The 106679-nt window shown below is 64.6% G+C and carries 100 protein-coding genes, 5 tRNA genes, 1 rRNA gene, 2 pseudogenes and 2 riboswitches; of the genes and pseudogenes, 62 read left to right on the top strand and 46 right to left on the bottom strand.

Features of this window, described 5'->3' with window-relative positions; translation table 11 throughout:
• Positions 1–93: 93 nt before the first annotated feature.
• From AC0Z2B_RS20720 to AC0Z2B_RS20710, 3 genes are read right to left on the bottom strand one after another with little or no spacing between them, the layout of a single operon-like run.
• Positions 94–918, bottom strand: a complete 825-nt coding sequence (locus tag AC0Z2B_RS20720; protein ID WP_473006897.1) for an alpha/beta fold hydrolase — start codon at positions 916–918, stop codon at positions 94–96.
• 17 nt (positions 919–935) lie between these two features.
• On the bottom strand, positions 936–2333 hold the full coding sequence (locus AC0Z2B_RS20715; RefSeq protein ID WP_027978733.1) for an aspartate aminotransferase family protein: 1398 nt from the start codon (positions 2331–2333) through the stop codon (positions 936–938).
• Complete coding sequence (locus AC0Z2B_RS20710) at positions 2326–3024, bottom strand: MtnX-like HAD-IB family phosphatase (RefSeq protein ID WP_416426255.1); 699 nt, start codon at positions 3022–3024, stop codon at positions 2326–2328. Before AC0Z2B_RS20710 ends, AC0Z2B_RS20715 begins: the two co-directional genes overlap by 8 nt.
• Positions 3025–3342: 318 nt before the next feature.
• Between AC0Z2B_RS20710 and AC0Z2B_RS20705 the strand changes: the two genes are divergently transcribed.
• Entirely contained in the window at positions 3343–4095 is a 753-nt protein-coding gene (locus AC0Z2B_RS20705; RefSeq protein WP_476299062.1) for a MipA/OmpV family protein, read from the top strand.
• Between the two features lie 82 nt (positions 4096–4177).
• Here AC0Z2B_RS20705 and aauR read toward each other — a convergent pair whose 3' ends face one another.
• The 10 genes from aauR to AC0Z2B_RS20655 form a co-directional block, all read right to left on the bottom strand.
• Positions 4178–5500 (bottom strand): two-component response regulator AauR, encoded by a 1323-nt coding sequence (gene aauR / locus AC0Z2B_RS20700; protein ID WP_416426253.1) that lies wholly within the window; start codon positions 5498–5500, stop codon positions 4178–4180.
• On the bottom strand, positions 5497–7416 hold the full coding sequence (gene aauS / locus AC0Z2B_RS20695; protein WP_476299060.1) for a two-component sensor histidine kinase AauS: 1920 nt from the start codon (positions 7414–7416) through the stop codon (positions 5497–5499). Before aauS ends, aauR begins: the two co-directional genes overlap by 4 nt.
• Positions 7417–7474: 58 nt before the next feature.
• Complete coding sequence (locus AC0Z2B_RS20690) at positions 7475–8209, bottom strand: amino acid ABC transporter ATP-binding protein (RefSeq protein WP_416426251.1); 735 nt, start codon at positions 8207–8209, stop codon at positions 7475–7477.
• On the bottom strand, positions 8206–8871 hold the full coding sequence (locus AC0Z2B_RS20685; RefSeq protein WP_416426250.1) for an amino acid ABC transporter permease: 666 nt from the start codon (positions 8869–8871) through the stop codon (positions 8206–8208). The genes AC0Z2B_RS20690 and AC0Z2B_RS20685 overlap by 4 nt, the downstream gene beginning before the upstream one ends.
• Positions 8872–9618 (bottom strand): amino acid ABC transporter permease, encoded by a 747-nt coding sequence (locus tag AC0Z2B_RS20680; RefSeq protein WP_416426249.1) that lies wholly within the window; start codon positions 9616–9618, stop codon positions 8872–8874.
• Between the two features lie 97 nt (positions 9619–9715).
• Positions 9716–10621, bottom strand: coding sequence for a glutamate/aspartate ABC transporter substrate-binding protein (locus AC0Z2B_RS20675; RefSeq protein WP_476299058.1), 906 nt, complete (start codon positions 10619–10621; stop codon positions 9716–9718).
• 360 nt (positions 10622–10981) lie between these two features.
• Positions 10982–12508, bottom strand: coding sequence for a glycerol-3-phosphate dehydrogenase (gene glpD / locus AC0Z2B_RS20670; RefSeq protein ID WP_476299056.1), 1527 nt, complete (start codon positions 12506–12508; stop codon positions 10982–10984).
• A 231-nt stretch (positions 12509–12739) separates the two neighbouring features.
• The gene (locus tag AC0Z2B_RS20665) at positions 12740–13495 is read right to left on the bottom strand and encodes a DeoR/GlpR family transcriptional regulator (RefSeq protein WP_416426246.1); all 756 of its coding nucleotides are present in this window, start codon (positions 13493–13495) and stop codon (positions 12740–12742) included.
• Between the two features lie 190 nt (positions 13496–13685).
• Complete coding sequence (gene glpK / locus AC0Z2B_RS20660; RefSeq protein WP_476299054.1) at positions 13686–15188, bottom strand: glycerol kinase GlpK; 1503 nt, start codon at positions 15186–15188, stop codon at positions 13686–13688.
• A gap of 63 nt (positions 15189–15251) precedes the next feature.
• Positions 15252–16103 carry an MIP/aquaporin family protein gene (locus AC0Z2B_RS20655; RefSeq protein ID WP_476299052.1) on the bottom strand — a complete coding sequence of 284 codons (852 nt, stop codon included), beginning with the start codon at positions 16101–16103 and terminating at the stop codon, positions 15252–15254.
• 417 nt (positions 16104–16520) lie between these two features.
• Between AC0Z2B_RS20655 and ybaK the strand changes: the two genes are divergently transcribed.
• Positions 16521–16991, top strand: coding sequence for a Cys-tRNA(Pro) deacylase (gene ybaK, locus AC0Z2B_RS20650; RefSeq protein WP_416426240.1), 471 nt, complete (start codon positions 16521–16523; stop codon positions 16989–16991).
• A 1-nt stretch (position 16992) separates the two neighbouring features.
• On the opposite strand, the gene AC0Z2B_RS20645 is transcribed toward ybaK, so the two are convergent.
• On the bottom strand, positions 16993–18036 hold the full coding sequence (locus AC0Z2B_RS20645) for an ABC transporter ATP-binding protein (RefSeq protein WP_476299050.1): 1044 nt from the start codon (positions 18034–18036) through the stop codon (positions 16993–16995).
• Positions 18033–18953 carry an ornithine carbamoyltransferase gene (argF, locus tag AC0Z2B_RS20640; RefSeq protein ID WP_416426237.1) on the bottom strand — a complete coding sequence of 307 codons (921 nt, stop codon included), beginning with the start codon at positions 18951–18953 and terminating at the stop codon, positions 18033–18035. The genes AC0Z2B_RS20645 and argF overlap by 4 nt, the downstream gene beginning before the upstream one ends.
• 379 nt (positions 18954–19332) lie before the next feature.
• Between argF and AC0Z2B_RS20635 the strand changes: the two genes are divergently transcribed.
• From AC0Z2B_RS20635 to grxD, 3 genes are all read left to right on the top strand, one after another.
• Entirely contained in the window at positions 19333–19626 is a 294-nt protein-coding gene (locus AC0Z2B_RS20635) for a hypothetical protein (RefSeq protein ID WP_416426235.1), read from the top strand.
• A 106-nt stretch (positions 19627–19732) separates the two neighbouring features.
• Positions 19733–21823, top strand: coding sequence for a molybdopterin oxidoreductase family protein (locus AC0Z2B_RS20630; protein WP_476299048.1), 2091 nt, complete (start codon positions 19733–19735; stop codon positions 21821–21823).
• Between the two features lie 97 nt (positions 21824–21920).
• On the top strand, positions 21921–22259 hold the full coding sequence (grxD, locus tag AC0Z2B_RS20625) for a Grx4 family monothiol glutaredoxin (protein WP_158154208.1): 339 nt from the start codon (positions 21921–21923) through the stop codon (positions 22257–22259).
• 111 nt (positions 22260–22370) lie between these two features.
• Here grxD and AC0Z2B_RS20620 read toward each other — a convergent pair whose 3' ends face one another.
• The 3 genes from AC0Z2B_RS20620 to purM are packed head-to-tail and all read right to left on the bottom strand — an operon-like array spanning position 22371 to position 24816.
• The gene (locus AC0Z2B_RS20620) at positions 22371–23081 is read right to left on the bottom strand and encodes a DUF3108 domain-containing protein (RefSeq protein WP_416426232.1); all 711 of its coding nucleotides are present in this window, start codon (positions 23079–23081) and stop codon (positions 22371–22373) included.
• Between the two features lie 8 nt (positions 23082–23089).
• Positions 23090–23746, bottom strand: a complete 657-nt coding sequence (gene purN, locus AC0Z2B_RS20615) for a phosphoribosylglycinamide formyltransferase (RefSeq protein ID WP_476299068.1) — start codon at positions 23744–23746, stop codon at positions 23090–23092.
• Positions 23747–23757: 11 nt separating this feature from the next.
• A complete protein-coding gene (purM, locus tag AC0Z2B_RS20610) occupies positions 23758–24816 on the bottom strand; it encodes a phosphoribosylformylglycinamidine cyclo-ligase (protein ID WP_027978711.1) in 1059 nt (352 codons plus the stop codon).
• A gap of 435 nt (positions 24817–25251) precedes the next feature.
• On the opposite strand from purM, the gene AC0Z2B_RS20605 reads away from it, so the two are divergent.
• From AC0Z2B_RS20605 to AC0Z2B_RS20580, 6 genes are all read left to right on the top strand, one after another.
• The gene (locus AC0Z2B_RS20605; protein WP_476299046.1) at positions 25252–26304 is read left to right on the top strand and encodes a DUF2066 domain-containing protein; all 1053 of its coding nucleotides are present in this window, start codon (positions 25252–25254) and stop codon (positions 26302–26304) included.
• Between the two features lie 39 nt (positions 26305–26343).
• The gene (locus tag AC0Z2B_RS20600) at positions 26344–27417 is read left to right on the top strand and encodes an AI-2E family transporter (RefSeq protein WP_416426228.1); all 1074 of its coding nucleotides are present in this window, start codon (positions 26344–26346) and stop codon (positions 27415–27417) included.
• 159 nt (positions 27418–27576) lie between these two features.
• On the top strand, positions 27577–28281 hold the full coding sequence (hda, locus tag AC0Z2B_RS20595) for a DnaA regulatory inactivator Hda (protein WP_008374391.1): 705 nt from the start codon (positions 27577–27579) through the stop codon (positions 28279–28281).
• Complete coding sequence (locus AC0Z2B_RS20590) at positions 28275–29048, top strand: NAD-dependent protein deacylase (RefSeq protein ID WP_476299044.1); 774 nt, start codon at positions 28275–28277, stop codon at positions 29046–29048. Before hda ends, AC0Z2B_RS20590 begins: the two co-directional genes overlap by 7 nt.
• 67 nt (positions 29049–29115) lie before the next feature.
• Positions 29116–29751, top strand: coding sequence for a C40 family peptidase (locus AC0Z2B_RS20585; RefSeq protein ID WP_416426224.1), 636 nt, complete (start codon positions 29116–29118; stop codon positions 29749–29751).
• Between the two features lie 112 nt (positions 29752–29863).
• Complete coding sequence (locus tag AC0Z2B_RS20580; RefSeq protein ID WP_476299042.1) at positions 29864–30403, top strand: C40 family peptidase; 540 nt, start codon at positions 29864–29866, stop codon at positions 30401–30403.
• 55 nt (positions 30404–30458) lie between these two features.
• On the opposite strand, the gene AC0Z2B_RS20575 is transcribed toward AC0Z2B_RS20580, so the two are convergent.
• Positions 30459–31775 carry a PQQ-dependent sugar dehydrogenase gene (locus AC0Z2B_RS20575; protein ID WP_476299040.1) on the bottom strand — a complete coding sequence of 439 codons (1317 nt, stop codon included), beginning with the start codon at positions 31773–31775 and terminating at the stop codon, positions 30459–30461.
• A gap of 304 nt (positions 31776–32079) precedes the next feature.
• Positions 32080–32307: riboswitch (cobalamin riboswitch) on the top strand.
• Positions 32308–32439: 132 nt separating this feature from the next.
• On the opposite strand from AC0Z2B_RS20575, the gene cobO reads away from it, so the two are divergent.
• The 10 genes from cobO to AC0Z2B_RS20525 are packed head-to-tail and all read left to right on the top strand — an operon-like array spanning position 32440 to position 41241.
• Positions 32440–33051 (top strand): cob(I)yrinic acid a,c-diamide adenosyltransferase, encoded by a 612-nt coding sequence (cobO, locus tag AC0Z2B_RS20570; protein ID WP_473004094.1) that lies wholly within the window; start codon positions 32440–32442, stop codon positions 33049–33051.
• Positions 33048–34361, top strand: a complete 1314-nt coding sequence (locus tag AC0Z2B_RS20565; protein ID WP_476299038.1) for a cobyrinate a,c-diamide synthase — start codon at positions 33048–33050, stop codon at positions 34359–34361. Before cobO ends, AC0Z2B_RS20565 begins: the two co-directional genes overlap by 4 nt.
• The gene (gene bluB / locus AC0Z2B_RS20560) at positions 34361–35011 is read left to right on the top strand and encodes a 5,6-dimethylbenzimidazole synthase (RefSeq protein ID WP_476299036.1); all 651 of its coding nucleotides are present in this window, start codon (positions 34361–34363) and stop codon (positions 35009–35011) included. The genes AC0Z2B_RS20565 and bluB overlap by 1 nt, the downstream gene beginning before the upstream one ends.
• The gene (gene cbiB / locus AC0Z2B_RS20555) at positions 35008–35916 is read left to right on the top strand and encodes an adenosylcobinamide-phosphate synthase CbiB (RefSeq protein WP_416426214.1); all 909 of its coding nucleotides are present in this window, start codon (positions 35008–35010) and stop codon (positions 35914–35916) included. Before bluB ends, cbiB begins: the two co-directional genes overlap by 4 nt.
• The gene (gene cobD / locus AC0Z2B_RS20550; RefSeq protein WP_476299034.1) at positions 35909–36901 is read left to right on the top strand and encodes a threonine-phosphate decarboxylase CobD; all 993 of its coding nucleotides are present in this window, start codon (positions 35909–35911) and stop codon (positions 36899–36901) included. The genes cbiB and cobD overlap by 8 nt, the downstream gene beginning before the upstream one ends.
• 8 nt (positions 36902–36909) lie before the next feature.
• The gene (locus tag AC0Z2B_RS20545) at positions 36910–38376 is read left to right on the top strand and encodes a cobyric acid synthase (protein WP_476299066.1); all 1467 of its coding nucleotides are present in this window, start codon (positions 36910–36912) and stop codon (positions 38374–38376) included.
• Complete coding sequence (cobU, locus tag AC0Z2B_RS20540; RefSeq protein ID WP_476299032.1) at positions 38364–38885, top strand: bifunctional adenosylcobinamide kinase/adenosylcobinamide-phosphate guanylyltransferase; 522 nt, start codon at positions 38364–38366, stop codon at positions 38883–38885. Before AC0Z2B_RS20545 ends, cobU begins: the two co-directional genes overlap by 13 nt.
• Entirely contained in the window at positions 38882–39937 is a 1056-nt protein-coding gene (gene cobT, locus AC0Z2B_RS20535; protein ID WP_416426208.1) for a nicotinate-nucleotide--dimethylbenzimidazole phosphoribosyltransferase, read from the top strand. The genes cobU and cobT overlap by 4 nt, the downstream gene beginning before the upstream one ends.
• A complete protein-coding gene (gene cobC / locus AC0Z2B_RS20530; protein ID WP_476299030.1) occupies positions 39934–40509 on the top strand; it encodes an alpha-ribazole phosphatase family protein in 576 nt (191 codons plus the stop codon). The genes cobT and cobC overlap by 4 nt, the downstream gene beginning before the upstream one ends.
• Before the next feature lie 3 nt (positions 40510–40512).
• A complete protein-coding gene (locus tag AC0Z2B_RS20525; protein ID WP_476299028.1) occupies positions 40513–41241 on the top strand; it encodes an adenosylcobinamide-GDP ribazoletransferase in 729 nt (242 codons plus the stop codon).
• A gap of 110 nt (positions 41242–41351) precedes the next feature.
• Here the strand turns inward: AC0Z2B_RS20525 and AC0Z2B_RS20520 are convergent, their stop codons facing one another.
• Positions 41352–42242, bottom strand: a complete 891-nt coding sequence (locus AC0Z2B_RS20520) for a DMT family transporter (RefSeq protein ID WP_476299026.1) — start codon at positions 42240–42242, stop codon at positions 41352–41354.
• 109 nt (positions 42243–42351) lie between these two features.
• On the opposite strand from AC0Z2B_RS20520, the gene AC0Z2B_RS20515 reads away from it, so the two are divergent.
• Positions 42352–43158 (top strand): UDP-2,3-diacylglucosamine diphosphatase, encoded by an 807-nt coding sequence (locus AC0Z2B_RS20515; protein ID WP_476299024.1) that lies wholly within the window; start codon positions 42352–42354, stop codon positions 43156–43158.
• Positions 43159–43191: 33 nt separating this feature from the next.
• On the opposite strand, the gene AC0Z2B_RS20510 is transcribed toward AC0Z2B_RS20515, so the two are convergent.
• Entirely contained in the window at positions 43192–43779 is a 588-nt protein-coding gene (locus AC0Z2B_RS20510) for an HD domain-containing protein (RefSeq protein ID WP_476299022.1), read from the bottom strand.
• A 45-nt stretch (positions 43780–43824) separates the two neighbouring features.
• A complete protein-coding gene (locus AC0Z2B_RS20505) occupies positions 43825–44136 on the bottom strand; it encodes an Mpo1-like protein (RefSeq protein ID WP_476299020.1) in 312 nt (103 codons plus the stop codon).
• 148 nt (positions 44137–44284) lie between these two features.
• Here AC0Z2B_RS20505 and AC0Z2B_RS20500 point away from each other — a divergent pair, with 148 nt between their 5' ends.
• Positions 44285–45349, top strand: coding sequence for an AraC family transcriptional regulator (locus AC0Z2B_RS20500; protein WP_476299018.1), 1065 nt, complete (start codon positions 44285–44287; stop codon positions 45347–45349).
• Here the strand turns inward: AC0Z2B_RS20500 and AC0Z2B_RS20495 are convergent.
• On the bottom strand, positions 45306–46760 hold the full coding sequence (locus AC0Z2B_RS20495; RefSeq protein ID WP_476299016.1) for a TrkH family potassium uptake protein: 1455 nt from the start codon (positions 46758–46760) through the stop codon (positions 45306–45308). The genes AC0Z2B_RS20500 and AC0Z2B_RS20495 overlap by 44 nt on opposite strands.
• Before the next feature lie 125 nt (positions 46761–46885).
• Between AC0Z2B_RS20495 and AC0Z2B_RS20490 the strand changes: the two are divergent.
• A pseudogene (locus tag AC0Z2B_RS20490) lies at positions 46886–47437 on the top strand (nitroreductase family protein); the annotation flags it as partial.
• A gap of 80 nt (positions 47438–47517) precedes the next feature.
• On the opposite strand, the gene AC0Z2B_RS20485 reads toward AC0Z2B_RS20490, so the two are convergent.
• The 6 genes from AC0Z2B_RS20485 to AC0Z2B_RS20460 form a co-directional block, all read right to left on the bottom strand.
• On the bottom strand, positions 47518–48858 hold the full coding sequence (locus AC0Z2B_RS20485) for a sensor histidine kinase (RefSeq protein ID WP_476299014.1): 1341 nt from the start codon (positions 48856–48858) through the stop codon (positions 47518–47520).
• A 71-nt stretch (positions 48859–48929) separates the two neighbouring features.
• Complete coding sequence (locus AC0Z2B_RS20480) at positions 48930–49391, bottom strand: LTXXQ domain protein (protein WP_416426190.1); 462 nt, start codon at positions 49389–49391, stop codon at positions 48930–48932.
• 225 nt (positions 49392–49616) lie between these two features.
• Positions 49617–50294, bottom strand: coding sequence for a response regulator transcription factor (locus tag AC0Z2B_RS20475; protein WP_416426189.1), 678 nt, complete (start codon positions 50292–50294; stop codon positions 49617–49619).
• 7 nt (positions 50295–50301) lie between these two features.
• Complete coding sequence (locus AC0Z2B_RS20470) at positions 50302–50649, bottom strand: SH3 domain-containing protein (RefSeq protein ID WP_416426187.1); 348 nt, start codon at positions 50647–50649, stop codon at positions 50302–50304.
• A 216-nt stretch (positions 50650–50865) separates the two neighbouring features.
• The gene (locus AC0Z2B_RS20465) at positions 50866–51165 is read right to left on the bottom strand and encodes a YciI family protein (RefSeq protein ID WP_416426185.1); all 300 of its coding nucleotides are present in this window, start codon (positions 51163–51165) and stop codon (positions 50866–50868) included.
• A 1-nt stretch (position 51166) separates the two neighbouring features.
• Positions 51167–51763 (bottom strand): septation protein A, encoded by a 597-nt coding sequence (locus AC0Z2B_RS20460; RefSeq protein ID WP_416426183.1) that lies wholly within the window; start codon positions 51761–51763, stop codon positions 51167–51169.
• A gap of 67 nt (positions 51764–51830) precedes the next feature.
• Here AC0Z2B_RS20460 and AC0Z2B_RS20455 point away from each other — a divergent pair, with 67 nt between their 5' ends.
• The 8 genes from AC0Z2B_RS20455 to arfB all read left to right on the top strand — a co-directional run bounded on the left by AC0Z2B_RS20455 (position 51831) and on the right by arfB (position 59603).
• Positions 51831–52691 (top strand): PHP domain-containing protein, encoded by an 861-nt coding sequence (locus AC0Z2B_RS20455; RefSeq protein WP_473004069.1) that lies wholly within the window; start codon positions 51831–51833, stop codon positions 52689–52691.
• A 16-nt stretch (positions 52692–52707) separates the two neighbouring features.
• Complete coding sequence (locus tag AC0Z2B_RS20450) at positions 52708–53337, top strand: L-threonylcarbamoyladenylate synthase (protein WP_416426179.1); 630 nt, start codon at positions 52708–52710, stop codon at positions 53335–53337.
• Between the two features lie 125 nt (positions 53338–53462).
• Positions 53463–54161 (top strand): segregation and condensation protein A, encoded by a 699-nt coding sequence (locus AC0Z2B_RS20445; protein ID WP_476299064.1) that lies wholly within the window; start codon positions 53463–53465, stop codon positions 54159–54161.
• A 738-nt stretch (positions 54162–54899) separates the two neighbouring features.
• Entirely contained in the window at positions 54900–55694 is a 795-nt protein-coding gene (gene scpB, locus AC0Z2B_RS20440; protein ID WP_476299011.1) for an SMC-Scp complex subunit ScpB, read from the top strand.
• 6 nt (positions 55695–55700) lie between these two features.
• The gene (locus tag AC0Z2B_RS20435; RefSeq protein ID WP_476299009.1) at positions 55701–55889 is read left to right on the top strand and encodes a DUF1289 domain-containing protein; all 189 of its coding nucleotides are present in this window, start codon (positions 55701–55703) and stop codon (positions 55887–55889) included.
• A gap of 111 nt (positions 55890–56000) precedes the next feature.
• Positions 56001–57188 (top strand): 23S rRNA pseudouridine(2605) synthase RluB, encoded by a 1188-nt coding sequence (gene rluB, locus AC0Z2B_RS20430; RefSeq protein WP_416426176.1) that lies wholly within the window; start codon positions 56001–56003, stop codon positions 57186–57188.
• 448 nt (positions 57189–57636) lie between these two features.
• The gene (locus AC0Z2B_RS20425; RefSeq protein ID WP_476299007.1) at positions 57637–59031 is read left to right on the top strand and encodes an amino acid permease; all 1395 of its coding nucleotides are present in this window, start codon (positions 57637–57639) and stop codon (positions 59029–59031) included.
• Positions 59032–59189: 158 nt separating this feature from the next.
• Positions 59190–59603: an alternative ribosome rescue aminoacyl-tRNA hydrolase ArfB gene (gene arfB / locus AC0Z2B_RS20420; protein WP_416426173.1), complete on the top strand. Its 414-nt coding sequence runs from the start codon at positions 59190–59192 to the stop codon at positions 59601–59603.
• Here arfB and AC0Z2B_RS20415 read toward each other — a convergent pair.
• From AC0Z2B_RS20415 to phhA, 5 genes are all read right to left on the bottom strand, one after another.
• The gene (locus tag AC0Z2B_RS20415; RefSeq protein ID WP_416426172.1) at positions 59600–60802 is read right to left on the bottom strand and encodes an MFS transporter; all 1203 of its coding nucleotides are present in this window, start codon (positions 60800–60802) and stop codon (positions 59600–59602) included. The two genes, arfB and AC0Z2B_RS20415, sit on opposite strands and share 4 nt — an antisense overlap.
• A 109-nt stretch (positions 60803–60911) precedes the next feature.
• Complete coding sequence (locus AC0Z2B_RS20410; RefSeq protein ID WP_416426170.1) at positions 60912–61094, bottom strand: hypothetical protein; 183 nt, start codon at positions 61092–61094, stop codon at positions 60912–60914.
• Between the two features lie 399 nt (positions 61095–61493).
• Entirely contained in the window at positions 61494–62684 is a 1191-nt protein-coding gene (locus tag AC0Z2B_RS20405; RefSeq protein WP_476299005.1) for an amino acid aminotransferase, read from the bottom strand.
• Complete coding sequence (locus AC0Z2B_RS20400) at positions 62684–63040, bottom strand: 4a-hydroxytetrahydrobiopterin dehydratase (RefSeq protein ID WP_416426167.1); 357 nt, start codon at positions 63038–63040, stop codon at positions 62684–62686. Before AC0Z2B_RS20400 ends, AC0Z2B_RS20405 begins: the two co-directional genes overlap by 1 nt.
• A gap of 30 nt (positions 63041–63070) precedes the next feature.
• On the bottom strand, positions 63071–63856 hold the full coding sequence (gene phhA / locus AC0Z2B_RS20395; protein WP_476299003.1) for a phenylalanine 4-monooxygenase: 786 nt from the start codon (positions 63854–63856) through the stop codon (positions 63071–63073).
• Positions 63857–64136: 280 nt separating this feature from the next.
• On the opposite strand from phhA, the gene AC0Z2B_RS20390 reads away from it, so the two are divergent.
• Positions 64137–65729 carry a sigma-54-dependent transcriptional regulator gene (locus AC0Z2B_RS20390; RefSeq protein WP_476299001.1) on the top strand — a complete coding sequence of 531 codons (1593 nt, stop codon included), beginning with the start codon at positions 64137–64139 and terminating at the stop codon, positions 65727–65729.
• Here AC0Z2B_RS20390 and AC0Z2B_RS20385 read toward each other — a convergent pair.
• Positions 65698–69780: a deaminase domain-containing protein gene (locus AC0Z2B_RS20385; RefSeq protein ID WP_476298999.1), complete on the bottom strand. Its 4083-nt coding sequence runs from the start codon at positions 69778–69780 to the stop codon at positions 65698–65700. The two genes, AC0Z2B_RS20390 and AC0Z2B_RS20385, sit on opposite strands and share 32 nt — an antisense overlap.
• A 206-nt stretch (positions 69781–69986) precedes the next feature.
• Complete coding sequence (locus tag AC0Z2B_RS20380; RefSeq protein WP_416426162.1) at positions 69987–70247, bottom strand: DUF2790 domain-containing protein; 261 nt, start codon at positions 70245–70247, stop codon at positions 69987–69989.
• A 418-nt stretch (positions 70248–70665) separates the two neighbouring features.
• On the opposite strand from AC0Z2B_RS20380, the gene acs reads away from it, so the two are divergent.
• From acs to astE, 14 genes are all read left to right on the top strand, one after another.
• Entirely contained in the window at positions 70666–72621 is a 1956-nt protein-coding gene (gene acs / locus AC0Z2B_RS20375; protein WP_416426161.1) for an acetate--CoA ligase, read from the top strand.
• A 587-nt stretch (positions 72622–73208) separates the two neighbouring features.
• Positions 73209–73985, top strand: a complete 777-nt coding sequence (locus tag AC0Z2B_RS20370; RefSeq protein ID WP_473004053.1) for a lysine/arginine/ornithine ABC transporter substrate-binding protein — start codon at positions 73209–73211, stop codon at positions 73983–73985.
• 89 nt (positions 73986–74074) lie between these two features.
• Entirely contained in the window at positions 74075–74764 is a 690-nt protein-coding gene (locus tag AC0Z2B_RS20365; protein ID WP_416426158.1) for an ABC transporter permease, read from the top strand.
• Entirely contained in the window at positions 74761–75459 is a 699-nt protein-coding gene (locus AC0Z2B_RS20360) for an ABC transporter permease (protein ID WP_416426157.1), read from the top strand. Before AC0Z2B_RS20365 ends, AC0Z2B_RS20360 begins: the two co-directional genes overlap by 4 nt.
• A gap of 4 nt (positions 75460–75463) precedes the next feature.
• A complete protein-coding gene (locus tag AC0Z2B_RS20355; RefSeq protein ID WP_476298996.1) occupies positions 75464–76576 on the top strand; it encodes a M14 family metallopeptidase in 1113 nt (370 codons plus the stop codon).
• A gap of 19 nt (positions 76577–76595) precedes the next feature.
• Positions 76596–77360 carry an ABC transporter ATP-binding protein gene (locus AC0Z2B_RS20350; RefSeq protein WP_027978661.1) on the top strand — a complete coding sequence of 255 codons (765 nt, stop codon included), beginning with the start codon at positions 76596–76598 and terminating at the stop codon, positions 77358–77360.
• Positions 77361–77487: 127 nt separating this feature from the next.
• On the top strand, positions 77488–78468 hold the full coding sequence (gene argR, locus AC0Z2B_RS20345; protein ID WP_416426155.1) for a transcriptional regulator ArgR: 981 nt from the start codon (positions 77488–77490) through the stop codon (positions 78466–78468).
• Positions 78469–78952: 484 nt separating this feature from the next.
• Positions 78953–80173, top strand: a complete 1221-nt coding sequence (locus AC0Z2B_RS20340) for an aspartate aminotransferase family protein (RefSeq protein ID WP_416426154.1) — start codon at positions 78953–78955, stop codon at positions 80171–80173.
• Positions 80174–80242: 69 nt separating this feature from the next.
• Complete coding sequence (gene aruF / locus AC0Z2B_RS20335) at positions 80243–81271, top strand: arginine/ornithine succinyltransferase subunit alpha (protein ID WP_476298994.1); 1029 nt, start codon at positions 80243–80245, stop codon at positions 81269–81271.
• Positions 81272–81332: 61 nt separating this feature from the next.
• Positions 81333–82367, top strand: a complete 1035-nt coding sequence (gene astA / locus AC0Z2B_RS20330; protein WP_476298992.1) for an arginine N-succinyltransferase — start codon at positions 81333–81335, stop codon at positions 82365–82367.
• Entirely contained in the window at positions 82364–83827 is a 1464-nt protein-coding gene (astD, locus tag AC0Z2B_RS20325; RefSeq protein WP_416426150.1) for a succinylglutamate-semialdehyde dehydrogenase, read from the top strand. The genes astA and astD overlap by 4 nt, the downstream gene beginning before the upstream one ends.
• Positions 83828–83864: 37 nt before the next feature.
• Positions 83865–85214 carry an N-succinylarginine dihydrolase gene (gene astB / locus AC0Z2B_RS20320; protein ID WP_476298990.1) on the top strand — a complete coding sequence of 450 codons (1350 nt, stop codon included), beginning with the start codon at positions 83865–83867 and terminating at the stop codon, positions 85212–85214.
• 12 nt (positions 85215–85226) lie between these two features.
• Positions 85227–85511: a topoisomerase II gene (locus AC0Z2B_RS20315; RefSeq protein WP_416426147.1), complete on the top strand. Its 285-nt coding sequence runs from the start codon at positions 85227–85229 to the stop codon at positions 85509–85511.
• Between the two features lie 12 nt (positions 85512–85523).
• Entirely contained in the window at positions 85524–86510 is a 987-nt protein-coding gene (astE, locus tag AC0Z2B_RS20310) for a succinylglutamate desuccinylase (RefSeq protein ID WP_476298988.1), read from the top strand.
• 156 nt (positions 86511–86666) lie between these two features.
• Here the strand turns inward: astE and AC0Z2B_RS20305 are convergent, their stop codons facing one another.
• Positions 86667–87167, bottom strand: coding sequence for a 6,7-dimethyl-8-ribityllumazine synthase (locus AC0Z2B_RS20305; RefSeq protein ID WP_416426145.1), 501 nt, complete (start codon positions 87165–87167; stop codon positions 86667–86669).
• Positions 87168–87258: 91 nt separating this feature from the next.
• A riboswitch (FMN riboswitch) is annotated at positions 87259–87415 on the bottom strand.
• A 325-nt stretch (positions 87416–87740) separates the two neighbouring features.
• Between AC0Z2B_RS20305 and alaS the strand changes: the two genes are divergently transcribed.
• The 7 genes from alaS (at position 87741) to AC0Z2B_RS20270 (ending at position 92638) form a co-directional block, all read left to right on the top strand.
• Positions 87741–90365 (top strand): alanine--tRNA ligase, encoded by a 2625-nt coding sequence (gene alaS / locus AC0Z2B_RS20300; RefSeq protein WP_476298986.1) that lies wholly within the window; start codon positions 87741–87743, stop codon positions 90363–90365.
• Positions 90366–90462: 97 nt separating this feature from the next.
• A complete protein-coding gene (locus tag AC0Z2B_RS20295; RefSeq protein WP_416426143.1) occupies positions 90463–91701 on the top strand; it encodes an aspartate kinase in 1239 nt (412 codons plus the stop codon).
• Between the two features lie 92 nt (positions 91702–91793).
• Entirely contained in the window at positions 91794–91982 is a 189-nt protein-coding gene (gene csrA / locus AC0Z2B_RS20290) for a carbon storage regulator CsrA (protein ID WP_027978649.1), read from the top strand.
• A gap of 71 nt (positions 91983–92053) precedes the next feature.
• Positions 92054–92144, top strand: a tRNA-Ser gene (locus tag AC0Z2B_RS20285).
• A 107-nt stretch (positions 92145–92251) separates the two neighbouring features.
• A tRNA-Arg gene (locus tag AC0Z2B_RS20280) sits at positions 92252–92328 on the top strand.
• 78 nt (positions 92329–92406) lie between these two features.
• Positions 92407–92483: transfer RNA gene (locus AC0Z2B_RS20275), tRNA-Arg, on the top strand.
• Between the two features lie 78 nt (positions 92484–92561).
• Positions 92562–92638: transfer RNA gene (locus tag AC0Z2B_RS20270), tRNA-Arg, on the top strand.
• 150 nt (positions 92639–92788) lie between these two features.
• Here AC0Z2B_RS20270 and AC0Z2B_RS20265 read toward each other — a convergent pair.
• The gene (locus AC0Z2B_RS20265; RefSeq protein WP_476298984.1) at positions 92789–93049 is read right to left on the bottom strand and encodes a hypothetical protein; all 261 of its coding nucleotides are present in this window, start codon (positions 93047–93049) and stop codon (positions 92789–92791) included.
• A 318-nt stretch (positions 93050–93367) separates the two neighbouring features.
• On the opposite strand from AC0Z2B_RS20265, the gene mgtE reads away from it, so the two are divergent.
• The gene (gene mgtE / locus AC0Z2B_RS20260) at positions 93368–94816 is read left to right on the top strand and encodes a magnesium transporter (protein WP_476298982.1); all 1449 of its coding nucleotides are present in this window, start codon (positions 93368–93370) and stop codon (positions 94814–94816) included.
• A gap of 65 nt (positions 94817–94881) precedes the next feature.
• Here mgtE and AC0Z2B_RS20255 read toward each other — a convergent pair whose 3' ends face one another.
• On the bottom strand, positions 94882–95208 hold the full coding sequence (locus AC0Z2B_RS20255; RefSeq protein WP_027978646.1) for an Arc family DNA-binding protein: 327 nt from the start codon (positions 95206–95208) through the stop codon (positions 94882–94884).
• 378 nt (positions 95209–95586) lie between these two features.
• On the opposite strand from AC0Z2B_RS20255, the gene phnN reads away from it, so the two are divergent.
• On the top strand, positions 95587–96177 hold the full coding sequence (gene phnN, locus AC0Z2B_RS20250) for a phosphonate metabolism protein/1,5-bisphosphokinase (PRPP-forming) PhnN (RefSeq protein WP_476298980.1): 591 nt from the start codon (positions 95587–95589) through the stop codon (positions 96175–96177).
• Here phnN and AC0Z2B_RS20245 read toward each other — a convergent pair.
• The 3 genes from AC0Z2B_RS20245 to AC0Z2B_RS20235 are packed head-to-tail and all read right to left on the bottom strand — an operon-like array spanning position 96152 to position 96896.
• A complete protein-coding gene (locus AC0Z2B_RS20245) occupies positions 96152–96337 on the bottom strand; it encodes a PA3371 family protein (protein WP_476298979.1) in 186 nt (61 codons plus the stop codon). The genes phnN and AC0Z2B_RS20245 overlap by 26 nt on opposite strands.
• An 11-nt stretch (positions 96338–96348) precedes the next feature.
• Positions 96349–96588: a hypothetical protein gene (locus tag AC0Z2B_RS20240; RefSeq protein WP_416426137.1), complete on the bottom strand. Its 240-nt coding sequence runs from the start codon at positions 96586–96588 to the stop codon at positions 96349–96351.
• Positions 96589–96629: 41 nt separating this feature from the next.
• A complete protein-coding gene (locus tag AC0Z2B_RS20235; RefSeq protein ID WP_476298977.1) occupies positions 96630–96896 on the bottom strand; it encodes a hypothetical protein in 267 nt (88 codons plus the stop codon).
• A 45-nt stretch (positions 96897–96941) separates the two neighbouring features.
• Here AC0Z2B_RS20235 and AC0Z2B_RS20230 point away from each other — a divergent pair.
• Positions 96942–97018: transfer RNA gene (locus AC0Z2B_RS20230), tRNA-Arg, on the top strand.
• A gap of 107 nt (positions 97019–97125) precedes the next feature.
• Entirely contained in the window at positions 97126–97374 is a 249-nt protein-coding gene (locus tag AC0Z2B_RS20225; RefSeq protein WP_476298975.1) for a hypothetical protein, read from the top strand.
• Positions 97375–97507: 133 nt separating this feature from the next.
• On the opposite strand, the pseudogene AC0Z2B_RS20220 reads toward AC0Z2B_RS20225, so the two are convergent.
• A pseudogene (locus AC0Z2B_RS20220) lies at positions 97508–98124 on the bottom strand (recombinase family protein).
• A gap of 139 nt (positions 98125–98263) precedes the next feature.
• Here AC0Z2B_RS20220 and AC0Z2B_RS20215 point away from each other — a divergent pair.
• Positions 98264–98950, top strand: coding sequence for a DUF4145 domain-containing protein (locus AC0Z2B_RS20215; protein WP_476298973.1), 687 nt, complete (start codon positions 98264–98266; stop codon positions 98948–98950).
• A 1158-nt stretch (positions 98951–100108) separates the two neighbouring features.
• Entirely contained in the window at positions 100109–100867 is a 759-nt protein-coding gene (locus AC0Z2B_RS20210; RefSeq protein ID WP_476298971.1) for a hypothetical protein, read from the top strand.
• A gap of 955 nt (positions 100868–101822) precedes the next feature.
• Here the strand turns inward: AC0Z2B_RS20210 and AC0Z2B_RS20205 are convergent.
• The 3 genes from AC0Z2B_RS20205 to AC0Z2B_RS20195 form a co-directional block, all read right to left on the bottom strand.
• Complete coding sequence (locus tag AC0Z2B_RS20205; protein WP_476298969.1) at positions 101823–102140, bottom strand: DUF3077 domain-containing protein; 318 nt, start codon at positions 102138–102140, stop codon at positions 101823–101825.
• 418 nt (positions 102141–102558) lie between these two features.
• On the bottom strand, positions 102559–103515 hold the full coding sequence (locus AC0Z2B_RS20200; RefSeq protein WP_476298967.1) for a PDR/VanB family oxidoreductase: 957 nt from the start codon (positions 103513–103515) through the stop codon (positions 102559–102561).
• Between the two features lie 10 nt (positions 103516–103525).
• Positions 103526–104557, bottom strand: a complete 1032-nt coding sequence (locus AC0Z2B_RS20195; protein WP_476298965.1) for a Rieske 2Fe-2S domain-containing protein — start codon at positions 104555–104557, stop codon at positions 103526–103528.
• A gap of 131 nt (positions 104558–104688) precedes the next feature.
• Here AC0Z2B_RS20195 and AC0Z2B_RS20190 point away from each other — a divergent pair, with 131 nt between their 5' ends.
• Both AC0Z2B_RS20190 and AC0Z2B_RS20185 read left to right on the top strand, forming a co-directional pair.
• On the top strand, positions 104689–105597 hold the full coding sequence (locus AC0Z2B_RS20190; protein WP_476298962.1) for a LysR family transcriptional regulator: 909 nt from the start codon (positions 104689–104691) through the stop codon (positions 105595–105597).
• 866 nt (positions 105598–106463) lie between these two features.
• Positions 106464–106679: ribosomal RNA gene (locus tag AC0Z2B_RS20185) — 16S ribosomal RNA — on the top strand; the annotation flags it as partial.

Here is a 106679-nt window from a genome sequence, read left to right as displayed (position 1 = left end):
CTGCGCTGGCCCTTGCGTACGCTCGAGATCTTCAGTGTACGCAAGGGCCAGCGCAGCCTGCGGCAGCGGCTACAGGGGTAGAGCATGCGGCTATCAGGATGCCTGGGCAAGGCCCGGGGCGTGAAGCTGGATGAACTCTGCGCTCAGGCTGATCACTTTCGGGTATTGCAGGTCCACGGTGATCATGTGATAGCAGTCGTCGAGCAGCACCTTGGTCACCGGGCCGCCGATGTGCGCTTCAATGTAGTCGGCGTTCCAGCGGCTGGTGATGTCGTCTTCGCTGGAATGCAGCACCAGCGCCGGCGCTTTGATAGTAGGCATGCCGCGTTTCACTTCGGCTACCAACCGGTGCAGTTCGCGCACGCTGATGCCCGACATGGTCAGCAGCCCCGCGTTGGCGCTCTCGCCGGCTTTCATCTGCTTCTCGACGATGGCGCGCAACCGCGGGTTCTTGATCCCGTAGGGCGGCTTTTCGTTGAAGCGGCAGATGTGCACGCCGAACGGGAAGGCCATGAACAGGGGCGTCAGGCGCGCCACCCAGGGCATGTTCCAGCCGTCGTAGCGCAAGGTGGTGGAGTACAGCAGCAACCCCGCCACCTCGCCTGGCCGCTGGGCGGCCAGGTGCATCGACAGGACCGCGCCCATCGACAGGCCACCGACGAACACCTGCTCGTGCACCTTGCGGATGCCCTCGAAGGTGCTCAGCGCGCTGGCGTACCAGTCGCGCCACGTGGTGGCCTGCAGATCGGCGTTGTCCCCGCAATGGCCAGCCAGGGTGGGCACGTACACCGTGTATCCCGCCTTGGCCAGCCCCTGGGCAACCTTGCGCAGCTCGGTGGGGGTGCCGGTCAGCCCGTGGATCAGCAGCACGGCCACCGGGCCGTTGCCGAGCACGAAGCTGGCGTCGCCAACACCCATATCGATCTGCGCGGCACTCACTTCTGGGTGACCCGGTGCAGCAGGCGGTCGAGCAGGGCGATGGCCAGGTCGATTTCCGGGTAGCTGATTTCCAGCGACGGGGCCAGGGTGATCACGTTCTTGTAGTAACCGCCCACGTCGAGGATCAGGCCCAGGCGACGGCCGTCGATCTCGATGTCGCCCTTCATGCCTTCCTCGACCATTTCGTCGAGCTTGGCCTTGTCCGGGGTGAAGCCGTCTTCGCCGCAGATTTCCATGCGCAGGGCCAGGCCCAGGCCGTCGACGTCGCCGACGATCTTGTAGCGCTTCTTCAGGTCTTCCAGGCCGGCCAGGAAGTATTTGCCCTTGGCCATGACCATGGCCCCGTAGTCCACTTCGCTGGTCATCTTGAACATTTCCAGGCCCACGGCGGTGCCCAGTGGGTTGGAGGCGAAGGTGGAGTGGGTCGAACCTGGCGGGAAGATGCCCGGGTTGATCAGCTCTTCACGGGCCCAGATGCCGCCCAGCGGGTTCAGGCCGTTGGTCAGTGCCTTGCCGAACACCAGCACGTCGGGTTTGACGTCGAAGTGCTCGATGGACCACAGCTTGCCGGTGCGGTAGAAGCCCATCTGGATTTCGTCGACCACCATCAGGATGCCGTGCTGGTCCAGGACCTGCTTCAGCTCGCTGTAGAAGTTCATCGGCGGGATCACGTAGCCGCCGGTGCCCTGGATCGGCTCGACGTAGAAGGCTGCGTATTCGCACTGGCCGACTTTCGGGTCCCACACACCGTTGTATTCGGTCTCGAACAGGCGGGCGAACTGCTTCACGCAGTAGCTGCCGTACTCTTCCTTGCTCATGCCCTTGGGGCCGCGGAAGTGGTACGGGAACGGGATGAACTGCGCGCGCTCGCCGAAGTGGCCGTAGCGGCGACGGTAGCGGTAGCTGGAGGTGATGGACGAGGCGCCCAGGGTACGGCCGTGGTAGCCGCCTTCGAAGGCGAACATCAGGCTCTTGCCGTTGGAGGCGTTGCGCACCACTTTCAGCGAGTCTTCGATGGACTGCGAACCGCCGACGTTGAAGTGCACGCGACCGTCCATGCCGAATTTCTTCTTGGCATCGACCGCGATCATTTCCGACAGCTCGATCTTGCCCTTGTGCAGGTACTGGCTGGCGATTTGCGGCAGGGTGTCGATCTGCTGCTTCAGGGCGTTGTTCAGGCGCGGGTTGGCGTAGCCGAAGTTGACCGCCGAGTACCACATTTGCAGGTCGAGGTAGGCTTGGTCATTGGTGTCGTAGACGTAGGAACCTTCGCAGCGGCTGAAAATGCGCGGTGGCTCGATGTAGTGAACGGTGTCACCGAACGAGCAGTAGCGCGATTCTTTGTCCAGAAGGATCTGGTCTTCTTCGCTGGTGATACGCGGGGTGTTAGACATGGTGGAAGAGTTCCTGCTGTTCTGAATTGAGGTGTGGAACGGTGTTGCGGGTGTCTTGCGGCAGGGCGGCCAGCAGGGCTGGCAGCTCGGCGAACGAATCGAAGCGGGCGTGGGCTATGCCATTGCGTTCGCAGTGGTCGGCCAGGCTGCCCTTGGCGAACACGAAGTCGGCGGTGCCGGCCACGCACATGTCGGACTTGCCGTCGCCGATCACCAGGATGCGTTTGCTGCCGGGCGTGGACTTGCATTTGCAGTTGCCCGAAGCGGCACGGCAGGCATCGCTGGCGTGGGGGAACACGATGCGCCAGCTGTCGGCGTCGACCTGGCGCAGCTGGTTGGCGATGATCGGCAGCAGCGGCGCGCCGTTGCGCGCCAGGATGCGGGCGATGGCCTGCTCCAGGCCGTCGCTGACCACCGCCAGGCTGGCGCCGCGCTCCAGCACCAGCTCGACGAAGGCGGTGAACGCCGGGTCGATGGTGACGCTGTCGAAGTATTCCAGCAGCTGGGCAGGCTGGGCTTTTACCAGGGCCAGCTGTTGGCTCAGGCATTCACGCGAGCCGATTTCACCGGCCAGCCATTGCGCTTCGATGGCTTCCCAGCGTGGATCGGCGAAGCGATCCAGGATGTTGTCGATGACATCGCTCGGGGTGATGGTCCCGTCGAAGTCACACACGATATGCCAGTGCATCATCTGCAGTTACCTATGGGTCAGCAGCGCAGTTCGCGCTTGCCCAGCGGTAGAGCAGGGAGCGTGCCAACCCGGTGGAGCCCTTGTTCTGCGGGCTCTGGCGCTGCTTGGTAAGCGCGAAGCTACAATTTTTGTAGGTTGCTACAAAGAACATGAGTGCTTGCGCCGGCAGCCTCGCGTGCGCGTTCATGCGCGTACTGAGTACACCCGTAGCCGCTGCCGCCAGGCTGCGCTGGCCATCAGTCTCGCTGCAGATCTCCTGTGAACGCGAGGGCCAGTGCAGCCTGGCGGCAGCGGCTACAGCTATCGAGAGCGCTTTTCATGTCACGCATTCTGTTGTTGCTGGCCCTGGCTGTGGCCAGCCCTGTTTGGGCCACGCCATTGACCGGCGATGCCGGCGTGGGCCTGTCCTACCAGCCCAGCGAACCTTCCGGCAGCCGCTACGAAACCAAGCCCATGCCGTACCTGGACCTGACCTGGGGCAACATCGGCATCGACTCCGATGAAGGCCTGACCTGGGCCGCGCTGAAGACCGGCAACGGCTGGAGCGCCGGGCCCCTGGCCAACCTGGTGGAAGGGCGCGACGGCAATGACCGCCTGCGTGGCCTGCGGGATGTGCCGGACATGGTCGAGCTGGGCGGCTTCGTGCAGTACAGCCCGGTGGACTTCTGGCGCGTATACGCACAGGCCGGGCGGGCTGAAGGGGGTGGCCATGGCCAGGGCGGCCTGCTGGGGCGGCTGGGCACCGAGCTGGATTACCCGCTGGGCGGCGGGGTGTTCGGCGCCACCGAACTGGTGGCGCATTTCGCCGACCAGCGCATGAACCAGACCTTCTTCGGCGTCGATGCCAGCGAGGCCCAGGCCAGCGGCATCGGCGCCTACCGCGCCAGCGGCGGGCTGCAGAACTGGACCCTGAGCCAGGGCGCGCAATTCCCGTTGGCGCCCCATTGGTCGTTGCTGGCCAACGTGGAGTGGGTGCACCTGAGTGGCTCGGCAGCGGACAGCAGCATCGTCAGCCAGCGCGGGCGGGTGAACCAGGGCGAAGTGCAGACGGCGGTGGCCTACAAGTTCTGAGGTGCCTGGAACAGACGCGGCCTGGCGGCCGCTGCTACAGCGTAGCAGCGGCCCCTAGGCCGCGTCCGCAGGCAACGCGGTGTCAAGACAGCCCGTATTTCTTCACCTTGTCGAACAAGGTGGTCTTGGCCATGCCCAGGTCCTGGCTGGCCTGGCTGAGGTTGCCGTTGTTGCGCGCCAGGGCGTCGCTCAGCAGGTTGCGCTCGAAGGCCTCCACGGCCTCGGCGAAGCCCACCCCTGGCACGGCCTGGGCGCCGCTTTTCTTGAACGCCGGCAGGCCCAGCGCGTAGCGCTCGGCGACGTTGCGCAGCTCCCGCACGTTGCCTGGCCAGTCGTGGCTCATCAGCCGCGACAGGGTCTGGCTGTCCAGTTCGGGCACCTCGCGGTCGAAGCGCAGGGCCGACTGTTCGAGGAAGTGCTCGAATAGTTGCAGGATGTCCTCGCGGCGCTCGCGCAGCGGCGGCAGTTCCAGGGTCACCACGTTGAGCCGGTAGTACAGGTCGCTGCGGAAACCGTTGCTGCGGCTCAGTTCGTCGAGGTCGGCCTTGGTGGCGGCGATCACCCGGCAATCCACCTCGATGCTCTGGTTCGACCCCAGGCGCTCCAGGGTGCGCTCCTGCAACACCCGCAACAGCTTGATCTGCAGGTTCAGCGGCATGCTTTCCACTTCATCGAGGAACAGCGTGCCGCCGTTGGCGTGCTCGATCTTGCCGATGCGGCGCTTGCCGGCGCCGGTGAAGGCGTTGGCCTCGTGGCCGAAGATCTCGCTTTCGAACAGGTTCTCCGGCAGGCCGCCACAGTTCAGCGCCACGAAAGGCTGCGGCTGGCGCCGGCTGAAGTCGTGCAGGCAGCGCGCGACCAGTTCCTTGCCGGTGCCGGTCTCGCCTTCGATCAGCACGTTGGCCGAGGTGTCGGCGACGTTGGCGATCAGCTCGCGCAGGTTCTCCATGGCCGGCGAGCGGCCGATGATGCGCCCTTCCAGGCTGCTGCGCCCGGCCAGCTGGCGGCGCAGCGAGCTGACCTCGCGGGCCAGGCCGCGCTGTTCCAGGGCGCGGCGCACCACATCCACCAGGCGCTCGGGGGAAAAGGGCTTTTCCATGAAGTCGTAGGCGCCGCTGCGCATGGCGCCCACTGCCATGCTGATGTCGCCGTGGCCGGTGATCAGCACCACCGGCAGGCTCGGGTCGCGGGCCTTGAGGCGGTTCAGCAGCTCCAGGCCGTCGATGCCCGGCAGGCGAATGTCGCTGACGACGATGCCGGCGAAGTCGTCGCCGATCAACGCCAGCGCTTCCTCGGCACTGCCCACGCCCTGGCACGGGATGTCTTCCAGGCTCAGGGCCTGTTGGCACCCGAGCAGCACATGGGGATCGTCCTCGACGATCAGAACGGTAAGCGAGGTGTTCATGACGGCTCGACTGGTGAAGTGGGCGGTTGGGCATTGAGTGCAGGCAAGGTCAGCACGAAGGCGGTGCCGCCGTCGTCGGGGTGCTCGGCGCCCAGGCTGCCACCGGCGGCGGCCGCCAGGCTGGCGGAAAGCGTCAGGCCCAGGCCCAGGCCTTGCTCGCCCGGTTTGGTGGTAAAGAACGGTTCGAACAGGTGCTGGCGCGTCTGCGCGGGCACGCCATGGCCGTTGTCGCGCACGCGCAGGCGGTAGCGGCCATCGTCCAGGGTTTCGCCCTGCAGCCACAGCGTCGGCTGGGCGATGCCCTGCAAGGCGTCCAGGGCGTTGCCGGCCAGGTTGCCGAGGATCTGCTCCAGGCGCGTCTGGCCCATGGGCAATTGTACCTCGCTGAACTGCCGGTGTACCTGCACGCCCTGGTCGCTGAGGCGCGCGGCCAGCACCTGCAGGGTGGCGTCCACGGCCTGGGTCAGCGAGGCGCGGCCACGGTCTTCGCCGCGGCGGGCGAACGAACGCAGGCTGGCGGTAATGCGGCCCATGCGGTCGATCAGCTGGTTCATGGTGGCAAGGTTGGTGCTGGCCGTGTCCAGGGCGCCGCGCTCGAGGAAGCGCACGGTGTTGCCGGACAGCGTGCGCAGCGCCGCCAGCGGCTGGTTCAGCTCGTGGGCGATGCTGGTGGACATCTGCCCGATGGCCGCCAGCTTGCCGGCCTGCACCAGTTCGTCCTGGGCGTGGCGCAGGGTTTCCTCGGCCTGGCGGCGTTCGCGAATCTGGCTTTTCAGCCGTTCGTTGCTGGCGCGCAGGTTCTCGGTGCGCGCGGCGATGCGCCGCTCCAGTTGGCTGTTCGCCTCTTCCAGCGCCTCGCGCGCCGCCAGGCGGGTGGCGATGACCTTGCGCCGTTCGTTCCAGGCAATCAGCAGGAACGCCAGGAAGGCGAATGCCACCGCCACCAGCACGCCCTGGACCATGGCCTCGCGGCGCAGGTCCTGCAGGGGGGTGAGCAGGGTGAAGTGCCAGGGCGTGTCCTTCAGCTCGCGGGTCTGCGCCAGGTAGCTGACCTGGCGCGGGCTGCCGGTGCGGGTGGCGGGGCCGGGGAAGCTCAGGCGCTCCACGCCCTCGGCCAGGGTCTCGCGCTCCAGCGGTTGCAGCTCGGTGAGCGAGAACCAGTAGTACTGCAGGCTGCGGGCCAGGCGTTCCTTGATGTCCGGGGTCAGCGGGCGGACCGATTTCAGCCGCCGCGCCGGGTCGCTGGAGAGAATGATGATGCCGTTCTCGTCGCTGACGAAGGCTTCCAGCTGCGCCTTCTGCCAGCGCTCCTCGAGGCTTTCCATGCGCACCTTGACCACCGCCACGCCGACGATCTTGCCATGCTCTTCCAGGCCGTGGGCCAGGTAATAGCCGGGCTCGCCGGTGGTCGTGCCGATGCCGTAGAAGCGCCCGTCCTGGCCGCGCACGGCGTCCTGGAAGTAGGCGCGGAAGGACAAGTCCTCGCCCAGGTAGCTGTTGGCGTCGCGCCAGTTGCTGGTGGCCTGCACCCGGCCGGTGGTGTCCAGCACGTAGATGGCGCTGCTGTGGCTGCGGCGGTTGAGGCCTTCCAGGTAGTCGTTGACCGCCTGGCGGTGGCCTTCGCCGTCGGGGTCGCCCAGCAGCGTCGAGACGCTGCCTTCCAGCTCCAGCAGGCTGGGCAGGAAGGTGTATTTGTTGATCTCGCTTTCCACCGCCCGGCCGTTCAGTTCCAGCTGGCGCTCGCCGCTCTCGCCCAGGGTGCGGATGCCGTTGTAGAGGCTGGCACGATAGCCGGCATAGCCCAGGCCCACGGTCAGCAGCAGGATCAGGGGGGGCAGGAACAGGTGGCGAATCAGACGGGGTTTCACGGCTAGGGCAGGCGAGGTCGCACGGGAGTGATCAGGGTCGCATTTCATCACAGTGCCTTGGGGCCTGCCAGCGCCGGGTGCCGGTGAGGGCACCCGGGCAGGGCTTTTAGTGTTGCAGGATCTTGGCGAGGAATTGCTGCGCACGTTCCGAACGCGCGCTCACGTCACCGAAGAACTCTTCCTTGGGGCAGTCTTCGACGATCTGGCCCTTGTCCATGAAGATCACCCGGTTGGCCACCTTGCGCGCAAAGCCCATCTCGTGGGTCACGCACATCATGGTCATGCCTTCGTGGGCCAGCTGCACCATCACGTCCAGCACTTCGTTGACCATTTCCGGGTCCAGCGCCGAGGTGGGTTCGTCGAACAGCATGACGATCGGGTCCATGGCCAGCGCCCGGGCGATGGCCACGCGCTGCTGCTGGCCGCCGGACAGCTGGCCGGGGTGCTTGTGCGCATGGGCCGACAGGCCGACGCGCTCCAGCAGCTTCAGGCCCTTGGCCGTGGCCTCTTCCTTGCTGCGGCCCAGCACCTTGATCTGCGCGATGGTCAGGTTCTCGGTGATGGTCAGGTGCGGGAACAGCTCGAAATGCTGGAACACCATGCCCACCCGCGAGCGCAGTTTGGGCAGGTTGGTCTTGGGGTCGGCGATGGAGGTGCCGTCGACGTTGATGTCGCCCTTCTGGAAGGGCTCCAGGGCGTTGACGCACTTGATCAGCGTGGACTTGCCCGAGCCCGAGGGCCCGCACACCACCACCACTTCACCTTTCTTGACTTCGGTGCTGCAGTCGGTCAGCACCTGGAAGTCCCCGTACCACTTGTTGACGTTCTTGATGGAAATCATACGGCTAACCTTTTATGCAGACGCTTGACCAGCAGCGAGGCGGAGAAGCTGATGACGAAGTAGACGAGCCCGGCGAAGATCAGGAACTCGTTGGACTGGCCGATGATGTCGCCATTGGCCCGTGCGGCGTTGAGGAAGTCCACCAGGCCCACGGTGTACACCAGCGAGGTGTCCTGGAACAGGATGATGCTCTGCTGCAGCAGCAGCGGGGTCATCTTGCGGAACGCCTGGGGCAGGATGATCAGGCGCATGGTCTGGCCGTAGGTCATGCCCATGGCCTGGGCGGCGCCCATCTGGCCCTTGGGAATGGACTGCACGCCGGCACGCACGATCTCGCAGAAGTACGCCGCCTCGAACATCATGAAGGCCACGACGCAGGAGGTGAACGCGCCCACGGGCGTGTCCTGGCCGGTGATCCAGCGCAGCACGTAGGGCACCGCCAGGTAGAACCAGGTGATCACCAGCAGCAGCGGGATGGAGCGGAAGTAGTTGACGTAGGCGCCCGCCACCCGCGACAGCAGCTTGCTCGACGACAGGCGCATCAGCGCCAGCAGGGTGCCCAGCACGATGCCGCCGACGATACCCATGACCATCAGTTGCAGGGTCATGAGCATGCCGTTCCACAGGCCGGGCAGGGCGGGAATGATGCCACTGAAGTCCATTTACTTGCCCCCCACGGAGATCAGGCCGGGTACCGCGACTTTCTTCTCGATCAGGCGCATCAGCAGCATCAGGCTCATGTTCAGGGTGAAGTAGATCAGCGTCGCCAGGGTGAAGGCCTCGAACAGGTTGGCGGAGAACTCGGCGGTCTGCTTGGTCTGTGCCAGCAGCTCCATCAGGCCGATCAGCGAGGCCACCGAGGAGTTCTTGAACACGTTGAGGAATTCCGAGGTAAGCGGCGGAATGATGATGCGGTAGGCCTGGGGCAGCAGCACGTTCCAGTAGATCTGCGGCAGCTTGAAGCCCATGGCCCGGGCGGCCGATTCCTGGCCCTTGGGCAGCGCCTGGATGCCGGTGCGCACCTGCTCGCAGACGCGTGCGGCGGTGAACAGGCCCAGGCACACCACTACGCTGAGGAAGGCGGCGGTGGTGGGGTTGAGGTCTTGCTTGAACCAGTCCTGGAAGCCCTGGGGCATCAGGTCGGGAATCACGAAATACCAGATGAACAGCTGCACCAGCAGCGGCACGTTGCGGAAGATTTCCACGTAAGTGGTGGCGATGGCCGATACCCAACGGTTGGGCACGGTGCGCATCACGCCGAGCACGGAGCCCAGCAGCAAGGCAATGATCCAGGCGGCGACGGCGATGCCGATGGTCCAGCCCAGGCCGGCAATGTACCAGTCCAGGTAGATCTCGTTGCCAATGCCGGTGGACTTGAAGAACACGCCCCAGTCCCAGTTGTAATTCATCAGGGTCTCCCCTTGAGTTGCGATTCACGGGCACCTGCAGCCATCCACCGGCGCAAGGGCGCCAGTGGATGATTGAAGGTTAGACGGTGCGGGCGGATCAGTCCTTGGCGGGCTGGTCGGTCGGGTTGGCGATCAGGTTCTTCAGCTCGTCGCTTTCCGGGAACATCAGGTTCAGGCCCTTCGGCGGGATCGGCTGGGTGAACCACTTGTTGTAGATGCTGTTGATCTCGCCGGACTTGAACACGGCGACGATGGCGTCATCCACGGCCTTCTTGAACGCCGGGTCACCCTTGCGCACCATGCAGCCATAGATCTCGTGGGACTGCGCGGTGCCGGTCACGGCCCAGTCGTCGGGCTTCTTGGCCTTGGCCATTTCGCCGGCCAGCAGGGCGTCGTCCATCATGAAGGCCACGGCGCGGCCCGATTCCAGCATCTGGAAGGATTCGCCGTGGTCCTTGGCCGAGATCACGTTCATGCCCATCTGCTTGTCGGCGTTCATGGCCTTGAGCAGGCGCTCGGAGGTGGTGCCGGCGGTAGTCACCACGTTCTTGCCCTTCAGGTCCGGGAAGTCCTTGTAGGGCGAGTCTTTCTTGGCCAGCAGACGCGTGCCGATCTCGAAGATACCCACCGAGAAGTCCACTTGCTGCTGGCGTTCGGCGTTGTTGGTGGTGGAGCCACACTCGATGTCGACGGTGCCGTTCTGCACCAGCGGGATGCGGGTCTGGGAGGTGACCAGGTTGTACTTGACGTTCAGGTTGGGCATGTCGAGGTCCTTCTTGATGGCCTCGACGATTTTCAGCTGGATGTCATGGGAGTAGCCGACCGGTTTGCCCGATGCGTCGGCGATATAGGAGAACGGGATGGAGGCGTCACGATGGCCCAGGGTGATCGTGCCCGAATCCTTGATCTTCTTGAGGGTGCCGGTCAGCTCTTCGCCCATGGCAGGGCTGCTGATCAGTGCTGCAGCGATGGCTGCACCCAACAGGGTGTGAATGATGCGCATCTATGTCTCCTCGACCTTTGTTTTTTTTATGGAGCCGTCTGGTGGCTCATTCGTTCAGCAGTCTGTGCCGCTGATTCCGATGGAGAGTGTAGAGCATGAGTCGTGCCAAAACCGGGACGATGGTCCAAGGCCTTGATTGGCAAGGGGATTAAACTTTGGTGAAGGGGATGTGGCGAGGCTGATCGGTCGGCTGGCCGAATGATGGCACCTTGGGCATTCGGAAAGCCGACCAGGTTTGGGCGCGCGCGAATTCCCCGTAGCCGCTGCCGCCAGGCTGCGCTGGCCCTCGAGTACACAGGAGATATCCAGGGTGCACACGGGCCAGCGCAGCCTGTCGGCAGCGGCTACAAGGGTGTGATCTCACGCCGCCTGTGTGTGGACCGGCTTGGCCAGGTAATCTGCCAGCTTCTGCTGCTCGGCCGCCGTGGTGAACAGGCCCAGCTTGGTACGGCGCCAGAGAATGTCGGTGGCGTCCACGGCCCATTCCTGCTGGCGCAGGTAGTCCACTTCGCGGCTGTACAGGTTGGCGCCGATCAGGTCGCCCAGGTCGGCCAGGCCCTGCGCGCCGTCCAGCAGCTGCCAGCTGCGGCTGCCGTAGGTGATGGCCCAGCGCCGGGCGAGGTCCATGGGCAACCAGCCGTGCCGGGCCACCAGCGCCTCGGCCAGCGCCTGCGGGGTGGTCATCTGCTCGCCACCGGGCAAGGTAGCGGTGCCGGTCCAACTGCCCTTCATCTGCTTGAAGAACGGCGCCAGCTGCGCCATGGCCGACTCGGCCAGCTTGCGGTAGGTGGTCAGCTTGCCGCCGAACACCGACAGCAGTGGCGCGTCATCGGCGCCGCCCGACAGCGACAGGGTGTAGTCGCGGGTCACCGCCGACGGGTTGTCGGACTCGTCGTTGCACAGCGGGCGCACGCCCGAATAGGTGTGCAGGATGTCGTCGCGCTGCACCTGCTTCTTGAAGTGCGCGTTGACCACCTTCAACAGGTAGTCGGTCTCGGCTTCGGTAATGGTGACTTTCGCAGGGTCCCCGGTGTATTCGCGGTCGGTGGTGCCGATGATGGTGAAGCGTTCCATGTACGGAATGGTGAAGACAATGCGCTGGTCTTCGTTCTGCAGGATGTGCGCCTGCTCGCCTTCGTACAGCTTGGGCACGATCAGGTGGCTGCCCTGGATCAGGCGGATGCCGTAGGGCGAATCCAGCTTCAGGTCATCACGGATGAACTTCGCCACCCATGGGCCGGCGGCGTTGACCAGCGCCTTGGCGTGAATGGAGAACAGGCTGCCGTCGGCGCGCTCCAGGTGCACATGCCACAGGCCCTTGATGCGCCGGGCGTTCAGGCAGCGGGTGCGGGTGTGCAGGTGGGCGCCGTGCTCGCGGGCGGCCATGGCGTTGAGCACCACCAGGCGGGCGTCGTCCACCCAGCAGTCGGAGTATTCGAAACCGCGGGTGATCTCGCTCTTCAACACGCTGTTCGCACCGAACTTCAGGCTGCGCGAGCCGGCCAGTTTTTCGCGCTTGCCCAGGTGGTCGTACAGGAACAGGCCGGCGCGAATCATCCACGCCGGGCGAAGGTGCGGGCGGTGCGGCAGCACAAAGCGCATGGGCTTGACGATGTGCGGGGCCTTGGCCAACAGCACTTCGCGCTCGGCGAGGGCTTCGCGCACCAGGCGGAATTCGTAGTGTTCCAGGTAGCGCAGGCCGCCGTGGATCAGCTTGCTGCTGGCCGACGAGGTGTGGCTGGCGAGGTCGTCCTTTTCGCAAAGGAACACCGACAGCCCGCGACCTGCCGCGTCCGCTGCGATGCCGACGCCATTGATACCGCCGCCAATCACGGCAACATCATAGACTTCGGCGAGGGGCGGGGTGGGCAAGGTGGTGTGGGGCATGGCGGCCTCCTGCGGTTATTCGAAATTGAAATCGAACATTAATGTTCATTTCCGAAAATAGTAGCGCAACAGGAAGGCACAGGCCAGTCGAATTCGATTGAAAAAACTGATCGAATGGCCTCGAAATGAAAATTACCGAACATGAACGCACCCGTAGCAGCTGCCGCAGGCTGCGTCCTGGGGCCTCGCGGAGGTGCTTGGGACGCAGCCTTCGGCAGCTGCTACGGGGGGTTAGACGACTTCCAGGCGGATCTTGTGCTGGTTGAGCAGTTGCAGCAGCGCCGGCACCGGCGCCTTGTCGGTCACCAGGCAGTCGATCAGGCTGATGGAGCCCAGGCGCACCATGGCGTTGCGCCCGAACTTGCTGGAGTCGGCGGCCAATATCACCTGGCGGGCGTTGGCGATGATGGCCTGCGACACGCGCACTTCCTGGTAGTCGAAGTCCAGCAGGCTGCCGTCTTCGTCGATGCCGCTGATGCCCACCAGGGCGAAGTCGACCTTGAACTGGTTGATGAAGTCGACGCTGGCCTGGCCCACCACGCCGCCGTCACGGCGCACGTTGCCACCGGCCAGCTGCACCTCGAAGTCATCCTTGGCGCTGAGGATCGACGCCACGTGCAGGTTGTTGGTGATGATCTTCAGGTGGTTGTGGTTGAGCAGGGCGCGGGCGATGGATTCGGTGGTGGTGCCGATGTTGATAAATAGCGAGGCGTGGTCGGGGATCTGTGCGGCGATGGCTTCGGCGATGCGTTGCTTTTCATCGCGCATCTGGTCGGCACGCATGGCGTACGCGGTGTTTTCGATGCTGGAATCGTAGGCGGCGCCACCGTGGTAACGGCGCAGCAGGTTGAGTTCGGCCAGCTGGTTGATGTCGCGGCGGATGGTCTGCGGGGTGACGATGAACAGCTGGGCCATCTCTTCGATGCTGACGTAGCCGCGTTCACGCACCAGTTCGAGGATTTGTTGTTGGCGTGGAGGCAGATTCATTGGGCTTCCTTTGGCTGCCGGGGCAAATTCGCCCATCATGCCGCAGGAAGGGTGCGGGTGCTAGCACCCGCGCGGCCCCACACAGAACCGTAGCCGCTGCCGCAGGCTGCGCTGGCCTCTGAATTCACTGAATATCTCCAGTGTGGACAAGGGCCAGCGCAGCCTGGCGGCAGCGGCTACGGGTTATGCATCACGCTTCTTCGTGGGGTTCCCAGTCGCGGGTGCGGTCCACGGCCTTGCGCCAGCCGGCGTACAGCTTCTCTTTGGCGGCCTCGTCCAGCTGTGGTTCGAACTCGCGCTCGATCACCGCCTTGCCGCGCAGCTCTTCCAGGCTGCCCCAGAAGCCCACGGCCAGGCCGGCCAGGTAGGCGGCGCCCAAGGCAGTGGTTTCGCGCATTTGCGGGCGTTCCACCTGGGTGCCGAGGATGTCGGCCTGGAACTGCATGAGGAAGTTGTTGGCCACCGCGCCGCCGTCCACGCGCAGGGCCTTCAGGCGTTCGCCGGCGCCCTGCTGCATGGCGTCGAGCACGTCGCGGGTCTGGTAGGCGATGGATTCCAGCGCCGCACGAATGATGTGGTCGACCTTGACGCCACGGGTCAGGCCGAACAGCGCCCCACGGGCGTAGGGGTCCCAGTACGGAGCGCCCAGGCCGGTGAAGGCCGGCACCAGGTACACACCGTTGCTGTCCTTGACCTTGCTGGCGAAGTACTCGGTGTCGTAGGCGTCGTTGACCAGCTTCAGTTCGTCGCGCAGCCACTGCACCGTGGAGCCACCGTTGAACACCGCGCCTTCCAGGGCGTAGGCCACTTCGCCGCGTGGGCCGCAGGCGATGGTGGTGAGCATGCCGTGCTTGGACTTCACAGCCTTGTCGCCGGTGTTCATCAGCAGGAAGCAGCCGGTGCCGTAGGTGTTCTTGGCCTGGCCGGGCTCCACGCACATCTGGCCGAACAGCGCGGCCTGCTGGTCGCCGGCGATACCGGCGATGGCGATGCCGCTCTTGGTGCGGCCGTAGACCTCGGACGAGCCTTTCACTTCCGGGAGCATTTCGCGCGGAATGTTCAGCACGTCCAGCATCTTGTCATCCCATTGCAGGGTATGGATGTTGAACAGCATGGTGCGCGAGGCGTTGGTGTAGTCGGTGACGTGCACCTTGCCGCCGGAGAATTTCCAGATCAGCCAGGTATCGACGGTGCCGAACAGCAGGTCGCCTTGCTGCGCGCGCTCGCGGGCGCCTTCGACGTTGTCCAGGATCCACTTCAGCTTGGTGCCCGAGAAATACGGGTCGGTGACAAGGCCTGTGGTCTCGCGGATGTACTCGGCGTGGCCGTCACGCTTGAGCTGTTCGCAGATCTCGGTGCTGCGGCGGCACTGCCAGACGATGGCGTTGTACACCGGCTGGCCGGTGTGCTTGTCCCACACCACGGTGGTTTCGCGCTGGTTGGTGATGCCGATGGCGGCTACCTGGTCGTGGTGCAGGCCGGCCTTGGCCAGGGCCTGGACCATGACCGCGCTCTGGGTGGCGAAGATGTCCATGGGGTCGTGCTCGACCCAACCCGGCTGCGGGTAGTGCTGGGGGAATTCGCTCTGGCTGGAGCAGACAACGTTTGCGTCGCGGTCAAAAATGATCGCGCGCGAACTGGTGGTGCCCTGATCCAGGGCGATGATGTAGTTCTTGTTCTGAAGGTCTGTCATGGCAATGGCCTTTCAAGAAAAGTAAAAGTCGGGAATACGGCTCAAGGTACTCGGGGCGCTGGTCTAGGACGCCTGTACCTTGCTCCCGGTGTTGTCGGTGGCGGCTTCGCCAGCAGGTGCGGCGGCGGGCAGGTGGCGGGCCAGCAGGCCGCGGTAAATGGCCGCGCCGAGGCAGGCACCCAGGATCGGGGCGAAGATCGGCACCAGGAAATACGGGATGTCACGCCCGCCGGTAAAGGCTATTTCGCCCCAACCTGCGAGGAATGTCATCAGCTTGGGCCCGAAATCGCGCGCCGGGTTCATCGCAAAACCGGTCAGCGGGCCCATGGAGCTGCCGATCACGGCAATCAGCAGGCCGATCAGCAGCGGCGCCAGCGGGCCACGGGGCAGGCCGTTCTGGTCGTCGCCCAGGGCCATGATCACGCCCATGAGAATGGCGGTGATCACCATTTCCACCAGGAACGCCTGGGCAGTGGACAGCGACGGGTGCGGGTAGGTGGAGAACACCGACGCCAGTTCCAGGCTTTCCTGGCTGCCGCGGATCATGTGGTGGGCTTGTTCGTAATCGAAGAACAGGTTGCTGTACAGCGTGTACACCAGCGCTGCGCCACAGAACGCGCCCGCCACCTGGGCCAGGATGTAGAAGGGCAGCTTGCGTTTTTCAAAGCCGGCGAACACGCACAGGGCGATGCTCACCGCGGGGCTCAGGTGCGCGCCGGACACCCCGGCGGTCAGGTAGATCGCCATGCTGACGCCCACCCCCCAGATGATGCTGATTTCCCACAGCCCGAAGCTGGCGCCCGCCACCTTGAGCGCCGCTACACAGCCGGTGCCGAAGAAGATCAGGAGGGCGGTTCCGAGAAACTCGGCCATGCACTGGCCGGACAACGCAGGTTGTTGCTGAGCAGTCGTCATCATTGACACCTTTTTTGTTGTTGTGCGGCGCCGTTCGGGCGCTCGAGTCATGCACCCACCGGTAAAACCCCATACCGGCGGATGTGTTGCGTGCGCAAACTGGTCTAGGGTTTGCGATATTCAGAAACGAAAAAATATAGACAAGAAACGATTATGTCAAAGGTCGAAAATGAACCATGATTCAGAAACTGACTGGCGGGGGTTGGGCGGTGCTGGTGGGGAGTCATTTGCCGGTATATCGCACTCTGGCGTAGCCGCTGCCGCCAGGCTGCGCTGGCCCGCGTGTTCGCCGCGGATCTTCGGCGGGGCATCCGGCCAGCGCAGCCTTCGGCAGCGGCTACGGATAGTGGTGCGCCGTGGATCGGGTGCCTGTTACATTACGCGGCAGTATTTTCCGCCCCCGCCACAGGAGTGAACATGACCCCGGCGTTGGATTTGTTGAAAAAGGCCCGTGCCGAACACCACGTGCACAGTTACGAACACGACCCCAAGGCGGCTTCCTACGGCCTGGAAGCGGCGGAAAAGCTGGGGCTCAACCCGGCCCAGGTGTTCAAGACGCTGCTGGCCAGCAGCGAGAAGGGCGAGTTGCTGGTGGCCGTGGTGCCGGTGGCTGGCACCCTCGACCTCAAGGGCCTGGCCCACGCCGCCGGGGTGAAGAAGTGCGAGATGGCCGACCCGGCCGCCGCCCAGCGCTCCACCGGCTACCTGCTGGGCGGTATCAGCCCGTTGGGGCAGAAGAAGCGCCTGCGGACCTTCATCGACCAGTCGGCGCAGCCGTTGGCAACGATGTTCGTCAGCGCCGGGCGCCGAGGGCTGGAAGTGGAGCTGGCGCCGGCCCTGCTGGCGGAACACACCCGCGGGGTGTTCGCCGACATCGGCCGGGCCTGAGTCAAGCGGCGGCGAACATCACCAGGTGTTCGCTGCGCAGGCGAATGCCGATGTGCTGGCCAGGCTCGCAGGCCAGGTGGCTGGGCAACAACGCCTCCACCTGGCTGCCGCTGCCCAGTTGCAGCTGGTACAGCGTGGCCGCGCCCTGGAAGCGCTTGCCGGTGACGCGTGCCTGCACCGGGCTGTCCGGGGCGTGCACGATGTTGTCCGGGCGCAGCAGCACGTCCACGGCACTGCCGCGCGGCCAGGCGCTGGCGCTGTCGCCGTGCAGCTCGCCCAGTTCGGTGTGCACCGACTGCGCGCCGCTCACGGTGCCGCGCAGGAAGTAACCCTGGCCGATGAAGCTGGCGACGAAGGCCGTCTGCGGGCGGTGGTAAAGGTTGTAAGGCGTGTCCCACTGCTCCAGCCGCCCCTGCTGGAAGACGCCGACCTGATCGCTCACCGAAAACGCCTCTTCCTGGTCATGGGTGACCAGGATCGCGCTGGTGCCGCGGCTTTTCAGGATGTCGCGCACTTCCTGGCTCAGGCGTCGGCGCAGCTCCACGTCGAGGTTGGAAAACGGCTCGTCCAGCAGCAGCAGCTGCGGTTGCGGCGCCAGCGCGCGGGCCAGGGCCACACGCTGTTGCTGGCCACCGGACAGCTCGTGAGGGTAGCGCGCGCCCAGGCCGGTGAGGTTCACCAGCTCGAGCATCTCGTCGACCACCTGGGCCTGGCGCGGGTGCTGGCGGATGCCGAACGCCACGTTCTGCGCCACGGTCAGGTGAGGGAACAGCGCGTAGTCTTGAAACACCATGCCGAGGCGACGCTTTTCCGGGGCCAGGGTGAAACCTGGCCGGGAGATGACCTCGCCGGCCAGGCGAATCTCGCCCTGGTGCACCGGCTCGAAGCCGGCGATGGCGCGCAGAGTGGTGGTCTTGCCACACCCCGAAGCGCCCAGCAGGCAACCGATGTCACCGGCCTGCAGCTGCAGGCTGAGGTCGGCGACCACCGCCTGGCCCTGGTAACCGCAGGCCAGGTGGTGCAGCGCCAGCAACGGCTGGCTCATGCCGGGCGGTAGGCCGGGGCCACCAGGAACTCCAGCAGCGCCTTCTGTGCGTGCAGGCGGTTCTCGGCCTGGTCCCACGCCACGGCGCGCGGGTCGTCGAGCACGTCCATGCTGATCTCCTCGCCACGGTGGGCGGGCAGGCAGTGCATGAACAGCACGTCGTCGGCGGCCAGGTCCAGCAGCGCGCGGCTGACCTGGTAGGGCGCGAACAGCTTCAGGCGGCGCGCGGTTTCCTCTTCCTGGCCCATGGAGGTCCAGACGTCGGTGCTCACCAGGTGGGCGCCCGCCACGGCGGCCTTGGGGTCGCGCATCACTTGCACGCGGTCGCCGGCCTGGGCCAGGAACTGCGGGTTGGGCTCGAAGCCTTCGGGGCAGGCCACGCGCAGCTGGAAGTCGAACTGGATGGCCGCTTCTATATAGCTGTTGCACATGTTGTTGCCGTCGCCGATCCAGGCCACGGTCTTGCCCTGGATGCTGCCGCGGTGTTCCAGGAAGGTTTGCATGTCGGCCAGCAGCTGGCAGGGGTGCAGGTCGTCGGACAGGCCGTTGATCACTGGCACGCGCGAGTTGGCGGCGAATTCGGTCAGGGTGCTGTGGGCGTAGGTGCGGATCATCACCGCGTCGAGCATGCTCGACATGACGATGGCGCAGTCGCCGATCGGCTCGCCACGGCCCAGCTGGGTGTCGCGCGGGGACAGGAAGATGGCCTGGCCGCCGAGCTGGATCATGCCGGCCTCGAACGACAGGCGGGTACGGGTCGAGGATTTCTCGAAAATCATGCCCAGTACCCGGTTCTTCAGCGGCTCGAACAGCACGCCGCGGTTACGCAGGTCCTTGAGCTCGATGCCTCGACGGATGACGCTGAGAAGCTCTTCGGGCGTGCAATCCATCAGGGAGAGAAAGTGCCTTGCGCTCATCATTGACTACCTTTTTGCAACGTACCGCAGCACTCGTGACCAGCTTTTGAAAAAAACGAGAGAGGCCTGCGGCGAAAGCCGCACGCGGCGACGAAATTAGGGAAGACGCGATCTTATAATTAAATGTCGCGTCTCGCCAATATGTGTTTCATATTCCGATCACGGACAGTGTTTCAGGGCATGTCTCAAAAGCCGTGTGCGCAAGCGTCCGGCCCTGCTTTTTACACCCCCGTCGGTTCCCTTGGCAATCGTGCCCGGAATTGTCTAGCGTTAACCCTGTCTCAGGTATCAACCTGCGGCTGGCCGTCGCAGTGCGCATTTCGTACACTGCCAGCCATGGGTACACGACTGTATCCTGCACGATACGCGGAGAGGGTGAATGGATTCCAGAGAACAACAACTGCTCGAGCTGCTGGGCCTGACGGCGCGCACGCTCACGCACCTGACGGCTTCGATGACGTCCATGTCGTTCGAGTTGCTGCGCAGCGATGACGAGGTCACCGCCAGCGCCGCCAGGCGCATGATCGACCGCATGGCCACCATCAGTGGCGGGCTGGACGAGCATTGGAAGCTGATCGGCGAACTGACCGGCGTGCCCATCGGCCAGGAAGAGGTCGAGACCGTGGTGGAGATCCAGCTGCAGGCACCGCCCCCCGGCCTGCCGGCCAACTGAGCATCATCGGCTGGCCTGATGCCGGCCGATTCAGCGCGCCAAGCGTGCTGGTGCACCGGGTACTATCGTTCCATAGTCGGCTACCGCTGCCTGGACGAGACTGGCCATGACCAAGACCCTGCACCACCGCGCCTGCCACCTGTGCGAGGCCATCTGCGGCCTCAACATCGAAACCCAGGCCGACGACGCCGGGCATCTGACCATCACCTCGATCAAGGGCGACCCCCAGGACACCTTCAGCCGCGGCCACATCTGCCCCAAGGCCGTGGCCCTGCAGGACATCCAGAACGACCCCGACCGCCTGCGCCAGCCCATGCTGCGCACGGGCAGCGAATGGCAGCCGATCAGTTGGCAGGAAGCCTTCGACATGGTTGCCACGCGCCTGTGGGACCTGCAGCAACGCCATGGCCAGGACGCCGTGGCGATCTACCAGGGCAACCCCAGCGTGCACAACTACGGGCTGATGACCCACGGCAACTACTTCCTGGGCCTGCTGAAGACCCGCAACCGCTATTCGGCCACCTCGGTGGACCAGTTGCCCCATCACCTGTCCAGCTTCCTGATGTACGGGCACGGGCTGTTGCTGCCCATCCCGGATATCGATCACACCGACTTCATGCTGATACTGGGCGGTAACCCGCTGGCGTCCAACGGCAGCATCATGACCGTGCCGGACGTGGAGAAGCGCCTCAAGGCCATCCAGGCCCGTGGCGGCAAGGTGGTGGTGATCGACCCGCGGCGCAGCGAGACTGCGGCCATGGCCAGCCAGCACCTGTTCATTCGCCCCGGTGGCGATGCGGCGCTGCTGCTGGGCCTGCTCAACACCCTGTTCGAGGAAGGGCTGACCCGTGCCAGCCACCTGCCGGTGGATGGCCTGCAGGCGGTGCGCGAGGCTATCGCCGGCTTCAGCGCCGAGGCCATGAGCCCGCGCTGTGGCGTGGCCGCAGCGGACATCCGCGGGCTGGCGCGGGCGTTCGCCGGCGCCGACAAGGCCGTGTGCTACGGGCGCATGGGCGTCTCTACCCAGGCGTTCGGCACCCTGTGCCATTGGCTGGTGCAACTGATCAATCTGGTCACCGGCAACCTCGACCGCGTGGGCGGCGCCCTGTGCACCACGCCGGCGGTGGACCTGGTGGCCAACACCGGCGGCGGCCACTTCAATAGTTGGCAAAGCCGCGTCTCCGGCCTGCCCGAGTACGGCGGCGAGTTGCCGGTGTCGGCCCTGGCCGAGGAAATGCTCACCGCAGGCGAAGGGCAGGTGCGGGCGCTGATCACCGTGGCCGGCAACCCGGTGCTGTCCACGCCCAACGGCCGGCAGCTGGAACAGGCCCTCGATGGCCTGGAGTTCATGCTCAGCATCGACCTGTACATCAACGAGACCACGCGCTACGCCGACCTGATCCTGCCGTCCACCTCGGCGCTGGAAAATGACCACTACGACACCACCTTCAACCTGTTCGCGGTGCGCAACGTCAGCCGCTTCAACCGCGCGATCCTGCCCAAGCCCGACGGCGCGCTGCACGACTGGGAGATTTTCGTCGGCCTGGCCGAGGCCTTTGCCGCCCGTGCCGGCAAGCCCCTGAAGCCCACCTGGCCACCGGCGCAGCTCATCGACCGTGGCTTGCAGGCCGGGCCGTGGGGCCTGTCCCTGGCGGCCCTGGCCGAGCACCCCCACGGCCTCGACCTGGGGCCGCTGCAGCCCAACCTTGCGGCGCGCCTCAAAACCCCCGGTCAACGCATCCAGGCGGCGCCAGCGGTGCTGCTGGCAGACCTGCAGCGCTTCGCCGCGCAAGCCATGCCGGGCGCCGATGAGCTGGTGATGGTGGGGCGCCGCCACGTGCGCAGCAACAATTCGTGGATGCACAACTACCACCGCCTGGTGAAGGGCAAGCCGCGCCACCAGTTGCTGATGCACCCCGATGACCTGGCCGCCCGCGGCCTGGCGGACGGCCAGCGGGTGCGGGTGACGTCGCGGGTGGGCAGCGTCGAGGTGGAGGTGCTGGGCAGCCTGGAGATGATGCCAGGGGTGGTCAGCCTGCCCCACGGCTTCGGCCACGCGCGCCATGGTGTGCGCCTGGAAATCGCCCAGGCCCAGCCCGGCGCCAGTGCCAACGACCTGACCGACGAACGGGTGCTGGACCAGGTTTCCGGCAATGCGGCGCTGAACGGCGTGCCGGTGCGGGTGGCGGCGGCGTGAACGGCTCCATCGGCAAGGCCGAGCGCGCCGCTCGGGTTTCCGTTACAATGCGTCACCGTGTCGACCTATGAGTCGGAAAGCTAAGCCGAGGTGCTCCATGGATATCATCGAAACGATTAAAGAGCAGATTGCCAACAACACCATTCTGCTTTACATGAAAGGCTCGCCGAACGCCCCGCAGTGCGGCTTCTCGTCGAAGGCGTCGCAGTGCGTGATGCAGTGCGGCGAGAAATTCGCTTATGTGGATATCCTGCAGAACCCGGAAATCCGTGCGAACCTGCCAAAGTACGCCAACTGGCCGACTTTCCCACAGCTGTGGGTTGCCGGCGAGCTGGTTGGCGGTAGCGACATCGTTGCTGAAATGTTCGCCAACGGCGAGCTGCAGACGCTGATCAAGGCCGCTGCCGAGAAAGCCAAGGCCGGCGAAAACGCCTGATAGCCCTGCGCTTCAACAAAAAGCCCCGCTGTCTCACGACAGCGGGGCTTTTTGTTGATCCGCGAACAGGCCTGTAGCAGCGGCCAAAGGCCGCGTCCGGGGGCTACACCATCAGCTACCTTTCACCGAACGACCATCAACGGTACCGTCCTGCAGCATGATGTTGTACTCCTTGCCGTCAGTCTCGACCTGTTGCAGGCGAACCAGCAGGTAGTCCCAGTCCTTGGCGAACCACAGCACGGTGGTGCGCTTGTTCTGCGTGGGGTCACGCACGCGCTCCACCTTGATGGCGTCGACCTGGCCGGCCTTGGTGTCGACCTTCTCGGTGCCCAGCACGCGGAAGTCGTAGGTGTCGACGTCGCCGCCGTCCACCACCTGGTAGCTCATGCTCTTCTTGCCGGCGGCCACGTCACGCTGCAGGGCCAGCTGGTAGGTCGACTTGTCGAGCATGCCGCGGTTGAGCGGCACCTTGACGGCGTCGCCACGGTCGGTGCCGGTGACCATTTTCTGCGACCAGTCGAAGTCCAGGTCGGTCTTCTTCGGCTTGCCCAGGCCGCCACGTTCGAAGTGGTAGGTCTTGGGCAGCAGCGCGTCCTTGTCGACGGTGAGGGTGCTTTCCTCGGTGAGGCTGGCAATCATCATCGAGGCCTTGAAGCTCAGGGTCCAGGTGTCGTTGGCACCTTTTTCCAGGCTGCGCGAGGCGGTGCCGCTCATGGGCAGCTGTTTCCAGTCGGCGGTGTAGCTGGCCGTGAAGGGCTTCAGGTCGGCAGCGTGTACCGGCAAAGCCAGCAACGCGGCGCAGAACAGCAGGGCACGACGCATAAAATCTCCTAGGGTCGAATCAAGTGACCGCTGGCCCCGAGGGGCTTGCCGTCCAATAATGCACCGTGGGCGTCCAGACGCAAGCGTCCTTCGGCGAACCAGCGCACGGCCAGCGGATAGATCTGGTGTTCCTGGGCATGGACCCGCTGCGCCAGGGTGACCGGCGTGTCGTCCAACTGTACCGGTATTGCTGCCTGTACGACCAGTGGTCCGCCATCGAGTTCCTCGGTGACGAAATGCACGCTGCAGCCATGCTCGGCATCACCGGCCTCGATGGCGCGCTGATGGGTATGCAGGCCTTTGTACTTGGGCAGCAGGGAAGGGTGGATATTGAGCAGGCGCCCTTGATAGTGGCGCACGAAGCCTGGGCTCAGGATTCGCATGAAGCCGGCCAGCACCACCAGGTCGGGGCTGAAGCCGTCGATGAGTTCGACCAGCGCGGCGTCGAAGGCTTCGCGGCCTTCGAACGCCTTGTGGTCCAGCACGGCGGTGTCGATACCGGCGTGGCGGGCGCGTTCCAGGCCGTAGGCATCGGCGCGGTTGGAGATCACCGCGCGGATGCGGGCCGGGTGGGTCCCGGCCTGCTGGTTCACGCTATCGATCAGGGCCTGCAGGTTGCTGCCGGTGCCGGAGAGCAGCACCACTACGTTACAGCGTGCGGGCATCTGTTCGTGCATCAGTGTGCCTTGACGTTCTTCAGCTCGACCTGTGGAGCGCCTTCGGCGGCAACGCCGATCTGGCCGATGACCCATGGCTGCTCGCCAGCGTCACGCAGGGTTTGCAGGGCCACGTCGACGTGTTCCTGGGCCACGCAGATGACCATGCCCACGCCGCAGTTCAGCACGCGGTGCATTTCGTGCTCGTCGACGTTGCCTTTTTCCTGCAGCCAGTCGAATACCGCCGGGCGCTGCCAGCTGGCCACGTCAACCACGGCCTGGGCGCCTTTTGGCAGCACGCGCGGGATGTTGTCCAGCAGGCCGCCGCCGGTGATGTGGGCCATGGCCTTGACGGCGCCGGTGTCCTTGATCAGCTTGAGCAGGGGCTTGACGTAGATGCGGGTCGGGGCCATCAGCAGGTCGGTCAGTGGCTGGCCGTCCAGCTGGGTGTTCTCGATGTCGGCACCCGACACTTCGATGATCTTGCGGATCAGCGAGTAGCCGTTGGAGTGCGGGCCGGACGATGGCAGGGCCAGCAGGGCGTCACCGGTGGCGACTTTCGAGCCGTCGATGATCTCGGCCTTCTCGACCACGCCCACGCAGAAGCCGGCCAGGTCGTAGTCCTCGCCTTCGTACATGCCTGGCATCTCAGCGGTTTCGCCGCCTACCAGCGAGCAACCCGACAGTTCGCAGCCAGCGCCGATACCGGTCACTACCTGGGCGGCGGTGTCCACGTTCAGCTTGCCGGTGGCGTAGTAGTCCAGGAAGAACAGGGGCTCGGCGCCGCACACCACCAGGTCGTTGACGCACATGGCCACCAGGTCGATGCCGATGCTGTCGTGCTTGTTCAGGTTCAGTGCCAGGCGCAGCTTGGTGCCCACGCCGTCGGTGCCCGAGACCAGGACAGGCTGCTTGTAGCCGGCCGGGATCTCACAGAGGGCGCCGAAACCGCCCAGGCCGCCCATGACTTCAGGACGCGCAGTACGCTTGGCGACGCTCTTGATGCGTTCGACCAATGCTTCACCGGCGTCGATGTCTACACCGGCGTCCTTGTAGCTCAGGGAGGGTTGCTTGCTCATGATCCAGGCCTTTAGAGGGAGGGATTCGAAAAATCGACCGCAAGCGGCGGGCTGCCCGGAAATACCGTTGCCGGGTATTTCCAATCGGCCAACCGTCGTTGGTCTGCGAAGGCGCGCGATTTTATCAGGCTTGCCCCTGTGCGGCCATCCTCAGGCCGACGGGCAGGGCCAAAATTAATCCGCCCCCCCCCGTATCCATGCCTGAAATCGTGGGAGCGGGCTCTGCCCGCGAAGTAGTCAACGCGATGCATCGGCGTTTGCGGCGCGCTTTTCGCGGGCAGAGCCCGCTCCCACACAATCCGGTTCGGTGTCGTGGCGGGGGGATCTAGCAGCTATAGTAGGCGCATTACGAAAACTTCAATGGGCGGCTTGAATGTTTTGCTTGAAACTGTGGTCACAAGCCTCAGTCCGCTTATTGCCCGTCGGGAATCTTCCATGCGTCTGTGTAACTACCTTTTAGTCGGCTGCCTGTCGGTGTTCGCCCTGGCCGCTCACGCCGAAACCGTCAAGAACCTCTACCAGGTCCGCGAAACCGTGGGCGGCCAGAGCCCCGAAGAGCGCGACGCCGCCACCCAGCGCGCGCTCGAGACCCTGGTGCTGCGCCTCACCGGCGACCCCAAGGCGGTCAGCGCCGCCGGCCTTGCGGCCGTGCGCAAGGACCCGCAGCAGATCATCAGCCAGTTCGGCTACGAGGCCGGCCCGCCCGAGAGCCTGCGCGTGGACTTCGACCAGGCCAGCACCGACAACGCCCTGCGCCAGGCCGGCCTGCCCACCTGGGGCAACAACCGCCCCAGCGTGCTGGCCTGGTGGCTGAACGAAGGCACCGACGGCGCCAACCTGGTCGGCGACGGCCAGCCCACCGCCGAACCCCTGCGCCGCGCCGCCCAGCACCGTGGCCTGCCGCTGCGTTTGCCGCTGGCAGACCTGGGCGAGCAGTCCCTGGGCACCGCCAAGACCCTCGACGGCAGCGACGCCACGCCGCTGCGCGCGGCCTCCGAGCGCTACGGCGCCGACGGCCTGCTGGCGGTGCACGCCAAGCAGGAGGGCGGCAAGTGGAGCGCCCAATGGCACCTGTATCTGGGCGACCGCCCCGAGCAGGGCAAGGCCGAGGGCGACGACCCCGCCGCCCTGGCCGATGCCGTGCTGCTGGCCGTCAGCGAGCGCCTGGCGCCGCGCTACGTGGTCAAGTCCGGCGGCGGTGCCAGCACTGACATGAGCTTGCAGGTCGAAGGCATGACCCTGGACCACTACGCCACCCTGGGCCGCCTGCTTGAACCCTTCAACGCCAAGCTGAAATCCGTGGACGGTGACAAGGTGGTCTACCAGGTCAGCGGCAGCAGCGACCAACTGCGCGCGCAACTGGCCCTGGGCAAGCTCAGCGAGCTGCCGCCGGAAGCGGCACCCGTGGTCGCTACCCAGCCGCTGGCGCCTGGCGCCGCGCCAGTCCCTGCACCGCAACCTGCCCCTGGCCTGCGCTTCCATTGGTAATGCGGCGATCTTCTCTTTATATAAGGCTTGGGTGGTTTGATGACTGACATGCGTCGTTGGGTCTGGGCGGGGGCGGTGCTCCTGCTCTGCCTGTTCGTGTACTTCCTGCACCCCATCCTGTCGCCATTCCTGGTGGCGATCGTGCTGGCCTACATGGCGGATCCGCTGGTGGACCGCCTGGAAAAGGTCGGCCTGTCGCGCACCTGGGGCGTGATCGTGGTGTTCTCGCTGTTCACCCTGGTGTTCATGATTGCCTTGCTGGTGTTGGTGCCGCTGCTGGCCAAGCAGTTCGTGCGCCTGTACGAGCTGGCGCCGCAGGTGCTGGACTGGCTGCAGCACGTGGCCCTGCCGTGGGTGCAGGCCAAGCTGGGCCTGGCCGACGGCTTCTGGAAGTTCGACAAGATCAAGGCCGCGATCACCGAGCACATGGGCCAGACCACCGACATCGTCGGCGTGGTGCTGAGCCAGGCCACGGCCTCCAGCTTGGCGCTGATCGGCTGGCTGACCAACCTGGTGCTGATCCCGGTGGTGGGTTTCTACCTGCTGCGCGACTGGGACCTGATGATGGCCAAGATCCGCAGCCTGCTGCCGCGCCACCGCGAGGGCAAGATCGTCGCCCTGGCCAAGGAGTGCCACGAGGTGCTGGGCGCGTTCGTGCGTGGCCAGTTGCTGGTCATGCTGGCGCTGGGCATCATCTACGCCGCCGGCCTGATGCTGGTGGGGGTGGAGCTGGGCCTGCTGATCGGCCTGATCGCCGGCCTCGCCGCCATCGTGCCGTACATGGGCTTCATCATCGGCATCAGCGCGGCGATGATCACCGGCCTGTTCCAGTTTGGCGGCGACATCTACCCGCTGATGGGCATTGGCGCGGTATTCCTGGTGGGGCAGCTGCTCGAAGGCATGGTGTTGACGCCGATGCTGGTGGGCGACCGCATCGGCCTGCACCCGGTGGCAGTGATCTTCGCCATCCTCGCCGGCGGCGAACTGTTCGGTTTCGCCGGCGTGCTGCTGGCGCTGCCGGTGGCCGCGGTGATCATGGTGCTGCTGCGCCATGCCCATGATCTGTATAAGGAATCGGACATCTACGGCGGCCAGGAAGACCCCGACCTGTAGTGGCGCCGTGCACCCGCTGTTGCGGCAGCGGGTGTGCAAATGAATGCAAACCTTTGATTTTGCTTGTGGTCTGTTGCATTGTGCGCCCGGCGTCACGGGTATAAACTTTGCTAACTTCACACAGAGGCCCCCTGCGGTTCGCCAGAACCGTCAGCCAGCATGAAACCGATTCAGCTGCCCTTAGGTGTGCGTCTGCGTGATGACGCTACCTTCATCAATTACTATCCAGGCGCCAATGCCGCTGCACTCGGCTACGTCGAACGCCTGTGCGAAGCCGACGCCGGCTGGACCGAAAGCCTGATCTACTTGTGGGGCAAGCAGGGCGTGGGCCGTACCCACCTGCTGCAGGCCGCGTGCCTGCGCTTCGAGCAGATGGGCGAGCCGGCGGTGTACCTGCCCCTGGCGCAGCTGCTCGACCGCGGCGTGGAAATCCTCGATTACCTGGAACAGTACGAGCTGGTGTGCCTGGACGACCTGCAGGTCATTGCCGGCAAGCCCGAGTGGGAAGAGGCCATGTTCCACCTGTTCAACCGCCTGCGCGACAGCGGCCGGCGCCTGTTGATCGCCGCCTCCCATTCGCCGCGCGAGCTGGCGGTGAAACTGCCGGACCTGAAGTCGCGCCTGACCATGGCGCTGATCTTCCAGATGCGCCCGCTGTCGGACGAAGACAAGCTGCGTGCCCTGCAGCTGCGCGCCTCGCGCCGCGGCCTGCATCTCACCGACGAGGTCGGGCACTTCATCCTCACCCGCGGCACCCGCAGCATGAGCGCACTGTTCGACCTGCTGGAGCGCCTGGACCAGGCCTCCCTGCAAGCGCAGCGCAAGCTGACCATTCCCTTCCTCAAGGAAACCCTGGGTTGGTAGACCCGCAGCTGCTGGCCCGCGCCGGCGCTGCCCTGCGTGATGCCCGGCGCATCCTGGTGATTACCGGCGCCGGCCTCTCCGCCGACTCCGGGTTGCCCACCTACCGTGGCCTGGGTGGCCTGTACAACGGCACCACCAGCGAAGGCCTGCCCATCGAAAAAGCCTTGTCGGGGCCCATGCTCGAACGCGACCCGGCGCTGTGCTGGAAATACCTGGCGCAGTTGGGCGAGGCCTGCCTGGGCGCGCAACCCAATGCGGCGCACCACGCCATTGCCCAGCTGCAGAAAGCCAAGCCGGAGTGCTGGGTGCTGACGCAAAACATTGACGGTTATCACCGCCAGGCAGGAGGTCCCGACGAACGGTTAATTGAAATTCACGGGGAATTGGCGCCACTGTTCTGTCGCGCCTGTGGCGCTGTACGCGATGATTTGCGGGAAATCCTTGGTCAGCCACTGCCGCCGCGCTGCAACGTCTGTAATGGCGTTATGCGGCCTTCCGTGGTGCTTTTCGAGGAAATGCTGCCCGAGCGGGCGATTGAGGCGCTGTATCGGCAAATGGCGATTGGTTTCGAGGTGGTGCTGGTGATCGGCACCACGGCCAGCTTCCCCTACATCAACGCGCCCATCGCTGAAACCCGCGCCGCTGGCGGGTTTGCCATTGAGATCAACCCATTGCGAAGCGGGCTTTCTGCCAGCATGGACGTGTTTTTTGAGAGTAGGGCGTTAGAAGTCATGCCGAAACTGCTGAGTCACATTTTTTTCGATTGAATTTGCAAATGGATTTGATAGCGGGCATAGTCGCGTCTTCTTAACTTCTACAGACACGGTCGTGCCCATGCTAAAGCGCTTCGCACCCCTCGTGCCCCTCGCACTCGTGACCCTGCTTTTCGGCTGCGCGGCTCATACGCCGGTATCGCAGCAACAGGCTCTCAACCCGGTGACTCCACAGTCCCAGGCCCAGGCGAAAGCTGTAACCCTGAATTTCCAAGAAGAAGAGCTGGATACCGAAAAGGAACTGGCTGACTTCTCCGAGAACAGCAAGCCCTACCAGATGCCCATGCTGGCTGACAGCATCCTGGAACGCGGCAAATCGCTGATCGGCACCCGCTATCGCACCGGTGGTTCCACTGAATCGGGCTTCGATTGCAGCGGCTTCATCGGTTACCTGTTCCGCGAGGAGGCCGGCATGACCCTGCCGCGTTCCACGCGTGACATGATCAACGTCAAAGCCCCCCTGGTAGCCCGCAACAACCTCAAGCCCGGTGACCTGCTGTTCTTCAGCACCCGTGGCCGTGGTCGCGTGAGCCACGCCGGCATCTACCTGGGCGATGACCAGTTCATCCATTCCAGCAGCCACCGTAGCGGCGGCGTGCGCATCGACAGCCTCGATGACGCCTACTGGAGCAAGACCTTTATCGAAGCCAAGCGTGCCTTGGCCATGGCACCGACCACGACTATCGCACGCAAGTAAGCAGTCTGGGCGGTACTCGCAGCGGCGGCGCACTGGAAAGTGTGCCGCCGTTGCGCGTTTTCGGGAATACAAGCTAGTCTTCAACGGCAGTTGAATCAGGATGGTTCTGTTTATGTCGCTAACGGCCCGTTTCGCGCTATTACTCTTCGCAGGCCTGCTCACCGCCTGCGCTGGCCACAAGCCGCCACCTGCGCCTGCGCCGGTGTATCAACCTTTTGTTTCAGCTCCCCAGCAGCCCTTGTCCCCCCAGGCCGATGACGTCCTGATGCGAGCCATCGGGCTGGTCGGCACCCCGTACCGCTGGGGCGGCAACACGCCGGATTCGGGCTTCGACTGCAGCGGCCTGATCACCTACGTCTATCGCGACGCGGCCGGCATCAGCCTGCCGCGCTCCACGCGGGAAATGATCAGCATGCGCGCCCCCGATGTCAGCAAGGATGCCTTGCAGTCCGGTGACCTGATCTTCTTCGCCACCAGCGGCGGTTCGCAGGTCAGCCATGCCGGCATCTACGTGGGCGAGGGCCGCTTCGTGCATGCCCCGGCCACGGGCGGCACGGTGAAGCTGGACTACCTCAACAAGCCGTATTGGCAGCACGCCTACCTGAACGCCAAGCGCGTGTTGCAACCAGCAAGCCTGGCGCACAACCCATGAGTGGCACGGACGCGGCCCCGTAGCAGCGGCCGCCAGGCCGCGTCCGAACCCACCACTATTTCACGGCTGTAATCCGCCAGATCTTGTTCCCCACGTCATCGGCCACCAGCACCCCGCCCTTGTGGTCCTCGGTCACGCCAACCGGCCGGCCCATGGCCTGTTCCTTGTCGTTGAGGAACCCGGTCAGCACGTCGATCGGCTGGCCGCTGGGCTTGCCGTCCACGAACGGCACGAAAATCACCTTGTAGCCGCTGTGTGGCTTGCGGTTCCACGAACCGTGCTGGCTTACGTAGGCGCCATGGTTGAACGGCGCCGCCAGCCCGCCGCTGGTGCTGGCAAAGGTGAAACCGATGGAAGCGGTGTGCGGGCCCACGGCGTAGTCCGGGGCGATGGCCTTGGCCACCAGTGCCGGGTTCTGGGGGCTGACGCGGTTGTCGATGTGCTGGCCGTAGTAGCTGAACGGCCAGCCATAGAAGCCGCCGTCCTTCACCGAGGTGATGTAGTCAGGCACCAGGTCGCTGCCGATCTCGTCGCGTTCGTTCACTGACGTCCATAGCTGCCCGGTCTGCGGCTCGAACCCCATGCCGTTGGGGTTGCGCAGGCCCGAGGCATAGATGCGGTGCTCGCCGCTGGTGCGGTCCACCTCCCAGATCGCCGCGCGGCCTGCTTCCTTGTCCAGGCCGTTCTCGCCGACGTTGCTGTTGGAGCCCACGGTGACGTACAGCTTGTTGCCCGAGGGGCTGGCGATGACGTTCTTGGTCCAGTGGTGGTTGAGCGGCCCGCCCGGCAGATCCGTCACCTTGGTGCCCTGGCCGCTGATGGCGGTGGCGCCGGTGTCGTAATGGAAGCGCAGCAGGGCATCGGTGTCGGCCACGTACAGGTCGCTGCCCACCAGGGTCATGCCGAACGGCGAGTTGAGGTTGGCGATGAACACCGTGCGGGTGTCGGCCACGCCGTCGCCGTTGGTGTCGCGCAGCAGGGTGATGCGGTTGGCGCTGGGCACCCCGGCGCCGGCCTTGCCCATGACCTTCTTCATCACCCAGCCCTTGATGCCCTTGGCGTCCTCGGGCTTGGGCGGCGCGTTGGTCTCGGCCACCAGCACGTCGCCGTTGGGCAGCACGTACAGCCAGCGCGGGTGGTCCAGGCCCTCGGCGAAGGCGGCCACCTGGGTGCCCTTGGCCGGCTGGGGTTTCTCGCCGTCGGGCCAGCCTATGGCGTCGGCGATGTTCACCGTGGGGATCAGCGTCTTGTTCGGCGCTGGCAGCTGCGGGTGCGGGCCGGTGCCGTCGGCCACCTTCAGGGTCGAGGACTCGCCGCAGGCCAGCAGCGTGCTGGAGGCGAGGATGATCAGGGCCAGGCGGGTCTTGTGCATTGTAATTGCTCGCTGAGGCGGAGGTATGTGCTGTAGAGGGGCGGGGTAGGGCAGTGGTTCCAATAAAACCCCGCAGCAGCAACTGTCTTGAAACGGCGTCGTCTGCATCGCGACTAAAGTCGGCTCCTACGCCGTTCGTGGTAGGAGCCGGCCTTGGCCGCGATGCAGGCGACGCGATCGACAAAGGTGCACGCGCTCCGTAGCAGCGGCCGAAGGCCGCGCCAGGGCCGGACGCCGCCTGGCGGCAGCTGCTACAGGGGAGGTATGGCGAGCTTTAATTGACCTCCCACCCCCAACCCTCTAACCTTCCCGGCGTGTTTCAGGTGCCTTGCAGCCCCACGGCTGGCAGGGTGAAACAGGGAAGCCGGTGAGCCGCCGCAGGCGTGCGAGCCCGGCGCTGCCCCCGCAACGGTAAATGAGTCAAGGTCGCGCATGGCGCCACTGGGCCGAATTGGCTCGGGAAGGCGCGTGGCCCCGGGTGTGCATGCCCCCGCTCATGAGTCCGGAGACCGGCCTGGAACCCTTCTTGGCAAGCCGCTGGCTTGCCGGTCCCCTTTTGTTCTGTCGCGCGGGTGAGAGCGGCATTGACGAGTCTGTGCTGCGCCCGTCCGGGCGGCGGCTTTTCGTCGATGTCGCCTGTGTGCAGGTGTAGCGGAGAGCTGCGATGAGTGAATCCCAGGAACGTGAACAACGCCATCTGGCGCGCATGTTGCGCAAGAAGGCGATCATTGACGAGCGCATTGCCAATGCGCCCAACGAATGCGGGCTGCTGCTGGTGCTGAGCGGCAACGGCAAGGGCAAGAGCAGCTCGGCCTTCGGCATGCTCGCGCGCGCCATGGGCCACGGCATGCAGTGCGGCGTGGTGCAGTTCATCAAGGGCCGCAACGCCACCGGCGAAGAGCTGTTCTTCCGCCGCTTCCCCGAGCAGGTGCGCTACCACGTGATGGGCGAGGGCTTCACCTGGGAAACCCAGGACCGCCAGCGCGACATCGCCGCCGCCCAGGCCGCCTGGGAAGTGTCCCGTGGCCTGCTGCAGGACGAGAGCATCGGCCTGGTGATTCTCGATGAGCTGAACATCGCCCTCAAGCACGGCTACCTGGACCTCGACCAGGTGCTGGCCGACCTGCAGGCGCGTCCCGCCATGCAGCACGTGGTGGTCACCGGCCGTGGCGCCAAGGACGAGATGGTCGAACTGGCCGACACCGTCACCGAGATGGGCATGCTCAAGCACGCCTTCCAGGCCGGCATTCGTGCCCAGAAGGGCATCGAGCTATGACCCAGCCGCGTCATTGCCCGGCGGTGCTGATCGCAGCACCCGCTTCTGGCCAGGGCAAGACCACCGTCACCGCCGCCCTGGCGCGCCTGCACCGCAACCAGGGGCGCAAGGTGCGGGTGTTCAAGTGCGGGCCGGATTTCCTCGACCCCATGATCCTGGAACGGGCCAGTGGCGCGCCGGTGTACCAGCTCGACTTGTGGATGGTGGGCGCCGAGGAAAGCCGGCGCCTGCTGTGGGAAGCGGCGGCCGAGGCTGACCTGATCCTGATCGAGGGCGTGATGGGCCTGTTCGACGGCACCCCCAGCAGCGCCGACCTGGCGCGGCACTTCGGCGTGCCGGTGCTGGGCGTGATCGACGGCACCGCCATGGCCCAGACCTTCGGCGCCCTGGCCCTGGGCCTGGCGCGCTACCAGCCGGACCTGCCGTTCGCCGGCGTGCTGGCCAACCGCGTCGGCACCCTGCGCCACGCGCAACTGCTGGAAGGCAGCCTCACCGAAGGCCTGCGCTGGTACGGCGCGCTGTCCCGCGAGACCGGCATCGAACTGCCCAGCCGCCACCTGGGCCTGGTGCAGGCCAGCGAGCTGAACGACCTGGACCTGCGCCTGGACGCGGCCGCCAATGCCCTGGCGGCAAGCTGCGAAGTCGCGCTGCCACCGCCGGTGACCTTCGCCGCGCCCACCCCGGTACCGTGCGAACCCCTGCTGGCCGGCGTGCGCATTGCCGTCGCCCGTGACGAAGCCTTCGCCTTCACCTACGGCGCCAGCCTCGACCTGCTGCGCGCCATGGGCGCCGAGCTGAGCTTCTTCTCGCCGGTGCATGACCAGCAGCTGCCGCCCTGCGACAGCCTGTACCTGCCCGGTGGCTACCCGGAACTGCACCACCACACCCTGGCGGCCAACGCGCCGATGCTGGCGGCGATTCGCGGCCACCACGCCGAGGGCAAGCCGCTGCTGGCTGAATGTGGCGGCATGCTCTACCTGCTGGACGCCCTGACCGACGTCGACGGCCAGCGCGCCGAGCTGCTGGGCCTGCTGCCCGGCGAAGCGGTGATGCAAAAGCGCCTGGCGGCCCTGGCCCTGCAAGCGGTGGAGCTGCCCGAGGGCACCCTGCGCGGGCACACCTACCACCATTCGCTGACCAGCACCGCGCTTGAGCCCATTGCCCGTGGCCTCAGCCCCAACGGTGGCCGCGGCGCCGAGGCGGTGTACCGTGATGGCCGGCTGACGGCGTCGTACGTGCACTTCTATTTCCCGTCCAACCCGGCGGCCGTTGCCGCCCTGTTCTGCCCCAAAGGGGCCTCGCACATTTGATGACTGACAACGCCTACACCCCCGCCGAGCGCGCGGCCATCTACCGAGCCATCGGTGAGCGCCGCGACATGCGTCACTTCGCCGGCGGCGACGTCGCCCCGCAACTGCTGGCGCGCCTGCTGCACGCCGCGCACCAAGCGCCCAGCGTCGGCCTGATGCAGCCCTGGCGCTTCATCCGCATCAGCGATCGCGCCTTGCGCGGGCGTATCCAGGCGGTGGTGGAGGACGAGCGGGTGCGCACCGCCGAGGCCCTGGGCGAGCGCTCGGATGAGTTCATGAAGCTCAAGGTGGAAGGTATCAACGACTGCGCCGAGGTGCTGGTGGCGGCGCTGATGGACGACCGCGAGCGCTACGTCTTCGGCCGCCGTACCTTGCCGGAGATGGACCTGGCGTCGCTGTCCTGCGCCATCCAGAACCTGTGGCTGGCGGCGCGCGCCGAAGGCCTGGGCATGGGCTGGGTGTCGCTGTTCGACCCGCAGGCCCTGGCCGACCTGCTGGGCCTGCCCGCCGGCGCCAAGCCCATGGCCGTGCTGTGCCTGGGCCCGGTGACCGAATTCTACCCATCGCCCATGCTGGTGATGGAAGGCTGGGCCGAGGCCAAGCCGTTGAGCGAGATGCTGTACGAGAACCACTGGGGGGTGAAGCCATGAGCATCGCCCTGGTCACCGTTGCCGGCGTGGCGCTGGACGCCCTGCTTGGCGAGCCGAAGAGCCGTCACCCGCTGGTAGCCTTCGGGCGCCTGGCCGACCGCCTGGAGCGCCGCTTCAACGGCGGCGGCCGTGGCTGGCGCAGCCATGGCGTGACGGCCTGGTTCCTGGCCGTCATTCCCTTGACCCTGCTGGCCACGCTGCTGTCCTGGCTGCCATACGTGGGCACCCTGGTGGAAATCCTGGCGCTGTACTGCGCCCTGGGCCTGCGCAGCCTCGGTGAGCACGTGGCGCCCGTGGCCCAGGCCCTGCGCAGCGATGACCTGGACACCGCGCGCACCCGCGTGGGCTACCTGGTCAGCCGCCAGACCAGCGAGCTGGACGCCAACGCCGTGGCCCGCGCCGCCACCGAATCGGTGCTGGAGAACGGCAGCGACGCGGTGTTCGCCGCGCTGTTCTGGTTTGCCGTGGCCGGCGCGCCGGGGGTGGTGCTGTACCGCCTGAGCAATACCCTGGACGCCATGTGGGGCTACCGCAACGAGCGCTTCGAACGTTTCGGCTGGGCGGCAGCGCGCATCGACGACGTCCTCAACTATATTCCTGCACGGCTGGTGGCCCTGACCTACGCGGTGCTGGGCAAGACCCGCCTGGCCCTGCGCTGCTGGCGCCAGCAGGCGCCGAAATGGGACAGCCCCAACGCCGGCCCGGTCATGGCCGCCGGTGCTGGCGCCCTGGGCGTCGAGCTGGGTGGCCCGGCGGTCTATCATGGCGAGCTGCATGAGCGCGCGACCCTGGGCGAAGGCCCGGCGGCCGACGCCGACGCCATCGACCGCGGCTGGCAACTGGTGCAGCGCGGTGTGTGGCTGTGGCTGCTGATCCTGTGTGTGGGAGGGCAATTCTATGCTTGAGCACGGTGGACGACTGCGCAAGGCCGCGCAGCAATACGGCATCGCCGAGGCCGACTGGCTCGACCTGTCCAGCGGCCTGGCGCCCTGGCCCTGGCCGATCCCGGCGATTCCCGAACGCGCCTGGGCGCGCCTGCCGGAAACCGATGATGGCCTGGAGGCGGCGGCCTGCGCCTATTACGGCGTCAATCAGGTGCTGCCGGTGCCCGGCTCCCAGTGCGCCATCCAGCTGCTGCCGCGCCTGCGCCGGGGCGGCAAGATCGGCGTGCTGTCGCCGTGCTACGCCGAGCACGCCGAGGCCTGGCGCCGCGCCGGGCACCTGGTGCGCGAGGTCAGCGAGAGCGAGGTGGACTTCTTCCTCGACAGCCTCGACGTGCTGGTGGTGGTCAACCCCAACAACCCCACCGGCCGCGTGCTGCCCGCCGGCCGCCTGCTGGACTGGCACGCGCGGCTGGCCCAGCGCGGCGGCTGGCTGGTGGTGGACGAAGCCTTCATGGACAACACCCCGGCGGTCAGCCTGGCGCCCCACGTGGAGCGCCCGGGCCTGATCGTGCTGCGCTCGTTCGGCAAGTTCTTTGGCCTGGCCGGGGTGCGCCTGGGCTTTGTGCTGGGGCAGAAAAAGTTTCTCCAGCTGCTGGCCGAGCAGGTCGGCCCCTGGGCCGTCAGCGGCCCCACGCGCATCCTCGGCCAGGCGTGCCTGGGCGACACTGCCGGGCACCAGCGCATGATCGAGCGCAGCGAACTGGCCAGCCTGCGCCTGGCCGGCCTGCTGGCGCAGTTCGGGCTGGCGCCCCATGGCGGCTGCGCGCTGTTCCAGTGGCTGGTCACCGACAAGGCCGTGGCGCTGCACGCGTTCCTGGCCCAGCGCGGCATTCTCGTGCGCCTGTTCGTCGCCACCAGCAGCGTGCGCTTCGGCCTGCCACCCGAGGAGCCGGATTGGCTGCGCCTGGAGCAGGCGCTGCACGCCTTCAACGAGGAACACCCGTGAGTACATTGATGGTGCAGGGCACCACCTCCGATGCCGGCAAGAGCACCCTGGTGACCGCGCTGTGCCGCTGGCTGACCCGCCAGGGCGTGGCGGTGGTGCCGTTCAAGCCGCAGAACATGGCGCTCAACAGCGCAGTGACCGCCGACGGTGGCGAGATTGGCCGTGCCCAGGCGGTGCAGGCCCAGGCCGCGTACCTGGCGCCGCACACCGACATGAATCCGGTGCTGCTCAAGCCCAACAGCGACACCGGCGCCCAGGTGATCATCCATGGCCGCGTGGTCACCACCATGAACGCCGTGGCCTACCACGACTACAAGGCCATCGCCATGCAGGCGGTGCTGGCCTCGCACCAGCGCCTGAGCCAGCAGTACCCGGTGGTGATGGTGGAAGGCGCTGGCTCGCCGGCCGAGATCAACCTGCGCGCCGGCGACATCGCCAACATGGGCTTTGCCGAGGCCGTGGACTGCCCGGTGCTGCTGATCGCCGACATCAACCGTGGCGGCGTGTTCGCGCACCTGGTGGGCACCCTGGAACTGCTGTCGCCCAGCGAGCAGGCGCGGGTGCAGGGCTTCATCATCAACCGTTTCCGGGGCGACATCGCCCTGCTGCAACCGGGCCTGGACTGGCTGGAGGCGCGCACCGGCAAGCCGGTGATCGGCGTGCTGCCCTATGTGCTGGACCTGCACCTGGAAGCCGAGGACGGCCTGGACCGGCGCCAGGCCGACAAGGCCGCCCAGGTGCTGAAGGTGATCGTGCCGGTGCTGCCGCGCATCAGCAACCACACCGACTTCGACCCGCTGCGCCTGCACCCCCAGGTGGACCTGCAGTTCATCGGCCCCGGCGACAGCATTCCGCCGGCCGACCTGATCATCCTGCCCGGCTCCAAGAGCGTGCGCAGCGACCTTGCCTACCTGCGCGCCCAGGGCTGGGAGGGCGCGATCGCCCGCCACCTGCGCTACGGCGGCAAGCTGCTGGGCATCTGCGGCGGCCTGCAGATGCTCGGCCAGCAGGTGCACGACCCGCTGGGCCTGGAAGGCGCGCCCGGTTCCAGCCCGGGCCTGGGCCTGCTGGCCTACGAGACCACGCTGGAACGCGAGAAGCAGCTGCGCAACGTCCAGGGCCGCTTGAGCCTGGAAGACGCGGCCGTGGTCGGCTATGAGATTCATGCCGGGGTCACCCGTGGCCCGGCGCTGGCAAAGCCCCTGGTGCAGCTGGACGACGGCCGCTGTGACGGCGCCATCAGCGACGACGGCCAGGTGCTGGGCACCTATTTGCACGGCTTGTTCGAGGCATCGGCATCCAGCAGCGCGCTGTTGCGCTGGGCCGGCCTCGAAGCCGTGCAGGACGTGGACTACCACGCCCTGCGCGAAGTGGACATCGAACGCCTGGCGGACCTGGTGGAAAAGCACCTGGACACCGACCGCCTGCGCGCCCTGTGCGGCCTGCCACAGGAGGCGCCGGCATGCTGCAACTGATCCTCGGTGGCGCCCGCTCGGGCAAGAGCCGCCTGGCCGAACAGCGCGCCGCCGACAGCGGCCTGGCCGTGACCTACATCGCCACCAGCCAGCCGCTGGACGGCGAGATGAACGAGCGGGTGCGCCTGCACCGCCAGCGCCGCCCCGAGCACTGGGGCCTGGTGGAAGAACCGGTGGAGCTGGCGCGGGTGCTGCGTGAACACGCCGGCGCCGAGCGCTGCCTGCTGGTGGACTGCCTGACCCTGTGGCTGACCAACCTGCTGATGCTCGAAGACCCCGCACGCCTGGCCCACGAGCGCGAGGCGCTGCTGCAGTGCCTGGCCCAGCTGCCGGGCGAAATCATTTTTGTCAGCAACGAGACCGGCCTCGGCGTCGTGCCCCTGGGCGAACTGACCCGTCGCTACGTGGACGAGGCCGGCCTGTTGCACCAGGCCCTGGCCGAACGCTGCCAGCGCGTGACCCTGACCGTCGCCGGCCTGCCCCTTACCCTGAAAGGAACCGACACATGAGCAATGCCTGGTGGCTGAACCCGTGCCAGCCCATCGACACCCTGGTGCTGCAACAGGCCCAGGAACGCCAGCGCCAGCTGACCAAACCGGCCGGTTCGCTGGGCCCGCTGGAAGACGTGGCGGTGCAACTGGCCGGCCTGCAACACCGCCTGAAGCCGGCGGTGGACAAGGTCTGGATCAGCATTTTCGCTGGTGACCACGGCATCGTCGCCGAGGGCGTGTCGCCGTACCCGCAGGAAGTCACCTGGCAGATGCTGCTCAACTTCGTCAATGGCGGCGCGGCCATCAGCGTGCTTGCCCGCCAGCTGGGCGCGCAACTGGAAGTGGTCGACCTGGGCACCGCCAGCGCCGTCGACAACCTGCCCGGCGTGCGCCACGAACGCGTCGGCCCGGGCACGCGCAACTTCGCCAAGGAGCCGGCCATGACCCGTGCCCAGGGTGAGCAGGCCCTGCAGGTAGGCCGCGACAGCGTGCAGCGCGCCCTGGCCGCCGGCACCCAGCTGTTCATCGGCGGCGAGATGGGCATCGGCAACACCAGCTCGGCCGCGGCCCTGGCCTGCGCCTTGCTGGATTGCCCGATCACCGACCTCGCCGGCCCCGGCACCGGCCTCGACGCTGCGGGCGTCAGCCACAAGGCCCAGGTCATCCAGCGCGCGCTGGAGACGCACGCCAACCTGCCCGCCGACCCACTGGAACGCCTGCTGTGCTTCGGTGGTTTCGAAGTGGTGGCCCTGGTCGGTGCTTATCTCGCTGCTGCCCAGGCCGGCATTGCCGTGCTGGTGGACGGCTACATCTGCACCGTCGCCGCCCTGGTGGCCACGCGCCTGAACCCTGGCTGCCGTGACTGGTTGCTGTTCGGCCACCGTGGCGCCGAGCCGGGCCACCGCCATGTGCTCGCGGCGCTGGACGCCCAGCCGCTGCTGGACCTGGGCCTGCGCCTGGGCGAGGCCAGCGGCGCCGCCCTGGCCGTGCCGCTGCTGCGCCTGGCCTGCGACCTGCACGGGCAGATGGCGACCTTCGCCGAAGCCGCGGTGGCGGACCGCGCCGAATGACCCTGGTGCTGGACCTGCTGCGCCACGGCGAAACCGAACAGGGTGGCGGCCTGCGCGGCAGCATCGACGACGCGCTGACCGCCCATGGCTGGCAGCAGATGCGCGATGCGGTGGCCGAGCGCGGCGGCTGGGACCGCATCATCAGCTCGCCGCTGCAGCGTTGCCGGCTGTTCGCCGAGGCGCTGGCGGCCGAGCGGCAGCTGCCCCTGAGCCTGGAGCCGGGCTTGCAGGAGCTGCACTTCGGCGACTGGGAAGGGCGCAGCGCCGCCGAACTCATGGAGACCGACGAACGTGGCCTGGGCCTGTTCTGGGCCGACCCCTACGGCTTCACGCCGCCCAACGGCGAGGCGGTGCTGGCGTTCAGCGCGCGCGTGCTGGGGGCGGTCGAGCGCCTGCAGGCGGCCTACGCCGGGCAACGTTTGCTGGTGGTCTGCCACGGCGGCGTGATGCGCCTGCTGCTGGCCCGGGCCCGTGGCTTGCCGCGCGAGCAGTTGCTGTCGGTGGAGGCGGGCAACGGCAGCCTGTTCACCCTGGCGGTGGCTGCCGACGGCGACCTGCGCGAGGAAGGCTGAGCCATGTTGCCGTTCTGGATCGCCCTGCAATTTCTCAGCAGCCTGCCCGTGCGCCTGGCCGGCATGCCGCCACCCCAGGCCATGGGCCGCTCGTTGTTGTGCTACCCGCTGGTGGGCCTGCTGTTTGGCGTGCTGTTGTGGGCGCTGAACCTGCTGCTGGCCGGCAGCCCGACCTTCCTGCACGCCGCCTTGCTGCTCAGCGCCTGGGTGCTGCTCAGTGGCGGCCTGCACCTGGACGGCCTGGCCGACAGCGCCGACGCCTGGCTGGGCGGCTTCGGCGACCGGGCGCGCACCCTGGAAATCATGAAGGACCCGCGCAGCGGGCCCATCGCCGTCGTCACCCTGGTGCTGGTGCTGCTGCTGAAGTTCTGTGCGTTGCTGGCGGTGGTGGACAGCGGTCATGGCGCAATCCTGCTGATTGCGCCGTTGCTGGGTCGCGCTTCGTTGCTGGGCCTGTTCCTCAGCACGCCTTACGTGCGTGCCGGCGGCCTGGGCCAGGCGCTGGCCGACCACCTGCCACGCGCGGCGGGGCGTGGGGTGTTGCTGCTCAGCGCCGTGGCCTGTGTGTTGCTGGCGGGCGTGAAGGCCCTGTGGATACTGGCCATCGCCCTGGCCGCCGGCCTCTGGCTGCGCCAACTGATGGTGCGCCGCCTGGGCGGCACCACCGGCGACACCGCCGGGGCGTTGCTGGAATTGCTGGAGATGATCGTGTTGGTGGCCTGGGTCCTGTAATGACGCGGCCCGCCGCCGGACGCAGCCTTCGGCAGCTGCTACGCGGATTGGTGTTATGGGCCCTCCGATCGTAGCAGCGGCCACAGGCCGCGTCCCGACGCAACGTGGCCTTATGGGCCCTCCGCTGCCCCCGTAGCAGCTGCCGAAGGCTGCGTCCTGCCATTGCGCGTTGAAAGGACAATCGCCACCAGGATCAACGCCCCACCCAGCAGCATCCGCAGCGTCGGCGTCTCGCTGAAAATCACCCAGGCAAACGCAATCCCGTAGACCGGCTCCAGGGCGAACACCACCGCAGCGGTGCGCGCCTTGATCACCGCCAGGCTGGCGACGAACAGGCTGTGGGCGATGCCGGTGCAGAACACCCCCAGCAGGCCGATCCACAACCAGTCCATGGCGCTGACCGCCGCCAATTGCGGCCACGCGGCCGGCACCAGGCACAGGGCGACCACGGCGTTCTGGCACAGCGCCGCCTGCACCGGCGGCACCCGCGTGCCACCTGCGCGGTTGACCAGCGACAGCACGGCGAAGGTCAGCCCCGAGCACACCGCCCACAGCAGGCCGGCGGTGGCCTGGCTGGCGACGTCGAACGCCGGGGTCACCAGCACCAGGCCGAGGCTCACCAGCAGTACCAGCAGCACCTCGTTGCGGCGAATGCGCTCGCGGAACACCAGGCCTTCCAGCAGCACGGTGAACGCCGGGAAGCTGGCGAAACCCAGGGTGGCCACGGCCACACCGGCCATTTTCACGGCGATGAAAAAACTCACCCAGTGCGCGGCCAGCAGGGCGCCGGCGCCCAGTAGCCGCCCCCAGTCGGCCCCCTGCAACTGCTGCCAGCCGCGCCGGGCCAGGCCGAGGAACGCGGCCAACGCCGCCACCGCGAACAGCGCCCGGCCGAACACGATGACCACCGCGCTGGCAGTGGCCAGCTTGCCGAACACCCCGGCCAGGCCAAAGAACAAGGCGCCGAAATGCAGGGCGGCGAGGGCGGTGCGGTGGTTCATGTGATGTCCTTATCCAGGGAACGGCGCTGTCATTTTATTGTTGCACGAGCGTCATGGTCATTTCATGACGCCGTCGCAAGCTTGTGCAAACCCTGACGGAAGCCTGCCCATGACCAGCGCCCAGTTTCCCAAGCCAACCGGCAAGCAGCGCGTGCGCACCTTGTGGATTTCCGACGTACACCTGGGCACTCGTGATTGCCAGGCCGAGCACCTGTCACGCTTCCTCAAGACTTACCACGCCGACCGCATCTACCTGGTGGGTGACATCATCGACGGCTGGAAAATGCGCGGCGGCATGTACTGGCCCCAGGCGCACACCAACGTCATCCGCCGGCTGCTGACCATGAGCAAGCGCGGCACCGAGGTGATCTACGTCACCGGCAACCACGACGAATTCCTGCGCCGCTATTCCAAGCTGATCCTGGGCAACATCCAACTGGTGGACGAGGCCGAGCACGTCACCGCCGACGGCCGCCGGCTGCTGGTGATCCACGGCGACCAGTTCGACGTCATCACCCGCTACCACCGCTGGCTCGCCTTCCTCGGGGATTCGGCCTACGAATTCACCCTTACCCTGAACCGCTGGCTCAACCACTGGCGGGCGCGCTACGGCTATGGCTACTGGTCGCTGTCGGCGTACCTCAAGCACAAGGTCAAGACCGCGGTCAGCTTCATCAGCGACTTTGAGGAGGCCATCGCCCACGAGTGCGTGAAGCGCGGCTTCCACGGCGTAGTGTGCGGGCACATTCACCACGCCGAGATTCGCCAGGTGGGCGAGGTGGAATACCTCAACTGCGGCGATTGGGTGGAGTCGTGCACGGCGCTGATCGAGCATTGGGACGGCCAGATCGAGCTATACCGCCTGGCCGACGCGCAGGCCGCGCAACTGGCCGAAGCCACTACCGTCACCCCGTAGCAGCGGCCAAAGGCCGCGTCCCAGGCCCCACGCTCACGCCGGCATATTGGCCAGTGCTTCGCGGTACAGCGAACGCTTGGGCTCGGCGAACACCCGCGCCAGCATCGGCTCGAAGAACGCCAGCGGCAGGTGCTCGTAGGCCGGGTCGAACGCCGCGGCGTCGTACTTGGCGCAGAACTCGATGGTCTGCCGGTACTGCGGGTGGTCCTGGAATTGCTCGCGCAGGTGGCGGTCCATGCCCAGGTGGTGGAAGAAGTAATAGCCCTGGAAGATCCCGTGCTTCTCCACCATCCAGTGATTCTCGGGGCTGACGAACGGCTTGAGAATGGCCGCGGCGATGTCCGGGTGGTTGTAGCTGGCCAGGGTGTCGCCGATGTCGTGCAACAGCGCGCACACCACGTATTCCTCGTCGCGGCCATCGCGGTGGGCGCGGGTGGCGGTCTGCAGCGAGTGGGTCAGGCGGTCCACCGGGAAACCGCCGAAGTCGCCGTCCAGCAGGCGCAGGTGGGTGAGAATACGCTGGGGCAACTGGCGGGCGTACTGGGCAAAGTCGTTGGCAATGATGGCCCAGTCCTGCTCGGTGCCATCCTTCATGTGGGTGAAGCGTGCTTGGTCGCTCATCTCGGCTCCGTCTGTCGCGGGTTGCGGCGAGTATAGACGCAGTTGTCAAAAGCCCACTTTGCCCACCAGCATGTCGCGGTACATCACGAAGTCGCCGAACAGGCTGTACAGCGGGTGGCGGAAGGTGGCCGGGCGGTTCTTCTCGAAGAAGAAATGGCCCACCCAGGCGAAGCTGTAGCCGGCCAGCGGCAGGGCGAGCAACAACAGCCAGCTGCTGCTGGCGACTATCCAGGCCACCAGGGCGATCACAAGGCTGGTGCCGACGAAATGCAGCCGGCGGCACGTGCTGTTGCTGTGCTCGGCGAGGTAATAAGGGTAGAAATCCCTGAAGCTTGCAAACTCATGGCTATTGTTCACGACGGCAGTCTCGCAGACGATCAATGGGACTACGTGGCACCTTATTTAAGTCTAGAGTGAACGACAAGGCGGACCAGTGGCCGAAGGCGCCAGTTTCGTATCTTTTGACACAATTGCCACGGTTTGAAAGGAATGGGGCGGCAGCGGCATGAGCGAACGGACCACATCGGCCAGTTGGGCCGGGGGCATTGTCAAGGCGCTGGAACTGGAAGGGCTGGACTGCCGGGTGTTGTTCGCCCAGCTGGGGCTCGACTACGGCGCGCTGGACGATCCCGATGCACGTTTTACCCAGGACTCCATGACCCGGCTGTGGACCCTGGCGGTCGAGCTGTCAGGCAACCCGGCCATTGGCCTGAACATGGCGCGGGTGGTGCGCCCGGCGTCCTTCCATGTGGTGGGCTATGCGCTGATGTCCAGCCGCACCCTGGCCGAGGGCTTCGAACGTCTGGTGCGCTACCAGCGCATCATCGCCGAAAGCGCCGACGTCAGCTTCAAGCTGCTGCCCGAGGGCTACGGCCTGATCGTCACCGTGCACGGCGACCACCTGCCACCCACCCGCCAGAGCGCCGAGGCCTCGCTGGCCTGCGCCTTGTCGCTGTGCGGCTGGCTGTGCGGGCGTGTGCTGCAGCCGCGCAAGGTGCTGATCCAGGGCAGCCAGCCCCATGACCTGGCGCCTTACCAGCAGGCCTTCCACGCGCCGCTGGTGTTCGGCGCGCCCTACGATGCATTGATTTTCGAACGCACTGACATGGAGGAGCCGCTGGCCACTGCCAACGAGGCCATGGCCGCGCTGCATGACCGCTTTGCCGGTGAATACCTGGCCCGTTTCTCCGAGAGCCGCGTGACCCACCAGGCGCGCCAGGTGCTGTGCCGGCTGCTGCCCCAGGGCGAGCCCAAGCGCGAGGCGGTGGCCCAGGTGCTGCACCTGTCCCAGCGCACCTTGCAGCGGCGCTTGCAGGACGAGGGCACCAGCTTCCAGGCGCTGCTGGATGACACCCGCCGCGAGCTGGCCGAGCAGTACCTGGCGCAGCCGCGCATGACCCTGCTCGAAGCCGCCTACCTGCTGGGCTTCGCCGACCCGAGCAATTTCTTCCGCGCCTTCCGCCGCTGGTTCGACACCACGCCGGGTGAATACCGCGCGCGCCTGCTGGGCAGCGAGCTGGTCGAGGTCAGTGCCGCCAGAACGCCGGCATGCACAGCACCAGCACCGTGATGATCTCCAGCCGGCCCAGCAGCATGCCGCCGGACAGAATCCACTTGGCGGCGTCCGGCAGCCCGGCGAAGTTGCCGGACGGGCCGATGGCCTCGCCCAGCCCCGGGCCCACGCCGGACACGGTGCTGGCGGCGCCGGTCAGCGCGGTCATCCAGTCCAGGCCCAGCAGCGACAGGGCCAGGGCGATGCCGCTGATGGTGATGGCGAAGAAGAACGAGAACGTCAGGATCGAGCGCACGATGTCTTCGTCCAGGCGGTGACCGTTGTACTTCTGGCGGATCACCGCGCGCGGGTGGATCAGCTGGTTGAGGTTGGCCTTGAGCAGGATGTAGGCCACCTGGAAGCGGAAAATCTTCACCCCGCCGGCGGTAGAGCCCGAGCAGCCGCCAATGAACCCCAGGTAGAAGAACAGCATCAGGGCGAAGTTGCCCCACAGGCTGTAGTCACCCAGGGCAAAGCCGGTGGTGGTGACCACCGAGGTCACGTTCAGCGCCACGTGGCGCAGCGCCGTCCACCACGGCAGGTTGGTCTGCCACCAGTACCAGGTGGTCATCACCAGCCAGGTCACCAGCAGCAGGCCGAGGAACCCCTGCACCTGTTCGTCGCGCAGCAGTGCCCGGCGGTTGCCGCGCAGGGTGGCCACGTACAGGGTGAACGGCAGGCTGCCGAGGATCATTACCACCACCGCCACCCAGTGCACCGCTGGCTGCGACCACTTGGCCAGGGACTGGTCGGAGGTGGAGAAACCGCCGGTGGAAATCGCCGACATGGCGTGGTTGATGGCGTCGAACACGCTCATGCCCGCCGCCCAGAAGGCCAGGCTGCCCAGCGCGGTGATGCCGATGTACACCAGCACGATGGACTTGGCCACCATGTGCGAGCGCGGCATGACCTTCTCCGAGCGGTCCGAGGACTCGGTCTGGAACAGGCGCATGCCGCCCACCCGCAGCAGCGGCAGGATCGCCACCGCCATGCCGATGAAACCGATGCCGCCCAGCCAGTGCAGCAGCGAGCGCCACATCAGGATGCCCGGGGACATGGTGTCCAGGCCGCTGAGCACGGTGGAGCCGGTGGCAGTGATGCCCGACATGCTCTCGAAGAAGGCGTCGGTGTAGCTGGTGTGCTCGGTGAGCACGAAGGGCAGGGCGGCGAACACGCACACCACCAGCCAGCTGGACACGGTCAGCAGGTACATGTCGCGCGGGCGCAGGTGCACGTTGTCCGGGCGGCCGGGGACCAGCAGCGCCAGGCCGGCGACGAAGGTGATCAGGCTCGACCACAGGAAGGACGGCAGGTCGCCGGTGTGGCCGAAGATCAGCAGGGTGGCCATGGGGATGACCATGCTGATCGCCAGGGTGATCAGGAAGATGCCGATGATAAAGCCAATGATGCGCAGGGTCGGCAACGCCATGGAGTCCGCTCGGGGCTGAAAAAAGAAGGGCGCCATTCTACCTGCGGGTCTGTGCATGTAAACCCGGCAAGGGTTTGCTCGTTATGTCTAGAATAGGTGCTCTTTCACTCTTCAGGAGGTGGCCGATGGAGGCCCTCGACGCATTGCTCAACCGTGTATCCGTTCCGCGCCTGGTGGAGCCCGCGCCGTCGGCGCAACAGCGTGAAGTGCTGTTCCAGGCCGCCCTGCGCGCGCCGGACCATGGCCAGCTGCGGCCGTGGCGGTTCCTGACCGTGGAAGGCGCGGCCCGCGAGCAGCTGGGCGAGATCCTGGCCGAGGCGGTGCAGCTCAAGGGCGACGCCACCCCGGCGGCGCTGGAGAAGGCCCGTGGCATGCCGCTGCGGGCGCCGCTGGTGGTCGTGGTGGTGGCGCGCCTGCAGGATCACTTCAAGGTGCCCAAGGCCGAGCAACTGCTGGCGGCCGGCTGCGCGGCGCAGAACATCCTGCTGGCGGCGTTCGCCCAGGGCATCGGCGCGGTGTGGCGCACCGGCGAGCTGGCCTACGCCCCGCACGTGGCCAAGGGCCTGGGGCTGGGCGAGGGTGAGGAGGTGATTGCCTTCCTGTACCTGGGCACGCCGCTGAACCCGCCGCGCGAGGCGCCGGTGGTCAGCACCGCCGACTACGTCAGCGCCTGGTCGGCCGGATCGGCCGGGGCTTTTGCCGCGGCCGGCGGCCGCTGCTACAGGGGTATGTTCCGTAGCAGCGGCCGCAGGCCGCGTCAGGCGGCGGTCACTGGGGTCAGCGGCAGGTCCAGGGTGGCCATGAAACCGCCCTGGGGGTGGTTGGCCAGGCTCAGGTTGCCGCCGTGGCGTTCCACCGCCCGCCGCGCAATGGCCAGCCCCAGGCCATGGCCCGCTGCGGTCTGCCCAGGCGCCCGGTAGAACGGCTCGCCCAGCTGCGCCAGGTGCTCGTCCGCTACCCCAGGGCCGTGGTCGCGTACGCTCAACTCCACGTGTTCGTTCACCAGCCGCGCGCTCAGCTCGATGGGTTGGTCCTCGGGGTTGAAGCGCAAGGCGTTGCGCACCAGGTTATCCACCGCCCGCTCGATCATGGTCGGCCAGCCGGTCAGGGTCAGGCCCGGCTCACACTCAATCTTGATCTGCTGTTCCGCCGCGCTCAGGCGCGCATCGTTGCGCACGCTTTTCAGCACCGTGGCCACGTCCACCGGCTCGGCGGTGGCGTGCTCGGCGTCCAGCCGCGCGAGGGTCAGGATCTCGCTGATCAGCGCTTCCAGGCGGTCGCACTCGCGGGTCAGGCGCGGCCACAGGCGTTCGCGCTGCTCGGGCTCGGCGCGCTCGGCCAGGGCCAGGGCGATGCGCAGGCGCGCCAGCGGCGAGCGCAGCTCGTGGGAGACGTCGCGCAGCAGCTGCCGCTGGCTGCCGATCAGGCTTTGCAGGCGGCCACCCATGCGGTTGAAGTCGTTGGCCAGCACGCCGAACTCGTCGCGCCGCTTGGCCAGCTGCGCCAGGCTGTTCTGCTGGTAGGTGGTCTGCCCCAGTTCATGCACCGCGCCGCGCAGGCGGCTGAGCGGGCGGGTGATGGACAGGGTCACCAGCAGGCTGAACAGCGTCAGCACCACCAGGGCGATGCCCAGCGCACTGAGTGGCCACACCAGGCTCTGGCGGCGCCAGGCGTCCAGCTCCGGGTGGGCGATGCGGTAGATCAACAGGTAGGTGTCGCCGGTCTTGGGGCTGGTGTATTCGGCGGTCAGGCGCCGCCAGGGCAGGGGCCGGTCGTCATTGCCGTCGCTCTGGCGCGCCTCGAAGGCTGCCGCGCGGCGCGGGAAGGTGCCGGGCACCACCGCTTCGCCGGCTTCGTTGAGCACCTGCACATCGATGTGGTAACGCCACTTGCGCTCTTCCAGTAGTTGCTGGGCCGCGTCCTGGCCGTCTTTCTCGTACGTCTGCACCCAGGTCTGCGCCAGGTTGTGCAGGCCGGGGTGGCGGCTGAGAATCCAGGTGTCCTGGTTCAATACGTGGCCCAGCAGGATCGACAGGCCGGCGACGAGGGCGATGGCCAGCCAGAAGCTTGCCAGGATGCGCCAGAACAATGATCGCAAGGGGAGTACCTCAAATGCAGAAGCCCGGACACGCGTGAGCGTGCCGGGCGGGGGTCAACGATAGGTGAAGCTTACTGGGCTTTCTGGTCCTTTTGGGCCTTCCACGCCTGGAACTCTTTCCATTCGGCGCGGCGCGCGTCCTGTTGCTTCTTCATTTCGTCGAACTGTTTCTGCTGCGTCGGGTTCAGCACGGCGCGGATGTCGGCGCGGGCCTTGTCATGCTTGGCGGTGATCTCGTCCTTCATCGCCTTCTGGTCGGCTGCCGGCAGCTTTTCCAGGTACTTGTGCAGCACTTCGCGGTCGATGTGGCGTTCTTCACCCATCAGCTGGCCGATTTTCTGACGCTGTTCAGGGCTCAGGTCCAGCTTGGCGAAACCGTCGCGCGGGCCGCGCTCGTGGTGCATGCCAGGGCCGCCGAAGCCAGGGCCGCCAGGGCCAGGACCGAAGCCTGGGCCATCGCCGCCTTCAGGTGCAGCCATGGCAACGGCGGGCAGGGCGGCGGCGAACATCAGAGCCATAAGGGTCTTGCGCATGGTGAATCTCCTTGTCTCGTTGCCGGTGGTATCAACCGGATGAGCTCAGTTTATGGAGATCAAGGTCAGCTGCAGTCAGTGGACGGTAAAGCTTAGGTAAAGACGTCTAGAGCGGGGGTTTACACAAACAACCGCGTGATCCCCATCGCGGCCAAGGCCGGCTCCTACGCCGATCGTGTAGGAACCGGCCTTGGCCGCGATGGGGATGACGCGATGTTTGAATAATCACTCGGCGTAGTAGTAGCCGCGGCTGCGCAGCGCGACGATGCGCGGGCGGCCGTCGGCGTGGGGGCCGATCTTCTTGCGCAGGTTGCTCACGTGCATGTCCAGGCTGCGGTCGTACAGGGTCAGCTTGCGGCCCAGGGCGATCTGCGCCAGCTCCTGCTTGTCCAGCGGCTCGCCCGGCTGGCGCAGCAGGGCTTCGAGCAGGCGGCTTTCGGAGATGGTCAGGGTGATGTCGTGCTCGTCGATGGTCACCACGCCGCGCGCCTGGCTGAAGCACAGGTCGCCCAGTTCCAGCTGGCCGCTGGCGGCGCTGGGGTGGCTGCGGCGCAGCACGGCGCGCAGGCGTGCGGTCAGCTCGCGTGGGTCGCAGGGCTTGGCCAGGTAGTCGTCGGCGCCCAGCTCCAGGCCCAGGATACGGTCCAGCGGCTCGCCGCGGGCCGACAGCATCAGCACCGGCAGGTCGGGGTGTTCGTTGCGCAGTTGCTTGAGCAGCTCCAGGCCGCTGCCGTCAGGCAGCATCACGTCCAGCACCACGGCCGCGGGGGACAGCTCGGCCAAGGCCTTGCGGGCGCTGCCGCCGTCATGGCAGGCGCGCACCACGAAGCCTTCCTGGCTCAGCCAGCTGCCCAGCAGCTCGCACAACTCCACGTCATCATCAATCAGTAACAGATCGCTCATGAAACTCTCAATTCAACCATTGCCGACGTTGTCTACGCCCGCCGCTGATAAAGATACCGCACATGGCGGCCAACAAGGCCACGCCGCCGCCGGTAACAAACCATTGCTGTTGCTCGGTCAGCAGGCGCACGCCTGGCGCCATCTTGCCCTGGGCTTCCTGCAACTGCAGTTTGAGCCGCTGGATTTCCTGGTTCAGGTCGGCCCGGGCCCGCTCGCTGTCCTTGAGCCGCTGCTGCAGGTCGCTGACCTGGCTGCCGGCGTTCAGTGCCAATGGCGTGGAAGGCTCGTCGGCCTGGGCATCGCCGGCACCGAGCAGGAGCAGCACGAACAGCGAAAACAGCACACTCTGGCGCATACAGACTCCCGATTCTGTCGATTGTTCGGCAGGTTGTCGGCAGTCGTGGGGGAATGATGAGCAATGGATCAGTACAAAGAAACAGTTTTTTGCAGCACAAACGACGTAGCCGCTGCCGTCAGGCTGCGCTGGCCTGTATCAACACCGGAAAACTCCAGCGAGGCACAGGGCCAGCGCAGCCTGGCGGCAGCGGCTACGCGATAGTGGCCGCGGGGGTTACGGCAGGGTCTGCTTGAACGGCTTGACCAGCACGTCGGCGTACACGCCGGCTTCCACGAACGGGTCGGCACCGGCCCATTCCTGGGCGGCGGCCAGGGATTCGAACTCGGCCACGATCAGGCTGCCGGAGAAGCCGGCGGCGCCCGGGTCGTTGCTGTCTACCGCCGGGTGCGGGCCGGCCAGGACCAGGCGACCGTCATCCTTGAGCTTCTCCAGGCGCGCCAGGTGGGCTGGGCGCACGCTCAGGCGCTTGTCCAGCGAGTTTGGCGTGTCGGTGGCAATGATTGCGTAGAGCATGTCAGTCCTCGGTCTTCGGGGTGGTGGTATCTGCGTCATGCAGGTGGCGGGACAGGTAGATGCCCTGGCCTACCAGGAACAGCAGGGTCATGCCCAGGCTGCCGAAGACCTTGAAGTCCACCCAGATGCTCTGGAAGGTAAAGGCCACGAACAGGTTGGCGGCGCCGCTGAACAGGAAGAAGATGATCCAGGCCACGTTCAGGCGCGCCCACACAGCGTCCGGCAGGGTCAGGGCGTGGCCCATCAGACGCTTGATCAGCAGGCGGTCGCCAATGAAATGGCTGCCGGTGAAGGCCAGGGCGAACAGCCAGTTGACCACCGGCGCCTTCCATTTCAGGAAGGTCTCGCTGTGGAACGCCAGGGTCAGGCTGCCGAACACCAGGCATGCGGCCAGGGTCAGCCATTGGCTCTTCTCCAGCTTGCGCTGGGTGATGAACAGGATGCCGTAGACGATGATCGAGCTGGCGATCAGCACGCCGGTGGCGCTGAAGATGCCACCCAGGGTGACCTGCTGGCCGGCGACTTCGACGGTGCGTGGGTCAAGCTTGTAGACGATGAAAAACAGGAACAGCGGGATGAAATCGATGAATTGTTTCACAGTGGCAGCCAGAAGCAGGATGTGACGGCATAATAACAAACATCAAAGACAGCGAAAGCGCCACCACATGAATGTTGACCTGCACTGCCACAGCACCGCCTCCGACGGCTCCCTCTCGCCGACCGAGCTGGCTGCGCGCGCCCACGCCAATGGCGTGCGGGTACTGGCGCTGACCGACCACGACACCCTCGAAGGCCTGCCCGAGGCCCGCGAAGCCACGCGGGCGCTGGGCATGCAGTGGGTGAGCGGGGTGGAAATGTCCTGCACCTGGGGCGGCGCCACCATCCACGTGCTGGGCTACGGTTTCGAGCTCGACGCGCCACCGTTGGTCGCCGCGGTGGAAGCCCTGCACACCGGCCGCTGGCTGCGCGCCGAGGAAATCAGCCGACGACTGGCGCTCAAGGGCATGCCCGGTGCCCTGGAAGGCGCGCGCGCCATCCAGCAGGAACTGGGCGACAGCGGCAACGCCCCGGCGCGCCCGCACTTCGCCGAATTCCTGGTGCGCCAGCACTACGTGAAAGACCGCGCCGAAGCCTTCCGCAAGTGGCTGGGCGCCGGCAAGCTGGGTGACGTCAAGCTGCACTGGCCTACGCTGGAAGAGACCGTCGGCACCCTGCGTGCCGCGGGCGCGTGGGTGAGCCTGGCGCACCCGCTGCATTACGATTTCACCCGCAGCAAGCGCCGCAAGCTGATTGCCGACTATATTCAAGCCGGTGGCCAGGCAATCGAAGTGGTGAATGGCATGCAGCCTGCCGAACAGGTGGGCACCCTGTCGATCCTGGCGCGCGAGTTCGGTCTGCTGGTCAGCGCCGGCAGTGATTTCCATGGTCCAGGGGCCTGGTCCGAGATCGGTGTGTACCGACCCGTGCCGGAGGACTTGCCACCTTTATGGTGCCGGTTCAAACATGAGCAGCCACTCGTCGTCTGACCAACAGGTAGAGAACGTGAGTCAATTCTTCCAGATTCATCCGGAAAACCCTCAGCCGCGCCTGATCAAACAGGCCGTGGAGATCATCCGCAAGGGCGGTGTGGTGATCTACCCCACCGACTCTTCCTACGCCATGGGCTGCCAGATCGGTGACAAGGGCGCCATCGAGCGCGTGCGCCGCCTGCGCAAGCTGGACGACAAGCACAACTTCACCCTGATCTGCCGCGACCTGTCGCAACTGGGGCTGTTCGCCAAGATCGACACCGGCGCGTTCCGCCTGCTGAAGGCGCACATTCCGGGGCCCTACACCTTCATTCTCAACGCCACCCGCGAGGTGCCGCGCCTGCTGCTGCACGACAAGCGCCGCACCATCGGCCTGCGCGTGCCTGACCACCCCATCTCCCACGCGCTGCTGGAAGAGTTGGGCGAGCCGCTGATGAGCGTGAGCCTGATCATGCCCGGCGAGACCTTGCCCATGACCGACCCCTACGAGATGCGCCAGCTGCTGGAGCACCACGTGGACCTGATCATCGACGGCGGTTTCGGTGGCGTGTCGGCGTCGACGGTGATCAACCTGGCCGACGGCGAACCGCAGGTGGTGCGCGTGGGCTGCGGCGACCCGTCGCCGTTCATGGCCGAGGCGTGAGTGGCGTGACCATCGCTGAAAACACCCCTGCCGTTGACGAACCGCGTGTGCCCGAGCAGCTGGCGCTGGTGTATGGCCAGTCGTTCACGGAAATGCCCGTGGACCTGTACATCCCGCCCGACGCCCTGGAAGTCTTCCTCGAAGCCTTCGAAGGCCCGCTGGACCTGCTGCTGTACCTGATCCGCAAGCAGAACATCGATATCCTCGACATTCCCGTGGCGGAAATCACCCGCCAGTACATGGGCTATGTCGAGCTGATGAAGACCGTGCGCCTGGAACTGGCCGCCGAGTACCTGGTGATGGCCGCCATGCTCGCCGAGATCAAGTCGCGCATGCTGCTGCCGCGCTCGGCCGAGGCCGAGGTGGAAGAAGATGACCCGCGCGCCGAGCTGATCCGCCGCCTGCAGGAGTACGAGCGCTTCAAGGCCGCGGCCGAGAACCTCGATGGCCTCAAGCGCCTGGGCCGTGACATTTACGTGCCGCAGCTGGATGCGCCCCAGGCCAAGGTGCGCAAGCTGGTGCCTGACGTGGCGCTGGAGGAGGTGCTGTTGGCCATGGCCGAGGTGATGCGCCGGGGGGACCTGTTCGAGAGCCACCAGGTGAGCCGTGAGGCGTTGTCTACGCGTGAGCGCATGAGTGAGGTGCTGGAGCGGTTGAAGGGCGGGGGCTTTGTGCCGTTTGTCGAGTTGTTTACGGCCGAGGAGGGCAAGTTGGGGGTGGTGGTGACCTTTATGGCCATCCTGGAGCTTGTGAAGGAATCGTTGGTGGAATTGGTGCAGAATGAGCCGTTTGCGGCGATTCATGTCCGCGCGCGCGCGGATTAACGCTGCGAACTGCTTTTGATCTTGATCCCGTGCGGCCTTTGATCTTGATTGTGTGCCCCATAAAGCGCCAGGGCCGACTGGAGGCGTTGACCGAGCGGTCCACGGCGTAGCCGGGGAAGACGGAACCGGAGGCGCTTCTATTCCGGGCCGTCGGCCGCTTGGGCGACGCCGGAGGGAGGGGACCCGCAGCGGAGCGGAGGGACCAAGCAGGGGCAAGCCTTTTTTGCTTATTTTTTGTCTGGGCCGGCACACCGGGCGTTTGACAAAAAGTGAGCCGCCGTAAGGGCGGAAAGGTGAGGTGGCATCTTCCGAAACAATGGATATGTTCATGGCCTTCGAATCTCGCTTCTGACGTTTCTGGACATATCCATTTTCGTGGTGCGACCACCGACCGTTTCGCCCTTACGGCGACTCCCTTTTTGGCAGTCGCCCCAAAAAGGAAGCAAAAAGGGCTCGCCCCTGCTTGGGCCCTCCGCTGCGCTACGGGTCCCCTCCTTCCGGCGTCGCTCAACGGGCAGACGGCACCCGCTATAGAAGCCTGCGGGTTACCGTCTCTTCGGCCTGCGGCCTCGGCCCTTCGGGCAGCCCGTTGATCGACGCCTCCAGTCGGCCCGGGCGCTTTACGGGGCCGAGATCAAAAGCCAGATCAAAAGCAAGATCAAGATCAAGATCAAGATCACTAGCAACGGCAAGAGCAGCAGAGAGCGTTGGATCAGAATTGTGAACAAGAGCCAATAGATGAATTTGACCGAACCCCGCGAGCTGGCGTCCCTGCTCGAAGCCTTCCTGCTCGCCTCGGGCAAGCCGCAATCGCTGGACCGCCTGTACGAGCTGTTCGAGGAAGCCGAGCGCCCCGAGCCTGCCGTGTTCAAGAAGGCCCTGGAGCTGCTGCGCAAAAGCTGCGACAGCCGCTCGTTCGAGCTGGTGGAGGTGGCCTCTGGCTACCGCCTGCAGATCCGCGAAAAGTTCGCCCCCTGGGTCGGCCGGTTGTGGGAAGAGCGCCCGCAGCGCTATTCTCGTGCACTGCTGGAAACCCTGGCGCTGATCGCCTATCGCCAGCCCATTACCCGTGGCGAGATCGAGGACGTGCGGGGCGTGGCGGTGAACAGCAACATCACCAAGACCCTGCTCGAGCGCGAGTGGATTCGCGTGGTGGGCTACCGCGAAGTGCCCGGGCGGCCGGCGATGTTTGCCACCACCAAGGCGTTCCTCGACCACTTCAACCTGAAGAACCTCGACGACCTGCCGCCGCTGGCCGAGCTGCGCGAGATCGAGCCCGAGCCGCTGGTCGAGGACCTGGATGAGGATCCGCCGGTGCCCGCGCACCTGCAGGCCCTGGCCGATGCCAGTGCCGAGCCGGGCGAGGAGGGCGAGGCGCCGAAGGAGGAAACCAGCTTCCACACCCTGCTGGCCGAACTCGACAGCATGGAACAGGGTCTCAAGACTGACTTCGACGATTTGCTCGACGCGCCCCTGGCCCCCTTCGACGAGACGGAAGACGGCGAGGAGGAGCAAGAGCCCCGCCACGAGTGAGTGCCCATGAGCAGCAAGGATCCCTGTATCGGTGTCTGCAAGTTCAACGACGACGTCTGCGTGGGCTGCGGGCGCACCAAGGGTGAAATCAAGGGCTGGAAGAAGCTGGACAAGGGCGAGCGCCGCGAGGCGCTGGCCCAGGCGCACCTGCGTTTGCTGGCGCTGGGTGCCACCGGCCGACGGAAAAAGAAATAACCCACGCTATTTCGACTAGTCTCAGGTGCGCAACGCCGCACATGCGCGTATGATTCGCGACCCTTCGGGCGACATGAACGCCCCACATCACACACCGGGAGGTGCTAAAAGATGAGTGAACCTATCAAGCCAGAAGTCCAGGAAATGGGCCCCGCCGGCGAAAAACTGCAGAAAGTCCTGGCCCGTATCGGCGTCGGCTCGCGTCGCGACGTGGAAGCCTGGATCGGTGAAGGCCGCATCAAGGTCAACGGCGTGGCTGCCACACTGGGCCAGCGCGTCGACCTGCACGACGCCATCAGCGTCGACGGCAAGGTGATCAAGCGCGAAGAAGCCTCGGAAACCGTGCGCCGCGTGATCATCTACAACAAGCCGGACGGCGAGATCTGCACCCGTGACGACCCGGAAGGCCGCCCGACCGTGTTCGACCGCCTGCCGCGCCCGCGCGAAGGCCGCTGGATCAACATCGGCCGCCTGGACATCAACACCACCGGCCTGCTGATGTTCACCACCGACGGTGAGTTGGCCAACCGCCTGATGCACCCGTCCTACGAGATGGACCGCGAATACGCCGTGCGCGTGCGCGGTGAAGTCGACGACGACATGCTGCTGCGCCTGAAGAACGGCGTGATCCTGGAAGACGGCCCGGCGCGTTTCACCGACATCCAGGTGGCACCGGGTGGCGAAGGCTTCAACCACTGGTACCACTGCGTGGTCATGGAAGGCCGCAACCGTGAAGTGCGTCGCCTGTGGGAATCCCAGGGCCTGGTGGTCAGCCGCCTGAAGCGCGTGCGTTTCGGCCCGGTGTTCCTCAACTCCGACCTGCCCATGGGCCGCTGGCGCGAACTGAGCCAGCACGAAGTGGACGTGCTCAGCGCCGAAGTAGGCCTGAGCGCCGTGGCCATGCCGACCATGAGCACCAAGAGCAAGGACAAGCTGGACCGCATGCAGCGCAAGTCGTCGCGCCCCATGGCCCGCAGCGAGCGCGTGCGCACCCTGCGCCCGGCCCACGACGGTGCCGCCGGTGCCGAACGCCCAGCCCGCGCGCCACGCCTGGAAGAAGGCGAGCGCCCGGCGCGCAAGCCACGCGGTGACGCACCGGCCCCGCGCCGTGGCGAAGCACCGGCCCGCAAGGACGGTCGTGGTTCGGCAGTGGCCGAGCGCCCGGCCGACATGAACAAGCGTCCGGCCAAGCCAGGTGCCCAGCGCCCAGGCCTGAAGCTGTCGGACGACAGCAAGCGCCGTGGCCCAGCCGCGGACAAGCGTGCGCCGGTCACCCGCCGCAAGCCCAAGCCTGAGTAATCAGCGCGCTTGAACTGCAAACGCCAGCCTTCGGGCTGGCGTTTTGCATTCTGGCGTGTGGAAAATTGTCGTTGCGCGTTGTAAACATTTGTTTACGATTATGGTTGCCATGTTTTTTTTGTGGGAGCGGGCTCTGCCCGCGAAAAGTACGCCTCCAATAGCCCGGTTTTACGCGGTGTCTGCTTCGCGGGCAGAGCCTGCTCCCACAACTAGGCATCAAACGAAAAATCATCGTGTAAAGAAATATTGCCACTCGTGCACTAAATTGTAACATTCCCTGCCTTTTTGCCCTCTTGCCAGCCTCAACCCCTCGCGCTCTGATGCCCGGCGTGTACAATGCGCGCCCTTTACTGTGGCACCCTGCGTTAACGCGCGCCTGTCTACCGCCTCATCACGAGTGGGGCGGGTCCGTTCCGTCACAGATAAAAATAACCAGGTGACCAACACAATGAGTGCACAAGACTCATCCGGCCAGCTCAAGCGCGGCCTGAAAAATCGACACATCCAATTGATTGCCCTCGGCGGTGCCATCGGCACCGGGCTGTTCCTCGGCTCGGCCGGGGTGCTCAAGTCGGCCGGGCCCTCGATGATCCTCGGCTACGCCATCTGTGGTTTTATCGCCTTCATGATCATGCGCCAGCTGGGCGAGATGATTGTCGAGGAGCCGGTGGCCGGCTCCTTCAGCCATTTCGCGCACAAGTACTGGGGCGGCTTCGCCGGCTTCCTGTCGGGCTGGAACTGCTGGGTGCTGTACATCCTGGTGGGCATGTCGGAACTGACCGCGGTCGGCAAGTACGTGCACTACTGGTGGCCGGAGGTCCCGACCTGGGTCTCGGCCGCGGTGTTCTTCGTCATGATCAATGCCATCAACCTGGCCAACGTCAAGGTGTTCGGCGAGGCCGAGTTCTGGTTCGCCATCATCAAGGTGGCGGCCATCGTCGGCATGATCGCCCTGGGCAGCTACCTGCTGGTCAGCGGCCACGGCGGCCCGCAGGCCTCGGTCAGCAACCTGTGGGACCACGGCGGCTTCTTCCCCAATGGCGTCAAGGGCCTGGTGATGGCGCTGGCGATCATCATGTTCTCGTTCGGCGGCCTGGAAATGCTCGGCTTCACCGCTGCCGAGGCCGACCAGCCCAAGACCGTGATTCCCAAGGCCATCAACCAGGTCATCTACCGCATCCTGATCTTCTACATCGGCGCCCTGGTGGTACTGCTGTCGCTGACCCCGTGGGATGGCCTGCTGCAAACCCTGAACAGCGCCGGCGACGCCTACAGCGGCAGCCCGTTCGTGCAGGTGTTCTCGATGCTGGGCAGCAACACCGCGGCGCACATCCTCAACTTCGTGGTGCTGACCGCGGCGCTGTCGGTGTACAACAGCGGCACCTACTGCAACAGCCGCATGCTGCTGGGCATGGCCGAGCAGGGCGACGCCCCTGCGGCGCTGGCCAAGGTGGACAAGCGCGGCGTGCCGGTACGCGCCATCCTGGTGTCGGCGGCAGTGACCCTGGTGGCCGTGCTGCTCAACTACTTCATGCCCCATGACGCGCTGGAACTGCTGATGTCGCTGGTAGTGGCCACCCTGGTGATCAACTGGGCGATGATCAGCTTCTCGCACCTCAAGTTCCGCCAGCACCAGGTGCGCAACGGCCAGGTGTCGTCGTTCAAGGCGCTGTGGTCGCCGTGGGGCAACTACATCTGCCTGGCGTTCGTGGTGTTCATCCTCGGCATCATGCTGATGATCCCGGGGATCAATGTCTCGGTGTACGCCATTCCTGTGTGGGTGGTGGTGATGTACGTGGCGTACCTCGCCAAGAACCGCCGCGCCGCCCTGGCGCTGGGCTGATTCGCGCCATCCTCCGCGCGTAGCCGCTGCCGCAGGCTGCGCTGGCCCTGAGTCGCGCTGGGTATCTCCAGTGCACGCGTGGGCCAGCGCAGCCTGCGGCAGCGGCTACGCGCGTGATGGTGTACCCTTGCGGTCTTTGACCCTGCCGAAACCCCTTCATGCTGGAAATCTCCAACAACGTCCACCTGCCCGATGCCGAAATCGAGCTGAGCGCCATCCGCGCCCAGGGCGCCGGCGGGCAGAACGTCAACAAGGTGTCCAGTGCGGTGCACCTGCGCTTCGACATCAACGCCTCGTCATTGCCGCCTTTCTACAAGGAGCGGCTGCTGGCCCTGCGCGACAGCCGCATCACCAGCGAAGGCGTGATCGTGATCAAGGCCCAGCAATACCGCACCCAGGAGCAGAACCGCGCCGACGCCCTGGAGCGGCTGCGCGAGCTGATCGTGAATGCGGCGAAGGTGGAAAAGGCGCGGCGGCCCACCAAGCCAACCAAGGGCTCGAAAACCCGTCGGCTGGATGGCAAGAGCAAGCGCGGCGCCATCAAGGCAGGCCGCGGCAAGGTCGACTTTTAAAGCGCGGCGTCCGGGTGGCGCGGCTGGTTGAGGGTTTGCCGGTACAGGTACAGGCTCAGCGCCAGGCCGGCAAACGAGGCGATGCCGGCGAACAGGAAGATCGAACTGAAGCCGAAGCCGGCGGCAATCGCGCCCGCCAGCGGGCCGGTGATGCCCAGCGACAGGTCGACGAACAGCGAGTAGGCACCCACCGCCGCGCCACGGCTGGAGGCCGGCACCAGGTTCACCGCTTCCACGCCCAGGGCCGGGAACACCAACGAGAAACCAAAGCCGGTCAGGGCTGCGCCGGCCATGGCCAGTTCGGCGCTGGGCGCCAGCCACAGCAGCAACAGGCCGATGGTCTCCACGGTCATGCAGCCGATGGCCACGCGGAAGCCGCCGATGCGGTTGATCAGGTTGCCGAAGATCAGCCGCGCGACAATGAAGCAGGCGCCGAACAGGCTCAGCGACAACGCGGCGTTGTCCCAGTGGTTGGTGGCGTAGTACAGGGTGATGAAGGTGGCGATGGTGCCGAAGCCGATGCCGCCCAAGGCCAGGCCGGTGCCGTGGGGCAGCACCTTGCCCAGCACGTGCATGAACGGCATGCGCTCGCCGGCGACGATCGGCGCCGGGGTCTTGTTCCAGGCCAGGGCAATGCCCAGTGCCGCCAGCAGCAGGATGCTCACGCCCATGGCCCACAGGCCCAGGTGTTGCACCAGCAGCACGCCGGCCGGGGCGCCGATGGCCAGGGCGCCGTAGCTGGCGATGCCGTTCCAGGAGATGACCTTGGCGGTGTGCTGTGCGCCCACGCGGCCGATCCCCCAGCCGATGGAGCCCGAGCCCACCAGGCTTTCGGCGCTACCCAGCACCAGGCGGCCGACGAACAGGCTGGCCAGGCTCACCACCGGCAGGCTCTGGGTGAACGCCGCCAGCAGCATGAACAGCCCGCTGGCGCCACAGCCGAACAGGCCGTAGATCACGGCCTTCTTGCTGCCGTGGTTGTCGATGATACGGCTGGCGTACGGGCGGCTGAGCAGGGTGGCCAGGTACTGGACGCTGATCACAAGGCCCGCGATCACGGCGTTGAAGCCCAGGCCGGTGTGCACGAAACCGGGCAGCACGGCCAGCGGGATGCCGATGTTCAGGTAGCCGATGAAGGTGAACAGCACGATGGAAACGACTTGCAGCGTGACCGCCAGCGGCCGCGGGTTTGAAGACATTGGGAATTCCAGGGGGATAGGTGTCGGGTGCTAGCACACTAGACGCTTATCATAGGGCGGCGAGCCACACAGTGCACGACCAGCGGCAAGATTTTATCTCGCCGAAGGCTCAAGCCTGCGGCTGTGCCAGCAGTCGGGTGGCCACCAGGGCGGCGAGGGCGTTTTCCTGGGTGCCGAAACGTTGCAGCAGGGCTTGCTGTTTTTCCGGGGAGAGGCGGGCCCAGATGTCGATCATCTGTTGCGCGGTGTCGATCACCTGCGCGGCCTGTGCTTCGTTGAAAGTGTCTTGCATGAGGGGCTCCGTTCAGCGCTGAGGTGGTGCGATCACGCGGCATGGCCGCCGTGGGGATCGTACCACCTGCGGTCGGCGCTTAGTCGTCGCGATCAGCGCTCGAGGCTTCGTCGGCCTCGTTTTCAGTGGCCTGGCTGGCCGATTGTGGCGGTTGAGGCTGCTCTGGTTGATGCAGGCTCGGGAAAGGAAGGTTTGGGATCTCGTGCATCGTCATCGCTCCTCGCAATTACAGGTTGAGGGTGGCGCTGGATAGCGCGTGCTGGTTAAAGCCGGGACAGGATACAGCACTGCGCATGACAAACAGACTTCGCAGGCGGCCATTGGTCGCACAATGAACGGATTTTCATGGAGGACGGACCACAGGTTCGTAGCAGCGGCCAAAGGCCGCGTCCAGGCCGCTCAACACACCTTGGCGAGGGCAGCCGCCAGTTCGTCCAGGCGGCTGGCGTCGATGCCGGCGACGTTGGCGCGGCCCGAACGCACCATGTACACGCTGTGCTCGTCGCGCAGGCGGTCTACCTGCTCGGGGCTGAGCCCGGTGTAGGAGAACATCCCGCGCTGTTCGCCAATGTGGGCGAAACGCGCCGACAGCCCGTGCGGCCCCAGCGCCTCGACCAGCCCGGCCCGCAGCTGGGCGATGCGCGAACGCATGTGCTCCACTTCATCCGCCCACAGGCTCTTCAGCTGCGCATCACCGAGGATGGTGGCAACCACCGCGGCGCCATGGTCCGGCGGCGTCGACCACAGGTTGCGCGCCAGGCCGGCCAGTTGGCTGCGCACATCCAGCAACTGTTCGGCGGTGCGCGTGCAGGCGATCAGCGCGCCGGTGCGTTCGCGGTACAGGCCGAAGTTCTTCGAGCACGAACTGGTGACCAGCAGCTCCGGCAGTTCCTTGGCGAACATCCGCACGCCCCAGGCATCCTCGTTCAGGCCATCGCCGAAGCCCTGGTAGGCGAAGTCGATCAGCGGCAACAGCTCGCGGCGCTTGACCACGTCCAGCACCCGGTGCCAGTCGTTGTGCTGCAGGTCGAAACCGGTGGGGTTATGGCAGCAGGCGTGCAACAACAGCACGTCGCCGCGCGGTATGTCTTCCAGCGCCAGCAGCATGGCGTCCACGTCCAGGCGGTTGTCACGGCCCACGTAGGGGTAGTGATTTACCTTGAGGCCCACGGCGGCGAAGATGCTTTCGTGAATGGGCCAGGTCGGGTCGCTGAGCCAGATGCCCTTGCCGGGCAGGCAATGGGCAATGAACTCGCCGGCCAGGCGCAGGGCCCCGGTGCCGCCCGGGGTCTGGGTGGCGCCGGCGCGCTCATGGGCCAGCAGCGGCGAGTCCTTGCCCAGCACCAGCTCACTGACCAGGCGGCCGAACGCCTGGTCGCCGTGGCCACTGACGTAGGTCTTGCTGGTCTGGTGGTCGAGCAGGAACCGCTCGGCCTGCTTGACCGCCGACAGCACCGGGGTCAGGCCCTGGGCGTCCTTGTACACGCCCACGCCCAGGTCGAACTTGCGCGGGTTGGGGTCGCGGGCGTAGGCGTCCATCAGGCTCAGGATCGAGTCGCCGGGAATTCGCGGGATCGCGCTGAAGTGCATTATTTGCGGCCCTCGGCCCCCTGGCTGACGTCGTCGGTACGGGCGGCCATGATGAAATCGTTGCGGTGCAGGCCCTTGATCGAGTGGCTCCACCAGGTCACGGTGACCTTGCCCCATTCGGTCAGCAGGCCCGGGTGGTGGCCCTCGGCCTCGGCGATCTCGCCCACGGCGTTGGTGAACGCCAGGGCGTGCTTGAAGTTCTTGAACAGGTACACCTTTTCCAGCTGCATGACGCCGTCACGCACCTCGATGTTCCAGTCCGGGATCTGCCGCAGCAGCCCTGGCAGCTCCTCGTCGCTGACCTGCGGGGCGTCGGCGCGGCAGGCTTCGCAATGGGCCTGGTTCAATGGGTTCATGGTTGCTTCCTTATAGTAGTTAAAAGCGGGTCAGGCCGCCTTGGGCGGAAATTTCGGCGCGTGCAGGCCCAGCTGCTGGGCGCGGGCCACCAGGGCCATGATGTCCTCGTGGGCCAGGTCGAACAGGCGCTTAAGGTCCGGCAGCACGAAATACAGCGGCTGCAGGATGTCGATGCGGTATGGGGTGCGCATGCATTCCAGCGGGTCGAAGGCCTGGTGTTCGGGGGCGTCCGACAGGCTGTAGAGGGTTTCCTTGGGCGACGAGAGGATGCCACCGCCATAGATGCGCCGGCCCTGGGGCGTGTCCACCAGGCCGAATTCGATGGTCATCCAGTACAGGCGCGCCAGGAACACCCGTTGTTCCTTGCTGGCCGCCAGGCCCAGCTTGCCGTAGGTGTGGGTGAATTCGGCGAACCAGGGGTTGGTCAGCAGCGGGCAGTGGCCGAAAATCTCGTGGAAAATGTCCGGTTCCTGCAGGTAATCCAGCTCTTCGGGCGTGCGTATGAAGGTGGCCACGGGAAAGCGCTTGCTCGCCAGCAGTTCGAAGAAGGTCTGGAAGGGGATCAGTGCCGGCACCCGTGCGACCTGCCAGCCGGTGGTGCGGGCCAGCACCTGGTTGACCTCGGCCAGTTGCGGAATGCGCTCGTGGGGCAGGGCCAGCTGCTCGATGCCGTCCAGGTATTCCTGGCACGCGCGCCCCTCTACCAGCTTGAGCTGGCGGCTGACCAGGGTGTGCCATACCGCGTGCTCGGTGTCGGAGTAATGGATGAACCCCTGAGCATCCGGTTCGCGGGCCACGTAGTGGGTCTGCTTCATGCTGTTCTCCAGCGCACATTTTTATTATAGATGGGCCCGCACACATCCCCGTAGCAGCTGCCAAAGGCTGCGTCCGCAGACCCCACGCTCCAATTGATAGCCCACCGCCCCACGGCTGTCAGCCCCACCTAGCGCCCCGCATCGCAGCCACAGCCCACACTTTTCGTAAACTATTCGATACAGCTACCGCGTTCATCGGCGCCCATGTCTTGTCGTCAGCCTAAAATGTCACATATTCTTTACGAATATCTTCGCCCTTCGGCAAAAAACAGGCCCCTCCATGCGCATCAAAGTCCACTGCCAGAACCGCATCGGCATCCTGCGTGACATCCTCAACCTGCTGGTGGAATACGGCATCAACGTCGCCCGTGGCGAAGTGGGTGGCGAGCACGGCAACGCCATCTACCTGCATTGCCCCAACCTCATCAACCTGCAGTTCCAGGCCCTGCGCCCCAAGTTCGAAGCCATACCCGGCGTGTTCGGCGTCAAACGGGTGGGGCTGATGCCCAGCGAGCGCCGGCACATGGAGCTCAATGCGTTGCTGGGGGCGCTGGAATTCCCGGTGCTGTCCATCGACATGGCCGGGTCAATCGTCGCCGCCAACCGCGCCGCCGCGCAGCTGCTGGGGGTGCGGGTGGACGAGGTGCCGGGCATGCCGCTGTCGCGCTACGCCGAGGACTTCGACCTGCCGCAGCTGGTGCGCGACAACAAATCGCGCATCAACGGCCTGCGGGTGAAGGTGCGCGGCGACGTGTTCCTCGCCGACATCGCCCCGCTGCAGTCCGAGCATGACGACAGCGAAGCCCTGGCCGGTGCGGTGCTGACCCTGCATCGCGCCGACCGCATCGGCGAGCGCATCTACCACGTGCGCAAGCAGGAACTGCGCGGTTTCGACAGCATCTTCCAGAGCTCGAAAGTGATGGCCGCCGTGGTGCGCGAGGCGCGCCGCATGGCGCCCTTGGACGCGCCGCTGCTGATCGAGGGCGAGACCGGCACCGGCAAGGAATTGCTAGCCCGCGCCTGCCACCTGGCCAGCCCTCGCGGCCAGTCACCGCTGATGGCGCTCAACTGCGCCGGCTTGCCCGAGTCCATGGCCGAGACCGAGCTGTTCGGCTACGGCCCCGGCGCCTTCGAAGGCGCGCGCGCCGAGGGCAAGCTGGGCCTGCTGGAGCTGACGGCCGGCGGCACGCTGTTCCTCGATGGGGTAGGGGAGATGAGCCCGCGCCTGCAGGCGAAATTGTTGCGCTTCCTGCAAGACGGCTGCTTCCGCCGCGTAGGCAGTGACGAAGAGGTGTACCTGGACGTGCGGGTAATCTGCGCCACGCAGATGGATCTGTCGGAGCTGTGCGCCCGCGGCGAATTCCGCCAGGACCTGTACCACCGCCTCAACGTGCTGTCGTTGCACATTCCGCCGCTGCGCGAATGCATGGACGGCCTCGACCCGCTGGTGGAGCACTTCCTTGACCAGGCCAGCCGCCAGATCGGCTGCCCGCTGCCGCGCCTGGCGCCCGCCGCCAAGGACAAGCTGGCCCGCTACCACTGGCCAGGCAACGTGCGGCAGCTGGAGAACGTGCTGTTCCAGGCCGTGTCGTTGTGCGACAGCGGCTGGGTCAAGCCCGAGCATATCCGACTGCCCGACTACGGGGTGCGCCAGCCGCTCGGTGACTTTTCGCTGGAGGGCGACTTGCAGCAGATCGTCGCGCGCTTCGAGCGCGCGGTGTTGGAACAACTGCATGCCCAGCACCCCAGCAGCCGCTTGCTGGGCAAGCGCCTGGGGGTGTCGCATACCACCATTGCCAACAAGCTGCGCGAGCATGGCTTAGGCAAAACTGAACCGGTACTCAGTCCAGCGGGTAAGGTTCCAGGAAGCTGATGCTCATGCTGGCCTGGGGGAACAGTAGCTTGAGCTGCGGCAGCACGATGGCGCCACATGAACGGCAGGTGTCCATGCGCGTGAACACCTGCAGGTCGGTCACTGGCTGGCCGCGCAGGTCGGCCTTGAGCACCGTGGCGATCAGGCGCTCGGCGTCCTGGTCGCGGGGGTGGGGGCGGATGATCTTGCGTTCAGCGTGACGCACCACCGCCAGGCTGGTCATTTGCGGATCAGGGCCGCGAGTACGCATGATCGCGCGAGCATCTATCCATTCCACCCCGTCGAGGGTCTGGCGCGGGCCGCTGGCTACATCGATTTTCAAGCGGATCGCCGCCGCACGTTTGCCGCCGGACAGGGCGTAGTAAACCATCTGTCGTCCATCGGCCAGGCGCACCCGGATGAAGGCGAGGTTGGCCTGCGCCATGGTCTGGCGCAGTGCGGCATGCACGCTGGCATCGCCGAGGTTATCGGCGGTGATGGCGGGGAAGCTGCCTGGCGAGGTGCCTTGCGGTGGGGCCAGGCTGTTGAGCACATCAATGTGTGCCTGTTGCACGTTCCTGGGGCGCGTGGTGAGGAAGCCGCGGTCGGGGATCAACGCCTGCATCCGCTCGAACAGGCGCAGCTGCTGGCTATTGCCCGCCAGGATATGGGTGGCGTAGCCGAGCAACTCGTTGTGTCTACCTGTAGCCTCCGCGTAGGCGGCATAGGTGGGGAAGGCGTCGAGGGGAATGTCGCCGGGGTCGGGCTGGTGCTTGGCCAGGTCAAACAGCAGCGTGGCGATGTTTTCCCGGTCGCGGGTAGCGGACGGCGTGCCACTGACGATGCGGTAGGTTTCGCTGGTGGTGAGGAAGCGGTTGATATCCTCTTCGGCGGTGACGCGCTCGAAGCTCAGTTCGCCGGGACGGTCCAGCGCACGGTAGATCACGTGGGTATCGGCCTCCACTTCAATGCACGGGCCCTGAGGGGTACCCATGATGTGGCCGCGCAGGATGCGTCGGTCCCCCACGCCGGCCACCAGTTCGTCAAGCTCCAGGACGGGCAGCGTGTCGTTGATCAACCCGGCCTGCTCGGCGGTCAGTGAGGGGGCCAGGCCAAAGCGGCTGTCGGCAGAGCGTCGGCCGCTGATGCTCGGCAGGTAGTGCACCGACGCACCGTTGGCAGTGGGCAAGGGCAGGCCAAAGGTAGCGCGTTCGGCATCGGTGACCGGTACCAGGCGCCCAGCGCGCGTCCGTTCGCGCCGCCACAGGGTGCCATCCATGACCACCACATCCAGGTTCGCGGGCGCCTGGCTGCTGCTGCCACCGGCAATCGCCAGGCTCGCGAGCCGGTAGCTACGCGCCTGCCAGGCATGTGCGGCATGCTCCCCGGCGGTCGCCTGGGTGGGCAGTGCAGTGACAGGAAGTTGGTGGGTGTACAGGCTGGCGCACCCCGGGGCGTCGGCTGCCCGCGGGATGCGGCACGGGGTGGCCGTCTCGATCATGCGGCGGGGTTTGCGCAGCGTGCCAAGGTGATCATGGCGCACGTAGTATTTGCCGCTGATTTCCTGGCTCAAGCGGTACAGGTGGCCATCAATGAGCACGTCCACGCTGCGGTCGGCCCGGGGGATGAGCATGACCTGGCTATCCACGTGGCTGCGCAGGTAGCGCAGGCCATCGGGCCCGCGATGCAGGGCCAAGGCGCCAGGGTCGAGCCCGGGGCGGGCCATGGCGAAGGCTTCGATGAAGGTGCGCTCGGCGCCGCCGGGCGTCAGGTCCAGCAGCGGCGGGCCGTAGGTGCGGCTGATCTGGGCGGGCTGGAGGTGCCAGATGCCCTGGCTGGGGCGCGCCACTTGCCCTGTGGAAATCCCCAGGTCCCTGGCGAAATCGAAAGGAAGACGGCGTTGGTGAAGGTTGAGCCAGCGGCTCACCGCGAAAGCTGTATTTGCCAGTGGCGAGCGACCGCCGCTGTGCAGCAGGCGGTTAATGAGGCGACGGTTGGCCACCAGTGTTCTGAATACAGGCGTTACCGCCGTCAGCGGCAAGGTCACTGCATCCAGCACGCACATGGACACGCCGCCGCTGCCCTGGGTATCGAAGCAACTGGCAAAAGGCACGCCGATGCGTGCCAGGTGGGCCGCCAGGCTGCGGCCCTGGATGCTTTTTTGCTGCAACTCCAGTTGGGTCATGCCCCGGCACTGCTGCCTCAGGTCGTCGAAGTGGTGCATCCACACGTGGTCCAGCGCGATGTCGACCAGGCGTGCCAGTGGCCCGGGAGGCAGCAGCGGCCCTACCGCCTGCACGCCCCCGGCGGTGCTGTAGGTGAATGGGTGCTCGGCGTCGTGGTAGTCCTCGAACTGCAACTGCAGGTGTTCGCGTGCCCACCGCTCCATTGGCACTCCCTGGCGGTCGATGGCCCGGCTGTCCCACCGCCATTGCTGGGGAAACCAGCGGTACAAGGTTTCGCCCTGGCTGCCCTGGCACAGAATCAGCAGGGCGGGGCAACGGCGCAGGGCCCATAGCTCGGGATCGGCATCGCCCAGTGGCGGAATGCTCATCTGGTTCGGCCCGATGAATTCATGCCAGTGCACCGCGTACGCCTGCAGCGATGCTGCTTCCATTCCCGCGCGGTCGTTGTCGGGGAGCCGCTGGATGAACAGCTCGAGCAAGTCTTTCAATGCGCGGTGGCAATGGTCGCGGTAGGCGCTGAACAGTTGGTCGAACTGCGCGGTGATGTTGGTGGCGGTGGTTTTCTTGAGTGCGGCATGGCGAAAGCCAGCGCCGCTGTCGAGCAGGCGCTCCAGGTGGGAGGTCTTGCGATTGCCCGCGACAATTTCATGCGGCTTGATGCCAAATGATTCCAGGTAGTCGATGCCCATTTTTATGCGCGAGGGTGGGCTGCTCAGTTGTGCCAGTGTCGCCATGATGTCGAAGGCGTCGAGGGCGGCGTTGATGTCGGCTGGCGTGTACCAAGGTTGCCTCGGCAGTATGCGGTTGTGCTCCGCCCATTGCATGACGAGCGGCGCGCGGACGAGCAGGATTTTGACCTGGTCTTCCTCCGTGATCGCTTGCGCTTGTTTCAGCAGCGCCACCTGCAGCGCCGTCTCGGGCGTCAACAGCCACGGATCGCGCTCCGACAGGCTGATGCCCAGCCGCAATTGCACGGAGTACAGGTCCGGCAGGTGCTCGAAGTCAGGCGGCAGGTCTTCGAGCAGCAGCAGCGGGGCTTGTTGGCGCAGCAACAGCGGTGCTACCAGTGCCAGTTCGGCAGGGCTGCAGTTCAGGTGTGCCGCGAGCGCCTGGTCCAGGCGTGCACGTAACGCCTGTGCGTTGCCCTGGGTGGTGAGCGACACGCCGGCAAGTTCACCCTCGATGCGCGAACTGCGAGGGGCGAGATAGTCGACGATGGCCTGCATCGCCAGTTCGCGCTGCAGATAGTGGGGCGGCGGTACCCATTGCAGGTCGTCAATCACTGCTTTTTCGAAGGCGTTGAAGGTAGCGCAACCAAACAGGCAAGGCATCAGCCGCCGTGGCTCGGTGGTGCAGGCCAGGGCGAAATCCATCTGCAGGTAATCGAGCAGCCGCGCCATGCGCCCGCCGCCCACGCGTTTGTGCAGGACACGGGAGACGCACGCCGACAGGTCTGTACCCAGGTGGCTGAAAGCGCCGTTCCGGGTTTGCAGCGGGGGCTGCGTGGGCGTGGCTTTGCTGGCCAGGCTCGGATACAGCAGCAGGCAGGCCAGCCAGGCGCAATCTGTCGCACGTGCGAAGGTTGCCTGTAGCCACAGGTGGCTGGCGGCGCTGAACACCCGGCGTCCAGCCTTGGCCCGACGGGATACCTTGCGCAGTGTTGCCGGCAATTCCGGGTCCACGTCGCGCAAGGCTTGTGTTGCCTGGGCCTGCAGGTGCTGGCCTAGTTGCGCGGCGTCTACGCTGGCGTTGGTGTTCAATGAGCGTTGAATCAGCGCGACGACGGCGGGGTTTGCGCACAGCGCTTCAACGTTATCGAGCCATTGAAAGTCACTGCCCAGCGGATCAATGCTGGAAATATCTTTGCACTGAAACAGCGATGTCAACAGTGTGCCAACGGTTGGGGTGGTTTTTTTGATTAAGGGAACAGCGGAAGGGAAATAAAGCGCCATGCAAACTCCGAGGTACTGATAAGGGCGAACGAAAAGTTCGGCGCATCATCAAGCGTTCGGGTGGCGTGCAGGTATTGAATAATTATTCGATCAATTAAATAGGCCAGCGCCTCCTGAAGAGGCGCTGAAGCACTGTGAACTTATCCGTTCGAGCAGCCGTTGCCCATCACGCGGTATTCAAGAATGTGTTTCTGGCCAGTGGAGTCCAGGTAGGTCATGCGTGCCGGCACTACTTCGCAGACGTTGGGGATTTCGCTGGTGCTGATGACCTTGGCGATATCCAGGTGCTGCGAATAGTTGTAGTGCTCCACCGGAACTTCAGTGTTGGCGGTGTTCGAAACTTCATCAGCCATGGCTGCCAGCGAGAATGTACTCAGGGCCAAGACAATTAAAGCTTTCATTTTAAAGTTTACCTTTGTGCGGTCGTCAGGGGGCACGCAATCCTTGTGGGACTGCGTGTGTTGCTAGGGAAAGTTAGAGTCGGATTAACGTGCCTTCGTGGGGGCTGTTGCGTGTGTTAATCACAGTGCCGGTTGGCGAGGTGAATTTTAGGGCGATGGCGGGGGGTTAAACAGACAGAGTTTTGATAAACAGTTTTATCTGAATCTGTAACAATCAATTTCGTAGCGGTCGGCGGCACGCTTTTTCCTGCAAAGACACGCGGCCGTCGTGGCGCCTCGCGCCCGGGCTTGAGCCTTGCCGCCCGCCGTCATCAAAGAGTAGGGTAATGGTTACTACCATCGTCGAATGGCCTCGGCGTGCGCTTAGCCTTACAACGAGGTCATACAAAAACAACTACATAGCTCCGAGGTAAGAAAGATGAGTGCGGCGTCCCTGTATCCCGTTCGTCCCGAGGTGGCAGCCACCACGCTGACCGATGAAGCGACCTACAAGGCCATGTACCAGCAGTCGGTGGTGAACCCTGACGGCTTCTGGCGCGAGCAGGCCCAGCGCCTGGACTGGATCAAGCCCTTCACCAAGGTCAAGCAGACCTCTTTCGATGACCATCACGTGGACATCAAGTGGTTCGCCGACGGCACTCTCAACGTCTCCTACAACTGCCTGGACCGGCACCTTGCCGAGCGCGGCGACCAGATCGCGATCATCTGGGAAGGCGACGACCCCTCCGAGCACCGCAACATCACCTACCGCGAACTGCACGAAGAAGTCTGCAAGTTCGCCAACGCCCTGCGTGGCCAGGACGTGCACCGCGGTGACGTGGTCACCATCTATATGCCGATGATTCCTGAAGCCGTGGTCGCCATGCTGGCCTGTACCCGCATCGGTGCCATCCATTCGGTGGTGTTCGGCGGCTTCTCCCCCGAGGCCCTGGCCGGGCGCATCATCGACTGCAGCTCGAAGGTGGTGATCACCGCCGACGAAGGCCTGCGTGGCGGCAAGAAGACCGCGCTCAAGGCCAACGTCGACCGCGCCCTGACCAACCCGGAAACCAGCAGCGTGCAGAAGGTCATCGTCTGCAAGCGCACCGGCGGCGACATCGAGTGGAACCGCCACCGCGACATCTGGTACCACACCTTGCTGGATGTGGCGTCCAGCACCTGCGCGCCGAAGGAAATGGGCGCCGAGGAGCCGCTGTTCATCCTCTATACCTCCGGCTCCACCGGCAAGCCCAAGGGCGTGCTGCACACCACCGGCGGCTACCTGGTGTACGCAGCCCTCACCCATGAGCGCGTGTTCGACTACCGCCCGGGCGAAATCTACTGGTGCACCGCCGACGTCGGCTGGGTCACCGGCCACAGCTACATCGTCTACGGCCCGCTGGCCAACGGCGCCACCACGCTGCTGTTCGAAGGCGTGCCGAACTACCCGGACATCACCCGCGTGTCGAAGATCATCGACAAGCACAAGGTCAACATCCTCTACACCGCGCCCACCGCCATCCGCGCCATGATGGCCGAGGGTACTGCGGCGGTGGAGGGCGCCGACGGCTCCAGCCTGCGCCTGCTGGGCTCGGTAGGCGAGCCGATCAACCCCGAGGCCTGGGGCTGGTACTACGACACCGTGGGCAAGCAACGCTGCCCGATCGTCGACACCTGGTGGCAGACCGAGACCGGTGGCGTGCTGATCAGCCCGCTGCCGGGCGCCACCGCGCTCAAGCCGGGCTCGGCGAGCAAGCCGTTCTTCGGCGTGGTGCCGGGGCTGGTGGACAACCTGGGCAACCTGATCGATGGCGCCGCCGAGGGCAACCTGGTGATCCTCGACTCGTGGCCGGGCCAGTCGCGCAGCCTGTACGGCGACCACGACCGCTTCGTCGACACCTACTTCAAGACCTTCCGTGGCATGTACTTCACCGGCGACGGCGCGCGCCGCGACGAAGATGGCTACTACTGGATCACCGGCCGCGTCGATGACGTGCTCAACGTCTCCGGCCACCGCATGGGCACCGCCGAGATCGAAAGCGCCATGGTCGCCCATCCCAAGGTGGCCGAGGCCGCGGTGGTGGGCGTGCCCCACGACATCAAGGGCCAGGGCATCTATGTGTACGTGACCCTCAACCATGGCGTGGAAGCCAGCGAGACCCTGCGCCAGGAACTGAAGAACTGGGTGCGCAAGGAGATCGGCCCGATCGCCTCGCCGGACGTGATCCAGTGGGCGCCGGGGCTGCCCAAGACCCGCTCGGGCAAGATCATGCGCCGTATCCTGCGCAAGATCGCCACCGGCGAGTACGACGCGCTGGGCGATATATCCACCCTGGCCGACCCGGGCGTGGTGCAGCATTTGATCGATACCCACAAGGGCATGAAGGCGGCGTAAGGCTGCTGCGCTAACCCTGGAACCCCGCCCGTTGGCGGGGTTCTGCATTTCTGTAGCCGCTGCCGCAGGCTGCGCTGGCCCTCTGCCTCGCAGGGCATCTCCAGCGTACTGACGGGCCAGCGCAGGCTGGCGGCAGCGGCTACAGGAATCACGCGCCTCTCAAGAATGCAGGGATATATCGGTGTTACCGTCCGTCACCTTTTCGTGCGCCAAAAGGAGGCGAAACGCCACAAACCGGTGCGCCGGTCCTACGAAAAATGACAAAGCCAAACGCCAGGGTTGCCGGATTACAAGGCTTTGCCAATAATAGGCGCGCAATTTGCTTGATAGATCGGTTCCCTGTCATTTGCCTTTGCATAAACCTCAAAGGCTGTCAATAATCTCGGGTCGTATTCTCGGTGCATCTGTAACTAGTTGTCGCATTGAAGAAATATCGGCTTCGGGGCTGTCGCTAAAATGCCGGTCACTCGCCGTCGCCCGATGAGCCATGCTCCCGAGCCGCGCGCCGCTATCTGCGTTGTACCCATTCGCATATTGGGCCTGTGCTCACTCTGCCATTTATTGCCCTTTACCGATGGAGTCCTGAGATGAAGAAACTCGTGCTTCTTGGCGCCCTGGCGCTGTCCGTGCTGTCGCTGTCCTCGTTCGCCGACGAGAAGCCTTTCAAGATCGGTATCGAAGCGGCCTACCCACCGTTCGCCTCCAAGGCTGCCGACGGCAGCATCGTGGGTTTTGACTACGACATCGGCAACGCCCTGTGCGAAGAGATGAAGGTCAAGTGCCAGTGGGTCGAGCAGGAATTCGACGGCCTGATCCCGGCGCTGAAAGTGCGCAAGATCGACGCCATCCTGTCGTCCATGTCCATCACCGAAGACCGCAAGAAGTCGGTTGATTTCACCAACCGCTACTACCTGACCCCAGCGCGCCTGGTGATGAAGGAAGGCACCACCGTCGCCGACAACCTGGACGGCCTGAAAGGCAAGAAGATCGGTGTGCAGCGCGGTTCCATCCACGAGCGTTTCGCCCGCGAAGTGCTGGCGCCAAAAGGCGTGGAAGTGGTGCCGTACGGCTCGCAGAACGAAATCTACCTGGACGTGACCGCTGGCCGCCTGGACGGCACCCTGGCCGACGCCACCCTGCTGCAGGACGGCTTCCTGAACACCGACGCGGGCAAGGGCTACGCCTTCGCAGGTCCATCGTTCACCGACGTCAAATACTTCGGTGACGGTGTGGGCATCGCCGTGCGCAAGGGTGACAAGGCTGACCTGGACAAGCTCAACGCTGCCATCGCCGCCATCCGCGCCAACGGCAAGTACAAGCAGATCCAGGACAAGTACTTCAACTTCGACATCTACGGCCAGTAACTGGCTGTAAGCGTCACCCGACAGATGGTGCAAGCCGCAGGCGCTGAGGCTTGCACCATTTTTTCATTTCCACGGTCGAGGAAATTTACATGTTAGAAGGCTACGGGGCAGTCATCCTCGATGGCACCTGGCTGACCTTGCAGTTGGCCCTGTCGTCGATGGCGCTAGCCATTGCCCTGGGATTGATCGTCGTCGCACTGCGGCTGTCGCCCGTGCGTTGGCTGGCCTGGCTGGGGGCGACCTATTCCACGGTCATCCGCGGCATTCCCGACCTGGTGCTGATCCTGCTGATCTTCTTCGGCGGCCAGGACCTGCTCAACCGCGTCGCGCCCCTGCTGGGCTTCGACGACTATATCGATCTCAACCCCATGGCGGCCGGCATCGGCACGCTGGGCTTCATTTTCGGGGCGTACCTGTCGGAAACCTTCCGCGGTGCGTTCCTGGCCATCCCCAAGGGGCAGGCCGAGGCTGGCCTTGCCTATGGCATGAACAGCCGCCAGGTGTTCTTCCGCGTGCTGGTGCCGCAGATGATCCGCCTGGCCATTCCCGGCTTCACCAACAACTGGCTGGTACTGGTCAAGGCCACGGCGCTGGTGTCGGTGGTGGGCCTGCAGGACATGATGTTCAAGGCCAAGGCCGCGGCGGACGCCACGCGCCAGCCGTTCACTTTCTTCCTGGCGGTGGCCGCGCTGTACCTGGTGATCACCAGCGTATCGCTGCTGGTGCTGCGGTTCCTGGAAAAACGCTACTCGGCTGGCGTAAGGGTGGCTGAACTATGATTTTTGATTACAACGTGGTCTGGGACAACCTGCCGCTGTACTTCAGCGGCGTGCTGGAGACCATCAAGCTGTTGCTGCTGTCGCTGTTCTTCGGCCTGCTGGCGGCCTTGCCGCTGGGCCTGATGCGCGTGTCCAAGCGGCCGCTGGTGAACCTGCCGGCCTGGCTGTACACCTACGTGATCCGCGGCACGCCGATGCTGGTGCAGCTGTTCCTGATCTACTACGGCCTGGCGCAGTTCGCCGTGGTGCGCGAGAGCATCTTCTGGCCGTGGCTGTCCAGCGCCACCTTCTGCGCCTGCCTGGCGTTTGCCATCAACACCAGCGCCTACACCGCGGAAATCGTCGCCGGCAGCCTCAAGGCCACGCCCCATGGCGAGATCGAGGCGGCCCGGGCCATGGGCATGTCGCGGGTCAAGATGTACCGTCGCATCCTGCTGCCGTCGGCCCTGCGCCGGGCGCTGCCGCAGTACAGCAACGAAGTCATCATGATGCTGCAGACCACCAGCCTTGCGTCGATTGTCACCCTGATCGACATCACCGGCGCGGCACGCACGGTGAACGCGCAGTACTATCTGCCGTTCGAAGCCTACATCACCGCAGGCGTTTTCTACCTGTGCCTGACCTTTATCCTGGTTCGCCTGTTCAAGCTGGCCGAGCGCCGCTGGCTGGGCTACCTGGCACCACGCAAGGGCTGAAGACATGCAACGCATCGATCATCCATTGCCCTGGAGCACCCTGGGCAGCGAGCGTCACCTGAGCGTGTTCCGCTTCGGCAGCGGCGAGCGCAAGGCCTACATCCAGGCCAGCCTGCACGCCGACGAACTGCCGGGCATGCGCACCGCCTGGGAACTGAAAAAGCGCCTGCTGGCGCTGGAGCAGGCCGGCCAGCTCAAGGGCGTGGTCGAACTGGTGCCGGTGGCCAACCCCATCGGCCTGGGCCAGTTGCTGCAGGGCGCCCACCAGGGGCGTTTCGAGTTCGGCAGTGGCAAGAACTTCAACCGTGACTTCCACGAGCTGAGCGAGCCGGTGGCCGCCGCGCTGGATGGCCAGCTGGGTGACGACGCCCACGCCAACATCCGCCTGGTGCGCCAGGCCATGCGCGACACCCTGGCCGCGCTGCCGCCGGCCGCCAGCCAGCTGCAGGGCCTGCAACGCCTGCTGCTGGGCCACGCCTGCGACGCCGACGTGGTGCTGGACCTGCATTGCGACGCCGACGCCGCGCTGCACATGTACGCGCTGCCGCAGCACTGGCCGCAGTGGCGCTCGCTGGCCGCGCACCTGAACGTGCGCGTGGGCCTGCTGGCCGAGGACTCGGGTGGCAGTTCGTTCGACGAAGCCTGCTCGTTGCCGTGGCTGCGCCTGTCCCGGCGCTTCCCCGAGGCCCAGCTGCCGCTGGCCTGCCTGGCCACCACCGTGGAGCTGGGTGGCCAGGCCGACACCGCGCGCGACGACGCCGAGCGCCACGCCGAGGGCATCCTGGCGTTCCTCGCCGAACAGGGGCTGATCGCCGGCGAGTGGCCGCCAGCCGCCAACGAACCGTGCGAAGGCATGCCCTTCGAAGGCACCGAATTGCTGTTTGCCCCGCACCCCGGCGTGGTCAGTTTCCTGCGCGCGCCCGGTGAATGGGTAGAGGCGGGCGACCCGCTGTTTGAAGTGATCGACCCGTTGGCCGATCGCGTTACCGTCGTGTGTGCCGGCACTGCCGGCGTGCTGTTTGCCATCGAACGACTGCGTTACGCCCAGCCAGGTTTCTGGCTGGCCAAGGTCGCCGGGCGCCAACCCCTTCGTCGCGGGCGCCTGCTCAACGACTGACTGCTTTGTGAGAACCGCTATGTACAAACTTGAAGTCCAGGACCTGCATAAACGCTACGGCAGTCATGAAGTGCTCAAGGGTGTGTCCCTGGCCGCGAAGGCCGGCGATGTCATCAGCATCATCGGCTCCAGCGGCTCGGGCAAGAGTACCTTCCTGCGCTGCATCAACCTGCTGGAGCAGCCGCACGCGGGCAAGATCCTGCTCAACAACGAAGAGCTGCAACTGGTGGCCAGCAAGGACGGCGCCCTCAAGGCCGCCGACCCCAAGCAGCTGCAGCGCATGCGCTCGCGCCTGTCCATGGTGTTCCAGCACTTCAACCTGTGGGCGCACATGACCGCCCTGGAAAACATCATCGAGGCGCCGGTGCACGTGCTGGGCGTGTCGAAGAAAGAGGCGCTGGAAAAGGCCGAGCACTACCTGAACAAGGTTGGCGTGGCGCACCGCAAGGACGCCTACCCAGGCCACATGTCCGGCGGCGAGCAGCAGCGCGTGGCCATCGCCCGTGCCCTGGCCATGGAGCCCGAAGTCATGCTGTTCGACGAACCCACCTCGGCGCTCGACCCTGAGCTGGTGGGCGACGTGCTGAAGGTGATGCAGGACCTGGCCCAGGAAGGCCGCACCATGGTGGTGGTCACCCACGAGATGGGCTTCGCCCGCGAGGTGTCCAACCAGCTGGTGTTCCTGCACAAGGGCCTGGTGGAAGAGTCGGGCTGCCCGCGCGACGTGCTGGCCAACCCCAAGTCCGAGCGCCTGCAGCAGTTCCTGTCCGGAAGCCTGAAGTAGTCGTCATTTGATACAAACGATGACTGCCACGTTGTTGTAGAAAGGGGCATGCTGCGCGTCTTGGCAGCATGTTCCTTCCATCCGCTCTGCCGAGCATTGATCCTGAACAGGTTTCGGACCGCACCCCATGACAGCCCAACGAATCGGTTTTCTCATCTGGCCGAGCACCAAGGCCCTGACCCTGGCGCTGGCTGAAGAGGCCCTGGATGTGGCCCAGAAGGTGCACCCCGAAGTGGCCTACGAGATGGTGTTCCTGCACGCCGAGCCTGCCCCTGAAGGCGGCTGGCAGTTGCCGGGCGAGCCGTGGGCGGGGCGCCTGGAAGGCTGTCAGAAACTGTTCCTGCTGGCCGACGAACCGCCGGCCGCGCTGGCGCCGGCCCTGGCCACCGCGCTCAAGCAGCTGGTGCGTTCGGGCTGCGTGATTGGCGGCCTGTCCGCCGGCGTCTACCCCATGGCCCAGGTCGGCCTGCTGGACGGCTACCGCGCCGCGGTGCACTGGCGCTGGCAGGATGATTTCGCCGAGCGCTTCCCCAAGGTGATTGCCACCAGCCACCTGTTCGACTGGGACCGTGACCGCATGACCGCGTGTGGCGGCCTCTCGGTGCTGGACCTGCTGCTGGCGGTGCTGGCCCGCGACCACGGCGCCGAGCTGGCTGGCGCGGTGTCGGAAGAACTGGTGGTGGAGCGCATCCGCGAAGGCGGCGAGCGCCAGCGCATTCCGCTGCAGAACCGCCTGGGCTCCAGCCATCCCAAGCTCACCCAGGCGGTGCTGCTGATGGAGGCCAACATCGAAGAACCGCTGACCACCGACGAAATCGCCCAGCACGTGTGCGTGTCGCGCCGCCAGCTGGAGCGCATCTTCAAGCAGTACCTGAACCGGGTGCCGAGCCAGTATTACCTGGAGCTGCGCTTGAACAAGGCGCGGCAGATGCTGATGCAGACCAGCAAGTCGATCATCCAGATCGGCCTGTCGTGCGGTTTCTCGTCGGGGCCGCATTTTTCCAGTGCCTACCGCAATTTCTTCGGCGCAACGCCGCGGGAAGACCGCAACCAGCGCCGCAGCAGCAGCCCGTTCGAGCTGTCGTCGGTGCCCGCCGAGCGCGGGTAGCCACCATTCCGCAACGCCTGCAAACCCGTAGCCGCTGCCGCCAGGCTGCGCTGGCCCCTGAGTACGCTGGAGATTTTCAGTGTGGCTGAGGGCCAGCGCAGCCTGACGGCAGCGGCTACGGATAGTGGTGAGGCTGGCGGGTGCATGCCTTGGTTTTTTTGGCGCTCTTGAGATCGAGCGCCGCCCGCGCGGCGCAACGCAGCCTGGCGGCAGCATCTACATTTGTTGCACCGTGCCATGGCCTGGTGGATCGGCGTTGTCCGCCTTGTGCGCATGGCAGGGATCTTCGGGCGCCTATGCCACATTCGCGCGACCAAACCGTTGCCTGATGCAATAATATGTCGCATTACCGAAAACCCCCCGTTTTCACGGTTTGGCGCTGTAAGAAGTTGTCGCTTGGCGACAAGGACAAGCGCTGGCCAGTCCTTACAATCCCCCCATCGCTCGCCAATACCAGGCGGGCGTTCCTCTTCAGGAGACTCCGATGTCCGTTGAGCATGCCCAGGTGCAACGCGCCGATTTCGACCAGGTGATGGTCCCCAACTACGCCCCGGCCGCCTTCATTCCCGTGCGCGGCGCAGGTTCCCGGGTGTGGGACCAGGCAGGTCGCGAACTGGTCGACTTCTCGGGCGGCATCGCCGTCAACGTGCTGGGCCACGCCCACCCGGCGCTGGTCAACGCCCTGACCGAGCAGGCCAACAAGGTCTGGCACGTGTCCAACGTGTTCACCAACGAGCCGGCCCTGCGCCTGGCCCACAAGCTGGTCGACGCCACCTTTGCCGACCGCGTGTTCTTCTGCAACTCCGGCGCCGAGGCCAACGAGGCCGCGTTCAAGCTGGCCCGCCGCGTGGCCCACGACAAGTTCGGCCCTGAAAAATACGAAATCATTGCCGCCACCAACAGCTTCCACGGCCGCACCCTGTTTACCGTGAGCGTGGGCGGCCAGCCCAAGTACTCCGACGGTTTCGGCCCGAAGATCACCGGCATCACCCACGTGCCGTACAACGACCTGGCTGCGCTGAAAGCGGCCATCTCGGACAAGACCTGCGCCGTGGTGCTGGAGCCTATCCAGGGTGAAGGCGGCGTGCTGCCGGCGGACCTGGCCTACCTGCAAGGCGCCCGCGCGCTGTGCGACCAGCACAATGCGTTGCTGGTGTTCGACGAAGTGCAGAGCGGCATGGGCCGCAGCGGCGAGCTGTTCGCCTACATGCACTACGGCGTCACCCCGGACATCCTCTCCAGCGCCAAGAGCCTGGGCGGCGGTTTCCCGATCGGCGCCATGCTGACCACCACCGAGCTGGCCAAGCACTTCGCCGTGGGCGTGCACGGCACCACCTACGGCGGCAACCCGCTGGCCTGCGCCGTGGGCGAGGCGGTGATGGACGTGATCAATACCCCGCAAGTGCTGGCTGGCGTCAAGGCCAAGCACGAGCGCTTCAAGGCCCGCCTGCAACAGATCGGCGAGCAATACGGCGTGTTCACCGAAGTGCGCGGCCTGGGCCTGCTGATCGGTTGCCAACTGAGCGATGCCTGGAAGGGCAAGGCCAAGGACTTCTTCAACGCCGCCGAGCAGCACGACCTGATGATTCTGCAGGCCGGCCCCGACGTGGTGCGTTTCGCGCCTAGCCTGGTGATTGAAGACGCCGACATCGACGAAGGCCTGGACCGCTTCGAACGTGCCGTGCAGCAACTGACCCAAGCCTGATTCCGCGTCGGCAAAAGGCGAGCGCCACGGCGCTCGCCGTTTTTTCAAGCAATTCCAAGGAGTGACACCATGCTGGTAATGCGCCCTGCGCAAATGGCTGACCTGGCCGAGGTCCAACGCCTGGCCGCGGATAGCCCGATTGGTGTCACGTCCCTGCCGGACGATGCCGAACGCCTGCGCGACAAGATCGCGGCGTCCGAAGCCTCGTTCGCCGCCGAGGTCAGCTTCAATGGCGAGGAGAGCTACTTCTTTGTCCTCGAAGACAGCCAGACCCAGCGCCTGGTGGGCTGTTCGGCCATCGTCGCATCGGCGGGCTATTCCGAGCCTTTTTACAGTTTCCGTAATGAGACCTTCGTGCACGCCTCCCGCGAGCTGAAGATCCATAACAAGATTCACGTGCTGTCCCAGTGCCATGACCTGACCGGCAACAGCCTGCTCACCAGCTTCTACATGGTGCCGGACATGGTTGGCAGCGCCTGGTCCGAGCTGACCTCCCGGGCGCGCCTGCTGTTCATGGCCAACCACCCCGAGCGCTTCGCCGACTCGGTGGTGACCGAGATCGTCGGCTACAGCGACGACAACGGCGACTCGCCGTTCTGGGACGCCATCGGCCGCAATTTCTTCGACATCAACTACGCCGAGGCCGAGCGCCTGTGCGGCATCAAGAGCCGGACCTTCCTGGCCGAGCTGATGCCCCATTACCCGATCTACGTGCCGCTGCTGCCCGACGCCGCCCAGGAAGCCATGGGCCAGGTGCACCCGCGGGCGCAGATCACCTTCGACATCCTCATGCGCGAGGGTTTCGAGACCGACCACTACATCGACATCTTCGACGGCGGCCCGACGCTGCACGCGCGGGTCTCGGGCATTCGCTCCATCGCCCAGAGCCGCGTGGTGCCGGTCAAGCTCGACAGCGGCAACAGCGACGTGGTCAAGGGCGGCCGCCCGTACCTTGTGGCCAACGCCCAGCTGCAGGACTACCGCGCGGTGCTGCTGGAACTGGACTGGGTGCCCGGCAAGCCGGTGACCCTCAGCCTGGAAGCGGCCGAGGCACTGGGTGTGGGCGAGGGCGCCAGCGTGCGCCTGGTAGCAGTTTGATACCTGTCATTCACAGGTCGAGTTCTGCGGGTTGCCACTGCGGCCCGCGCAAGGAGAAAGCATGATCGTTCGTCCCGTACGCAGCAGCGACCTACCGGCGCTGATCGAGCTGGCACGCAGCACCGGCACCGGCCTGACCACCTTGCCGGCCAACGAGGAGCGCCTGGCGCACCGCGTTGGCTGGGCCGAGAAGACCTTCCGGGGCGAAGCCGGGCGCGGCGACGCGGACTACCTGTTCGTGCTGGAGGATGACGACGGCAAGGTCGTCGGCATTTCCGCCATCGCCGGCGCCGTTGGGCTGCGCGAGCCTTGGTACAACTACCGGGTGGGCCTGACGGTCAGCGCCTCGCAAGAGCTGGACATCTACCGCGAGATCCCCACGCTGTTCCTGGCCAACGACCTGACGGGCAACAGCGAGCTGTGCTCGCTGTTCCTGCGCAGCGAATACCGCACCGGCCTCAACGGCCGCCTGCTGTCCAAGGCGCGGCTGATGTTCATCGCCGAGTTCCCGCAGCTGTTCGGCAACAAGATCATCGCCGAGATGCGCGGCATGTCCGACGAGCAGGGCCGTTCGCCGTTCTGGGAAAGCCTGGGCCGGCACTTCTTCAAGATGGAATTCAGCCAGGCCGACTACCTCACCGGCGTGGGCAACAAGGCCTTCATCGCCGAACTGATGCCCAAGTTCCCGCTGTACACCTGCTTCCTGTCGCCCGCCGCGCGCGAGGTGATCGGCCGCGTGCACGCCGACACCGAGCCGGCGCTGACCATGCTCAAGGGCGAAGGCTTCAGCTACCAGGGGTATGTCGACATCTTCGACGCCGGCCCGGCCATCGAGTGCGAGACCGCGAAGATCCGCGCCGTGCATGACAGCGAAGCGCTGGTGCTGGCCGTGGGCACCCCCGGTGACGACGCCACGCCGTTCCTGATTCACAACCGCAAGCGCGAAGAGTGCCGCATCACCGCCGCCCCGGCGCGCCTGGCGGCCGGCACCCTGGTGGTCGACCCGATGACCGCCAAGCGCCTGCGCCTGAGTGCTGGCGACCAGGTGCGCGCTGTCGCCCTGTCGCCGCAGCCCGTACGGGAGGTACGCAAATGAGCACGTTGTACGTGGCCGGCCAATGGCTGGCAGGGGCGGGCGAAGCCCTGCAATCCCTCAACCCGGTGACCCAGGCCGTGGTGTGGCAAGGCCGCGCGGCCAGCGCCGAGCAGGTCGACCAGGCTGTGTTTGCCGCGCGGCAGGCCTTCGTCGGCTGGGCGTCGCGCTCGCTGGACGAGCGCATCGGCGTGCTCGAGACCTTCGCCGTCACGCTCAAGGCGCGCGCCGATGAACTGGCCCGCTGCATTGGCGAGGAAACCGGCAAGCCGCTGTGGGAAGCTGCTACCGAGGTGACCAGCATGGTCAACAAGGTCGCCATTTCCATCCAGAGCTACCGCGAGCGTACGGGCGAGAAGAGCGGGCCGCTGGCCGACGCCACCGCCGTGCTGCGCCACAAGCCCCACGGCGTGGTGGCGGTGTTCGGCCCCTACAATTTCCCCGGCCACCTGCCCAACGGCCATATCGTGCCGGCGCTGCTGGCCGGCAACGCCGTGCTGTTCAAGCCCAGCGAGCTGACGCCGAAGGTGGCCGAGCTCACCGTGCAGTGCTGGATCGATGCCGGCCTGCCCGCCGGTGTGCTGAGCCTGCTGCAAGGCGCCCGTGACACCGGCGTGGCCCTGGCGGCCCATGACGGCATCGACGGCCTGTTCTTCACCGGCTCAAGCCGCACCGGCAACCTGCTGCACAGCCAGTTCGCCGGGCGCCCGGACAAGATCCTGGCCCTGGAGATGGGCGGCAACAACCCGCTGGTGGTGGAAGAAGTGCAGGACCTGGAGGCGGCGGTGTACACCATCATCCAGTCCGCGTTCATTTCCGCCGGCCAGCGCTGCACCTGCGCCCGCCGCCTGCTGGTGCCCGAAGGCGCCTGGGGCGACGCATTGCTTGAACGTCTGGTGCAGGTGGCCGGCGACCTGGTGGTCGGCCCGTACGACCAGCAACCGCCGCCGTTCATGGGTTCGGTGGTGTCCCTGGCCGCGGCCCAGGCGTTGCTCGATGCCCAGGCGCAGCTGCTGGCCAAGGGCGCCACGGCGCTGCTGGCCATGACCCAGCCCCAGGCGAATGCCGCGCTGCTCACCGCCGGTATTCTCGACGTGACCGCCGTGCAGGCGCGCCCCGATGAAGAGTGGTTCGGCCCGCTGTTGCAGGTGATTCGCTACGGCCGCTTCGAGCAGGCCATCGCCGAGGCCAACAATACCCAGTACGGCCTGGCCGCGGGCCTGCTGTCCGATTCGGCCGCCCGCTACCAACAGTTCTGGCTGCAAAGCCGCGCCGGCATCGTCAACTGGAACAAGCAGTTGACCGGCGCCGCCAGCAGCGCGCCGTTCGGCGGCGTGGGTGCCTCGGGCAACCACCGCGCCAGCGCCTATTACGCGGCGGATTATTGCGCCTACCCGGTGGCTTCGCTGGAAGCCCCTGCCGTCAGCCTGCCGGCCAGCCTGACCCCGGGCGTGAAGCTGTAAGCGTGAGCACAATAACGAGATCCATGGAGCCTGGCCGATGAAAGCCTATGAAGTGAACTTTGATGGTCTGGTAGGTCCGACCCACAACTACGGCGGGTTGTCCTACGGCAACGTCGCCTCCCAGAGCAACAGTCAGCAGGCTTCCAACCCGCGTGAAGCGGCGCGCCAGGGCCTGGCGAAAATGAAGGCGCTGATGGAGATGGGCTTCGTCCAGGGCGTGCTCGCACCCCAGGAGCGCCCGGACATCGCCGCCCTGCGCGCACTGGGCTTCGGCGGCAGCGACGCCCAGGTCATCGAGCGCGCCGCCCGCGAGGCCATGCCGCTGCTGGTGGCCAGTTGCTCGGCGTCGAGCATGTGGGTGGCCAACGCCGCCACGGTCAGCCCCAGCGCCGACACCGCCGACGGCCGCGTGCATTTCACCGCCGCCAACCTCAACTGCAAATACCACCGCAGCATCGAACACCCCACCACCAGCCGCGTGCTGGGGGCGATGTTCGCCAATGACCGGCACTTTGCCCACCACGCCGCCTTGCCTGCCGTTGGTCAGTTCGGCGACGAAGGCGCGGCCAACCACACGCGCTTCTGCCGCAGCTACGGCGAGCCCGGCGTGGAGTTCTTCGTGTTCGGCCGCAGCGCCTTCGACACGCGCTACCCGGCGCCACAGAAATACCCGGCACGCCAGACGCTAGAGGCCTCCCAGGCGGTAGCGCGGCTGCACGGGCTGGGCGAGGAGGGCGTGGTGTTCGCCCAGCAGAACCCGGCGGTGATCGACCAGGGCGTGTTCCACAACGACGTGATTGCGGTGGGCAACGGCGAGTTGCTGTTCCACCACGAGGACGCGTTCCTGGACACCGCGCCGATGCTCGCGCAACTGCAGGCTAAACTGGCGAAAAGGGGCGGCAACTTCCAGGCGGTGTGCGTGCCGCGCAGCGAGGTGTCGGTGGAGGACGCGGTGCGTTCCTACCTGTTCAACAGCCAGCTGCTGTCGCGCGCCGACGGTTCGATGCTGTTGATCGTGCCCGAGGAGTGCCGCAGCAACGAGCGCGTCTGGAGCTACCTGCAGCGCCTGACGGCCCAGGGTGGCCCGATTGCCGAGGTCAAGGTGTTCGACCTCAAGCAGAGCATGCAGAACGGCGGCGGCCCGGCGTGCCTGCGCTTGCGCGTGGCGCTCAACGAAACCGAGCTGGCCGCGGTGAACCCGGGGGTGATCATGACCCCGGCGCTGTACGACACCCTGACCCAGTGGGTGGACCGCCATTACCGCGATCGCCTGGGCGAAGCGGACCTGGCCGACCCGCAATTGCTGCTGGAATGCCGCACGGCATTGGATGAACTGACGCAAATCCTTAAACTGGGCGCGGTTTACCCTTTCCAACTTCAACCTTGAGAGATTTTCCCCATGTCCGACGCCCTGCGGCTGATTCTTGAAGACACCGATGGCACCCAGCTGGAAACCTCCTGCACCCGTCTTGCCGTGGTCTGGCAAGGCAAGGAGCTGTGGATTCAGCAGGACGGCCGCGGCCAGCTGCTGATTGGCGTTGACGTAGAAGAAGGCGACGCCGAATACGCCAACCTGCTGCTGCGCCCACTGGCCACCAACCTGGTCAGCCTGCAACTGGAAATGGAACCGGCCGACGCCGGTGAAGACGACGACCATGTGCATGGTCCGGACTGCAACCACTAAGGACTGACGCCTATGCTCGCCCTCGGCAAGCTGCTTGAATTGACCCTCGCCGGCCGTGAGCCGGCAGAGAAGACTCAGCTGACGGTCGAAGGCGTGCGTATGCGCTGGCTCGGCGAGGGGGCACTTGAGGTCCGCCCGCCCGAGGCCCGCGACAATGGCCTGGATTTGCTGTTGTCGGCGGGCATCCACGGCAACGAGACAGCGCCCATCGAACTGCTCGATGGCCTGTTGCATGACATCGCCCGCGGCAGCCTCAAGCCGCGCGCCCGCATTCTTTTCCTGTTCGGCAACCCCGAAGCGATCCGTCGCGGCGAGCGTTACCTGGAGCAGGATGTAAACCGGCTGTTCAACGGCCGCCACGAGCTGTCCAGCGGCCCCGAGGCCCTGCGCGCCTGTGAGCTGGAGCGCCTGGCGGCGACGTTCTTCAGCCAGCCTGGCCGCACCCGCCTGCACTACGACCTGCACACCGCCATTCGCGGCTCGAAGATCGAGCAGTTCGCGCTGTACCCGTTCAAGGAAGGGCGCGAGCACTCGGCGCGCGAGCTGGCGCGCCTGGAGGCGGCCGGCATGGAAGCGGTGTTGCTGCAAAGCAAGACGTCCATCACCTTCACGGCCTACACCTACGAACAGCTGGACGCCGAAGCCTTCACCCTGGAGCTGGGCAAGGCGCGGCCGTTCGGGCACAACCAGCAGGTCAACCTGACGCCGCTGGAAACCCGGCTCAAGCAGATCATCGAAGGCAGCGAGCCTGAGGTCGAGCAGCCGCAGCACTTGAAGCAGTTCCGCGTGGCACGGGAAGTGATCAAGCACAGCGATGCGTTCCGCTTGCACTTGCCGGCGGACGTGGAGAACTTTTCCGAATTGCCCCAGGGCTACCTGCTGGCCGAAGACCTGGCCGAGTGCCGCTGGATCGTGGAGGAGGAGGGTGCGCGCATCATTTTCCCCAACCCCAAGGTCAAGAACGGCCTGCGCGCCGGCATTCTAATCGTCCCCGCTTGACTTGTAGCCGCTGCCGCCAGGCTGCGCTGGGCCTGTGCCTCACTGAACATCTTCAGCGTACAAAAAGGCCAGCGCAGCCTGGCGGCAGCGGCTACGGGATTTGCGTCGTAGCCGCTGCCGTAGGCTGCGCTGGCCCTTCAAGCCGATAGAAAGCTATCAGGCGACTTTGTGCTGCGCAGTCAGGCGGCGCAGGGCGCGGACTTTCTGCAGGGTGTCGGCGCAGGTGTTCGCTGCTTCGTGGCCCTTGTGCAGGAAATGCTTGAAGAAGTAGTCGTGGTGTTCCTGGCCGTGGAAGTTGTGCGGGGTCAGCGACACCGAGAACACCGGCACTTCGGTTTCCAGCTGCACTTGCATCAGCGCGTCGACCACGGTGGCGGCGACGAAGTCGTGGCGGTAGATACCACCGTCCACTACCAGGGCTGCGCCGACGATGCCGGCATAACGGCCGGTCTTGGCCAGCAGCTTGGCGTGCAGCGGGATTTCAAAGGCGCCGCCCACTTCGTAGAAGTCGATGTCGCTTTCCTGGTAGCCCAGCTGGGTGATCTGCTCGACAAAGCCGATACGGGCCTGGTCGACGATATCCTTGTGCCAGCAGGCCTGGATAAAGGCGATGCGCTCGTTTGCGTGGCTTTTGCTGTCGATTGCGGTGGGTTGCATCTACGTTGACTCCTGTTTGTATGAAAAACAGGGCAGTTGGATCGAATGGGATTCAAGGGTACGCGGTATGCCGTCGGCCCATGTGTACCAATCCCGTTCTCTCTTCATCCGGACTATGACCGTCGGCCCCGGAATCACACCGGGTCTGCTGACCTTGCCAGGCCCGTGGCCTGCCAAGCGCTCGCGGGCTAGACGCCTTGCGCGCCATTACCGCCGGTGGGGAATCGCACCCCGCCCTGAGAACGTTGCCACCCATTGGTAGGTGGCGAACGATTTTTAACATACTTTTTTGCACTATGCATCGCCCCTGCGCTAGCGATTTAGTCGTAGACGACATCAATCCCGTAGCAGCGGCCACAGGCCGCGTCACTCCCACAACGGCAAGAAGGTCATCCGTGCGCGCCCATGACGCGGCCGTTTGGCCGCTGCCACGGGGGCCGTGCGGGTTTTTTTTTCGCGAATTAACCGTATATTGACAAGCTGAGCACTGTATATAATACGGCCCTTTGCCGTCGAAACGTCCAAGTACGTTACGCACTGGCCTATGGCCGCAGCCTGTCGTGGAAGAACCTAATGAAAAGCGCAGAAATCCGTGAAGCCTTCCTTCGCTTCTTCGAAGAGCAAGGCCACACCCGTGTAGCCTCCAGCTCCTTGATCCCGGGCAATGACCCAACCCTGCTGTTCACCAACGCGGGCATGAACCAGTTCAAGGATTGTTTCCTGGGCCAGGAAAAGCGCGCGTACACCCGCGCCGTCAGCAGCCAGAAGTGCGTGCGTGCCGGTGGCAAGCACAACGACCTGGAAAACGTTGGCTACACCGCCCGTCACCACACCTTCTTCGAAATGCTGGGTAACTTCAGCTTCGGCGACTACTTCAAGCGCGACGCCATCACCTACGCCTGGACCTTCCTGACTTCGCCGCAGTGGCTGAACCTGCCCAAGGAGAAGCTGTGGGTAACGGTCTACGCCAGCGATGACGAAGCCTACGACATCTGGACCAAGGAAGTCGGCGTGCCGGCCGAGCGCATGGTGCGCATCGGCGACAACAAGGGCGCCCCGTACGCCTCCGACAACTTCTGGACCATGGGTGACACCGGCCCGTGCGGCCCGTGCACCGAGATCTTCTTCGACCACGGCGCCGACATCTGGGGCGGCCCACCCGGTTCGCCGGAAGAAGATGGCGACCGCTACATCGAGATCTGGAACAACGTCTTCATGCAGTTCAACCGCACTGCCGACGGCGTGCTGCACCCGCTGCCAGCGCCGTCGGTGGACACCGGCATGGGCCTGGAGCGCATCAGCGCCGTGTTGCAGCACGTGCACTCGAACTACGAGATCGACCTGTTCCAGAGCCTGCTCGCTGCCTCGGCCCAGGCCATCGGCTGCAGCAACGACAACCAGGCTTCGCTCAAAGTGGTGGCCGACCACATCCGTTCCTGCGGCTTCCTGATTGCCGACGGCGTGCTGCCGTCCAACGAAGGCCGCGGCTACGTGCTGCGCCGCATCATTCGTCGCGCCTGCCGCCACGGCAACAAGCTGGGCGCCAAGGGCAGCTTCTTCTACCAGATCGTCGCGGCCCTGGTGGCCGAGATGGGCGAAGCCTTCCCGGAACTGAAAGCCCAGCAGGCGCACATCGAGCGCGTGCTGAAAGCCGAGGAAGAGCAGTTCGCCAAGACCCTGGAGCAGGGCCTGAAGATCCTCGAGGCCGACCTTGCCGAGCTGAAAGGCAACGTGGTCCCGGGCGACGTGGTGTTCAAGCTGTACGACACCTACGGCTTCCCGATGGACCTGACCGGCGACATCGCCCGTGAGCGCGAGCTGACCCTGGACGAAGCCGGCTTCGAGAAGGAAATGGAAGCCCAGCGCGTGCGCGCTCGTGCTGCCAGCTCGTTCGGCATGGACTACAACGCCCTGGTCAAGGTCGACGTGCCGACCGTGTTCACCGGCTACAGCAACACCCAATCCAGCGCCAAGGTCGTCGCCCTGTACAAGGAAGGCGTCTCGGTGCAGCAACTGGCCGAAGGCGAAGAGGGCGTGGTCATCCTCGACCAGACCCCGTTCTACGGCGAGTCCGGCGGCCAGGTCGGCGACCGTGGCTACCTGCTGGCTGGCAATGGCCGCTTCGACGTGCGTGACACCACCAAGACCGGCGGCGCGTTCCTGCACCACGGCGTGGTCTCGCTGGGCAACCTGAACGTCGGCGCCGAGCTGACCGCCCAGGTGGACGGCGACATGCAGCACGCCACCTCGCTGAACCACTCGGCTACCCACCTGCTGCACGCGGCCCTGCGCCAAGTGCTGGGCGAGCACGTGCAGCAGAAAGGCTCGCTGGTGGACAGCCAGCGCCTGCGCTTCGACTTCAGCCACTTCGAGGCCATCAAGCCCGAGCAGATCAAGGCGCTGGAAGACATCGTCAACGCGCAGATCCGCAAGAACAGCGCGGTGGAAACCGAGGAAACCGACATCGACACCGCTCGCGAAAAGGGCGCCATGGCCCTGTTCGGTGAGAAGTACGGCGACCAGGTGCGCGTGCTGAGCATGGGCGGCGACTTCTCCGTCGAGCTGTGCGGCGGTATCCACGCCAAGCGCACCGGCGACATCGCCCTGTTCAAGATCATCAGCGAAGGCGGCGTGGCCTCTGGCGTGCGCCGCATCGAAGGCGTCACCGGCGCCGCGGCCCTGGCGTACCTGAACGGTGCCGAAGAGCAGCTCAAGGAAGCCGCGCAGCTGGTCAAGGGCAGCCGCGACAACCTGATCGACAAGCTGTCGGCCGTGCTGGAGCGCAACCGCCAGCTGGAAAAACAGCTGGAGCAACTGCAAGCCAAGGCCGCCAGCGCGGCCGGTGACGACCTGTCGGCCGCGGCCGTGGACGTCAAGGGCGTTAAAGTCCTGGCGGCACGCCTGGACGCCATGGACGGCAAGGCGCTGCTTGCGCTGGTCGACCAGCTGAAGAACAAGCTGGGCGAGGGCGTGATCCTGCTCGGCGGCGTGCACGAGGAAAAAGTGGTGCTGGTGGCCGGTGTCACCAAGGAACTGACCTCGAAACTGAAGGCCGGCGACCTGATGAAACAGGCTGCCGCGGCAGTCGGTGGCAAGGGCGGCGGTCGTCCGGACATGGCCCAGGGTGGCGGCGTCGACGCCGGCGCGCTGGATGCAGCCCTGGCCCTGACCGTGCCGTTCGTCGAACAAGGTCTCTGATTCACCCTCGCGGGTACCTGTTGTCTAGTAGCAGGTTCCCGCGTTGTAGCGTTTGAATGTTTAATGGGCGCCCTTCACGGGCTGAGGCGGCTTTGAAATGGCTTTGATCGTACAAAAATTCGGAGGCACCTCCGTCGGCAGCATCGAGCGTATCGAGCAGGTAGCCGAGAAGGTTAAGAAATTCCGCGAAGCCGGCGACGACCTGGTGGTTGTACTGTCTGCCATGAGTGGTGAAACCAACCGCCTGATCGAGTTGGCGAAACAGGCCAGCGGCGGCGACCAGCCGGTCCCGCGCGAGCTGGACGTGATCGTCTCCACCGGTGAGCAGGTCACCATTGCCTTGCTGGCGATGGCGCTGATCAAGCGTGGCGTGCCGGCCGTGTCCTACACCGGCAACCAGGTTCGCATCCTGACGGACAGCTCGCACACCAAGGCGCGCATCCTGCAGATCGACGACCAGAAGATCCGCTCCGACCTCAAGGCCGGGCGTGTCGTGGTCGTGGCGGGCTTCCAGGGCGTGGACGAGCACGGCAACATCACCACCCTGGGTCGTGGCGGCTCCGACACCACCGGCGTGGCCCTGGCTGCGGCGCTGAAGGCCGATGAGTGCCAGATCTACACCGACGTCGATGGTGTCTACACCACCGACCCGCGCGTGGTGTCCACGGCCCAGCGCCTGGACAAGATCACCTTCGAAGAGATGCTGGAAATGGCCAGCCTCGGTTCCAAGGTGCTGCAGATCCGCGCCGTCGAGTTCGCCGGCAAGTACAACGTCCCGCTGCGCGTGCTGCACAGCTTCCAGGAGGGCCCGGGCACCCTCATTACTATCGATGAAGAGGAATCCATGGAACAGCCGATCATTTCCGGCATCGCCTTCAACCGCGATGAAGCCAAGCTGACCATCCGTGGCGTACCGGATACCCCGGGCGTGGCGTTCAAGATCCTGGGCCCTATCAGTGGCGCCAACATTGAAGTGGACATGATCGTGCAGAATGTTTCGCACGATAACACCACCGACTTCACCTTCACCGTGCACCGCAACGACTACCAGTCGGCGCTGCAGGTGCTGGAAAACACCGCCAGCGAAATCGGCGCGCGCCAGGTCATCGGCGACACCAAGATCGCCAAGGTGTCCATCGTCGGCGTCGGCATGCGTTCGCACGCCGGTGTTGCCAGCCGCATGTTCGAGGCCCTGGCCAAGGAAAGCATCAACATCCAGATGATCTCCACCTCGGAAATCAAGGTGTCGGTGGTTATCGAAGAGAAGTACCTGGAACTGGCGGTGCGCGCCCTGCACACCGCTTTCGAACTGGACGCCGCCCGTCAAGGCGAGTAAGCGTTCGAGTGCACGAGGCGCGGCTTAGCCGCGCCTTTTGCTTTTTTGCAGATTGTGTTTGTTCCCACTGCGGTGGGTGAGGAGAAAAGGTAATGCTGATTCTGACTCGTCGGTGCGCGGAAAGCCTGGTGATTGGTGATGGCGAGATCACCGTGACCGTGCTCGGCGTCAAGGGCAATCAGGTGCGTATAGGCGTCAACGCCCCGAAAGAGGTGGCTGTACACCGCGAGGAAATCTACCTGCGGATCAAGGAAGAGCAGGCCGAAGAACCAAGTGCTTAATTAATTTAGGTTTTTTTGAAAAAAGTGCTTGCGTCGAAAAGGGGCTATCGATAATATACGCCCCGTGTTGCGGAGAGCTGGCCGAGTGGCCGAAGGCGCTCCCCTGCTAAGGGAGTACACCTCAAAAGGGTGTCGGGGGTTCGAATCCCCCGTTCTCCGCCATTATTTCTTTAGGGCGTTGAAAGCTGGCTTTTTAGGTAAGTTGTTGAAATTACTGAAAAAAGTGCTTTACAAAAGTTTTTAACGAACTATGATGCGCGGCAACATATGCACTCGTAGCTCAGCTGGATAGAGTACTCGGCTACGAACCGAGCGGTCACAGGTTCGAATCCTGTCGAGTGCACCATTTAAGAGGCTTGTTTCGGTAACGGAAGAAGCAGCTTGCAACAAACCAGAGGTGATCTGGTCCATCAAGTACCATCGTGCACTCGTAGCTCAGCTGGATAGAGTACTCGGCTACGAACCGAGCGGTCACAGGTTCGAATCCTGTCGAGTGCACCATTTTACGAAGGTTGTTTCGGTAACGAAAGAATCTTCAGCTTCAACCAGAGGTGATCTGGTCTACCAAGCGCCAACCCTGCACTCGTAGCTCAGCTGGATAGAGTACTCGGCTACGAACCGAGCGGTCACAGGTTCGAATCCTGTCGAGTGCACCATACAAGTGAAAGCCCGCCTTCTTCTGAAGGCGGGCTTTTTGCTTTTCTGTTTTTAAATAATCGGTCGCCCCGGCCGCCCGGCTGCGCGGGCCCGCATGGATGATGAACATCTCCACCGGGGCGCAGGGCCAGCGCAGCCTGCGGCAGCGGCTACGGGGATTCGCTCTGGCGTTTGAGTTCGGCGTCCAGCTGCTTGCGCTCCGTCCGCTCCTTGGCACCCGAACGCTCGCTCTTGCTGCTCAAATGCGGGTGGTAGGCCTGCTGCAGGCTCTGCAGCGCCCCTGGCGGGCATTGCTGGGTGGTGAACGTCAGGTGCCCGTCTTCATCCTCGCAACGCGACACGGTCTGTGCCAGCGCACCCAGGGCAGGGCACAGCAGCAGCCCTGCCAGTAGCCAACGCTTGGTTTGCATCGAACGTCCTCCATGACTATGCGGTCCAAAGCGTAACGGCAATTGCGCTGCCTGGGGCTGTGATTTCTTTTCCACATGCGTCGTCGCAATTCCCGGTACTCGAACCGCGCCCAGATTTCGCGCGCAAGCATTTGTTCTTGCCAGATTTTTTCGCGTTAAAAGCCGGCAGCCGGTGTATCATTGCGCCCGTCAGCCCCGCCGGGGCTTTGGATTATTTCCATGGACTTACCCAGTAGTTACTCAATAGCTCGCTACACCTATCAAGAATCGACCGATTGAACCTCCGGCGTGCTCCGCTGCTGGGGGTGGAGTTCGCCTATGACCGAAGTAGAAGTTAAAAAGCCGCAGGACAGCCTGCAGGATCGCCTGGCCCAGGTGGTCGACCTGCTGCAGCGCCAGCGCGTGGTCGAAGACCTCACGCACCGCCAGGAAGGCCAGCATGGTGATCTGGTCGAAAACCTGGTGCACCGCCAGAACCTGGTCGAGCTGCAGCGCAAGCTCGACGACCTGCACTCCGCCGACGTCGCCTACATTCTTGAAGCCTTGCCCCTGGAAGACCGCCTGACGGTCTGGCAGCTGGTCAAGGTGGAGCGCGACGGCGACATCCTCCTGGAGGTATCCGACTCGGTGCGCGAGACCCTGATCGCCGACATGGACGATCACGAGCTGCTGGCCGCCGCCAAGGAGATGGACGCCGACGAACTCGCTGACCTCGCCCCCGAGCTGCCCCGCGACGTGGTGCACGAGCTGATGGAAAGCCTCGATGCCCAGCAGCGTGAGCGCGTGCGTTCGGCGTTGAGCTACGACGAGGAGCAGGTTGGTGCGCTGATGGACTTCGAGATGGTCACCATCCGCGAGGACGTCAGCCTGGAAGTGGTGCTGCGCTACCTGCGCCGCCTCAAGGAGCTGCCCGGCCACACCGACAAGCTGTTCGTGGTCGACCACGACGGCGTGCTCAAGGGCGTGCTGCCGATCAAGCGCCTGCTGGTCAACGACCCGGAGAAGCAGGTGGCCGAAGTCATGGCCAACGACCCGGTGTCGTTCCACCCTGACGAGGACGCCTACGACGCCGCCCAGGCGTTCGAGCGCTATGACCTGATCTCGGCCCCCGTGGTGGACAAGAACGCCCGCCTGATCGGCCGCCTGACCATCGACGAGATGGTCGACCTGATTCGTGAAGAGAGCGAGACCGAAGTCCTCAACATGGCCGGCCTGCGCGAAGAGGAAGACATCTTCGCCTCGGTGTGGCGCTCGCTGCGCAACCGCTGGTCGTGGCTGGCCATCAACCTGATCACCGCCTTCGTCGCCTCGCGCGTGATTGGCCTGTTCGAAGGCTCCATCGAGCGCCTGGTGGCCCTGGCCGCGCTGATGCCCATCGTTGCCGGCATCGGCGGCAACTCCGGCAACCAGACCATCACCATGATCGTGCGCGCCATGGCCCTGGACCAGGTGAGCCCTGGCAACAGCAACACCACGCGCCTGCTGCGCAAGGAACTGGCAGTGTCGTTGATCAACGGCATCGTCTGGGGCGGGGTGATCGGCGTGGTGGCCTACCTGCTCTATGGCAGCTGGTCACTGGGCGTGGTGATGACCGCGGCCATGACCCTCAACCTGCTGCTGGCGGCCTTCATGGGCGTCATAATCCCCATGACCCTGGCCAGGTTCGGCCGCGACCCGGCCATGGGCTCCAGCGTGATGATCACCGCCATGACCGACAGCGGCGGCTTCTTCATCTTCCTGGGCCTGGCGACCCTGTTCCTGATGTAGGTCGAACCCGCGCCCACAAAAAAGCCAGCTTTCGCTGGCTTTTTTCATGGGCTTTTGGCGAGCGCTCACGAGGCGTCGGCAGTGGCCTCGGCGTTGTGGTCGATCAGCGACACCAGCGCGTTCTGCTGGCGGTGCGACAGTTGGCGGAAGCGTTGCAGCAGTTCACGCTCGTGCAGCGACAGCTCCGGGCTGTCCAGGCGCATGCTCAACTCTTCGCCCAGGGCGCCTTCTTGAATCAGGCTCTGTTCCAGGCGGGCGATGATTTCCGAGTTCATGCTACGGTGATGATTACGAGCTACCTCTGCAATGCGCTCACGCATTCCATCGGGAAGGCGTACGACGAATTTGTCAGCCGTACGGCTGGAGTAAATAGCCTGTTTCATTGGGCGCATATATTTGACCGTTTAGTTCAGGGGGAGCGGTTCTCGAAATTAGCCGCACGATGTGTTTACGACAGTCGATACAGCAAAAGTTCAACCTGAATTGTGAAAGAGGCTTCTATGATGCCTCATAGTCGCCATTTCGTTGGCGCCAATTCTGTGACAAATATTGAACTGAATAAGGGCTTTTTGCCAGCACCAATTGTCGAAAATGAGTACTGGTTGGAAAATCCCCGTTCGCCTGTCGACTGCCCGGTTTCGTCCCGCTATCTCGAGAGGTGCTCTGGCTCGTCCGGTACAACCTGTGCACAATGACGCGCGAGCTACCCTATGATTCAGCATAGTGGCATTTTGGCAGGTTGCCAGCATGCTGCCATACAGAGCGATGAGATGTCAGGACGTTTGATCTACCTGATGGGGCCTTCCGGGGCCGGCAAGGACAGTGTCATCGATGCGGCGCGCGGCGCCTTGCAGCGGGCTGACGTGCACGTGGTGCGACGGACCATCACGCGGTCCGCCGAAGCCGTTGGCGAACATGCCATCGGCGTCAGCCCGGAAACCTTCGCGCGCTTGCGCGAGGCGGGCGAGTTTGCCATGAATTGGCAGGCCAACGGGTTGCAATATGGTATCGGCCGTGACATCAACGCACGGCTTGCCGGCGGCCACCACGTGCTGGTCAACGGCTCCCGCGCCTGGCTGCCCCAGGCCCTGCAGCTCTACCCCGAACTGATCCCGGTGCTGGTCACCGTCGACAGCGCCGTGCTGCGCCAGCGCCTGCAGGCCCGCGGGCGCGAAACCGCGGCGCAGATCGACGAGCGCCTGGCACGCAACGAGCGCCTGCAGGCCGAGCCGGGGCAATGGGAGGAGGGGAGCGTGCGCATCGAGGCGCTGGACAATTCCGCCGACCTTGCGTCAGCGGTGCAGCGCCTGATGGCGCTGCTGGCCCGTCACGGCATCAGCGCAGCGACGGATCGAACTTGATCTTGCGGCCGCGCAGCAGCGCCAACAGCAGCAGCGCGGTCGACACCCCACTGGCAATGCCCAGCACCGCGCTGGCCTGGCCGGCATCCGGTGGCAAGGTCACGGCCGCCAGGAAGCTGGCGAGGGCAATCAGAAAAAAGGCCCATGCGCTTTTCGACATGTGCTGCTCCTTCAAAAGGTATAGCGGTCAGTATGGATCACCGGCACCGATTCGCCCTGTTCCTGCTGCGAGGTCAGTACCGACATCCCTCTGTGCGGCTTCATGTCCGCCACCTGCGCGGCCGGCCGGGCCATGAAATGCTCCGCCTGGACATGCACCAGGGCGGCATCGGGTTGCGCCTCGTCATGGAAATGAAACGCCACCAGGGCAACGAGGGCCAACGCATTCAGGGCAAAGAGGGTGCTGTTCATGGGGCTTGTCTCCGCAGAGTGAAGGGCTGCCTGGCCACTTTTTATGCAAGTGAATACAGCAGGCGCCGTGCCAACTCTGAAAGTCGGATAAAACCCAATGATTTCAGTAGTTTACAGGGTTTTGGCGGCAGTGGCAGGTTGCAATCTGCAAGATGGCATTCTGGCAGCCTTGCAAAATGCACGGTCGCCGCAGGCCCCTGTGCCAGAGCGTTCGCGCCGCCATCCGGAAAAGTTCCCTCGGCGTTCACCTTGCCTACAGGCAAAAAGGCCACGGATGACATGACAAATGCGGGGCGGCTGGTTAACATGCTCGCCGTCCATCGTGCTGCGGGTTCCTCGCAGCGCTCAGCAAGGTCTCAGTAGCTCAATTGGATAGAGCATCCCCCTCCTAAGGGGAAGGTTGGCAGTTCGAACCTGCCCTGGGACACCATAATCAAGGCTTTTAGCAGCTCTACTTCTTCCCTGAAACATCTCATGGGTGCACGGTGGGTGCAGCTGCGCAAACGTATTCGATTTTCTACCCATAAGGAGTTGGTTATGAGCGTTGTCTACACACTGCGAAAGAAAGGAAATACTTCAGAAATTCATATTTTCCTCGCTGACAGCAAGCCAGACGGAAATTGCGTTTCCCGCCTAAATGCTATCTGTCGGAAAGCCGCTAAGGACGATACTCAGATTGTCGAGAAGGCAACCTGCCTCAGCGAGCAACAGGCCCGCGTAAAAAGTGCAGAGATGGGTAGGAAAGTCTGCGGTACCTGTGTAAGCCATCTTTACGAAACATATTGATTGCAGCGAACGCCGATCGGTGTGAGGCAATTGTCGGTCGCTCACACGTCAAGTGTGTCTCTGATTCTTAGCACAGTGGTGGTGCGGAAAAAGAATAGACGCCCTCAATTTGAGGGAGTCTCGGCGACATTGATTACCCTGCCACCGAATCCCTGAACCGTAATACGGTAGTGGTGGAGCACCCGGCGTGCCTTGCCGTGGCCCGGGTACCCAAGCCGGCCTTCAGCAACTCCTTCACACGGTTGTGCAAGTCTGCGTCGACGGGGCGCCCCTGATATTTGCCTTCGGCCCTGGCTTTTTCGATGCCTTGGGCCTGGCGCTCCCGGCGCTGCTCGTAGTCCTTCCTGGCGATAGCGGCCATCATCTCCACCAGCATCGAGTTGATGGCCGCCAGCGTCCGGTCAGTGAACTCGTCACCCTTCGTGTCGCGGAGCCCCTGGTGGCTGGTGGGCAGGTCCAGCGCTACGATGCGCAACCCCTTGGCATCGATGGCCCCTTTTAGCTCGGCCCAGTCGTCTGCCGGCAGACGGGACAGGCGATCAATGGATTCAACCAACAGCACGTCACCCTTGCGAGCATCCTTGCGCAAGCGCAGCAACTCTGGCCGATCCGAAGCGGCGCCGCTAGCGTTCTCCAGGTACCTGCACGCGATGACCTTGTTGTGCTCAGTGACGAACGCCTCAAGGGAGGCGCGGGCGCGACCGGCGTCTTGCTCGTCGTGGATGCTCGGAGGTATGCGCGGATGAACATGAGTGCGTTCTGTATCAGTCAGGGGGGGCCACTAATGCTGTTGCACTTTGGGTGTTACTTTTCAAGTCAAAAACGCAAATTTACCTAGGTTTGTGCGTATCAGCTCAGGCATACCTTAACGAACGGGGCAACTTCGAAGATGATGTCGTTTTGCCCTAGGAGAAAAATAATGGAACACCGGTATATCGCTCCAGCTCCCCGACTTGAGTCCTTCACCTGCGTTCATTGTGGGGTGGTAGCCCAGATGCACTGGTCGGACCTTGCTATTCCGCATAGTCGTGGCCTCTCCGGAACGTCCTGGAGGATCTGCGTCTGCCAACATTGTAGAGAAGACACAATCTGGAAGGTTAACCCACAGAACACTGCAGATGTTTCGTTGGCCTATCCGAATCTAGTGAGTGCGCCTGCGGCCCATCAAGACCTTCCCGATGTGTGTAGGGTCGATTTTGAAGAGGCACGAAGCATATGCGGTTTATCTCACCGCGGCGCGGCAGCGCTTCTACGCCTTTGCCTCGAAAAACTTTTGGGGCATTTAGGGGGAACCGGGAGCGACATTAACAAAGATATCGGGGCGTTGGTGAAGGCCGGCTTGGATCCTCACATCCAGCAGGCCTTGGATGTCGTGAGGGTGACGGGTAACAATGCCGTTCACCCACTCGATATGAGCAAGGAGGATCTGGAGGATTACGTGCCAGTGATGTTCGATATGATCAATCTTATTGTAGAGGAACGTATCGCGCGGCAGCGGAGAATCGCTGAGCGCTTTGCTGGTCTCCCTGAAAAGGCTAGAGAAGCTATTGAGCGCCGTGACAAACCCAAGGGGTAGTGGACGACTAGCCGTATCGTGCTTAGCCACGGCTCCAATGTGCCGAGGGCGCATCGATCCTCTGATTACCTGGTAGGAGGGTTCGCGCGCGCCGTTCTGGAAAAGTGGTATGCATTCGGCGGGGTAGTTTTGAAATTCGGGATGGAGCGTTGCCGAGGTCATGGCACTAAGCCTACCGCTCTCCTCGAGCGCCGCTCGTATACCAGCGGGAGTCGCTGGCCGGATCTTTGTCATTAGGTGGCTGGTGATTGCCTCCTGCGCGTTGTAAACGGAGACCATCAGCTTCTTGATCCCATCAACCGTCCTCAGACCGACGTTGGTATCCGCTTCGGCAGATGCCGAGCCGTCGCGCTGAACTGTGGCGTTGATGTTGTTGACTTGGGCCATACCGGATGCCGAGCTATTGGCTGCCCAGATGGCCGTACCGCCAGCGGTGGTCACAGGGATGACGTAGACACCGTCGGCGGGGAGTGCAACTTTGAGCGTGAAGCTAAGGAATATTGCGCTCTCTTGAATTCCTGGCCTAGCTAAAAGAAGTGCGCGCCATGAAATGGCAGGTCAAGGCTTCGTGGAGCGACCTGTTCCGGCCTGCTCTCAGAAGCGGCCCTTATATGGAGAATTTTCAGCGGCACTCAGCGGGCGAGCTGTTCTCAAATCTGAGGATGTCTCCACTGCAGTGCGGATGTTCTCTTTGGCCTGGCATCCCATTTCGGTATGGCGGGCGAGGTGAGCGAATCGTTCAGGCGGCCGATGCCCGCAGAGGGGGCAAAATAATTGCAGACCTCCGCCGCGGTTAACCGCGAGCTGATCAAGTGCAGCAGAATTTGCACGTGCCTGAGGTGTACTCAGAAGTGAGCATGTCCGGACTCCAATTCGCCCCATTTTGGGCGCATCGAAACTCAGGCCGAATCCACTGGTTTTGTACTCCGATTTTCGGATCATGCTTGGAGCAAGCATCCTGTACGGTTGGAGTAGCGATCGTTGAACAGATGCTGGGCGTGGGCTGTTAGTGGCAGTGTGAAACACGCCAACGGTGGCGAATGTGATGGTTGCTATACGTTAAGTCGCAGCGACAATCAGTGCTGTGGGATCAGCGCGCCACTTGTGCAAAGGACGCCGTTACGCTAAACGTACTTAATTAACTATCGGAGGTAGGCTATGAGTACACGAATTTTTCTTCTGATCAAGGTTTTCGACAAGGAAGAATATGCAGATGAATTTATTCGGACAGGAGAAATGTTTTGCAAGACAATTAAACAATTTAAAGAGATAGAAGGTGATGAGGCACGAGGAGATAGGTACGAAGCAGTCTCGGGGTGGCATCAGCCAGAGAGTGTCACCTTAACTATTTCATATAGAACGCCCGATGGCGAAGAGAAGTCTATGCCGATAACTGAATTGGCAGGGCCTTTGATAACTCAGAGATTGGCGCACGATCGCTTGAATGCCTATTGCATGTACTCTATCACGGAGCCGGAATTTAACGAATCTTTCGAAACGGAAGAGGAACGTCTGCGCGTGGTAGAAAAAATCAACGCTATGTTGAGAGCGCACACGGCTGTTGATGACGATATGCTTGCACTTGGAGAGCATGCGGTTGTCATCATAAATGTGCCTGAATTTGTAAATAAGGTAACTGAAGCAGCAAGAGCGGAAGGTTATAATTCGTGGAATAGGCTAGTGGAATATTTCGACCCTGAAACTTTTAGTGGTAGCTTTAACGAGATTGAGGCTGTATTCATGAAGAGAAATATATACTCGTATCAAAAGGAATTTAGATTTGTTTTTGATTCGGATGGCTCCGAAGGTGCAAAGTTTATTTGGGCGGGCTCTTTGGAAGGGATTGCTTTAAAGCTCAAGACCTCGGAAATCAACACCAAGATTCAACTAAAACTAAATGAGAATCCAATCGTTTAGTGGCACGTGAGTTCGGTCATGATGCCGCGTCCGTACGTGCCTCGATACGCACGGGAAGCACCCATCGTCGGCACGTGCGGCCATAGCCCCTCAGCCAGGTTCGCACGCTTCAAAGCGCGAATGTGATTGCCAGCTTCACGTTAATTGCCAGCCGATCGTGCTGTCGCCTTAGCAGTGTCCAATGTTGGTAACCGTCTGAGATGCGCTCAACGCTAAGCATATCCAAGCAACAAGCGAAGCAGAAATTCCTGGTTTGGTAGCGCTGCCACCGCAGCCGTGACGTCAGGCTTGGGGTTGCCGCCTGCGGTCGCCGAGGAAAAACTTAACGCAGTGTTGGGATCAGTTGACCACTATATTTTCACGCTACCCTCGGCCTGACTGTCGTCGCGAGCCTAGAGAGTTTTGTACATGTGGCCGGGACGTGCAAGAAATCGCACCCAGCTTTCCTGCCTGATCTATTGAGCGCTGCTTGGAGGGCAGAAGATGGCGTTGCCGACGAGTGGTAGCGTATTTCCTAAAACTACACGGTAGTTTTGTTGGGTGGCGATTTGCCACTTTAAGGGGTTAGCGATGGAACGTTATAGCAATTTAGGGGGGGACTCGAATGTCACTCAATTCGAAATCGGACCAGGCAGTATCGTAGTCGAGTTTGGCGACGGCTCGCGTTATCTCTACGATTCGATGCGGCCGGGGGCAGGGGATGTAGCAGAGCTTCAGCGGCTTGCGAGGGCCGGTCAAGGCTTAAACAGCTACATCGGACGGTTCATCCGAAAAAACTTTGCACACAAGCTGCGGTAAACAGAGTTGGGGTATGGTCCTTCCCATACCCCTTGCAACAGTATCAGCACACTGAGAGGTGCTGTCCGAGCGCCGAGCCTACAGCTTGCACAAGAACTGCAAGCGCCCGAAGGACAATTCTGACCAGCACATACCCCAGGCTAATGCCTTTGTTTCATCATGGAGTCGGATTTACGGCCAACTTATCGAGGCTTTTTTCCTGAGCTTTCAGTGGCTGATCAAGTGCCAGATCATCCACAACCGCCCCCGCCATCTCATTCAAATACACCGCCGCCCAAGCCAAATACGCACCACCATCCCCCATCGCACTATCCAGCATCAGCTTGCTGGCGCAGTCGCGCAGATGAGCGCTGTACTCCAACGCCGCCTGAACCGGCACATCGGGATTGACGCTGAATAGCTTATGCCGCCCCTCATCGCCGCATTTCGCGAACGAGGTGGTGCCAAGGGTGGTGTGTTGATCGATTTCGTTCATGGGTGAATCTCCAGTGTTTATCAAGAGACCCATCACGCTTCTGCCGCCAAGCAGGGGAGGGTGACGGGTTGCGCGAGGTTGGCGGACCGGAACACTGGGACCGGCACTCCCGAAGGAGTCCAAGCGCAACCCGCCATAACACAATGTCGCGGGCACAAAAAAAGCGCCTGCAACAGGATATGCGCGGCGCATTGCGCCAGTGTTCGTGGGCCGCCAAGCCCAATCGCTAATGTGTAGCGACGGTTAAGGGTATCGTTTCGACTCGCGAGCGACAAGCGTCGTGGTCAAACGCCCCCAGGTAGGTGCGCCGGCCTAGCGTTTCCTGGCGGGCGGGTGGCAAAAATACGCATGGAGTACAAATGTTCTCCCGTCGTATTCTCCTCTATATATAGAAGCACCGCCTTGTCCCGGATGCTGGCTAAATCCCCAACACCAACCGCCCCGACTGACTCCGCGAACAGCACAGCGCCATCTGGTCATTCAGCTCCTTCTCCCCATCACTCAACACGCTATCCCTGTGACACGGCGTCCCTTCCAGCACCCGCGTCAGGCACGCCCCGCAAAACCCCTGCTCACACGACACCGGCACCTCAACCCCTGCCGCCATCAACGCCTGGGCGATGGATTGCTCGGCCGGTACCTGCACCACCTGGCCGGTGGAGTTGACCTGTACTTCGAACGCATCGCCGACCACCGGCTCAGCCGCCACCGGGGCGAACGCTTCTTGATGGATCTGCGCTGGCGCCCATCCCAGCCCCAGCGCGCGCTCGGTCATGTGGCGCATGAAGGGCTCGGGGCCGCACAGGTATAGATGTGCGTTGGGGGCGGGGTGCAGGAGGTCGTCTGGCAGGTGCCGGCGTGGGCTTTTGTCCTGGTCGCTGTGGTGCAACTGCACCTGCCCTGGGGTGAACTGGGTTTCCAGCCGTTCGGCGTAGGCCGCTTCGGCGCGGGTGCGGGTGTAGTAGTGCAGGGTGAACGGCTGCTGCTGTTCCTTTAACACGCTGGCCATGGACAGCAGTGGCGTGATGCCGATGCCGGCGGCGACCAGCACGTGGTGGCCGGCGGGCTGCAGGGCGAACAGGTTGCGCGGTGCCGAGATCTCCAGCTGGGCGCCAACCGCCAGGTGCTGATGGATGAAGCGCGAACCGCCCCGCGACTCGGGTTCGCGTTTCACACACAGCTCGTAGTGGTCCCGGTGGGAAGGCGCGCTGGCGATCGAGTACTGGCGGGTAAGGGCGCCGGGCAGGAATACGTCGATGTGGGCGCCGGCGCTGAATGCTGGCAGCGCCTGGCCGGGCAGCGGCTCCAGGCGGACGCCCAGGTTGCCGGCGCCTTCGGCGGCCAGTGCGGCGACGGTGACGGTGAGGCGGTTCATGGCGGGCCCCTCAATACAGGAAGAATTGGCTCAGGCCCTGGTTGCGCAGGCCCTTGCGGTAGGCGATGGAGCTCATGTCGGCGGGGATGTGCACTTCCAGCATGGGGTCCAGGGGCAGGCGCTCGGGTTTCTGCGACTCGACGATCAGGCGGTCTTCCTCGAACACCTTGAGGTTGAAGGCGTGGCAGTCCTCCACGGGCAGGTCCTTGTCGAAGTTGCGCGCGATGGGCGCGAACAGGCGGGTGACCTTCGACGATACCGGCGAGGCGGCGTTCATGATCACCAGCCGGCCGTCGTTGGGGAAATGCACGGTGAGGGTGGCGGTGAAGGGCAGGTGCACCTGGAAATGCCGCAGCCAGTTGAAGTCGTCCGGCGCCTTGCCGTCGACCCCGATGGGGTAGTTGCCCACCGAGCTGTTGTAGTGCACTTCGAAGCCGCTGCCGGTTTCCACCGGGCGGTAGGGCGGGATCTGGGTGTTGTCGGGGTCGCCGAAGGTGTCGGTGTGCACGAAGCCGAAGTGGGCGACGTCGAGGAAGCCTTCCAGCTGACGGCCAGCGAACGCCTGGATGTCCACGGTGGGGCAGATGATTTGCTGGAATTGCGGGTCGTCCCAGTGGGGCATCAGCGGGATATCGACGCTGTCGCTCTGCAGGTCGAGGCAGGTCCATACCAGGCCGTAGCGCTCCACGGCGGGGTAGGTGTGCAATTGCATGCGCGCCGGGATGGCAGCGTTGGGGCTGGCGGGCACTTTGTTGCAGCGGCCGCCGTTGCCGAAGCGCAGGCCGTGGTAGGGGCACACCACGCCCTGGCCGTCGCTTTTGCCCATGGTCAGCGGCACGCCGCGGTGCGGGCAGACGTCGCGGGCCACCACCAACTCGTCGTCCATGCGGTACAGCACCAGCGGTTCATCCAGCAGCATGGCCTTGACCGGCTCGCGGCCGACGGCGGCGGATTGCGCGATGGGGTACCAGTGGGCGGCAAGGATGCGCCAGTCGCTTTCAATGAAGGTGCAGTGCAGGGGGAGGGAGCGATCTTGGTTCATGGTGTGTCACTCATCAGGCTTCGGCGGTCTGTAAGGTGCGCTGTAGAGCGCTTATGGGATGGACTTTAGAAGTGCGCCGTGATGAACTCCAGCATCGTTTTTTCACTGTCGCGTTGCAAAAAAGGCAACACATGTTCCCGTTCTCGCGCTTCACCCGTTACTTTCTGGAAGTGGCCAGGCACCGCAGCATCCGCCGCGCGGCGGAGGTGCTGCATGTGTCGGCGTCGGCCATCGACCGGCAGATCCTCAAGGTCGAGGAGGAGTTGGGCGTGCCCTTGTTCGAGCGCTTGCCCAGCGGCCTGCGGCTGACGGCGGCGGGGGAGTTGCTGTTGGCCAACGCCCGCCAGTGGCAAAAGGACTACGGCCGCACCCGCGAGCAGATCGATGAAATGCAGGGCCTGCGCCGCGGCCATGTGGAGATCGGCCTGATCGACGCCTTGAGCGAGGGCATCGTCGCCGAGGCGGTGGCGGCGCTGATGGCGCAATACCCGGGGCTGACGTTTGGCATGAAGGTGGCGGACAACCAGAAAGTGGCGCAGATGATCACTTCGGCCGAAGTGGACTTTGGCCTGATGCTCGACGCCAGCGACAGCAGCGAGCTGGCCATCAATGCCAGCGCTCCGGTAAGGATGGGCATTGCCATGCCGGTGTCGCACCCGCTGGCCGGCAAGCCGAGCCTGCGGCTCAGCGAGACCCAGGGCGAAACGGTGATCTTCCCCGCCGAACCGCTGGTGGTGCACAAGCACGTGCGCACCCTGCATGACCAGTTGCACCTGGACGTGCGGCAGCGCGTGGCCTGCAACGACCTGCGCATGATGCGCTCGCTGATTCGCCAGGGCGTGGGGGTAGGGATGTTGTCCTGGTTGGACGTGGCCAGCGAAGTAGCCGAAGGGACAATCGCCTTCGTGCCGTTGACCGGCATCCATGTGAGCCACCCGGTGCTGTGCCTGTGCGTAGCGCCCCACCGGCAGCTGTCGCGCGCAGCACTGCTGGCGCTGGCAGACGTGCGGGAGAGGATGATGGGGTTGGGGTCTATATAGAAGAGAGATTGGGCCAAGAGGGGGGCAGGTCCATGTCTTGAGGTTGCATTAAGGCCACCAGGTGCCAGTCGTTGTTCTTCTGGCGCCCTTGAGATCGAGCGCCGTTCGCACGGCGCGACCCGGCCTCCGGCCGGTGCTACATCTACGGGCCAATCCCACCATTGCCATCGGTTTGTGCGTGGGTACCACCAAGGCGCCCCCGGGAGATGCCACTGACATAATTGGCCCGAAACAAACGGGTAGCACCGGCCGAAGGCCGGGTCGCGCCGCGCGGGCGGCGCTCGATGCCATGAGGCATGAAACCCTCAAGGCATGCACCTGGTGGCCTTCATATGGTGGCCCGCGGGGAAGCTTTTGACTTTAAAGACAATTCCTCGAAATTAACCCTTGACGCCCCCGCAGATCTCTCTATAATTCGCCCCACTTCCGGCGCAACCGAAACGGAAAACTCCTTGAAACTCAACGAGTTAACCGAAGTAAGCAGCTCCGAAAGGTTTCGATCTTAACGTCGAAAGCGGTGAAAAAGGCAGTTGACAGCAACGCAAGTTGCTGTAGAATTCGCCTCCCGCTAACGAGAGATCGAAGCGAGCCAAGTGGTTGAAGTTGTTAGAGATTCTCTGAGAAACTTCAAAATAAACGCTTGACAGGCTCTGAGGAAGGCGTAGAATGCGCGCCTCGGTTGAGACGAAAGAATCAACCAACCGCTCTTTAACAATTGAATCAAGCAATTCGTGTGGGTGCTTGTGACTCAGACTGATAGTCAAAAAGATTATCAGCATCATAAGTTACTCCACGAGAAATCATGGTTTAACCAACGATTGCTGAGCCAAGTTTATAGGGTTTTCTCAAAACCCGATTGCAGTATTGAACTGAAGAGTTTGATCATGGCTCAGATTGAACGCTGGCGGCAGGCCTAACACATGCAAGTCGAGCGGATGAAGAGAGCTTGCTCTCTGATTCAGCGGCGGACGGGTGAGTAATGCCTAGGAATCTGCCTGGTAGTGGGGGACAACGTTTCGAAAGGAACGCTAATACCGCATACGTCCTACGGGAGAAAGCAGGGGACCTTCGGGCCTTGCGCT

The sequence above is a fragment of the Pseudomonas sp. GYB4201 genome (genome assembly GCF_056312595.1).
This window is presented reverse-complemented; position numbering and strand designations above follow the sequence as displayed.

Coding starts and splice junctions, on each gene's coding strand:
- glpD (WP_476299056.1), bottom strand. CDS start 12,508: ATGCCCCACACCACCTTGCCCACCCCGCCCCTCGCCGAAGTCTATGAT.
- AC0Z2B_RS20545 (WP_476299066.1), top strand. CDS start 36,910: ATGGTGCAGGGCACCACCTCCGATGCCGGCAAGAGCACCCTGGTGACC.
- AC0Z2B_RS20410 (WP_416426170.1), bottom strand. CDS start 61,094: ATGCAAGACACTTTCAACGAAGCACAGGCCGCGCAGGTGATCGACACC.
- aauR (WP_416426253.1), bottom strand. CDS start 5,500: ATGAACACCTCGCTTACCGTTCTGATCGTCGAGGACGATCCCCATGTG.
- AC0Z2B_RS20585 (WP_416426224.1), top strand. CDS start 29,116: ATGCTAAAGCGCTTCGCACCCCTCGTGCCCCTCGCACTCGTGACCCTG.
- AC0Z2B_RS20435 (WP_476299009.1), top strand. CDS start 55,701: ATGAGCAGCAAGGATCCCTGTATCGGTGTCTGCAAGTTCAACGACGAC.
- AC0Z2B_RS20715 (WP_027978733.1), bottom strand. CDS start 2,333: ATGTCTAACACCCCGCGTATCACCAGCGAAGAAGACCAGATCCTTCTG.
- AC0Z2B_RS20600 (WP_416426228.1), top strand. CDS start 26,344: ATGACTGACATGCGTCGTTGGGTCTGGGCGGGGGCGGTGCTCCTGCTC.
- AC0Z2B_RS20370 (WP_473004053.1), top strand. CDS start 73,209: ATGAAGAAACTCGTGCTTCTTGGCGCCCTGGCGCTGTCCGTGCTGTCG.
- AC0Z2B_RS20210 (WP_476298971.1), top strand. CDS start 100,109: ATGAGTACACGAATTTTTCTTCTGATCAAGGTTTTCGACAAGGAAGAA.
- AC0Z2B_RS20365 (WP_416426158.1), top strand. CDS start 74,075: ATGTTAGAAGGCTACGGGGCAGTCATCCTCGATGGCACCTGGCTGACC.
- astD (WP_416426150.1), top strand. CDS start 82,364: ATGAGCACGTTGTACGTGGCCGGCCAATGGCTGGCAGGGGCGGGCGAA.
- AC0Z2B_RS20510 (WP_476299022.1), bottom strand. CDS start 43,779: ATGAGCGACCAAGCACGCTTCACCCACATGAAGGATGGCACCGAGCAG.
- rluB (WP_416426176.1), top strand. CDS start 56,001: ATGAGTGAACCTATCAAGCCAGAAGTCCAGGAAATGGGCCCCGCCGGC.
- alaS (WP_476298986.1), top strand. CDS start 87,741: ATGAAAAGCGCAGAAATCCGTGAAGCCTTCCTTCGCTTCTTCGAAGAG.
- AC0Z2B_RS20575 (WP_476299040.1), bottom strand. CDS start 31,775: ATGCACAAGACCCGCCTGGCCCTGATCATCCTCGCCTCCAGCACGCTG.
- cobO (WP_473004094.1), top strand. CDS start 32,440: ATGAGTGAATCCCAGGAACGTGAACAACGCCATCTGGCGCGCATGTTG.
- AC0Z2B_RS20690 (WP_416426251.1), bottom strand. CDS start 8,209: ATGATTTCCATCAAGAACGTCAACAAGTGGTACGGGGACTTCCAGGTG.
- AC0Z2B_RS20265 (WP_476298984.1), bottom strand. CDS start 93,049: ATGCAAACCAAGCGTTGGCTACTGGCAGGGCTGCTGCTGTGCCCTGCC.
- astB (WP_476298990.1), top strand. CDS start 83,865: ATGAAAGCCTATGAAGTGAACTTTGATGGTCTGGTAGGTCCGACCCAC.
- AC0Z2B_RS20200 (WP_476298967.1), bottom strand. CDS start 103,515: ATGAACCGCCTCACCGTCACCGTCGCCGCACTGGCCGCCGAAGGCGCC.
- AC0Z2B_RS20405 (WP_476299005.1), bottom strand. CDS start 62,684: ATGCACTTCAGCGCGATCCCGCGAATTCCCGGCGACTCGATCCTGAGC.
- AC0Z2B_RS20525 (WP_476299028.1), top strand. CDS start 40,513: ATGTTGCCGTTCTGGATCGCCCTGCAATTTCTCAGCAGCCTGCCCGTG.
- argF (WP_416426237.1), bottom strand. CDS start 18,953: ATGAGCGCAAGGCACTTTCTCTCCCTGATGGATTGCACGCCCGAAGAG.
- AC0Z2B_RS20515 (WP_476299024.1), top strand. CDS start 42,352: ATGACCAGCGCCCAGTTTCCCAAGCCAACCGGCAAGCAGCGCGTGCGC.
- AC0Z2B_RS20215 (WP_476298973.1), top strand. CDS start 98,264: ATGATGTCGTTTTGCCCTAGGAGAAAAATAATGGAACACCGGTATATC.
- AC0Z2B_RS20350 (WP_027978661.1), top strand. CDS start 76,596: ATGTACAAACTTGAAGTCCAGGACCTGCATAAACGCTACGGCAGTCAT.
- AC0Z2B_RS20520 (WP_476299026.1), bottom strand. CDS start 42,242: ATGAACCACCGCACCGCCCTCGCCGCCCTGCATTTCGGCGCCTTGTTC.
- AC0Z2B_RS20315 (WP_416426147.1), top strand. CDS start 85,227: ATGTCCGACGCCCTGCGGCTGATTCTTGAAGACACCGATGGCACCCAG.
- AC0Z2B_RS20240 (WP_416426137.1), bottom strand. CDS start 96,588: ATGAACAGCACCCTCTTTGCCCTGAATGCGTTGGCCCTCGTTGCCCTG.
- cobU (WP_476299032.1), top strand. CDS start 38,364: ATGCTGCAACTGATCCTCGGTGGCGCCCGCTCGGGCAAGAGCCGCCTG.
- cobD (WP_476299034.1), top strand. CDS start 35,909: ATGCTTGAGCACGGTGGACGACTGCGCAAGGCCGCGCAGCAATACGGC.
- AC0Z2B_RS20675 (WP_476299058.1), bottom strand. CDS start 10,621: ATGCGCATCATTCACACCCTGTTGGGTGCAGCCATCGCTGCAGCACTG.
- AC0Z2B_RS20685 (WP_416426250.1), bottom strand. CDS start 8,871: ATGGACTTCAGTGGCATCATTCCCGCCCTGCCCGGCCTGTGGAACGGC.
- csrA (WP_027978649.1), top strand. CDS start 91,794: ATGCTGATTCTGACTCGTCGGTGCGCGGAAAGCCTGGTGATTGGTGAT.
- cbiB (WP_416426214.1), top strand. CDS start 35,008: ATGAGCATCGCCCTGGTCACCGTTGCCGGCGTGGCGCTGGACGCCCTG.
- astA (WP_476298992.1), top strand. CDS start 81,333: ATGATCGTTCGTCCCGTACGCAGCAGCGACCTACCGGCGCTGATCGAG.
- AC0Z2B_RS20630 (WP_476299048.1), top strand. CDS start 19,733: ATGACCAAGACCCTGCACCACCGCGCCTGCCACCTGTGCGAGGCCATC.
- hda (WP_008374391.1), top strand. CDS start 27,577: ATGAAACCGATTCAGCTGCCCTTAGGTGTGCGTCTGCGTGATGACGCT.
- aauS (WP_476299060.1), bottom strand. CDS start 7,416: ATGAAATGCGACCCTGATCACTCCCGTGCGACCTCGCCTGCCCTAGCC.
- AC0Z2B_RS20235 (WP_476298977.1), bottom strand. CDS start 96,896: ATGTTAACCAGCCGCCCCGCATTTGTCATGTCATCCGTGGCCTTTTTG.
- AC0Z2B_RS20655 (WP_476299052.1), bottom strand. CDS start 16,103: ATGACGACTGCTCAGCAACAACCTGCGTTGTCCGGCCAGTGCATGGCC.
- purN (WP_476299068.1), bottom strand. CDS start 23,746: ATGCCCGCACGCTGTAACGTAGTGGTGCTGCTCTCCGGCACCGGCAGC.
- cobT (WP_416426208.1), top strand. CDS start 38,882: ATGAGCAATGCCTGGTGGCTGAACCCGTGCCAGCCCATCGACACCCTG.
- AC0Z2B_RS20245 (WP_476298979.1), bottom strand. CDS start 96,337: ATGTCGAAAAGCGCATGGGCCTTTTTTCTGATTGCCCTCGCCAGCTTC.
- arfB (WP_416426173.1), top strand. CDS start 59,190: ATGCTGGAAATCTCCAACAACGTCCACCTGCCCGATGCCGAAATCGAG.
- cobC (WP_476299030.1), top strand. CDS start 39,934: ATGACCCTGGTGCTGGACCTGCTGCGCCACGGCGAAACCGAACAGGGT.
- AC0Z2B_RS20390 (WP_476299001.1), top strand. CDS start 64,137: ATGCGCATCAAAGTCCACTGCCAGAACCGCATCGGCATCCTGCGTGAC.
- AC0Z2B_RS20480 (WP_416426190.1), bottom strand. CDS start 49,391: ATGCGCAAGACCCTTATGGCTCTGATGTTCGCCGCCGCCCTGCCCGCC.
- AC0Z2B_RS20225 (WP_476298975.1), top strand. CDS start 97,126: ATGAGCGTTGTCTACACACTGCGAAAGAAAGGAAATACTTCAGAAATT.
- AC0Z2B_RS20340 (WP_416426154.1), top strand. CDS start 78,953: ATGTCCGTTGAGCATGCCCAGGTGCAACGCGCCGATTTCGACCAGGTG.
- AC0Z2B_RS20295 (WP_416426143.1), top strand. CDS start 90,463: ATGGCTTTGATCGTACAAAAATTCGGAGGCACCTCCGTCGGCAGCATC.
- AC0Z2B_RS20635 (WP_416426235.1), top strand. CDS start 19,333: ATGGATTCCAGAGAACAACAACTGCTCGAGCTGCTGGGCCTGACGGCG.
- scpB (WP_476299011.1), top strand. CDS start 54,900: ATGAATTTGACCGAACCCCGCGAGCTGGCGTCCCTGCTCGAAGCCTTC.
- phhA (WP_476299003.1), bottom strand. CDS start 63,856: ATGAAGCAGACCCACTACGTGGCCCGCGAACCGGATGCTCAGGGGTTC.
- AC0Z2B_RS20465 (WP_416426185.1), bottom strand. CDS start 51,165: ATGCTCTACGCAATCATTGCCACCGACACGCCAAACTCGCTGGACAAG.
- AC0Z2B_RS20620 (WP_416426232.1), bottom strand. CDS start 23,081: ATGCGTCGTGCCCTGCTGTTCTGCGCCGCGTTGCTGGCTTTGCCGGTA.
- astE (WP_476298988.1), top strand. CDS start 85,524: ATGCTCGCCCTCGGCAAGCTGCTTGAATTGACCCTCGCCGGCCGTGAG.
- acs (WP_416426161.1), top strand. CDS start 70,666: ATGAGTGCGGCGTCCCTGTATCCCGTTCGTCCCGAGGTGGCAGCCACC.
- AC0Z2B_RS20705 (WP_476299062.1), top strand. CDS start 3,343: ATGTCACGCATTCTGTTGTTGCTGGCCCTGGCTGTGGCCAGCCCTGTT.
- purM (WP_027978711.1), bottom strand. CDS start 24,816: ATGAGCAAGCAACCCTCCCTGAGCTACAAGGACGCCGGTGTAGACATC.
- AC0Z2B_RS20710 (WP_416426255.1), bottom strand. CDS start 3,024: ATGATGCACTGGCATATCGTGTGTGACTTCGACGGGACCATCACCCCG.
- AC0Z2B_RS20455 (WP_473004069.1), top strand. CDS start 51,831: ATGAATGTTGACCTGCACTGCCACAGCACCGCCTCCGACGGCTCCCTC.
- AC0Z2B_RS20720 (WP_473006897.1), bottom strand. CDS start 918: ATGGGTGTTGGCGACGCCAGCTTCGTGCTCGGCAACGGCCCGGTGGCC.
- AC0Z2B_RS20255 (WP_027978646.1), bottom strand. CDS start 95,208: ATGCGCCCAATGAAACAGGCTATTTACTCCAGCCGTACGGCTGACAAA.
- AC0Z2B_RS20355 (WP_476298996.1), top strand. CDS start 75,464: ATGCAACGCATCGATCATCCATTGCCCTGGAGCACCCTGGGCAGCGAG.
- AC0Z2B_RS20495 (WP_476299016.1), bottom strand. CDS start 46,760: ATGGCGTTGCCGACCCTGCGCATCATTGGCTTTATCATCGGCATCTTC.
- AC0Z2B_RS20665 (WP_416426246.1), bottom strand. CDS start 13,495: ATGAATCTGCCTCCACGCCAACAACAAATCCTCGAACTGGTGCGTGAA.
- AC0Z2B_RS20425 (WP_476299007.1), top strand. CDS start 57,637: ATGAGTGCACAAGACTCATCCGGCCAGCTCAAGCGCGGCCTGAAAAAT.
- AC0Z2B_RS20360 (WP_416426157.1), top strand. CDS start 74,761: ATGATTTTTGATTACAACGTGGTCTGGGACAACCTGCCGCTGTACTTC.
- ybaK (WP_416426240.1), top strand. CDS start 16,521: ATGACCCCGGCGTTGGATTTGTTGAAAAAGGCCCGTGCCGAACACCAC.
- grxD (WP_158154208.1), top strand. CDS start 21,921: ATGGATATCATCGAAACGATTAAAGAGCAGATTGCCAACAACACCATT.
- AC0Z2B_RS20500 (WP_476299018.1), top strand. CDS start 44,285: ATGAGCGAACGGACCACATCGGCCAGTTGGGCCGGGGGCATTGTCAAG.
- AC0Z2B_RS20195 (WP_476298965.1), bottom strand. CDS start 104,557: ATGAACCAAGATCGCTCCCTCCCCCTGCACTGCACCTTCATTGAAAGC.
- argR (WP_416426155.1), top strand. CDS start 77,488: ATGACAGCCCAACGAATCGGTTTTCTCATCTGGCCGAGCACCAAGGCC.
- phnN (WP_476298980.1), top strand. CDS start 95,587: ATGTCAGGACGTTTGATCTACCTGATGGGGCCTTCCGGGGCCGGCAAG.
- AC0Z2B_RS20205 (WP_476298969.1), bottom strand. CDS start 102,140: ATGAACGAAATCGATCAACACACCACCCTTGGCACCACCTCGTTCGCG.
- AC0Z2B_RS20470 (WP_416426187.1), bottom strand. CDS start 50,649: ATGCGCCAGAGTGTGCTGTTTTCGCTGTTCGTGCTGCTCCTGCTCGGT.
- AC0Z2B_RS20400 (WP_416426167.1), bottom strand. CDS start 63,040: ATGAACCCATTGAACCAGGCCCATTGCGAAGCCTGCCGCGCCGACGCC.
- AC0Z2B_RS20605 (WP_476299046.1), top strand. CDS start 25,252: ATGCGTCTGTGTAACTACCTTTTAGTCGGCTGCCTGTCGGTGTTCGCC.
- AC0Z2B_RS20645 (WP_476299050.1), bottom strand. CDS start 18,036: ATGAGCCAGCCGTTGCTGGCGCTGCACCACCTGGCCTGCGGTTACCAG.
- bluB (WP_476299036.1), top strand. CDS start 34,361: ATGACTGACAACGCCTACACCCCCGCCGAGCGCGCGGCCATCTACCGA.
- glpK (WP_476299054.1), bottom strand. CDS start 15,188: ATGACAGACCTTCAGAACAAGAACTACATCATCGCCCTGGATCAGGGC.
- AC0Z2B_RS20680 (WP_416426249.1), bottom strand. CDS start 9,618: ATGAATTACAACTGGGACTGGGGCGTGTTCTTCAAGTCCACCGGCATT.
- AC0Z2B_RS20190 (WP_476298962.1), top strand. CDS start 104,689: ATGTTCCCGTTCTCGCGCTTCACCCGTTACTTTCTGGAAGTGGCCAGG.
- aruF (WP_476298994.1), top strand. CDS start 80,243: ATGCTGGTAATGCGCCCTGCGCAAATGGCTGACCTGGCCGAGGTCCAA.
- AC0Z2B_RS20475 (WP_416426189.1), bottom strand. CDS start 50,294: ATGAGCGATCTGTTACTGATTGATGATGACGTGGAGTTGTGCGAGCTG.
- AC0Z2B_RS20580 (WP_476299042.1), top strand. CDS start 29,864: ATGTCGCTAACGGCCCGTTTCGCGCTATTACTCTTCGCAGGCCTGCTC.
- AC0Z2B_RS20380 (WP_416426162.1), bottom strand. CDS start 70,247: ATGAAAGCTTTAATTGTCTTGGCCCTGAGTACATTCTCGCTGGCAGCC.
- AC0Z2B_RS20305 (WP_416426145.1), bottom strand. CDS start 87,167: ATGCAACCCACCGCAATCGACAGCAAAAGCCACGCAAACGAGCGCATC.
- AC0Z2B_RS20415 (WP_416426172.1), bottom strand. CDS start 60,802: ATGTCTTCAAACCCGCGGCCGCTGGCGGTCACGCTGCAAGTCGTTTCC.
- mgtE (WP_476298982.1), top strand. CDS start 93,368: ATGACCGAAGTAGAAGTTAAAAAGCCGCAGGACAGCCTGCAGGATCGC.
- AC0Z2B_RS20565 (WP_476299038.1), top strand. CDS start 33,048: ATGACCCAGCCGCGTCATTGCCCGGCGGTGCTGATCGCAGCACCCGCT.